The 115343-nt window shown below is 66.5% G+C and carries 101 protein-coding genes, 2 tRNA genes, 1 pseudogene and 1 other annotated feature (2 of these 105 only partly in view); of the genes and pseudogenes, 49 read left to right on the forward strand and 55 right to left on the reverse strand.

Features of this window, described 5'->3' with window-relative positions:
• A protein-coding gene (locus ACIGKQ_RS09450; RefSeq protein WP_235725342.1) for an MFS transporter crosses the window boundary here: on the forward strand, positions 1-1013 show its 3' portion. 502 nt of this gene lie to the left of the window's left edge; the window shows 1013 of its 1515 coding nt (coding positions 503-1515); its start codon lies off the left edge, out of view; its stop codon occupies positions 1011-1013.
• A 150-nt stretch (positions 1014-1163) separates the two neighbouring features.
• Here ACIGKQ_RS09450 and ACIGKQ_RS09455 read toward each other — a convergent pair whose 3' ends face one another.
• From ACIGKQ_RS09455 to ACIGKQ_RS09465, 3 genes are all read right to left on the reverse strand, one after another.
• Positions 1164-3131: an HNH endonuclease signature motif containing protein gene (locus ACIGKQ_RS09455; protein WP_396573379.1), complete on the reverse strand. Its 1968-nt coding sequence runs from the start codon at positions 3129-3131 to the stop codon at positions 1164-1166.
• A gap of 413 nt (positions 3132-3544) precedes the next feature.
• Positions 3545-4528, reverse strand: coding sequence for a TauD/TfdA family dioxygenase (locus ACIGKQ_RS09460; protein WP_235725340.1), 984 nt, complete (start codon positions 4526-4528; stop codon positions 3545-3547).
• Between the two features lie 101 nt (positions 4529-4629).
• Positions 4630-6975 (reverse strand): arylsulfatase, encoded by a 2346-nt coding sequence (locus tag ACIGKQ_RS09465; protein WP_396573381.1) that lies wholly within the window; start codon positions 6973-6975, stop codon positions 4630-4632.
• Positions 6976-7215: 240 nt separating this feature from the next.
• Here ACIGKQ_RS09465 and ACIGKQ_RS09470 point away from each other — a divergent pair, with 240 nt between their 5' ends.
• Genes ACIGKQ_RS09470 through ACIGKQ_RS09485 form a run of 4 tightly spaced genes read left to right on the forward strand, consistent with a single transcriptional unit; the run spans position 7216 to position 12361 of the window.
• On the forward strand, positions 7216-8805 hold the full coding sequence (locus ACIGKQ_RS09470) for an ABC transporter substrate-binding protein (RefSeq protein ID WP_266059698.1): 1590 nt from the start codon (positions 7216-7218) through the stop codon (positions 8803-8805).
• A gap of 3 nt (positions 8806-8808) precedes the next feature.
• On the forward strand, positions 8809-9768 hold the full coding sequence (locus ACIGKQ_RS09475) for an ABC transporter permease (RefSeq protein ID WP_396573384.1): 960 nt from the start codon (positions 8809-8811) through the stop codon (positions 9766-9768).
• The gene (locus ACIGKQ_RS09480; protein WP_235725336.1) at positions 9765-10709 is read left to right on the forward strand and encodes an ABC transporter permease; all 945 of its coding nucleotides are present in this window, start codon (positions 9765-9767) and stop codon (positions 10707-10709) included. Before ACIGKQ_RS09475 ends, ACIGKQ_RS09480 begins: the two co-directional genes overlap by 4 nt.
• Positions 10706-12361 carry an ABC transporter ATP-binding protein gene (locus ACIGKQ_RS09485; protein WP_235725335.1) on the forward strand — a complete coding sequence of 552 codons (1656 nt, stop codon included), beginning with the start codon at positions 10706-10708 and terminating at the stop codon, positions 12359-12361. Before ACIGKQ_RS09480 ends, ACIGKQ_RS09485 begins: the two co-directional genes overlap by 4 nt.
• A gap of 21 nt (positions 12362-12382) precedes the next feature.
• Here the strand turns inward: ACIGKQ_RS09485 and ACIGKQ_RS09490 are convergent, their stop codons facing one another.
• The 3 genes from ACIGKQ_RS09490 to ACIGKQ_RS09500 form a co-directional block, all read right to left on the reverse strand.
• Positions 12383-14017, reverse strand: coding sequence for a cation:proton antiporter family protein (locus ACIGKQ_RS09490; RefSeq protein ID WP_287015533.1), 1635 nt, complete (start codon positions 14015-14017; stop codon positions 12383-12385).
• A 144-nt stretch (positions 14018-14161) separates the two neighbouring features.
• Positions 14162-14233 (reverse strand) — tRNA-Gln (locus tag ACIGKQ_RS09495).
• A 112-nt stretch (positions 14234-14345) separates the two neighbouring features.
• The gene (locus ACIGKQ_RS09500; protein ID WP_396573387.1) at positions 14346-15101 is read right to left on the reverse strand and encodes an SDR family oxidoreductase; all 756 of its coding nucleotides are present in this window, start codon (positions 15099-15101) and stop codon (positions 14346-14348) included.
• A 126-nt stretch (positions 15102-15227) separates the two neighbouring features.
• Between ACIGKQ_RS09500 and glmU the strand changes: the two genes are divergently transcribed.
• Genes glmU through arsC form a run of 3 tightly spaced genes read left to right on the forward strand, consistent with a single transcriptional unit; the run spans position 15228 to position 18108 of the window.
• Positions 15228-16709 (forward strand): bifunctional UDP-N-acetylglucosamine diphosphorylase/glucosamine-1-phosphate N-acetyltransferase GlmU, encoded by a 1482-nt coding sequence (glmU, locus tag ACIGKQ_RS09505; protein ID WP_396573389.1) that lies wholly within the window; start codon positions 15228-15230, stop codon positions 16707-16709.
• A gap of 30 nt (positions 16710-16739) precedes the next feature.
• A complete protein-coding gene (locus tag ACIGKQ_RS09510) occupies positions 16740-17717 on the forward strand; it encodes a ribose-phosphate diphosphokinase (protein WP_235725332.1) in 978 nt (325 codons plus the stop codon).
• Positions 17718-17766: 49 nt separating this feature from the next.
• Positions 17767-18108, forward strand: a complete 342-nt coding sequence (arsC, locus tag ACIGKQ_RS09515; RefSeq protein ID WP_235725331.1) for an arsenate reductase (glutaredoxin) — start codon at positions 17767-17769, stop codon at positions 18106-18108.
• Positions 18109-18117: 9 nt separating this feature from the next.
• Here the strand turns inward: arsC and ACIGKQ_RS09520 are convergent, their stop codons facing one another.
• The 4 genes from ACIGKQ_RS09520 to ACIGKQ_RS09535 form a co-directional block, all read right to left on the reverse strand.
• Positions 18118-18561 carry a limonene-1,2-epoxide hydrolase family protein gene (locus ACIGKQ_RS09520; protein WP_235725330.1) on the reverse strand — a complete coding sequence of 148 codons (444 nt, stop codon included), beginning with the start codon at positions 18559-18561 and terminating at the stop codon, positions 18118-18120.
• Positions 18562-18798: 237 nt separating this feature from the next.
• Positions 18799-19068: a hypothetical protein gene (locus ACIGKQ_RS09525; protein WP_235725329.1), complete on the reverse strand. Its 270-nt coding sequence runs from the start codon at positions 19066-19068 to the stop codon at positions 18799-18801.
• Positions 19065-19463, reverse strand: coding sequence for a hypothetical protein (locus ACIGKQ_RS09530; protein WP_235725328.1), 399 nt, complete (start codon positions 19461-19463; stop codon positions 19065-19067). The genes ACIGKQ_RS09525 and ACIGKQ_RS09530 overlap by 4 nt, the downstream gene beginning before the upstream one ends.
• Positions 19464-19609: 146 nt before the next feature.
• A complete protein-coding gene (locus ACIGKQ_RS09535; RefSeq protein ID WP_396573392.1) occupies positions 19610-20857 on the reverse strand; it encodes a WXG100 family type VII secretion target in 1248 nt (415 codons plus the stop codon).
• A gap of 387 nt (positions 20858-21244) precedes the next feature.
• On the opposite strand from ACIGKQ_RS09535, the gene ACIGKQ_RS09540 reads away from it, so the two are divergent.
• The 7 genes from ACIGKQ_RS09540 to ACIGKQ_RS09570 all read left to right on the forward strand — a co-directional run bounded on the left by ACIGKQ_RS09540 (position 21245) and on the right by ACIGKQ_RS09570 (position 29278).
• Positions 21245-21877 carry a 50S ribosomal protein L25/general stress protein Ctc gene (locus ACIGKQ_RS09540; protein ID WP_396573394.1) on the forward strand — a complete coding sequence of 211 codons (633 nt, stop codon included), beginning with the start codon at positions 21245-21247 and terminating at the stop codon, positions 21875-21877.
• Positions 21878-21897: 20 nt separating this feature from the next.
• On the forward strand, positions 21898-22464 hold the full coding sequence (pth, locus tag ACIGKQ_RS09545; protein WP_396573396.1) for an aminoacyl-tRNA hydrolase: 567 nt from the start codon (positions 21898-21900) through the stop codon (positions 22462-22464).
• Between the two features lie 61 nt (positions 22465-22525).
• Positions 22526-24340, forward strand: coding sequence for an SLC13 family permease (locus ACIGKQ_RS09550; RefSeq protein WP_396573398.1), 1815 nt, complete (start codon positions 22526-22528; stop codon positions 24338-24340).
• A gap of 160 nt (positions 24341-24500) precedes the next feature.
• The gene (locus ACIGKQ_RS09555) at positions 24501-25520 is read left to right on the forward strand and encodes a beta-ketoacyl-ACP synthase 3 (RefSeq protein ID WP_328713238.1); all 1020 of its coding nucleotides are present in this window, start codon (positions 24501-24503) and stop codon (positions 25518-25520) included.
• Between the two features lie 284 nt (positions 25521-25804).
• Positions 25805-26821 (forward strand): beta-ketoacyl-ACP synthase III, encoded by a 1017-nt coding sequence (locus tag ACIGKQ_RS09560; RefSeq protein WP_235725323.1) that lies wholly within the window; start codon positions 25805-25807, stop codon positions 26819-26821.
• 143 nt (positions 26822-26964) lie between these two features.
• Positions 26965-28578: a peptide chain release factor 3 gene (locus tag ACIGKQ_RS09565; protein WP_235725322.1), complete on the forward strand. Its 1614-nt coding sequence runs from the start codon at positions 26965-26967 to the stop codon at positions 28576-28578.
• Between the two features lie 25 nt (positions 28579-28603).
• Positions 28604-29278 (forward strand): hypothetical protein, encoded by a 675-nt coding sequence (locus tag ACIGKQ_RS09570; protein ID WP_396573400.1) that lies wholly within the window; start codon positions 28604-28606, stop codon positions 29276-29278.
• A gap of 9 nt (positions 29279-29287) precedes the next feature.
• Here the strand turns inward: ACIGKQ_RS09570 and ACIGKQ_RS09575 are convergent, their stop codons facing one another.
• Positions 29288-30292 (reverse strand): enoyl-CoA hydratase/isomerase family protein, encoded by a 1005-nt coding sequence (locus ACIGKQ_RS09575; RefSeq protein ID WP_396573402.1) that lies wholly within the window; start codon positions 30290-30292, stop codon positions 29288-29290.
• 199 nt (positions 30293-30491) lie between these two features.
• Here ACIGKQ_RS09575 and ACIGKQ_RS09580 point away from each other — a divergent pair, with 199 nt between their 5' ends.
• The 3 genes from ACIGKQ_RS09580 (at position 30492) to ACIGKQ_RS09590 (ending at position 33803) form a co-directional block, all read left to right on the forward strand.
• On the forward strand, positions 30492-32048 hold the full coding sequence (locus tag ACIGKQ_RS09580; protein ID WP_266059720.1) for an ABC-F family ATP-binding cassette domain-containing protein: 1557 nt from the start codon (positions 30492-30494) through the stop codon (positions 32046-32048).
• Positions 32049-32071: 23 nt separating this feature from the next.
• Positions 32072-32806 carry an alpha/beta fold hydrolase gene (locus tag ACIGKQ_RS09585; RefSeq protein WP_235725318.1) on the forward strand — a complete coding sequence of 245 codons (735 nt, stop codon included), beginning with the start codon at positions 32072-32074 and terminating at the stop codon, positions 32804-32806.
• A gap of 151 nt (positions 32807-32957) precedes the next feature.
• On the forward strand, positions 32958-33803 hold the full coding sequence (locus ACIGKQ_RS09590; RefSeq protein WP_235725363.1) for an SGNH/GDSL hydrolase family protein: 846 nt from the start codon (positions 32958-32960) through the stop codon (positions 33801-33803).
• Positions 33804-33813: 10 nt separating this feature from the next.
• Here the strand turns inward: ACIGKQ_RS09590 and ACIGKQ_RS09595 are convergent, their stop codons facing one another.
• The gene (locus ACIGKQ_RS09595) at positions 33814-35640 is read right to left on the reverse strand and encodes an ABC-F family ATP-binding cassette domain-containing protein (protein ID WP_266059723.1); all 1827 of its coding nucleotides are present in this window, start codon (positions 35638-35640) and stop codon (positions 33814-33816) included.
• 109 nt (positions 35641-35749) lie between these two features.
• Here ACIGKQ_RS09595 and ACIGKQ_RS09600 point away from each other — a divergent pair, with 109 nt between their 5' ends.
• Positions 35750-36490 (forward strand): glycoside hydrolase family 25 protein, encoded by a 741-nt coding sequence (locus ACIGKQ_RS09600; protein WP_372512275.1) that lies wholly within the window; start codon positions 35750-35752, stop codon positions 36488-36490.
• A gap of 4 nt (positions 36491-36494) precedes the next feature.
• Here the strand turns inward: ACIGKQ_RS09600 and ACIGKQ_RS09605 are convergent, their stop codons facing one another.
• The 5 genes from ACIGKQ_RS09605 to ACIGKQ_RS09625 all read right to left on the reverse strand — a co-directional run bounded on the left by ACIGKQ_RS09605 (position 36495) and on the right by ACIGKQ_RS09625 (position 41358).
• Positions 36495-37430: a 4-(cytidine 5'-diphospho)-2-C-methyl-D-erythritol kinase gene (locus tag ACIGKQ_RS09605; protein ID WP_235725316.1), complete on the reverse strand. Its 936-nt coding sequence runs from the start codon at positions 37428-37430 to the stop codon at positions 36495-36497.
• Between the two features lie 54 nt (positions 37431-37484).
• Positions 37485-38378, reverse strand: coding sequence for a 16S rRNA (adenine(1518)-N(6)/adenine(1519)-N(6))-dimethyltransferase RsmA (rsmA, locus tag ACIGKQ_RS09610; protein ID WP_266059725.1), 894 nt, complete (start codon positions 38376-38378; stop codon positions 37485-37487).
• Positions 38342-39463: a transglycosylase family protein gene (locus ACIGKQ_RS09615; RefSeq protein ID WP_396573406.1), complete on the reverse strand. Its 1122-nt coding sequence runs from the start codon at positions 39461-39463 to the stop codon at positions 38342-38344. The genes rsmA and ACIGKQ_RS09615 overlap by 37 nt, the downstream gene beginning before the upstream one ends.
• A gap of 141 nt (positions 39464-39604) precedes the next feature.
• Positions 39605-40516 (reverse strand): TatD family hydrolase, encoded by a 912-nt coding sequence (locus ACIGKQ_RS09620; protein WP_266059727.1) that lies wholly within the window; start codon positions 40514-40516, stop codon positions 39605-39607.
• Positions 40513-41358, reverse strand: coding sequence for a PhzF family phenazine biosynthesis protein (locus tag ACIGKQ_RS09625; RefSeq protein WP_266059729.1), 846 nt, complete (start codon positions 41356-41358; stop codon positions 40513-40515). Before ACIGKQ_RS09625 ends, ACIGKQ_RS09620 begins: the two co-directional genes overlap by 4 nt.
• 178 nt (positions 41359-41536) lie before the next feature.
• Between ACIGKQ_RS09625 and ACIGKQ_RS09630 the strand changes: the two genes are divergently transcribed.
• From ACIGKQ_RS09630 to ACIGKQ_RS09660, 7 genes are all read left to right on the forward strand, one after another.
• The gene (locus ACIGKQ_RS09630; protein WP_266059907.1) at positions 41537-42451 is read left to right on the forward strand and encodes an oxygenase MpaB family protein; all 915 of its coding nucleotides are present in this window, start codon (positions 41537-41539) and stop codon (positions 42449-42451) included.
• 228 nt (positions 42452-42679) lie between these two features.
• Positions 42680-43381, forward strand: a complete 702-nt coding sequence (locus ACIGKQ_RS09635; protein WP_266059731.1) for a GntR family transcriptional regulator — start codon at positions 42680-42682, stop codon at positions 43379-43381.
• An 80-nt stretch (positions 43382-43461) separates the two neighbouring features.
• On the forward strand, positions 43462-44172 hold the full coding sequence (locus ACIGKQ_RS09640) for an HAD family phosphatase (RefSeq protein ID WP_235725309.1): 711 nt from the start codon (positions 43462-43464) through the stop codon (positions 44170-44172).
• Positions 44173-44183: 11 nt separating this feature from the next.
• A complete protein-coding gene (locus ACIGKQ_RS09645) occupies positions 44184-46523 on the forward strand; it encodes a glycoside hydrolase family 65 protein (protein ID WP_235725361.1) in 2340 nt (779 codons plus the stop codon).
• A 77-nt stretch (positions 46524-46600) separates the two neighbouring features.
• Complete coding sequence (gene metG / locus ACIGKQ_RS09650; protein ID WP_235725308.1) at positions 46601-48178, forward strand: methionine--tRNA ligase; 1578 nt, start codon at positions 46601-46603, stop codon at positions 48176-48178.
• On the forward strand, positions 48175-49380 hold the full coding sequence (locus ACIGKQ_RS09655; RefSeq protein WP_235725307.1) for an aminodeoxychorismate synthase component I: 1206 nt from the start codon (positions 48175-48177) through the stop codon (positions 49378-49380). The genes metG and ACIGKQ_RS09655 overlap by 4 nt, the downstream gene beginning before the upstream one ends.
• 123 nt (positions 49381-49503) lie before the next feature.
• Positions 49504-50685 (forward strand): transcriptional regulator, encoded by a 1182-nt coding sequence (locus ACIGKQ_RS09660; RefSeq protein ID WP_396573409.1) that lies wholly within the window; start codon positions 49504-49506, stop codon positions 50683-50685.
• On the opposite strand, the gene rsmI is transcribed toward ACIGKQ_RS09660, so the two are convergent.
• The gene (gene rsmI, locus ACIGKQ_RS09665) at positions 50585-51484 is read right to left on the reverse strand and encodes a 16S rRNA (cytidine(1402)-2'-O)-methyltransferase (RefSeq protein ID WP_268900493.1); all 900 of its coding nucleotides are present in this window, start codon (positions 51482-51484) and stop codon (positions 50585-50587) included. The two genes, ACIGKQ_RS09660 and rsmI, sit on opposite strands and share 101 nt — an antisense overlap.
• Before the next feature lie 38 nt (positions 51485-51522).
• Between rsmI and ACIGKQ_RS09670 the strand changes: the two genes are divergently transcribed.
• The gene (locus ACIGKQ_RS09670; protein ID WP_372475275.1) at positions 51523-53127 is read left to right on the forward strand and encodes a dolichyl-phosphate-mannose--protein mannosyltransferase; all 1605 of its coding nucleotides are present in this window, start codon (positions 51523-51525) and stop codon (positions 53125-53127) included.
• Positions 53128-53157: 30 nt separating this feature from the next.
• Here ACIGKQ_RS09670 and ACIGKQ_RS09675 read toward each other — a convergent pair whose 3' ends face one another.
• The 5 genes from ACIGKQ_RS09675 to ACIGKQ_RS09695 all read right to left on the reverse strand — a co-directional run bounded on the left by ACIGKQ_RS09675 (position 53158) and on the right by ACIGKQ_RS09695 (position 57508).
• On the reverse strand, positions 53158-53523 hold the full coding sequence (locus ACIGKQ_RS09675) for a GntR family transcriptional regulator (RefSeq protein ID WP_235725305.1): 366 nt from the start codon (positions 53521-53523) through the stop codon (positions 53158-53160).
• A 2-nt stretch (positions 53524-53525) separates the two neighbouring features.
• On the reverse strand, positions 53526-54761 hold the full coding sequence (locus ACIGKQ_RS09680) for an arginine deiminase (RefSeq protein ID WP_235725304.1): 1236 nt from the start codon (positions 54759-54761) through the stop codon (positions 53526-53528).
• A gap of 38 nt (positions 54762-54799) precedes the next feature.
• A complete protein-coding gene (locus ACIGKQ_RS09685) occupies positions 54800-56026 on the reverse strand; it encodes an MFS transporter (protein ID WP_235725303.1) in 1227 nt (408 codons plus the stop codon).
• Between the two features lie 109 nt (positions 56027-56135).
• Positions 56136-56582, reverse strand: a complete 447-nt coding sequence (gene soxR / locus ACIGKQ_RS09690; protein ID WP_235725302.1) for a redox-sensitive transcriptional activator SoxR — start codon at positions 56580-56582, stop codon at positions 56136-56138.
• Positions 56583-56650: 68 nt separating this feature from the next.
• A complete protein-coding gene (locus ACIGKQ_RS09695) occupies positions 56651-57508 on the reverse strand; it encodes a universal stress protein (RefSeq protein ID WP_235725301.1) in 858 nt (285 codons plus the stop codon).
• Positions 57509-57643: 135 nt separating this feature from the next.
• On the opposite strand from ACIGKQ_RS09695, the gene ACIGKQ_RS09700 reads away from it, so the two are divergent.
• Positions 57644-58036: a hypothetical protein gene (locus tag ACIGKQ_RS09700; protein ID WP_235725300.1), complete on the forward strand. Its 393-nt coding sequence runs from the start codon at positions 57644-57646 to the stop codon at positions 58034-58036.
• Between the two features lie 37 nt (positions 58037-58073).
• Here ACIGKQ_RS09700 and ACIGKQ_RS09705 read toward each other — a convergent pair whose 3' ends face one another.
• Together ACIGKQ_RS09705 and mrf are read right to left on the reverse strand one after the other, a co-directional pair.
• On the reverse strand, positions 58074-58325 hold the full coding sequence (locus ACIGKQ_RS09705) for a type B 50S ribosomal protein L31 (protein ID WP_235725299.1): 252 nt from the start codon (positions 58323-58325) through the stop codon (positions 58074-58076).
• 3 nt (positions 58326-58328) lie between these two features.
• On the reverse strand, positions 58329-59636 hold the full coding sequence (gene mrf, locus ACIGKQ_RS09710; RefSeq protein ID WP_372475298.1) for a ribosome hibernation factor-recruiting GTPase MRF: 1308 nt from the start codon (positions 59634-59636) through the stop codon (positions 58329-58331).
• A gap of 168 nt (positions 59637-59804) precedes the next feature.
• Between mrf and rpmB the strand changes: the two genes are divergently transcribed.
• Genes rpmB through rpsR form a run of 4 tightly spaced genes read left to right on the forward strand, consistent with a single transcriptional unit; the run spans position 59805 to position 60801 of the window.
• A complete protein-coding gene (rpmB, locus tag ACIGKQ_RS09715; protein WP_235725297.1) occupies positions 59805-60041 on the forward strand; it encodes a 50S ribosomal protein L28 in 237 nt (78 codons plus the stop codon).
• Positions 60041-60205: a 50S ribosomal protein L33 gene (rpmG, locus tag ACIGKQ_RS09720; protein WP_235725296.1), complete on the forward strand. Its 165-nt coding sequence runs from the start codon at positions 60041-60043 to the stop codon at positions 60203-60205. The genes rpmB and rpmG overlap by 1 nt, the downstream gene beginning before the upstream one ends.
• Entirely contained in the window at positions 60205-60510 is a 306-nt protein-coding gene (gene rpsN / locus ACIGKQ_RS09725) for a 30S ribosomal protein S14 (RefSeq protein ID WP_235725295.1), read from the forward strand. Before rpmG ends, rpsN begins: the two co-directional genes overlap by 1 nt.
• Positions 60511-60537: 27 nt before the next feature.
• Positions 60538-60801, forward strand: coding sequence for a 30S ribosomal protein S18 (gene rpsR, locus ACIGKQ_RS09730; RefSeq protein ID WP_372475271.1), 264 nt, complete (start codon positions 60538-60540; stop codon positions 60799-60801).
• A gap of 8 nt (positions 60802-60809) precedes the next feature.
• Here rpsR and ACIGKQ_RS09735 read toward each other — a convergent pair whose 3' ends face one another.
• Positions 60810-62618, reverse strand: coding sequence for a sodium:proton antiporter (locus ACIGKQ_RS09735; protein ID WP_235725294.1), 1809 nt, complete (start codon positions 62616-62618; stop codon positions 60810-60812).
• A 200-nt stretch (positions 62619-62818) separates the two neighbouring features.
• Here ACIGKQ_RS09735 and ACIGKQ_RS09740 point away from each other — a divergent pair, with 200 nt between their 5' ends.
• The 3 genes from ACIGKQ_RS09740 to ACIGKQ_RS09750 all read left to right on the forward strand — a co-directional run bounded on the left by ACIGKQ_RS09740 (position 62819) and on the right by ACIGKQ_RS09750 (position 66212).
• Entirely contained in the window at positions 62819-63832 is a 1014-nt protein-coding gene (locus tag ACIGKQ_RS09740) for a diiron oxygenase (protein WP_287015550.1), read from the forward strand.
• A gap of 34 nt (positions 63833-63866) precedes the next feature.
• On the forward strand, positions 63867-65390 hold the full coding sequence (locus ACIGKQ_RS09745) for a 4Fe-4S binding protein (protein WP_396573416.1): 1524 nt from the start codon (positions 63867-63869) through the stop codon (positions 65388-65390).
• A 123-nt stretch (positions 65391-65513) separates the two neighbouring features.
• A complete protein-coding gene (locus ACIGKQ_RS09750; RefSeq protein ID WP_308191727.1) occupies positions 65514-66212 on the forward strand; it encodes an EamA family transporter in 699 nt (232 codons plus the stop codon).
• On the opposite strand, the gene ACIGKQ_RS09755 is transcribed toward ACIGKQ_RS09750, so the two are convergent.
• A protein-coding gene (locus ACIGKQ_RS09755) for an IS3 family transposase (protein ID WP_396573419.1) occupies positions 66209-67491 on the reverse strand; the annotation gives its coding sequence in 2 pieces (ribosomal slippage) (positions 66209-67203 and positions 67203-67491; 1284 coding nt in all). The genes ACIGKQ_RS09750 and ACIGKQ_RS09755 overlap by 4 nt on opposite strands.
• Positions 67085-67213: a sequence feature (AL1L pseudoknot), on the reverse strand. It overlaps the preceding gene by 129 nt.
• A 53-nt stretch (positions 67492-67544) precedes the next feature.
• Here ACIGKQ_RS09755 and ACIGKQ_RS09760 point away from each other — a divergent pair.
• Together ACIGKQ_RS09760 and ACIGKQ_RS09765 are read left to right on the forward strand one after the other, a co-directional pair.
• Positions 67545-67817 (forward strand): annotated as a pseudogene (locus ACIGKQ_RS09760) (EamA family transporter); the annotation flags it as partial.
• 200 nt (positions 67818-68017) lie between these two features.
• Entirely contained in the window at positions 68018-68815 is a 798-nt protein-coding gene (locus ACIGKQ_RS09765; RefSeq protein WP_235726209.1) for a maleylpyruvate isomerase family mycothiol-dependent enzyme, read from the forward strand.
• A gap of 33 nt (positions 68816-68848) precedes the next feature.
• Here the strand turns inward: ACIGKQ_RS09765 and ACIGKQ_RS09770 are convergent, their stop codons facing one another.
• Entirely contained in the window at positions 68849-69460 is a 612-nt protein-coding gene (locus tag ACIGKQ_RS09770) for a helix-turn-helix domain-containing protein (protein ID WP_396573421.1), read from the reverse strand.
• Positions 69461-69478: 18 nt separating this feature from the next.
• Here ACIGKQ_RS09770 and ACIGKQ_RS09775 point away from each other — a divergent pair, with 18 nt between their 5' ends.
• Positions 69479-70213: an AzlC family ABC transporter permease gene (locus ACIGKQ_RS09775; RefSeq protein WP_235726176.1), complete on the forward strand. Its 735-nt coding sequence runs from the start codon at positions 69479-69481 to the stop codon at positions 70211-70213.
• The gene (locus ACIGKQ_RS09780; protein ID WP_235726177.1) at positions 70210-70530 is read left to right on the forward strand and encodes an AzlD domain-containing protein; all 321 of its coding nucleotides are present in this window, start codon (positions 70210-70212) and stop codon (positions 70528-70530) included. Before ACIGKQ_RS09775 ends, ACIGKQ_RS09780 begins: the two co-directional genes overlap by 4 nt.
• A 67-nt stretch (positions 70531-70597) precedes the next feature.
• On the opposite strand, the gene ACIGKQ_RS09785 is transcribed toward ACIGKQ_RS09780, so the two are convergent.
• Positions 70598-71959: a DEAD/DEAH box helicase gene (locus ACIGKQ_RS09785; protein WP_396573423.1), complete on the reverse strand. Its 1362-nt coding sequence runs from the start codon at positions 71957-71959 to the stop codon at positions 70598-70600.
• Positions 71960-72420: 461 nt separating this feature from the next.
• Here ACIGKQ_RS09785 and ACIGKQ_RS09790 point away from each other — a divergent pair, with 461 nt between their 5' ends.
• Complete coding sequence (locus tag ACIGKQ_RS09790) at positions 72421-72909, forward strand: FBP domain-containing protein (RefSeq protein ID WP_235726179.1); 489 nt, start codon at positions 72421-72423, stop codon at positions 72907-72909.
• A gap of 6 nt (positions 72910-72915) precedes the next feature.
• On the opposite strand, the gene ACIGKQ_RS09795 is transcribed toward ACIGKQ_RS09790, so the two are convergent.
• Positions 72916-74571, reverse strand: coding sequence for a putative bifunctional diguanylate cyclase/phosphodiesterase (locus ACIGKQ_RS09795; RefSeq protein ID WP_396573425.1), 1656 nt, complete (start codon positions 74569-74571; stop codon positions 72916-72918).
• Positions 74572-74924: 353 nt separating this feature from the next.
• Positions 74925-74997, reverse strand: a tRNA-Ala gene (locus ACIGKQ_RS09800).
• Positions 74998-75136: 139 nt separating this feature from the next.
• Between ACIGKQ_RS09800 and ACIGKQ_RS09805 the strand changes: the two genes are divergently transcribed.
• Entirely contained in the window at positions 75137-75895 is a 759-nt protein-coding gene (locus tag ACIGKQ_RS09805) for a hypothetical protein (protein ID WP_396573427.1), read from the forward strand.
• Here the strand turns inward: ACIGKQ_RS09805 and glpR are convergent.
• From glpR to ACIGKQ_RS09825, 4 genes are all read right to left on the reverse strand, one after another.
• Positions 75876-77324, reverse strand: a complete 1449-nt coding sequence (glpR, locus tag ACIGKQ_RS09810; protein WP_396573428.1) for a gephyrin-like molybdotransferase receptor GlpR — start codon at positions 77322-77324, stop codon at positions 75876-75878. The genes ACIGKQ_RS09805 and glpR overlap by 20 nt on opposite strands.
• 146 nt (positions 77325-77470) lie before the next feature.
• Positions 77471-78127 carry a GNAT family N-acetyltransferase gene (locus ACIGKQ_RS09815; RefSeq protein WP_235724691.1) on the reverse strand — a complete coding sequence of 219 codons (657 nt, stop codon included), beginning with the start codon at positions 78125-78127 and terminating at the stop codon, positions 77471-77473.
• 21 nt (positions 78128-78148) lie between these two features.
• Positions 78149-79453 (reverse strand): gephyrin-like molybdotransferase Glp, encoded by a 1305-nt coding sequence (glp, locus tag ACIGKQ_RS09820; protein ID WP_235724692.1) that lies wholly within the window; start codon positions 79451-79453, stop codon positions 78149-78151.
• Between the two features lie 93 nt (positions 79454-79546).
• Positions 79547-80503 (reverse strand): UTP--glucose-1-phosphate uridylyltransferase, encoded by a 957-nt coding sequence (locus ACIGKQ_RS09825; RefSeq protein ID WP_235724693.1) that lies wholly within the window; start codon positions 80501-80503, stop codon positions 79547-79549.
• A 112-nt stretch (positions 80504-80615) separates the two neighbouring features.
• Between ACIGKQ_RS09825 and ACIGKQ_RS09830 the strand changes: the two genes are divergently transcribed.
• A complete protein-coding gene (locus tag ACIGKQ_RS09830) occupies positions 80616-81194 on the forward strand; it encodes a 5-formyltetrahydrofolate cyclo-ligase (RefSeq protein WP_396573430.1) in 579 nt (192 codons plus the stop codon).
• Between the two features lie 43 nt (positions 81195-81237).
• Here ACIGKQ_RS09830 and ACIGKQ_RS09835 read toward each other — a convergent pair whose 3' ends face one another.
• A complete protein-coding gene (locus tag ACIGKQ_RS09835) occupies positions 81238-81549 on the reverse strand; it encodes an FmdB family zinc ribbon protein (RefSeq protein ID WP_266059765.1) in 312 nt (103 codons plus the stop codon).
• Positions 81550-81737: 188 nt separating this feature from the next.
• Between ACIGKQ_RS09835 and ACIGKQ_RS09840 the strand changes: the two genes are divergently transcribed.
• Positions 81738-83285 carry an alanine/glycine:cation symporter family protein gene (locus ACIGKQ_RS09840; RefSeq protein ID WP_396573432.1) on the forward strand — a complete coding sequence of 516 codons (1548 nt, stop codon included), beginning with the start codon at positions 81738-81740 and terminating at the stop codon, positions 83283-83285.
• A 266-nt stretch (positions 83286-83551) separates the two neighbouring features.
• On the opposite strand, the gene nhaA is transcribed toward ACIGKQ_RS09840, so the two are convergent.
• Positions 83552-84802: a Na+/H+ antiporter NhaA gene (gene nhaA / locus ACIGKQ_RS09845; protein ID WP_328713073.1), complete on the reverse strand. Its 1251-nt coding sequence runs from the start codon at positions 84800-84802 to the stop codon at positions 83552-83554.
• A 289-nt stretch (positions 84803-85091) separates the two neighbouring features.
• On the opposite strand from nhaA, the gene ACIGKQ_RS09850 reads away from it, so the two are divergent.
• Both ACIGKQ_RS09850 and mscL read left to right on the forward strand, forming a co-directional pair.
• A complete protein-coding gene (locus ACIGKQ_RS09850; RefSeq protein WP_235724699.1) occupies positions 85092-85769 on the forward strand; it encodes an SAF domain-containing protein in 678 nt (225 codons plus the stop codon).
• 163 nt (positions 85770-85932) lie between these two features.
• Positions 85933-86649, forward strand: a complete 717-nt coding sequence (gene mscL / locus ACIGKQ_RS09855; protein WP_266059770.1) for a large conductance mechanosensitive channel protein MscL — start codon at positions 85933-85935, stop codon at positions 86647-86649.
• A gap of 424 nt (positions 86650-87073) precedes the next feature.
• Here mscL and ACIGKQ_RS09860 read toward each other — a convergent pair whose 3' ends face one another.
• The 6 genes from ACIGKQ_RS09860 to ACIGKQ_RS09885 form a co-directional block, all read right to left on the reverse strand.
• On the reverse strand, positions 87074-87778 hold the full coding sequence (locus ACIGKQ_RS09860) for an MspA family porin (RefSeq protein WP_396573435.1): 705 nt from the start codon (positions 87776-87778) through the stop codon (positions 87074-87076).
• Positions 87779-87850: 72 nt separating this feature from the next.
• Positions 87851-88534 (reverse strand): MspA family porin, encoded by a 684-nt coding sequence (locus ACIGKQ_RS09865; protein WP_235724702.1) that lies wholly within the window; start codon positions 88532-88534, stop codon positions 87851-87853.
• Between the two features lie 630 nt (positions 88535-89164).
• The gene (locus ACIGKQ_RS09870; RefSeq protein ID WP_235724703.1) at positions 89165-89758 is read right to left on the reverse strand and encodes a molybdenum cofactor biosynthesis protein B; all 594 of its coding nucleotides are present in this window, start codon (positions 89756-89758) and stop codon (positions 89165-89167) included.
• Positions 89759-89802: 44 nt separating this feature from the next.
• A complete protein-coding gene (locus ACIGKQ_RS09875) occupies positions 89803-91281 on the reverse strand; it encodes a S1C family serine protease (RefSeq protein WP_287015567.1) in 1479 nt (492 codons plus the stop codon).
• Between the two features lie 160 nt (positions 91282-91441).
• Complete coding sequence (locus tag ACIGKQ_RS09880; protein WP_235724705.1) at positions 91442-92911, reverse strand: HAMP domain-containing sensor histidine kinase; 1470 nt, start codon at positions 92909-92911, stop codon at positions 91442-91444.
• A 47-nt stretch (positions 92912-92958) separates the two neighbouring features.
• Positions 92959-93645, reverse strand: coding sequence for a response regulator transcription factor (locus tag ACIGKQ_RS09885; RefSeq protein ID WP_235724706.1), 687 nt, complete (start codon positions 93643-93645; stop codon positions 92959-92961).
• A gap of 279 nt (positions 93646-93924) precedes the next feature.
• Here ACIGKQ_RS09885 and ACIGKQ_RS09890 point away from each other — a divergent pair, with 279 nt between their 5' ends.
• On the forward strand, positions 93925-98043 hold the full coding sequence (locus ACIGKQ_RS09890; protein WP_396573481.1) for a molybdopterin-dependent oxidoreductase: 4119 nt from the start codon (positions 93925-93927) through the stop codon (positions 98041-98043).
• Between the two features lie 467 nt (positions 98044-98510).
• Complete coding sequence (locus tag ACIGKQ_RS09895; protein ID WP_396573438.1) at positions 98511-99389, forward strand: DUF559 domain-containing protein; 879 nt, start codon at positions 98511-98513, stop codon at positions 99387-99389.
• A gap of 59 nt (positions 99390-99448) precedes the next feature.
• On the opposite strand, the gene ACIGKQ_RS09900 is transcribed toward ACIGKQ_RS09895, so the two are convergent.
• The 5 genes from ACIGKQ_RS09900 to ACIGKQ_RS09920 all read right to left on the reverse strand — a co-directional run bounded on the left by ACIGKQ_RS09900 (position 99449) and on the right by ACIGKQ_RS09920 (position 105445).
• A complete protein-coding gene (locus ACIGKQ_RS09900; RefSeq protein WP_235724708.1) occupies positions 99449-99766 on the reverse strand; it encodes a Rieske (2Fe-2S) protein in 318 nt (105 codons plus the stop codon).
• Positions 99763-102279 carry a nitrite reductase large subunit NirB gene (nirB, locus tag ACIGKQ_RS09905; protein ID WP_396573440.1) on the reverse strand — a complete coding sequence of 839 codons (2517 nt, stop codon included), beginning with the start codon at positions 102277-102279 and terminating at the stop codon, positions 99763-99765. Before nirB ends, ACIGKQ_RS09900 begins: the two co-directional genes overlap by 4 nt.
• Positions 102279-102626, reverse strand: a complete 348-nt coding sequence (locus ACIGKQ_RS09910) for a molybdopterin oxidoreductase (protein WP_235724710.1) — start codon at positions 102624-102626, stop codon at positions 102279-102281. The genes nirB and ACIGKQ_RS09910 overlap by 1 nt, the downstream gene beginning before the upstream one ends.
• A 288-nt stretch (positions 102627-102914) precedes the next feature.
• The gene (locus ACIGKQ_RS09915; protein WP_396573441.1) at positions 102915-104489 is read right to left on the reverse strand and encodes an FAD-dependent oxidoreductase; all 1575 of its coding nucleotides are present in this window, start codon (positions 104487-104489) and stop codon (positions 102915-102917) included.
• A complete protein-coding gene (locus ACIGKQ_RS09920) occupies positions 104489-105445 on the reverse strand; it encodes a diiron oxygenase (protein ID WP_235724712.1) in 957 nt (318 codons plus the stop codon). The genes ACIGKQ_RS09915 and ACIGKQ_RS09920 overlap by 1 nt, the downstream gene beginning before the upstream one ends.
• A 180-nt stretch (positions 105446-105625) precedes the next feature.
• Here ACIGKQ_RS09920 and ACIGKQ_RS09925 point away from each other — a divergent pair, with 180 nt between their 5' ends.
• Entirely contained in the window at positions 105626-106396 is a 771-nt protein-coding gene (locus ACIGKQ_RS09925) for an SDR family oxidoreductase (RefSeq protein WP_235724713.1), read from the forward strand.
• Positions 106397-106476: 80 nt separating this feature from the next.
• Here the strand turns inward: ACIGKQ_RS09925 and ACIGKQ_RS09930 are convergent, their stop codons facing one another.
• The 4 genes from ACIGKQ_RS09930 to ACIGKQ_RS09945 form a co-directional block, all read right to left on the reverse strand.
• On the reverse strand, positions 106477-107721 hold the full coding sequence (locus tag ACIGKQ_RS09930; RefSeq protein ID WP_235724714.1) for a nucleotide disphospho-sugar-binding domain-containing protein: 1245 nt from the start codon (positions 107719-107721) through the stop codon (positions 106477-106479).
• Positions 107722-107810: 89 nt separating this feature from the next.
• Positions 107811-109169: a hypothetical protein gene (locus tag ACIGKQ_RS09935; RefSeq protein ID WP_396573444.1), complete on the reverse strand. Its 1359-nt coding sequence runs from the start codon at positions 109167-109169 to the stop codon at positions 107811-107813.
• 7 nt (positions 109170-109176) lie between these two features.
• Positions 109177-110631, reverse strand: coding sequence for a hypothetical protein (locus ACIGKQ_RS09940; protein ID WP_396573445.1), 1455 nt, complete (start codon positions 110629-110631; stop codon positions 109177-109179).
• Positions 110628-111941 carry a glycosyltransferase gene (locus ACIGKQ_RS09945; protein ID WP_268900386.1) on the reverse strand — a complete coding sequence of 438 codons (1314 nt, stop codon included), beginning with the start codon at positions 111939-111941 and terminating at the stop codon, positions 110628-110630. The genes ACIGKQ_RS09940 and ACIGKQ_RS09945 overlap by 4 nt, the downstream gene beginning before the upstream one ends.
• A 90-nt stretch (positions 111942-112031) precedes the next feature.
• On the opposite strand from ACIGKQ_RS09945, the gene ACIGKQ_RS09950 reads away from it, so the two are divergent.
• On the forward strand, positions 112032-113318 hold the full coding sequence (locus ACIGKQ_RS09950; RefSeq protein ID WP_396573447.1) for a glycosyltransferase: 1287 nt from the start codon (positions 112032-112034) through the stop codon (positions 113316-113318).
• Here the strand turns inward: ACIGKQ_RS09950 and ACIGKQ_RS09955 are convergent.
• The 3 genes in view from ACIGKQ_RS09955 to ACIGKQ_RS09965 are tightly spaced (at most 1 nt apart) and all read right to left on the reverse strand, a layout consistent with a single transcriptional unit that may run on beyond the window.
• Entirely contained in the window at positions 113298-114194 is an 897-nt protein-coding gene (locus ACIGKQ_RS09955) for a glycosyltransferase family 2 protein (protein ID WP_396573448.1), read from the reverse strand. The two genes, ACIGKQ_RS09950 and ACIGKQ_RS09955, sit on opposite strands and share 21 nt — an antisense overlap.
• A gap of 1 nt (position 114195) precedes the next feature.
• Positions 114196-115011: an ABC transporter permease gene (locus tag ACIGKQ_RS09960; protein WP_235724720.1), complete on the reverse strand. Its 816-nt coding sequence runs from the start codon at positions 115009-115011 to the stop codon at positions 114196-114198.
• A protein-coding gene (locus tag ACIGKQ_RS09965; protein ID WP_396573450.1) for an ATP-binding cassette domain-containing protein crosses the window boundary here: on the reverse strand, positions 115008-115343 show its final stretch. The gene runs 624 nt beyond the window's last position; only the last 336 of its 960 coding nucleotides appear in the window; the start codon falls outside the window, past its right edge; its stop codon occupies positions 115008-115010. The genes ACIGKQ_RS09960 and ACIGKQ_RS09965 overlap by 4 nt, the downstream gene beginning before the upstream one ends.

The following is a 115343-nucleotide window of genomic DNA, read 5'->3' on the forward strand; positions in this document are numbered from 1 at the left end:
TGGGGCTGCTGCTCGGCGGAATGCTCACAGAGTGGGCCGATTGGCGTTGGTGCCTGTACGTGAACTTGGTGATCGCAGCCATCGCACTGGTCGGTGCTGTCCTGTTCCTCGGACCGCACAAGGCCGATCACCGTCCGAAACTCGACCTGCCGGGCGTGGCCCTCGCATCGTCAGGCCTGTTCTCGATCGTGTACGGATTCTCCAATGCCGAGTCCAACGGCTGGGGTGACTGGGCCACGATCACCTGGCTGGTCGCCGGGGCCGCACTGCTGGCAGCGTTCGTCTGGTGGCAGTCACGCGCCGAGCACGCGCTGTTGCCGCTACGCGTGATCACCGACCGCACCCGCGCCGGGTCGTACCTGGTGGTGTTCATCGCCGGGATCGGCATGTTCGGCATCTTCCTGTTCCTGACGTATTACCTGCAACAGAACCTGGGATTCAGCCCGATCCGCACGGGCCTGGCGTTTCTGCCGATGATCGGCATGCTGGTGGTCACCGCCACCACCTCGACCGGTGTGTTGCTCCCCCGGTTCGGTCCGCGCTGGTTGATGGCGGCGGGCATGTTCATCGCGGCGGGTGGCATGCTGTTGCTCACCCAGATCACCGCGACGAGCTCATACGCCAGCCATGTGCTGCCGGCGCTGCTGATCATGGGAGTCGGCATCGGCGCATCGATGGCTCCGGCGATGCAGGGCGCGATCTCTGGTGTCTCGTCGGAGGACGCGGGCGTCGCATCCGCCACCGTCAACACCATGCAGCAGGTGGGCGGCTCGGTGGGCACTGCGCTGCTCAGCACGATCGCCGCGAGCTCTGCGGCAACGTTTGTGAGCGGCCACGCATCGCTGGCCACCGATCCGGCGCAGTTGGCCCAGCTGGCCGCTGTGCACAGCTACACGACCGCGTTCTGGGTGGCCGCTGCGGTATTCGCAGTCGGTGGACTCATCGCCGCACTGCTGGTTCGTAGCGGCAAGCTCCCGGTGGCTCCTGAGGGTGCGGCCGCCATGGCGCACTGATCCCGAGACTCACCCAGCAAGCGGTGCCCTTGCTCTCCGCGGAGAGCAAGGGCACCTTCTGTTTGGTTCTCGACGCGTAGGGACTGTTCCGGCGACCGCCCGCCACTCCGACGGCTCGTCAGTAGTTCCGACCGCAGGATCGCCGACGAGTCACCGCGGGTAGGTGACGATGACCTGTCCGGTGCGCGCGTTGCGCCAGGAGATGGTGCGGTCGGTGTGCATGGTCGGTATCCACGGCCCGTCATGCTTACGGTCGTGGTCGGGCCGGCACAGCGGTGCGAGATTGAACGCCACGGTCCAGCCACCGGCCACCGGGTCGGCATGGCAGAACTTGAGCAGGTGGTCGAGTTCGCACTCCTCGGACGGTCTGCCGCAGTACGGGTAGCGGCAGCGTCGGTCCAGTTGGATGATCTCCGCGCGGAGGGCCGCCGACGGCTTATAGGTCAGCGCCCCCGGTGGTGGGGTGGCGAAACCACCGTGCCCGGTCGGGTCGATGGGTGGGGCTGGTGCGCGGTTGCCGAAGATGATCAGTCCGCTGGCGGTGCGGGTTTCGCTGGGGCGGGCGGTGATTGTGGTGGCGTGTGGTGCGATTCGTGCGGCGTGGGCGGGGTCGATGGCGCCGTAGCCCATCAGGCGGGTCGGGTCGAGACCGGTGGGGTCGCGCAGCAGGGTCAGGCCGGGCACGATGAGGTCGGAATCGGTCTCTGTATCGGTGTCGGTGTCGGTGTCGGTGTCGGCGGGATCATGTTCAGCGGGTGGTGCGGTGATGAAATCTCGTCGCGATCCCGGGGAGGGCGCATCCTCAGCGGTGTCATCGGCATCGATTCCGGTACCGGATTGGCCAATTTCACCGTTCTCGTTGTCGTTGTCGTTGTCGCGGTCGATGTCAATGTGATCGTCAATGTCGGCGAGGGTGATCGGCTGTTCTTCGGCCGCATCAGGCCCACCCAGCACGGGTTCGACGGTGGTCTGGCCGGATGCAGCGGTGTTGTCCGCCGTGGTGGTGTCGACCGACGAGTCACGGACACCGCCGGTGACCGGACTCGGGGTGGTGGCGGGTGCTGGGTTGTTGGTGCGGGTTGGTGTGGCGGGGCAGGTGTCGTCGCCGCAGTGGCAGCGTAGTTTTGCGCCGGGAGCTTTGATGATCTCGGCGAACGCGGCGACGCGTTGGGCTTTGATGCTGCGCCCATCACGCCGACACACCCGTCGTCCGATGAGGGCGCTGATGCGGTCGCGCAGGTGTACGCCGTGTTCGGCGGGGATGCAGGCATCGACGGTCATGTGCCCGAACGCTTCGTTACCGATCGTCACATCCCCGAACAGGTCGGTGATGTCGTCGCGGGTCTCGGCGGCTCGATCGGGGTCGAGGCTGATGATGATGGCGTCGAGATCATCTCGCAGGGCGGTGTCGGTGGTGGGTCGGCTCGCCAGATCGAGCACCACATCATCGAAATCCCACGGCTCATCTTCGTCGGCATCGTCGGCGGCGGGATCGTCGGTGGCGGCAGGGTCGGTCTCGGACGCAGCATCATCGGAGCCGCCATCATCAGTGCCGTCGCCGTCGGAGCCGTCGCCGTCGGTGCGCTCACCATCGGTGCCGGGATCGAGGTCGGCTGCGGGGTCGTCGAGGTCGAGGGTGAGTTCCTCCTCGACATCCTTGCTGTCGGGTTCGTCGGTGTGGGCGTTGTCGGCGAGGTCTGCCAGTCGCTCTCGCAGGTCGCCGGTGGGGCCGGTGGCGGCGCCGCGGATGGCCACACCGAGCCGGTGGGGCCTCAGGTCGCCGGCGCGGAAGGCATCACGAATCTTGGGGTGCTCGTCGAGCAGTTCATCGAGACCGACCCATTCACCGGCTTGACGTCGAGAAATACCCAACTGCAGCGAGATTTCGCCTTTCGCGGCTTTGTCGGCGGCGTTGCGGACTCGGTTCGGAACGAAATCGTTGTATCCGGCGAGACGCTCGTTGTAGGTGGATTGCCCGATCTGACGGGCGATCTGCATCGCCAGGGCTTGGGCTTGATTACTCAGCCGCAACAAATCGCGACCATGCTGCGCCAACTCGCCGAGACTGCTGGAGGCCAGCAGAGCGTCGTCGGCGGCACGGTCGGTGAAGGTGAACACGAAACGCTCCTTTCCGGCGAAGACGGTCTCTGAGGTCGGGATGGGTTGGCGGGGAATCGAACTGCTATCAGACTATCGAGCGGGTCTGACAACTTTGGTGCGCTACGGGTGCGGTGTGGATGGACTCGATCGGTGAGGTGTTGGGTTCAGGATAGCGGCGGGGTGTGACAACTTTTCGTGGCTGAGTGTGGTTGCGTGGGTGGACCCTTCGTGACGCGGCCTCGCAAGCTCGGACGCTCCTCAGGGACCAGGGGACGCTCCCTCGCAAACGTGGTCGTTGCTCAGCCCCGGGGGACAGCATGTGGGTTCGCACGTACTCGCTGCGCCCCTCCATTTCTTCAACTACGGCACGGAGGCAACAAAAGGCCCCGACCCTGAGCAGTTGATGCTCAGGGCCGGGGCCTCGTGATGATTCAGGCTGCGAAAAGGGGAAGTCGAGCTGACTTCTCGACGCTGGAGTAGTGCGAGGCGTCGCCCTGCAGCACCTGGCTCCGTTGCCCTCGAACGTCAACCGGAACGTCACCGGCGAGGGTGATCCGGTGTAGCTCGCGCTGCTGATTGCCGTAGTCGGAGATGCCATAGTGCTGGGTCGCCCGGTTGTCCCAGATCACCACATCGCCGAGTCGCCAGTTCCAACGAAAGGTGTTCTCCAGCTTCGTGATGCGACTCTGCAGAAGCTGATACAACTCACCGAACTCGGCGGACTTGAGTCCTCGGAACTCCTTGGCGAAGTGACCGAGCAGCAGGCTGCGCTCACCGGTCTCCGGGTGTACCCGTACCACCGGATGCAGCGTCTGGTACTCCGCGCTGGTGAACTCCTTGTAGTGCTCGGACTTTCGGCTGATGTCGACGCCGCCCGACGGCTCGGACTGATTGACGTAGTCGTACAGATTGGTATGCGTGGCCCAGAGCTCTTCGGCCAACGCCCGCAGCGGTTTCGGTAACTGTTCGTAGGCGGCGACCGTCGAGGCCCAAGTGGTCGCGCCGCCGTAGGACGGCAGGGTAACCGCCCGCAGAATCGACGCCTTGGGGATGCGGTCGACGAAGGTGACATCGGAATGCCAGCTGTTGGCTGCACCCTCGATCGTCAGCAGCTGCGTCCCCCGCGATGTAACGGTCGGGTGGGGCGCGGTCTGCTCGCCGAGCAGGCCGGCGAACGCGTACTGCCCCGCGTCGTCGAGGTGATGTTGCCCCTCGAACACAACGGTCTTGTTGACTGCCAGGGCGAGCCGGATCGCCTCGACCTGCTCGGTCGGGAGATCACCACCGAGCCGGACCTGCCCGATCCGGGCACCGATGTGCTCTCCCAGCTTCTCGACGGTGATGCCCCCGTCGGCGTACACCTGCTGCGCCGCGCGCTCACGTTCCGTGCGGTCGTCGATCTGAGCCAGCGTCATTCCTAGAAACCTCTCGTGAATTCTTTTGTTTCAACGTTTTTCATCTCAGCACCGATGACACCGACAAGGCGAGGTAACAATCATGCTGATCGCAACGCCGATCAGTCCGCCGACCGTTCGGCCGCCTCGTCGAGACCCCGCCGCACATCCACACCCACCCGCGTGGGGCCCGGGCGATACGTGACGGCCCGCAGCGCCGGACCGAATCGGAATACGCCACGGCGCTGGCGCAGTTCGGGGTCGACCGGACCGCGTGCGTCGAGTCCCACCGAGATGCCTGTCCAGGGCGCCATACCGACCAGCTGGACCTGGTCGTCGAGCTTCACAATCGTCGACGCCTCGCCGTCACACACCGCCTCGACCGTGAGGTTCCAGCGCACCGACGGTGTCGCGGAGGCGCGCAGACACAACGCGGTCGCGCCGTCCGGCAGCCGACCCGACTCCCGCCGGACGCGGCCATAGGCGTTGTACACCAGGTGCACGGCTGCCGCTTCCACGTACAGCAGATAGCCGCCCTGCTGGTCGCCGTGCGCGACGATCACCCCCTCGTCGTCGGCGGTCCAGCCCTCAAGTTCCGCCTCCACCACGAAGTCGCGGTAGGCGATCAGGCGGCTCGACCGGTAGCGCTCCAACGTCGGTGTGCCGGCGAGAATCCGGATCGGATCGCTCAACCGCGCCTCCGCGGGCCGTCGACGTAGCTGATCTGCGGGACGGTCGTACAGCGGGAACACCGTGTTGCGCCAGGCCGCGGCATCCCACGCGGCGGCCAGCTCGGCAACCTTGTCGGGATGTCGGGCGGCGAGATCGGTGGTTTCGGCCGGGTCCGTGGTCACGTCGTACAGTTCCCACGCCGGATCGTCGACGGAGGCCGGGTCCCGGTGTAGTGACACCAGTTTCCAGCCGTCCCGGTAGTAGCCGCGGTGCCCACCGAACTCCGCGTACTGCTCGGTGTGCGGTGACTGGGCATCACGGTCACGCAGGACGTCGGCGATGCTGACACCGTCGCGCTCCTGAGCGGGCCGCCCGTGGCGGTGGTCCGGTGTGTCGACCCCGGCGAGTTCGAGCAGGGTGGGCACGAGATCGGTGACGTAGGAGAACTGACGACGTACACCGGTGTCGTCGGCCGCCCGGGGCAGTCCGTTCGGCCAGGACACGACGAATGGAACCCGCACGCCGCCGGCGAAGGTCTGCCCCTTGTAGAAGCGGAACGGGGTATTGGACGCCTGCCCCCAGCCGCGTGGGTAGTGCACCCCGAGTGCGGCCGAACCGATCAGATCCTGGTCGTGCGGCACGTCGCGTTCCCAGTCGGGTGGCACCGGACCGTGCACGAATTGGCTGAAGTACGAACGCGTCCCAACCGGTCCACCCTCGGCGGTGCCGCCGTTGTCCGAGGTGAACACGATGATCGTGTTGTCGAGCTCACCGAGTTGCTCAAGGGTGTCGACCACTCGTCCGACGCTCTGGTCGACGCTGTCGACCATCGCTGCGTACACCTCCTGGTAGCGCTGGAATCGCTCCTGCTCTGTGGGTTCGAGGTCATCCCACAGCGGTGCGTCGAACCCGGGCTCGGTGTTGCGTTCCGCCATCGGGGTGTCCGGGTCGAACAGCCCGTTCTCGATCTGTCGCTGGAACCGTTGCCGCCGGACCTCATCCCAGCCCTGGCCGTAGCGACCGCGATACTTCGCGAGATCGGCCTCCTTCACCTGGTGCGGTCCGTGCATCGCGATGTGCGCGAAGTACAGGAAGAACGGCTTCGTCGGGGCCTGCGCGCGCAACGCGGTGATCTGGGAGATCGCACGGTCGGTCAGGTCATCGGTGACGTAGTAGTCATCGGGGTACTCGGCGACGTCGACGACGGTGTTGTCGGCGATCAGCTGGTTCGGGTAGAAGAACGAGTTGAGTCCCTCCAGTGAACCGTAGTAGCTGTCGAAACCGCGCTGCACCGGCCACGAGCTGCGGTCGCGTCCCGGGCCCATGTTCGCATCTCGCACCAGATGCCACTTCCCCACCGCATACGTGGCATATCCACCGGCACGCAGGATCTCCGGCAATGTCAGCACATCGTCGGCGAGTTCGAGTCGTAGCCCCGGAAACCCGGGATCGGAGTTCGCCACACTGCCATAACCCGCCCGATGCGGGTTCAGCCCGGTCAGCAGCGCCGCGCGCGACGGTGAGCACACCGGGGTGGTGTGGTAATTGGACAACCGGAACCCGTTGCGCGCCAGCCGGTCGATGTTGGGTGTGTCGATCTCCGCGCCGAACGGCGAGATGTCGGAATAGCCCATGTCGTCGACGAGGATCACCACGATGTTCGGAGCACCGGCCGGGGCCGTCGGTTCCTCCGGCCACCATGGCCGCGACACCGAACTCGTGCGGCCGATCACCCCGTCGAAGCCGTCGTAACCACGCGCGCCCGCCGGCAGATCAGTTCTGTCCGCTTGTGCCATCGCTTGTCTCCCTGCACATCACATCGAGCCTCGCGCCCGAACACCGAGCACGTTCGGCCAAGGTCAACCGCCTGTCAAGGGTTCGATCCGAGCGAAATTCAACGACGCGGACCACCCGTTCGATCCCCATACTGGATGTCGATTCTTCGCCCGTGCACACGTTTTCGATTCCGATGAGTGTACGGATCCCGTGTGGTCGGCCATCACCGATCACCTCGACCCGACAGAGATGTGATCACCATGCCCCGACACCGAGGTGCCCGCGCCGCTGCGGTCATCGTCGCCATCTTGCTCGCGCTGGCCGCTGTAGGATGCGAGTCCGCGGTTTCGCAGCAGCAGCACTCGACCGCGCCCGCCGCACCCGGAGACCCCACACCCCGCGGCGGCGACCTGCGGGTCGGCGTGCTCGGCGACCTCTCGCCGAAGGCGTTCCTGCAGATCGGGACCGGGTCGATGAACGGTCAGGTGGTGGCCAATGCCTTCGACACCCTCATCCGGTACGCCCGTGACTCACTGACCGTCGAACCGTCGTTGGCGACCGCCTGGCAACTCGCGCCCGACGGCCGCTCCCTCACGCTCGATCTCCGAACCGACGCCACCTTCCACGACGGCCGTCCGTTCGTGTCGTCGGATGTGGAGAACTCGATCAAGGCATATCTGGGTGGACCGTGGACGCCACAGTTCAAGCGCACCGCCGCCGCCATCGACGAGTTCGACACGTCTGATCCCCACCGAGTGATCCTGCGCTTCGCACACCCGTTGAGCAATATCTTCGATCTGCTCGACTCAGCGCCCATCATCGACCAGAACACCCTGCCCGCATTGAAGGCCGGCACCGCATTCAACGGCACCGGGCCGTTCCGTTTCGAGTCGTGGCAACCGAATTCCACTGTCCGACTCGTCCGCAATGAGCACTACTGGGGCGGGTCACCGGCTCTGGATTCGGTAACTTTCGTCGTCGTCCGCGATAACCAGTCACTGTTCACCCGCCTACGCACCGGGCAGATCGACGTCGCCGACGGCCTGAGTTATCACGATCAGCAACTGGTGACCCAGCGGTATGGCTTCACCGGGATCACCCTGACCGGCGCCGAGTCGCAGGAATACGTGGGGATCAACGTCACCAACCCGGCGCTCGCCGATGTCCGCGTACGCCAGGCGATCGCGTACGCCATCGACCGGCCACGCATCATCAACGACGTCTTCCGCGGCAGCGGATACACCGTCAATCTGCCGTGGCCGAAGTGGTCACCGGCGTATCGCGCGAACGCGAACACCACCTACACCCGCGATCTCCAAAAGGCCCGTGCGCTGGTGAGCCAGGTCGGCTCCATACCTCCCTTGACACTGGACTATTCGACCCAGGGCAACGACAGGGTGATTGCCGAGATCGTCCAGTCGAATCTCGCCGCTGTCGGCATCGAGGTGCGCTTGGTGCCCAACGACCAGACCCAGCAGGCGTCGAAGCTGATCGGTGGCAAGTTCGACGGACTCTGGCTGCTACAGCACGCCTTCGCCCAGTTCACCCCGTCAACTCTCGCCGTGTCCGCCTATCCGTTCAACGCGGCGAAGAACTCGTCGAACTACTCGAACCCGGAGTATTCCGCGGCTGCGGAGGAGGCATGGACGGTCCGCGACAGTTCCTCTCCGGAAGCGCTCGCCGCTTACCGCGAACTCGACGAAGCCTGGCTGCGTGATCTGTTTCTCATAGAGATCGGCGTGGTGCTGCGCCAGGTGGCCACCGCACCGTCGGTCGGCGATGTCGACTGGGACCGTCGCAACCAATTGCACTTCGCCGGAACCTATCTCACTTCGCCAGGAAAGCAGTAACCAATGACCGGATACCTTCTGCGCCGCGTTCCCACGGCCCTCGTCGTGCTCGCGGTCGCCTCGATTCTGATCTTCGCCGTCCTCCGACTGATCCCCGGTGGGCCCGAGGCAGCACTGGCCGGTCCGGATGCATCGCCCGCCCAACTGGCGGCGATCCGGCACGACCTGGGTCTCGACCAGGCATTCATCACCCAATACCTGTCCTGGCTCGGTGACATCCTCACCCTCGACCTCGGCACGAGTTACCAGGTCGGCGGCAGCATCACCGACCTCATCGGGTTCGGACTCACCAACACACTCATCCTCACCGGTGCGGCACTGGTCATCGCGATCGTCCTCGCGCTGGCCCTCGGGCTGACCGCAGTGCTGTTCGAGAACCGCTATGTCAACGCGATACTCACCGTCGTCAACGCGGCCGCGATCGCATTGCCCACGTTTGTGGTCGGCACCGTGCTCATCCTCGTTTTCGGCGTGCAGTTGCGTCTGCTGCCGGCCGGCGGCATACCGCCGAACGGATTCACCGACTCCCTACAGATCAGCGCGCAGTACCTCATCCTGCCCGCGCTCACCCTCGGGCTACCCGCGGGCGCGATGCTCGCGCGGTTCCTGACCGAATCGCTGCGCACCGAGCTGCAGCAGCCATACGTGCTCACCGCGCGGGCGCTGGGCGCGTCCCGGACCGACATCGTGCTCAAGCACGCGCTGCGAAACGCGCTGCCACCCACGTTGACCGCCCTCGGCATCACCGTCGGCGCACTTCTTGGGGGCGCCGTGCTGGTCGAATCCATCTTCGGGTGGCCCGGGCTGGGGCTGCTCACCGAGGAGGGCATCTTCGCCCGTGACTATCCCCTCGTCCAGGTCCTGATCCTCTTGTCGGTCGCGGTGTTCGTGATCATCCAGCTCCTCGCCGACATCGTCCACGCCTGGCTCGACCCCCGAATCCGACTGGCAGGTGACCGATGACCACCCATCCCAGCAGTGTGTCCACCACCGACACGTCGCCGACGACCTCGACCCAGCCCGATCCCGATCTGGTTCCCGGCCTGCTCCCGGAGAGTCCCGGCGACCGGGAGGCGCGACATCCTCGAACACCGCTGTGGCGCAGCCTATTGCACGGCACCGGACTGGTCGGCAGCATCCTCGTGCTCACCGTGATCCTGGTGGGGACGCTCGGTCCGCTGTTCACCCCATACGGGCCCACGCAGCAGATCGACGGCGCCTACCTGCTGCAGCCCGGCCTCGATCACTGGTTCGGTACCGATGACGTCAACCGCGACATCGCGACCCGGGTCCTCTACGGGATCCGTACCGACCTGCTGATCATCTTCCTCGCGGTCCCGATCGGTGCCGCGCTGGGTGTGATCGCGGGTCTGCTCACCGTCGCCCACCCCGTCACCGACGTGATCGCCCAGCGCGTGTTCGACGTGATCCTCGCGTTTCCCGCGCTCATCCTGGGGATCACCATGACCGCGGTACTCGGGCCGGGAGCCGTGACGGTAGGGGTCGTGATCGCGCTCGCCGAGATCCCGATCTTCGGCCGTCTCACCCGCACCTCGGTACTGCGCGTGCGGGAACTCCCCTACGTGGAGGCGGCCCGGGTGAGCGGTGCGACCACGTCACGCATCCTGCTGCGCCACGTTCTCCCCCACTCACTGGAGGCGTTGTCGGTGCAGTTCGCCCTGTCGCTGTCGCTTGCAGTCTTCATCGAGGGCGCGCTCAGTTATCTCGGTGTGGGCGTGGTCGCCCCGGCCCCGTCGCTGGGGTCGATTCTGGCCGGGGGCAACGGATACCTGGAAACCAACCCATGGTTCTCGCTCGGACCGCTGATCGTCGTCTCGATCCTCGTGCTGGGCTTCTACTTGATCGCCCAATCGATTTCACATGACCGGAGGATTCGCCGATGACCGCCGACCTGACCCCGCCCGCGCTCACCGTCGACGACCTGCGAGTCCGCTTCGACTACCCCCGACCGGCCGTATCGGGTATCAGCCTGTCGGTCGATCGCGGCGAGATCCTCGCACTGGTCGGCGAATCCGGCTCCGGCAAGACGATCACCGCACAAGCGGCCATCGGCTTGCTGCCGGCCGCCGCGCACGCGTCAGGGTCGGTGAAGGTGGACGGGATCGAGGTACTCGACGCAACGGAACCACAGTTGCGAGCGTTGCGTGGCAATCGTGTCGCGATGGTCTTCCAAGAACCGCAGACCGCCCTCAACCCGTCGCAGACAGTGGGATGGCAGCTGCGACAGGCCCTCCGCGCACACCGGCGGGTGACACGGACGCAGGCACGCCGACGAGCAGTCGAGCTGCTGACGCTGGTCGAGATCGACGAACCGGAGGTTCGGGTCGACCAGTATCCCCACCAGCTGTCCGGTGGGCAGAAGCAACGCGTGGTGATCGCGCTCGCGTTGGCGAATGATCCGGTGTTGCTGCTGGCCGACGAACCGACGACGGCGCTCGACGTGTCGGTGCAGCAAGAGATCCTGGGACTCCTACGTCGGCTGCGCGACCGTACCCGCGCCGGAATCCTGTTGATCACCCACAACCTCGGCGTCGTCGCCGACATCGCCGACCGCGTCGTGGTGGTGCAGCTCGGTGAGGTCGTCGAGACCGGCGACGTGCACGAGATCTTCGCACGCCCCACGCAGCCCTACACCCGACAACTGCTTGCCGCCGTGCCGAGACTGCCCGACGGTCTCGACGACGACCCGATATCCGACACCTGCGCGCCGACGATCACCGATGTCACAGAGCAGCCGGTCCTCACCGTCGAGAACGTCACGGTCACCCATCCCGGTCGTCTCGGTTCGCCACCGCGCACCGCGCTCGATGCGGTGTCGTTGAGCATCGGTCGCGGCGAGGTGGTGGGCGTGGTGGGTGAATCCGGCTCGGGCAAGACCACACTCGGACGTGCCATCGGCGGTCTCGTTCCCGCCCGCGCCGGCCGTATCCTGATCGACGGCGAGGACATCGCAACATTGTCCCGAACGCGGCTGCGCGAGTTACGCCGCAAGCTCGCCTTCGTACCGCAGGACCCGAGCGCGTCCCTCGATCCGCGATTCACCGTCGCGGAGTCCATTCGCGAACCACTCGAGATCCAGGACATCGGCACGCGCGCCCAGCGCGACACGCGGGTCGCCGAACTCCTGTCCGCGGTGGCACTCCCCCGCCCGTTCGCCGACCGTCTGCCGCACGAACTGTCCGGCGGTCAACGCCAGCGGGTGGCGCTGGCCCGTGCACTCTCGGCCGACCCGGAACTGCTGATCGCCGACGAACCGACCAGCGCACTCGACGTGTCGGTGCAGGCGCGGGTGCTCGACCTCTTTGCCGACCTACAGGAGGAGTTCGGGTTCGCGGCCGTCTTCATCAGCCACGACCTCGCCGTGGTCGAACGGGTGGCCGATCGAGTGGTCGTGTTGCGCGGTGGCCGGGTGGTCGAGACCGGCGATGCGCGAACTGTACTCACCGTCCCGACCGACCCGTACACCAAGGCTCTCGTCGACGCGGTGCCGTACCCGGATCCGGTGGTACAGCGCCGAAGTCGGGTTACGGCGTGACGATCGTGGCGCGCCGGCGGATCACGAGTTCTCGCCGGAGTGTCTCTCCGTCGTCGGCGGGTCCGGCGGTTCGTCGCCGCGATCGCCATCGCCGGCGACCTGATCGGCCAGCTCCAGGCCGGCGCCCGCATAGACGTTGAAGGCGATGCCGACGCCATGGTCCTTGGCCCACTGCACCTCATCGTCGTAGCGGGCCACCGCGGCAACCCGGCCGCTGAATCCCGATTCGCGCAGGCATTCGAGCGCAGTCACGTTGGCGCCGTGACGCGGCATCGCCAGCACGGCGATGCGCACCGAATCCGAATGCCGCAATTGGTTCCAGAAGTCCAGGTCGGTGGCGTCTCCCTCGATGACCCGCAGGCCTGCGTCGGCGAGTCGCCCGATTCGTGGCCCGTCGTAGTCGACACCCACCACCCGTAGGCCGTAATGGTCGGTCAGCCGCTGATATGCGGCGAAGCCGACGCGTCCCATCCCGATCACCACAACCTCGGCATCGCCGGCGTCGCCGGGACGCTCCTCCGGGTGCAGGGTGCGTTCGTCCTGGGCGGGCAGCCGAGTGGCGATCTTCTCCACCATCAGGTGGCCGCGCCCGTTGACCAGCGCCGATACCACAAAACTCAGGGCCACCGCGATCGACATCTCCACCAGCCAGGCCTCGGCGAGCAGCCCGGTGGTCACCCCGACGGACACCACGATCAGGCCGAACTCCGAGTAGTTCATCAATCCGAGCCCGGCGAGGATTGCGGTGCGATAGCGAAGCTTGAGCATCGACAGCAACGCCACGTACCAGGCCGCCTTGAACGGCAGCAGCAACACCATCAGCAGCGCGACGCCGATGGTGGGCAGATCCGGCAGCCCCGTCAGACCGATCGACACGAAGAAGGCGACGAGCAGCAGTTCCTTGAGATGGAACAGCGACCGCGCCAACTCCGATGAGGCGGGATGCGAGGCCAGCAGAACGCCGACGATGAGTGCGCCGAGGTCGCCCTTGAGCCCGACGGCGGTGAACCACGCGTAGCCCGGAACCAACGCCATCACGATGCCGAACAGCGACTGCATCTCGCCGTGTCCGAGGCGCCCCCAGATCTTGCGCAACACCTGGGTCAACGGCCACAACGCGATCAGGGTCAGCGCCCACGGACTCGGCGGGTGCCCGCCACTCACGGTCAGGAAGACCACCGCCACGATGTCCTGCATCACCAGGATGCCGATGGCGATGCGGCCGTACAGCGAATGTGATTCGCCACGTTCCTCGAGGATCTTGACCACGAACACCGTGCTGGAGAACGACAGCGCGAAGGCGAGAAGGGCGATCGTCTGCACACTCTGACCGGCCAGCATCGCCATCCCTGCCACGGCCGCCACCCACATCGCGATGCTGCCGAGCACCACGCTGATCACCATGTGCACCGACGTCGTCAACCACACCTCGCGCCGGAGCAGGATCCGGACGTCGAGTTTGAGTCCGATCGCGAAGAGCAGCAGGGTGACACCCAGATCCGCCAGCACGTCCAGCTGGGGCAGATCCTCGACGTTCATCGCGTTGAGCACGAATCCGGCGGCCAGGAAGCCGACCAACGGAGGCAGCCGCAGCGCCATGGCGAGGCCGCCCAGACCGAAGGTGACGACGAGATAGACGGCGATAACCTCTGTCACGCATTCCCCTGTTCCTCGGGCGCGGGCGATCGCCGGGGCCGGCGACGGCGCTGGTGCTGTCGGAGGTCTCAGTATCCCGACAAATGTCGGATTCCGCTGTGGACCGTCCGCCTCGAGAAATTACGGATGCGACGAAAGTCAGTGCTCCCCCACCAGGACTCGAACCTGGAATGCCTGAACCAAAATCAGAAGTGTTGCCGATTACACCATGGGGGATTACGCGCAGACGATTGTGCCACAGGCACCGCCCACGCTTCTGGCCGCACCTGCAGGGTCTGGCCGCGGTGTCCACCGCAAGCCGGAACCCGCAGGTGCGGCCGAAACGAGATCAGTCCTTCGGACCGCCCGCGGCGTAGACCACCTGGCCGGAGATGAAGCCGGCGCCTTCGCTGACGAAGAACGAGGCGAGGTGCGCGATGTCCTCCGGTGCGCCCACGCGGTTCACCGGGATCTCCTTCGCGGCGGCGGCCTTGAAATCGTCGAACGACACCTTCATGCGCTCGGCGGTCGCTGCGGTCATCTCGGTGGCGATGAAGCCGGGGGCGATCGCGTTGGCGGTGACGCCGAATTTGCCCAGCTCGATCGCGAGGGTCTTGGTGAAGCCCTGCATGCCCGCCTTGGCGGCCGAGTAATTGGCCTGGCCGCGGTTTCCCAGCGCCGAGGTGCTCGACAAGTTAACGATGCGACCCCAGCCGGCGTCGACCATGTGCTTCTGGCAGGCCTTGCTCATGTTGAACGCACCGCGCAGGTGCACACCCATGACCGCATCCCAGTCGTCGACGGTCATCTTGAACAGCATGTTGTCGCGGATGATGCCTGCGTTGTTGATCAGCACCGTCGGCGGGCCCAGTTCCTGGGCGACCTTGGCGACGGCCGCGGCAACCGAGTCTTCGCTGGACACGTCGGCGCCGACCGCGATGGCCTTGCCGCCGGCGTCGGTGATGGCCTTGACGACATCGGCGCAGGAATCTTCGTTGAGGTCGAGGACCGCCACGGCGAGCCCGTCGGACGCCAGGCGCTTGGCGACGCCCGCGCCGATGCCCCGCGCGGCTCCGGTGACGATCGCGACTTTCTGAGTGCTCATGGGTGTACCTCCGTTGGTCTGGGGCGGTCTGTCGCCTCACTGTTTCTATCAGGCCCGATCAATCGCTCGGTATCGCGTGGCGGGTCAGGGGCTTGGCGGTCCGGCGACTGCGTACTATCGGGCCACATGACGGAGACGTCCACCCCCTCGACCGCTGTCATCGTCCTCGCCGCCGGCGCAGGCACGCGGATGAAGTCGAAGACACCGAAAATACTGCACAGCCTGGCCGGACGGTCACTGGTCGGGCACGCTCTGCATGGCGCCGCCGGGATCGATCCGTCGGATCTGATCGCCGTCGTCGGTCACGAACGTGAACGGGTGACCGCAGCGGTCACCGAGATCGGGGCGCATCTGGCCTGCACCGTCTCGGTGGCCGTGCAGGAACAACCTCTGGGCACCGGTGACGCGGCGCGTGCGGGTCTGGCCGGGCTTCCCGACGATTTCGCCGGGACCGTCGTCGTCACTGCCGCCGACGTGCCACTGCTCGACGCGGCGACCCTGCGCGCGCTCGTCGCCGCCCACACCGCCGATGGTGGCGCCGGGGTGACCCTGACGAGTTTCATCGCCGATGACCCGACCGGGTACGGCCGCATCATCCGGACCAACGATTCCCTCGTGCAGGCGATCGTGGAGCACAAGGATGCCAGCGCCGAGCAGCGCGCGATCACCGAGGTGAATGCCGGGATCTACGCCTTCGACGCGGCGCTGTTGCGGTCTGCGCTCGCCGAACTGTCGACCGACAACGTGCAGGGCGAGTTCTACCTGACCGGTGTCATCGAGATCGCCCGCACCGCCGAGCACACGGTCCGCGCGTTCACCGTCGACGACCCGATGCTCGTCGCCGGCTGCAACGACCGCGCGCAGCTCGCCGACCTCGCCGCCGAGCTCAATCGACGCATCATCCGCCGCCATCAGCTCGCCGGGGTAACCGTGGTGGACCCGGCCACCACATGGATCGATGTGGAAGTGAGCATCGGTACCGATGTCCGGATCGAACCGGGCACCCAGCTGCACGGTGCCACCGCCATCGCCGACGACGCGCATGTCGGCCCCGACTCCACCCTGCGCGACGTCACCGTCGGGTCCGGCGCCTCGGTGATCCGCACACACGGCAGTGAGTCCGAGATCGGCGCCAACGCCACCGTCGGACCGTTCGCTTATCTGCGCCCCGGCACCCGCCTCGGAGTGGGCGGCAAGATCGGCACTTTCGTGGAAACGAAGAAAGCCGACATCGGCGCCGGCTCCAAGATCCCGCACCTCACCTACGTCGGCGACGCGACGATCGGTGAGCAATCCAACATCGGCGCGTCCAGCGTGTTCGTGAATTATGACGGCGTGGCGAAACACCGTACGGTGATCGGGTCCCATTGTCGTACCGGGTCTGACAACATGTTTGTCGCACCCGTGCAGGTTGGGGACGGCGCCTACACGGGAGCGGGTACGGTCTTGCGGGACGATGTCCCGCCCGGCGCGCTCGCGGTGTCGGCAGGACAACAACGCAATATCGAGAACTGGGTGGTGCGTAAGCGCCCGGACACCGAGTCGGCGCGCGCTGCACTCGATGCCCAACAGACCGACCGCCCGGCGGGTCACCAGCCCGGTGCCTGACCGCAGCACACCTCTAGCAGAAGAGTTTTCATGACCTGGACCACGGACAACCAGAAGAACTTGATGCTGTTCTCTGGCCGCGCGCATCCCGACCTCGCTCAGGCCGTCGCCGACGAGCTCGGCATCAAGGTGACCCCGCAGACCGCGCGCGACTTCGCCAACGGTGAGATCTTCGTCCGGTTCGAGGAATCCGTCCGGGGTTCCGACGCATTCGTCCTGCAGAGCTGCCCGTACCCGTTGAACCAGTGGGTGATGGAGGCGCTGATCATGATCGACGCGCTCAAGCGTGGATCGGCCAAGCGCATCAGTGTGATCCTTCCCTTCTATCCGTACGCGCGTCAGGACAAGAAGCATCGCGGTCGTGAGCCGATCTCCGCGCGCCTGATCGCCGATCTACTCAAGGCCGCGGGCGCCGACCGCATCATCACCGTCGATCTGCACACCGACCAGATCCAGGGCTTCTTCGACGGTCCCGTCGATCACATGCATGCACAGGGTCAGCTCGCCGAGTACGTCCGGGACAACTACGGCACCGACAACGTCACCGTCGTCTCGCCCGATTCCGGTCGTGTGCGGGTGGCGGAGAAGTGGGCCGACTCCCTCAACGGGGCGCCGCTGGCCTTCATCCACAAGACCCGTGATCCGCTGGTGCCCAACCAGGTGAAGTCCAACCGGGTGGTCGGTGAGGTCGAGGGCCGCACCTGCGTGCTGATCGACGACATGATCGACACCGGCGGCACCATCGCCGGCGCCGTCAAGGTCCTCAAGGACGCCGGTGCGGGCGACGTCATCATCGCCACCACCCATGGTGTGTTTTCCGACCCGGCCGCCGAACGGCTCGCGAATTGCGGCGCCAAAGAGGTCATCGCCACGGACACCCTGCCGATCGGCGAGGACAAGCAGTTCGAGAACCTGACGGTGTTGTCGATCGCGCCACTGCTCGCCCAGACGATCCGCGAGGTCTTCGAGAACGGTTCGGTGACGAGCCTGTTCAACGGCAGCGCGTAGGCCCGATACTCACGACTTGGCTGACGCCGCACCAGGTATGGTGTGCTGCGTGGACGCGACGATCTATCACAACCCGAAGTGCACGACCTCCCGCAAGGCGCTGCAGAAGTTGCGGGAGGCGGGCGTCGAGCCGACGATCGTCAAGTACCTCGATCAGCCCTACACTCGCGAACAGTTGTCGACGATGTTCGCCGACGCGGGCGTCACGGCTCATCAGGCCGCTCGCAAGCGTGAGTCGCTGTACAAGGAACTCGGACTGGCCGATGCCTCCGAGGACGCGGTTCTCGACGCCATGGTGGCGCATCCGGTTCTCGTCGAGCGCCCGTTCGTGGTGACCGACAAGGGAACCCGGTTGGGGCGACCGCTGGAGACGATCGACGAGATTCTCTGACCGACTGCCCTAGACGGCAACGACTTTCGGCGGCAGCGGTTTGCGTAGGGGTGGGATCACGGCGCCAAGCAGTCCCCGTACGAGCGCCTTGGTCATGTCGTAGTAGTCGAAGTAGTCCCGCCACACGGTGATCCGCCCCTCGCGGACCTCAAAGCGACCGCAGACCCAGAACTGCATGACGACCGGCCCGAACCGGAGTTCATCGACGCGTTCGGTGAGCACCACCGGACCGTCGGCCGTGACGTTGACCATCCGGTAGTTGAAGCCGACCCATGAATACCTGTCCATCCCGGAGAAAATGCCGGCCACCTTCCGCTTGCCGTGCACGGTCGGCAGCGAGACATTGGTGTAGGCGATGTTCTCGTCGACGTTCTCCAGAGCCGCGGCCGTGTCGGAGCGCGCGAGATCGTCGAGGAAGGTCGTGACGATGTCGATCGGTGTCTGCGATGTCATGGGGTCAGTATGCCTGTGACGAGGCGTCACGTGAACCACATCCGCCTGTCATTTCCCCCAGCCGAGACCAGGTCGCAGGCCCCACCGACGCCGAAACCCTGGCCGCTGGCTGCGTCTTGAGACGCAGCGCGCTCGGCGGCACAACCCGATGCCGCTGCTGCGGCGACGAATACGCACGCCAGCGATATCGCAGTTCGCACGGTCCACCGATGCGTCACGGCAGCAACTCTCCTTGTCTCACTCAGAGGTCAGCCATCCGCTACGGCGGGAATCACGGTAGGCCTGTTCCGCGCGATCCTCGAACTCGGACTGCGCAAGGGCTGCCTGTCGCTGCGTCTCGAGCCGTTCGCTCTCCTGCCGGTCCTGCTCTGCCCGTTCGCGTTCGCGACGCTCGTGTTCGAGACGGTCGGCGTGGGCTTGCAGTCGCGCTGTCGTGGTTCCAAGCCGGTCAAGCGATTCGAAGAGCCGCCGCTTCGCGCTCTCGAACTCCGGGGGTAGGTTGCTCACGGGGTCAGTCCGGTGTTGTGCAGGAGCTTCTCGAAGTGCGGGATGAACTGCTGGCACACGCTCGTCGGACTCGCAGTGGCCGACGGTTCACCGACACCTGATGCCGCAGCGGGCATGACGACGATATCGACCGACTCACCACCGCCTTCCGCGTCTTCCGGCACGAGCACCCCGAGACAATCCTGGTCCGGGATGGTGGCTGCATTCACGAGAAGCTTGCCGCTCGGTATCGCAAGCTCTTGTCCGCCGGCCTGCATGGGCGCGCTCGACGACGATCTGATCGAGTAAGACGCTGCCCCATTGCGACCTGACCATTCACAGCCATCGGTCGTTTCACTCGCCTCGACCACCTGCGCTTCACCGATCAACTCACTGACCTCATCCGCGTTGAGCACAGCGCAGTTCCCTGTCATCGTCACGCTGCCGCCGGCGTGTGAGGTCGTGGTCGCGGACGTGCTGACCGCCGAATCTGTCTCCGAACCGCACGCCACCGTCGACAAGCCGATCGCCAGAATCATCCCCCCAACAGCCACCCGACGCTTCATCGTCCGTCTTGCCATGCTGATTCCCCTTCTTCAACGCGGTATCCGGATTCTTCGCGGTCCGTGAGATGTTCGGTCCTGGCCAGGGTGATCACGTCCTGGCCGATCTGGCGTCGGCGATCGATCTCGGCAACCTGATGCTTGTAGGGCTCAAGCTGAGCCGCAATTTCGGCCTCACCCCGCTCCTGCAGATACCCCACCGGGTCCTGAGCGAATTCGATGAACGCGCGCAAGTCATCGATCGCATTCTCGATGTCTTGTACGGCAGGCAGGATGACGTCGCCGATTGCCTTCAGCAGGCTGATCAACGTGTCTGCCCAGGCGACAACACCGACTCCGGGGATGGCCTTGGCGAGCGCCTTCACCACGCCCTTTTTCTCACCGAGGTCGACGAATCGCGCGAACTCCTCGACGATGGCGTTGACCACCGCTTGCACGGATTCCTCGAACTGGGTGGCCGCTTTGTCGAGGCCCTCGTGCAACATTCGGCCGAGCGCGGCCTCCCACTCGATGTAGTTCGCGGTGTTCTGCGCATATTCCGCAAAAGCCTGGGCGGACAAACCGTCCCACGACGGTTCGAGCTTCGCAGTGCCGTCCGTGACGTCGTTTCCGATCGTTCCGATGGCTGTGCCCGACGTTCCGTAGGTGGCGCCGATCCTGCGGAGCTCCTCCCAATTGCCGACGAGCGGTTCGAGCGCATGCTTCACCGGACTCCACCCGGCGTAGGTCTCGACCTTCGCATCGATATCGGCCAGCCAGCCGGCCTTCTCCCGGACCAACTCGCGGACGTCTGCCTCCCCCTTCGGCGGCTCCGTCACATCGATCGGCGTGGGAGTCCCGTAGCTCACCGGGTGGGGGTAGTCGTCGACGACGAGCTTCTTGCGGCTGTTTAATGGATCCATCTCGATGTGCGGGCCGTTCTCGCCCGGGCCGCGGTCAACGGAGTGCGTATGTGCCCGCAAGGCATCGGCGTTCTCGTGATCCGTTTGACTGAACAGCCAGGCTGTCTTGCGCAATCCGGTGGACATCGTCGCCAGGTTGGTGGAGATGGTTCCCCACCGGTGGTGGGTGCTGAAGTGCAGTTCGTTGATCGGCCCGCTCACGATGCCCAGCAGGCCCTCGAACCCGGATGACGCATTGGCCGTGTTGAGCAGGTCTCTCGCCCGCCCGAAGTCCGCGTAGTTCTCCCCGACGAAATTCCCGAAACCGGCAATCTCCGCCGGCTCGGCTTTGAACGTTTCCCCCATGCCCCCGCTTGTTCCCCCAACTCGATCTGCCCGATTCCCACTCGGTCACAGACTTGGACGCACCGTACCCGCGATCGGTTCCAACGATTTCGGCGGACGCACCGTGGAACCGGCAAGTGGGTGGCCTCGATACGCCTCCACACAGACGCTCACCCGACCGGCAAACCGGACCGGGCCAACGCGCATGTGACATCCGCCCTGGCCATCGGCTATCCTTGCCGACGTTGTCACGGCGAGGGTGGGCATCCACCGTAATCGGCGCGACCACCGCGAATCTTCTCCGCGGGCCATCTGGAGCCTGCACGTTGGTTGCCGGTCGTCGTCGCTCGTCGCGACCGACCCAAACCACCGCGGTTCATTCCGAACCGCCGAATGAGGAGAAGAACAATGGCGACTCAGGCCTCCAAGCTGACCGTCGGTGTCCGCACCGAAAAGGGCAAGGGCGCAGCGCGTCGTGCCCGCCGCGAGGGAAAGGTTCCCGCCGTGCTGTACGGCCACGGCACCGACCCGCAGCACTTGAGCCTCCCGGCACTCGAATTCGCCGCGATCCTGCGTGCCAACGGCGTCAACGCGGTCATCGACCTCGACATCGAGGGCTCCAGCCAGCTCGCACTGACCAAGCAGGTCGACGTCCACCCGATCCGCAACTACATCGAGCACGCCGACCTGCTCGTCATCCGTCGCGGCGAGAAGGTCACCGTCGAGGTCTACGTCGTCGTCGAGGGTGAGGCAGCGCCGGGCACCCTGGTCACCCAGGACGCCAGCACCATCGAGATCGAGGCCGACGCGCTCTCGATCCCGGAACAGATCACCGTCGACGTCGAAGGTGTCGAGGCGGGCAACGCCGTGCATGCCTCCGATCTGGCCCTGCCCGAGGGCGTCACGCTGATCAGCGATCCCGACACCCTCGTCGTCGCCATCAATGAGGCCCCGTCGGCCTCGGCGCTGGAAGAAGAGGCCGAAGAGGCCGGTGCCGAGACTCCCGGTACCGATGAGCCCGCCGAAGAGTCGGCCGAATAGTCACCGACGTTCCGTCGAGAATGAAATTGATTGTCGGGCTGGGTAATCCCGGTCCGAAGTACGAGAAGACGAGGCACAACATCGGCGCGATGGTCGCCGATGGCCTCGTCGCCTCGGCCGGCGAGCGGTGGAAACTGCACAAGAAGTCGGGCGCGCAGGTCGCCCCGATCACCGTCGCCGGCCATCAGGTACTCGTTGCGAAACCACGCAACTACATGAACGAGTGCGGCCGTCAGATCGGCCCACTCGCGAAGTTCTACTCCGTACCACCCGCCGACCTGATCGTGCTGCACGACGAACTCGACATCGACTTCGGTCAGCTACGTCTCAAGCAGGGCGGCGGCGAGGGCGGACACAACGGTCTGCGCTCGATCAGTCAGGCCATCGGTTCCCGCGACTATCTCCGAATTCGGCTTGGCATCGGACGGCCCCCCGGACGTCAGGACCCGGCCGACTTCGTCCTGAAGCCGTTTCCCTCGGCAGCGCGCACCGAGGTGGAGTTGCTGATCGGCCGCGGCGTCGACGCCGCCGAGCTCCTGGTCTCACACGGTCTTGAAGCCGCGCAGAACACCGTCCACGCGTGGTGAGTGGCCCTGGTCCTGCGTGACATCGACTGCGGACAGGCGACCGTGATGCAACGATGAGACGGTGTCCGACGCCACGCTGAGCCTGGTGATCCTCGCCGTCACCATTGCCCTCTTCGTCTGGAATCGGCTGCCCGTCGGCGTGGTCGCCATCGCCTCGGCGCTGGCACTCTACTTCTGCGGACTGATCGACTTGGCCGGTCTCACCGCAGGACTCGGCGACAACGTGATCGTGTTCATCGCGGCGCTGTTCGTGGTGAGCGAAGGACTCGAGGCCTCCGGCATCACCGCGTGGGCCGGACGACTGCTGACCCGGGCTGCCGGTACCGGCCGGGTGCGGGTGCTCGGGGCGATCACCGTTCTGTCGGCGTTTCTGTCCGCGCTCATCACCATCAATGGTGCGGCCGCCGCATTGGTGCCGGTGACCGTCGCCGTGGCACGGCACGCCTTCATGCTGCCCTCCAAGGTGTTGATCCCACTGGCCTACGCCTGCAGCGCCGGGTCGATGCTCACGCTCAGCGGCAGTCCGGTGAACGTCATCGTCAACGACGCGGCCCGCACCGCCACCGGCAACGGATTCTCCTACTTCGAATTCGGCCTCATCGGCATTCCCCTGGTCGTCGTCACGTTCGCGGTGATCGCGATCTTCGGTGATCGACTGCTGCCGGACCGCCGCTCCACGGCGCTGCCCGCCGACTTCAGCAACTATCTCGGCACCGTCGTGGACCATTACGGACTCGGTGAACGCGTCTACCGTCTGCATGTCGGGGCCGAGTCGAGCTGCGTCGGCACGCCGGTACGCGATGCCGTGGCGTCGGACACCTCCGACGTGCTGCCGATCGCCGCGCAGGGCGGTCTCGGCGCCGGGCTCGTCGAATCCGGGCATCGACTCCAGAACGGCGATGTCCTGGTGGTGTCCGGATCCGGGCAGGCAGTCGACGACTTCGCGCGCAGTTGCGAGTTGACCGTCGAGGACGTGGCCGGACGGCATGCCCGGTCCGGACGACTGATCGATCGCGATGCCGGCGTGAGCGAGGTGGTCATTCCGCCACGTTCGGAGTGGATCGGCAGCAAGGTGTGCCCCGGAATGGTGCGTTCCGAGGACGGCCTGCTGGTCATGTCGATCCGCCGGCGCAACAAGGACGTCGGCCCGCGGTCGGTGGAACTCGTCGAGGGCGACACCATGTTGGTGCACGGCCCGTGGCGTGCCATCGATGCCCTCGCCGACAACCAGCAGGTGTTGGTCGTCGGCTCCTCCGAGCAGCTACGCCGCCAGACCGTCGCTCTCGGCCACAGCGCGCCACGTGCGGGCGTGATCCTGGTGGCGATGATCGCCCTGCTCGCCAGCGGTGCGGTACCTCCGGTGGTGGCCGGGCTGCTCGCCGCGCTGGCCATGGTCGTCAGCAAGGTCATCACCTCCGAACAGGCGTATCGCGCAGTGTCATGGCCGACGGTGGTGCTCATCGCGGCACTCATCCCGATGTCGTCTGCGATCACCGACAGCGGCGGAGCAGAACTGATCGCCCAGCCGATTGTGGACCTGGTGGCCGACCGCAGCGCCTACCTGTTGCTGATCGTGTTGTTCCTGCTCACCGCCATTCTCGGGCAGTTCATCAGCAACGCCGCCACGACTTTGATCGTGATCCCGATCGCGCTGGCCGCAGCAGCCGACATCGGTGTCGATCCCCGGCCGATCCTGATGCTGGTGTGTACCGCGGCCGCCGCGGCGGTGCTGACACCGATCGCCACTCCGGCGAACATGATCGTGATGAATCCCGGCGGATACCGGTTCGGCGATTACTGGCGACTCGGCGTGATCGTGATGGCGTGCTGGCTGGTCATCGCGGTCCTGCTGATACCGGTGTTCTGGCCGCTGTAGCAGGTCGCGCATGCCGCACACCCTCCCGAACACAGATCTGCCGCTGGCCGGCGGCGTGGTTACTTCCCGGTAAAGACATGCCTACAATCGCAGCGTCCGATCAACGACGAACGGAGTCAGCGTGGGCATTGCGGCAAACACCGGCCACCAGAACGTAGCGATGCTGGGCATCGGCGCCTACCGGCCGCGCCGGCTGGTCTCCAACGACGAGGTCTGCGAAGTACTCGACTCGAACGACGAGTGGATCTTTGAGCGCAGCGGTATCCGCAACCGTCGATGGATCAGCGGCGATGAGTCGGCGCGCTCGATGGCGGCGGCCGCCGCCGAGCGGGCGATCCGCAACTCCGGGGTGCCCAAGGAGAAGATCGGCGCCCTCATCCTGGCCACCAACAGCTGGAAGACGAAGATCCCGCACGGCGGCCCGATCGTGGCGTTCGACATCGGGCTCAACGGCATTCCCGCCTACGATGTCGCGGCCGGCTGCGGCGGCTTCGGCTACGGCCTGGGCATCGCCGCCGACACCGTGCGCGCAGGCTCCGCAGAGTATGTCCTGGTGGTCGGGGTGGAGACCATGTCGGTGGTGATGGAACCCACCGACCGCAACACCGCCTTCATCTTCGGCGACGGGGCCGGCGCCGTCGTCGTCGGGCCAAGTGAACTCAACGGAATCTCGCCCACGGTCTGGGGTAGCGACGGTGAGAATGCGGAGGCCATCGGTCAGAACTACGACATCCCCGAGTACATGGACCGTGCACAGGAGTTCCAGCACAAGGACCCCGCCACCGACCCGGTCGGGCGGATGGTGGTGACCATGCAGGGGCCACGTGTTTTCCGCTGGGCCGCCATCACCCTGCCCAAGGCCCTGACGACCGTGCTGGAGACCTCCGGCGTCGGCATCGAGGACATCGAGGTCTTCGTGCCACATCAGGCCAATGCCCGGATCAACGAGCTGATGAAGAAAAACCTTGGTCTGGCCGACGAGATCCCCATGGCCAACGACATCGAGAACACCGGCAACACGTCGGCCGCCTCGATCCCGCTGGCGATGGAAGAGATGCTCGCGACCGGCAAGGCCACCGGCGGCCAGATCGCCCTGCTCCTCGGGTTCGGTGCCGGACTGAGTTACGCCGGCGCGGTCGTGACGCTTCCGCCGGCGCCGACGGAGACGAGCTTGCGCTGAGGTGTGGGGTGGGTTTCGATACGGCTCCTCGCTACGCTCGTCACCTACTCAACCCAAGGGTTTCGATACGGAGGACTCGCCGCCACCCGGTGATCGAGTAGACGCGAGCGAGCGCAGCGAGCCCGCGGCGTATCGAGATCACGAAACCCGCCCGCTCCCCGTCCAGCACACGGCCGTGTCCCCCGCAACACCGTGTACACGCCGGCAACGACGAACGGGCTACTTCCCAGTAGGGCCGCAATGTGAGACCGTCTATGTCGGGTCGCATAGGGAAAGGGACACGCATGGCTGTCATCGCGGACACCACCGGGATCAACAACATCGGGATGCTCGGCATCGGTGCCTATCGGCCCGAACGGGTCGTCACCAACGACGAGATCTGTGAACACATCGACTCGTCGGACGAGTGGATCTACACCCGGACCGGCATCAAGACCCGCCGCTTCGCCCGCCGCGACGAGGATGTTACCGAAATGGCCGTCCACGCCGGCCGCACAGCGATCGCCAACGCCTTGCTGTCCGGTTCCGACATCGACGCGGTCATCCTCGCCACCAACACCCACCTGCTGCTGACGCCGGCCGGAGCGACCAGGGTCGCCACCGAACTGGGCGCCAACGGCGTTCCCGCATTCGACGTGACCGTGGGCTGTGCGGGCTTCGGCTACGCGATGGCGTTGGCGTCGGACATGGTGCGCGGCGGAAGCGCTACCCACGTCCTGGTGATCGGCGCCGAGCAGCTGTCGGTCACGCTCGACATGACCGACCGCAGCAACTGCTTCATCTTCGGCGACGGTGCCGGCGCCGTGGTGGTCGGGCCGACCGAGGATCAGCAGCTCGGGCCGGTCGTCTGGGGCAGCGACGGCTCGCAGTTCGACGCGATCCGCCAGGACATCGACTGGGTCACCTTCCTCGACAGCGACCGCACCCAGCGGCCGTACGTGCGGCTGCAGGGAACTGCGGTGTTCCGCTGGGCCGCTTTCGAGATGGGCAAGGTCGCGCAGCGCGCGCTCGAGGCCGCCAAGATCGGCTCCGAAGACGTCGACGTCTTTGTCCCCCACCAGGCCAACACGCGCATCAACGACCTGCTTGCCAAGACGCTGCACCTGCGCGAGGGGGTTCCGGTCGCCAACGACATCGAGCACACCGGCAATACCTCGGCCGCGTCGATCCCGTTGGCCATGGAAGAACTGCTGTCCACCGGTGCCGCCAAGCCCGGCGACACCGCGCTGCTGCTCGGCTATGGCGCCGGCCTCAGCTACGCCGCACAGGTCGTCAAGATGCCGCCGGTCCCGTTCGAATAGCCACCACCTTCCTCGCGCGTCCACCACTTGTTCGCGCGCGCAGCGTCGTGCGCGCGACCACGGTGGACGTGCGAGAACCGAACCATGTTCGGACCCGGCGCGCGATTTTGCCCGGTGAGCGCGCCGGGCGGTAGCCTCGTCGGGTGAGTTCAGATGCTGCCACCGTGTCCCACGAGGTGAAGCGGCGTCGCACCTTCGCCATCATCAGTCATCCCGACGCCGGTAAGTCGACGATGACCGAGGCGCTGGCGCTGCACGCGCGCATGATCAGCGAGGCCGGCGCCATCCACGGCAAGGCCGGCCGCAAGTCGACGGTATCGGACTGGATGGAAATGGAGAAGGCGCGCGGAATCTCGGTGAGTTCCACCGCGCTGCAGTTCAACTACGCCTCCGAGCACTCCACCGACGACGTCCCGAACGTCATCAACCTCGTGGATACCCCCGGTCACGCCGATTTCTCCGAGGACACCTACCGGGTGCTGACAGCCGTCGACGCCGCGGTCATGCTGATCGACGCCGCCAAGGGCCTCGAACCGCAGACCCTCAAGCTGTTCCAGGTCTGTCGCCATCGCGGCATCCCGGTGATCACCGTGATCAACAAATGGGACCGGCCCGGCCAGACGCCGCTCGAACTCATCGACGAGATCACCGAACGCATCGGCCTCATCCCCACACCGCTCTACTTCCCGGTCGGCATCGCCGGCGACTTCCGAGGACTCCTCGACCGCCGCAGCGGCGAGTACATCCGTTTCACCCGTACCGCCGGTGGGGCGAAGGTGGCCCCGGAGGAGATCCTCGACGGCGACGCGGCTGCCGCACGCGAGGGCGACGAGTGGACGGCAGCGCTCGAGGAGAGTGAATTGCTCGGCGAGATGGGCCAGGACCACGATCAGGAGATGTTCCTGGCCGGCCAGACGTCGCCGATGATCTTTGCGTCGGCCATGCTCAATTTCGGTGTGCGACAACTGCTCGAGACGCTGGTCGAACTCGCACCACCCCCGGCCGGTCGCGCCGATATCGACGGATCGGTTCGGTCGGTCACCGACCCGTTCAGCGCCGTGGTCTTCAAGGTGCAGGCGGGAATGGACACCAGTCATCGAGATCGCCTGGCCTACATGCGGATCGTGTCCGGCGAATTCGAGCGCGGCATGGTAGTGACACACGCACAGACCGGAAAACCCTTCGCCACCAAGTACGCCCAGGCGGTATTCGGTCGGGACCGCTCCACCGTCGACCGAGCCTACCCGGGTGACGTCGTGGGCCTGGTGAACGCGATGGCGTTGGCACCCGGCGACACGTTGTACATCGATTCGAAGGTGCAGTACCCACCGATCCCGTCGTTTGCGCCCGAGCACTTCTCGGCGATCCGCGTCAACACCGCCGACAAGTACAAGCAGTTCCGCAAGGCGATGGAGCAGATGGACAGCGAAGGCGTGGTTCAGGTCTTGCGCAACGAACTGCGCGGCGACGCCTCGCCCGTCCTCGCCGCCGTCGGGCCGATGCAGTTCGAGGTGGTCACGGCCCGGATGAAATCCGAGTTCAACGTCGACACCACCATCGAACCGCTCGGCTACTCATTGGCCCGGCGTACCGACGCCGACAGCGCCGCCGATCTCGGCCGCCAACGCGGAGTTGAGGTGTTCACTCGCACCGACGGAGCGCTCCTGGCTCTGTTCAGCGACAAGTGGCGACTGCAGTTCATCCAGAAGGAACATCCCGACCTGATGCTCGAACCCCTTGTCGCCGCTGCGGACTGAGCCCGCACGACGGGTTTCGACACCGGTGATCGCGCTTGCGGCCGCGGCGGTCACGCTCGGTCCGCTCACCGGATGCGGGTCCGGCGATCACGACCCGGACGGCCCATCGAGTTCGAGACCGGCCACGGCCGCGGTTGCCCCGGTCGACGCCGCCGAATGCCGCGAACGACCGGCCGGGGGACGAATCGACCGAGCCGGCCATGATCTCGAGTTCCGTTCCGGCAGTATGCACGTAGCCATCGCCGGCACAGGTGCCGACGGTGCGGCCGGATCGGCCTGCTACGGATTCACCAAGTGGGGTAACGCCGATCCGTCGGTGCCGCCGGACAGCCTGTTGTTCGTGTTCACCGGACCGGGTGACGACGGTGCACAGCTGGAACTACTAGTGGGTGACCTCACCGGTGGCGTCCTGCCACCGATCGGCGGCGTTCGTCCGCGTGTGGGCCCGCTCGACGCCCCCATCGATTCGTCGGTCGGCGTCACGGTGGGGGGCACGTACTATCACTCCGCGACATGTCAGCTGACGGTCACCGCGATGTCGTCGGAGCGGGCCGCCGGCACCTTCACCTGCTCGGCGGCCACACGATCGCACAGCAACCCGTTCGCACCCAACGAGGACATCGACGAGGACTCCGAAACCGAAACCACCGTCAGCGACGCCAGTGTGACACTCTCGGGGTGGTTCGAGACGACGCCGTGACCGAGCGGCTCAGGCCGCTCCCACGATGCGCGCCACCGATTCCGGATCGACGTCATCGATGGATGCCGGATCGAATCGGGGCCGACGATCCTTGTCCACGAGGACGGCGCGCACACCTTCGGCGAAGTCGGCGGTCGCGGTGATCTGCTCGGCGGCATGCAATTCGCGCTCCAGGCATTCGTCGAGCACCGAATGCGCACCGGCGGTGAGCATTGCCGCGGTCACCCAGAGACTCGTCGGTGACGCCTGTTCGATCATGTCGACCATCCGCTCGGCCCACGGGTCGCCGAGGGCACCCCGCAAACCGCCGACGATGCCGGTGACGTTGTCGTCGACGAAGTACTCCTTGATCTTGGCCAGCGGCAACTCCGCGGCCGGACGATGCCGCCGACCACCGAGGACATCGATCAGCGGCACCCCGGTGCGGATTTCCTCGGTGACGTCGTCGATCTCTGCCGAATCGACGAAATGCGTTGCCATACCGACCTCGACGGCATCGGCGCCACCGATCCGTGAGCCGGTCAGCCCGAGCCACATGCCCACTCCGTCCGGTAGCCGGGGCAGGAAGTAGGTGGAACCGACATCGGGGACGAACCCGATCGCGGTCTCCGGCATGGCGAGTACCGCCCTCTCGGTCACCACGCGTACCTCTCCGTGCACACTGATGCCGAGTCCACCCCCCATCGCCGCGCCGTCGATCACACCCACATACGGCTTGGGATACTCGGCCACGAGCTGATCGAGCCGGTACTCACTCGCGAAGTAGTGGCTCACCGCGTCTGCCTGTCCCGCCAGCGCATGGTCGCGGATCGCGCGGATGTCGCCGCCGGCGCAGAAAGCGCGTTCGCTCGCCGAGGTGACCAGGACCGTGTCGATGCCGTCGTCGTCTCCCCAGTCCGACAACACTCGGTACATGTCGTCGATCATGGTCTGATCCAGCGCGTTGAGGGCGGCAGGCCGGTCGAGAACGATCTCACCGACCCGGTTGACGATCGATGTGCGGATGAACGACATATCGGCCACGTTAGCGTCTCGGTCGGCAGAAAAGAGTTGGCGTCTTCCGGACCTGCGGCGCTATCGTGAGGTCATCGGCATCACGCCACCACCGACAACGAGGAGTGTTCACCGGTCATGAACCGCTGAGGTCGGCCCGACTCGCCCGCGTGCTCATCACGCCACGCCGGCTACCGTTCACCACCTCAGGGAGCTCTCCATGACCGCATCCACCCATCAACCGTCGCCGGCCGTCACCCTGTCCGACGTCTCGTTCGCGTGGCCCGACGGCACCGTCGTTTTCGACCATCTGACGATGCACGTCCCCACCGGGGTCTGCTCACTCGTCGGAGCCAATGGCGCCGGGAAGTCCACCCTGCTGCGATTGATCGCCGGCGACCTCGTGCCGCGCACCGGCAGCGTCACCGTGGCCGGAGACGTCGGTGTGGTGACGCAGCATCCCCACGATGCACCCGAACGCACCATCGCCGCGGTGCTCGGCGTCGACGCCATCCGAGACGCGCTGCGACGCATCGAGAGCGGTTCTATCGACGAACACGACTTCGCGGTCGTCGGCGATGACTGGGACATCGAGGAACGGGTCGCAGCGAGCCTGGACGCGCTGGGGCTGCCCACCGACACCGATCGCACGGTCCGTTCGTTGTCGGGAGGAGAGGCGACGTTGCTCGCGATCGTCGCCGAGCTCATCCGACGCCCGTCGATCTTGCTGCTCGACGAACCGACGAACAACCTGGACACACCGTCGCGCGCCCGCCTCTTCGACGCGTTGGACCGATTCGGGGGCACGGTCATGGCGGTCAGCCATGACCTCGAGCTACTCGAACGGACCGATTCGACACTGGAGTTGTATCGGGGCTCGGTACGCGTGTTCGGCGGCCCCTACTCGCTGTATCGAGAGACCCTCGACGCCGAGCAACAGGCAGCCGAGGCCGCAGTCACCAACGCAGCCTCCGACCTGCGCAAACAGCGCCGTGAACTGAAGGAGGCGCAGATCAAGCTCGACCGGCGGGCCCGAACGGCCGCCACGGCCGAACGGGAGAAGCGGGTACCGAAGATCGTCGCCCACCTGCGCCGGGACGCCGCACAGGTGTCGGCGGGAAAGCTGCGAAACGCCCACCGCGACGATGTATCCGCCGCATCGGAGCGACTCGACACCGCACGCGACGGGGTGCGCGACGACCGCACCGCCCGCATCGTGATGCCCGTGGCGCAGGTGGCGACCCGGGCCCGCATCGTCGACGACGACCAGCTGACGATCGACGGACCGGAGCGGGTCGCGCTGGTGGGCGCCAATGGCTCGGGAAAGACCACGTTGATCGCCGAGTTGATCACCGATGGACGCATACTGGCTCCGTATGCGTATGTGCCGCAGCAGATCACCTTCGCCGACCCCCGGCAGGGCATCGCCGACGCGATTGCCGTCACGCACCCGCAGGTCGACGAACAGACGATCCGCGCGCATCTCGCCCGATTCTTGTTCCGCGGCAAGCGTGCCGACCGAGCTCTCGGTGAGTTGTCCGGCGGTGAGCGGCTACGGGTGGCCATGGCGATGTCGCTGCTGGCCGATCCCGTCCCCGCACTGCTGATACTCGACGAGCCCACCAACAACCTCGACGTCGACACCACCGAAGAGCTCGTCGCGGCCCTGCGGCAGTGGCAAGGTGCGCTGCTGGTGGTGTCGCATGACCACGGGTTCCTGGACCGGATCGGCATCGACCGGAGCGTCGAGCGGCCCGCCGGCCGCGACAAGCCGTGACGCCCACGGCATACTGGCCTCCGATGAGCGCAGCGCAGGAAGTCTCACCTACTCCCGTGGTCTGTGTCCACGGACTCCGAGTCAGCGGCTCGGCCCTCCACCGCATCGCGGCCGGTATCACCGACCGCCCGGTGGCCACCCCCGATCTCCCCGGGCACGGAACGCGAGCCGACGAACGATTCGACATCGACGGCGCGGTGCAGGCGGTGCTCGACGCCATCGATTCACTCGGCAGACCTGCGGTGGTCGCCGGTATGTCGCTCGGCGGCTACGTCGCGATGGCCACGGCCGGCCGCCACCCCGATGCGGTGGCCGGACTGGTGGTGATGTGCGCGACCGCGCAGCCCAGCCGTCTGCTCGCCTCCCCCTTCCGCGCCTTCGGCGCCGCGACGAGCGTCCTGCCCCGGCAGGCGGCGGCGATCAGCAAGGCCCTGACCCGGATGGCCGTGGGTGGTCAGGTCGCCCGTGACATGGAGGCCGGCGGCCTTGCGCTGCACTCCATTCGCGATGTCGTCGACGCCCTGGCCGATCTCGATGCGCTGAGCGAGGTCGCACAGTATCCGGGTCCGATCGAGTTTCTCAACGGCGGCTGGGACCAGTTCCGCATCCATGAGCGGCGCTTCGCCTCTGTCTCACCGCTGGCGCAGGTGCACGTGGTTCCGCGGGCCAGCCACCTGTTCCCGTTGATCCAGCCCGCCGAGACGGCCGCGATGATCACGCGATTCGCCCACCGGTGCGACGCGTTGCGAACCGTGTGACCCCGCGGCGGATCCGGATTACGGCCGCGCGAACGAAGTGATGTCCCCTACAATCCCAAAGAACATTCAGGGGGTTGCACCACACATGGTTTCTCGTCACTTGCCCACCATCCCGGCCGGGAGGCGGCGAGCCCGCCTCGTGCTGACGTCGATGCTGTTGGCGGTCGTGCTGCTGACCGGTCTGAGCACCGTGGTGGCTCCGGCGGCGGATGCGACACCGGCTCGCTACACGGGTGGCACCTACGTCGCGATGGGCGATTCCCGCGCGTCCGGCGGCTTCTTCTCCCCTACCCCCGACTACTTCCTGGGCTGCAAACGCTCGGCGTTCAACTATCCGGCGATAGTCGCGGTGATGACGTTACCGCGCCGGTTCATCGACACCTCGTGTGCCGGCGCGCAGGCGCCGGATCTCTACCGCACCACCCAACGCACCAACCGTGGAACCAAGCCACCCCAAGCACACCTGGTACCGCGTGATGCACAGGTCATCACGGTCAGCATCGGTGGTAACGACATGCGCTGGGGTGCGATCCTGGTCCACTGCAACACGACACCGCTCAACGATCGTCGGTGTCGACACAATCCGCGCCTCGAGAACGAGGTTCGATGGCGGATCGCGCGGATGGAGAACCGCGTGCGCCCCGCGCTGCGGGCCATCCGCGCCAAGGCGCCCCACGCCCAGATCATCGTCGTCGGCATCGGCGGGTTCATGGGCAGTCACGGTTGCTGGCCGATGGTGCCGATCAGTGATCCCGACGTCCGATGGATGAATCGGGTGTTCGACCGCGCCGGTGATGCATTGCGGCGGGCGACGTCCACGGTCGGCGGGACATTCATCGACGCCAACCGCCGATCGGCCGGTCACGACCCGTGCAATCTGATCGCCCCCTGGTATGAGAGCTCACTGTCCAACGGCAGTCTGGCCTACCCTTATCACATCAACCAGCAAGGCGCCGTGGCGATTGCAGCGATGGTCAACGGCGCCATCCGTCGCTGACCACCGGCGCTCACTCGACTTTCTCCGCGGCGTCGAGCCACTCGGCCTCGGCAGCTTCCTTGTCGGCAACCACCTGACGCAGTTCGGAGTTGAGCTCCTGAAGGCGTTCGGGATCGGTGGCCGCCTCGGCCAGCGAGACGTGCAGCTTTTCCTCACGTTTGGTGAGCTGATCCATCTGGCGCTCAAGACGATTCATCGTCTTGCGTGCCTCGCGGTGTTCGGCGGCGCTGACGGTCGGCGTGGCCACCGCAGATGCCGTCGCACCGACGTCTACGGAATCCGCCTCCGACGCGGACGACTTCTTGGGGCGTGCTGCGGTGGAACCGATCTCGCGACGACGCCGTAGATACTGTTCGATGCCGCCGGGCAGATTGGTAAGCGCGCCGTCGCCGAACAGCGCCCACGTGCTGTCGCAGATTCGCTCGATGAGATAGCGATCGTGGCTGATGACGACCAAGGTGCCCGCCCAACTGTCGAGCAGGTCCTCGAGTTGCTGCAGGGTGTCGATGTCGAGGTCGTTGGTGGGCTCGTCGAGCAGCAGGACGTTGGGCTCGGCCATCAACACCCGCGTAATCTGGAGGCGTCGACGTTCCCCGCCGGAGAGATCGCCCACCGGTGTGCGCTGCCGCGCCGGGCTGAACCCGAGCCGTTCGGCGAGCTGCGATGCCGACATCTCTTTGTCGCCCACCATGATCCGCGTGGCCACATCCTCCACCGCGTCGAGCACCCGCTGGTCCTCGTCGAGGTCGTCGAGCTCCTGGCGCAGCCATCCGATCGTCACCGTGGTGCCCTCGACGCGGCGCCCGGGGGCCACGTCGACCTCTCCGGCCAAGGCGCGCAGCAGGGTCGTCTTACCCGAACCGTTGACCCCGACCAGGCCGATGCGCTCGCCGGGCGCCAGCCGCCAGGTCAGATCGTCCACCAACGTCTCACCGGCGGGTGTGGCGATCCGGGCGTCCTCCAGCTCCACCACCACTCGTCCGAGCCGGCGCTTGGCGAACGCCGACAGCGTCACGCTGTCCCGCGGCGGCGGGACGTCGGCGATGAGCCGTTCGGCGGCCTCGATCCGGTAGCGCGGCTTGGATGTACGCGCGGGCGGTCCACGTCGAAGCCAGGCCAGTTCCTTGCGGGCGAGGTTGCGGCGACGCTCTTCGGCGGCGTCGGCGAGCCGGGATCGTTCGGCGCGCGCGAAGATCCAATCGTTGTAGCCACCCTCGTACTCGTCGACGCCACCCGAGTGCACTTCCCAGGTCCGGGTGGCGACGGTGTCGAGGAACCACCGATCGTGGGTGACCACGACGAGGGCACTGCGGCGCGCCACGAGGTGCTCGGCGAGCCACTGCACGCCCTCGACATCGAGATGGTTGGTCGGCTCGTCGAGGATCAACAGGTCGGCCTCCGAGATCAGCGCGGCTGCCAGTCCCACCCGACGGCGTTGCCCGCCGGACAGTTCGTCGACCTTGGAATCGAGCAGCTCATCGACGCCGATGCCCGCGAGAATGCCCCGGATCCGGGGATCGCCCGCCCACTCGTGGACTGCGACCTGCGGTCCGCCGACCACCACGTCGGACACGGTCGCGCCGGCCGGCAGCTCACCTCGCTGGGTCACCGTGGCGACGCGGATGTCGCCGGCGCGTGAGACCCGCCCACTGTCCGGTTCGGTGATTCCACCGAGGATCTCCAGCAACGTGGTCTTGCCACCACCGTTGAGTCCGACGACCCCGATCCGCTGGCCTTCGTGAACGCCGAGGGACACCGAGTCCAACAACGGCTTGATGCCGTAGCTCTTGCTGATTCGGTCCGCGTTGATCAGCGCGACGGGATTTGCGGGTGCCACTCGGATGACCCTAGCAACGGACCCTCGGTGACCGGCGACACCGCCCGGGCATCAGATCCAGTCGACAAACATTCTGCGCGATCCTGCATCGATGCAATAGCGTGGAGCCGTGATCCTCCGGCGACTGATCGTGGCCACGGTGACCGCGGCCTCCGTCGGACTCTGCGCTGCGATGACGGATTCGCCGCAGGCCGGTGCCGCCCCACAGGTAGGGCCGGACGTGTCCAGTCATCAGCATCCCGACGGCGCGGCCATCAACTGGTTCGCGGTGCGCGCCTCCGGACAGCAGATGGCCATGGTGAAGGCCACCGAGTCCACGTGGTACGTGAACCCGCATTTCGTGCCCGACAGTCTGGCGATTCGCGCTGCAGGTCTCATCCGCGGCACCTACCACTACGCCGATCCGAGCCGGCCGGCCGGACAACAGGCACTCTTCTATGCCGCGACAGTGCTCGGCCAGAACGGCATTCTGGACCTTCCGCCGGTACTCGACCTCGAACACTCCGGCGGCCTCGGCCCGCGCGCGCTGGCCGCCTGGGTCCGCGAGTTCTTCGCTGTCCTCGAGCCGTTGACCGGGCGAAAGACGATCCTCTACACCTACCCGAACTTCTGGAACACCGCGATGGGTGCCACCCGGGAGTTCGCCGACCACCCGCTGTGGATCGCCTCGTACAACGGCGCCGCGGCACCGCAGATGCCCCGTGGGGGTTGGCGGACATGGACCTTCTGGCAGTTCACCAGCTCGGGTCGACTACCCGGTGTGTCCACTCCGGTGGATCTCAACCGATACAACGGATCCGTCGCTTCGCTGCGCGCCTACGGCAACGCCATCAACGTCTTCGGCAGTTGACTGGTCAGGCCGACAGAATCCGGGCACCGGGGACCGGCCCGGTGGCGGTGCGTACCGCACGAGCCACCCCGGCACCGGACAGTTCCGCGGCGACGTCGACCGCCGACGTCTCGTCGGCGCACAGAAAGGCGCAGGTGGGCCCCGACCCGGAGACGATCCCGTTGAGCGCACCCGCATCGATACCTGCGCGCAAGGTGCGCCGCAGTACCGGCTGCAGGCTCAGCGCGGCGGGTTGGAGATCGTTGTGCAGCAGCGGTGCCACGGTATGCGGATCGCCCGAGGTGAGCGCGGCCATCAGGTCATCGGGTCGCCGCGCCGCGACATCGGTGTCGGCGCGGTTGTCCCGCAGTCGATCGAGTTCGCGGTACACGGCGGGCGTGGACAGTCCCGATCGTGCGATCGCGAGCACCCAGTGGAATTCACCGCGGGCGAGGATCGGCATCAATTGTTCGCCGCGACCGGTTCCCAACGCCGTCGCACCGTGCAGGGCGAAGGGCACGTCACTACCGAGACCGGCCGCGATCTCGGTGAGTTCGTCACGCCCGATGTCCAGTCCCCACAGATTCACGGCCCCGACCAGGGCGCCGGCGGCGTCGGCACTTCCGCCGGCCATTCCGCCGGCCACCGGTATCCGCTTGTCGATGTCGATGGCGACCCGCGGGCTCCGGTCGGCGCGCCGCGCCACCTCGGCCACCGCACGGGCCGCGAGATTGGTGCTGTCGCCGGGTACGTCGGCGGACCCTTCCCCGCGGGTGGTCACCCGGAGCTCACCGGCGGGGCTCAGCCGCACATCGTCATACAGCGACAGCGCCTGATACACCGTGACCAGATCGTGGAATCCGTCATCGCGTAGCGGACCCACGCCGAGGTGCAGATTGACCTTGGCCGGCACCCGCACGGTGACCGCATCGGACACCACCGACAACGACGCTCGAGACACAGGTAATCAGGGTAATCGAGAGGGCATCGCGGGTCGCGGACGCCGACGCGGCGATCAGGAGGCGTCGACGGCCGCCAGCCGGACGAAGTCGTCGATGTCGAGGCGTTCACCACGGATGCCGGGATCGATGCCGGCGGCCCGGAGTCGTCGTTCCGCCTCCACCGCGCCGCCGGCCCAGCCGGCCAGCGCCGAGCGCATCGTCTTGCGGCGCTGCGCGAACGCCGCGTCGATCACCGCGAACACGCTGCGCCGCACTCCCGGGTCGTCGGGGTGGGCTTGGGTGCGATCGATCCGGACCAGGCCGGATTCGACCTTCGGCTCAGGCCAGAAGACGTTGCGTCCGACGGCGCCGGCGCGGCGGACGGTACCGAAGTAGCGGGCCTTCACGCTCGGCACCCCGTAGACCCGGCCACCGGGCCCGGCGGCCAGCCGGTCGGCCACTTCTGCCTGCACCATCACCAGAGCAGTTGCGATGGTCGGGAATTCGGCCATCAGGTGCAGGAGCACCGGAACGGCGACGTTGTAGGGCAGGTTCGCGACGAGCGCGGTCGGGGCGACGGGGAGATCGGCCTGCCCCACGGTCATGGCGTCCGCGGTGACGACGGTGAAGCGATCCGCCTGCACCGGTGCGAACTCCTCGATGGTGGCGGGGAGCCGGGCGGCGAGGACGGGGTCGATCTCGACGGCGACCACGCGCCCGGCCGCGCCGAGCAACGCCAGGGTCAGCGACCCGAGGCCGGGCCCGACCTCGAGAACGGTGTCGTCGACGCCGACACCGGACTCGGCGACGATGCGCCGCACCGTGTTGGCGTCATGGACGAAGTTCTGCCCCAACGTCTTGGTGGGGCGCACCCCGATCTCCGCGGCCAGTGTGCGGATCTGGGCGGGCCCGAGGAGGCGTGGTGAGTCGCTCAGCGCAGTCCCAGCTTCGATGAGCAGGACGGCCATGCGCCCCACCCCTGGGCTGCCTGGGTCTTCTTGGCGATGGCGATCTGCTCCTCGCGGGATGCGAGGTCGGCACGCGGGGCATACTCGGTGCCACCCCACCGTTCCCAGGTGTTCTGGTCGAACTGCACGCCGCCGTAGAACCCGTTGCCGGTGTTGATCGCCCAGTTGCCGGTGGCTTCACACTGCGCCAGCGCATCCCAGACCGAACCCGAAGGGACGAACGGTGCGCCGGGCTTGGTGCCGATGCGGACGGTGGCGGCCAGTGGTTCGGTGAGCATTTCGGAGTCGAGCTTCTCGCGCTTGACGACCTTGCCGTTGACCGTGGTGACCGAATAGGTGACCTTGGCCTCACCCGGTTTGCCCGGGTTGACGACGACCTTGCGATCGCGGACCAGGTTGGGGTCCTCCTTCTCGATCTCCGGCGGGGCCACATCCTCGGTGACGGTCGAGTCCGCGGTGCGGATACGGGTCACCGTGATCTTCATGTTCTCGGTGACCGGAGTGTCGGCGGCGGGTTCCACCTCGTCGTCACCGGACAATGGTTTGCCGGTCTCGGCGAGGAGTTCACCGACGGTCTTGGCCGCGACGACCGGACGGAAGCTCGTCACGCCGTCGGTCAGCCGAACCGGCTTGGGAGTGGTGACGTCGACGACCGCGCCGTCGACCGGCAACGCGTTGCCGCTCGGGAAGTTCGTGTCGGTGGCGGTGTCGGTGAGCCCCTGCTCGGTGAGCAGGTCATCCAGGTCGGCGGCGGTCGTCTCGACCATCTGCCGTTGCCCGTCGACGTCGAGGGCCACTTCCTTGAGCCGGTTGAAGGTGATGGTCTGTCCGTCACCGACCCCGGCGTCGAGCGGCGGGGAGACGTGGTCACCGGACTCCGGGTCGAAACCCTGCGACCGCAGCACCGAGTCGACCGACATCGACATGGTCGAGACGTTGCGGACCTGACCGTCGACGTTGAGCTCGACGTCCTTGTGCATTACGACACCCATGACGCCGCCCGCGGTGAGGGTGGTCAGCACGGCGCCGACAGCGACCCGCGCACGGGTGGACTTCGAGTTGTTGATGTGGGCGAGGAGAGACAAGGCGGAACATCCTGGTCGGGGACAATTGCGTCCGCACTGCGCTCATCAGCGACCCCGAAACCCCCGGACGGCACAGCCCTCTCTGGCCGGAATCGCTGCCCCCAGGCAGCGGGATCACAATACGATAACGAACGGGCGTGATTACCGCAAAGGCAGTCGGTAGACGCGTCGTGCGTTGGCGCCCAGGATTCGCGCCATCGCCGCATCGTCGACACCCCGGACCTCGGCCAGCGCGCGGGCCGTATACGGCAGGCAATAGGACTGATTTGGCTGGCCACGATAGGGATGCGGCGTCAGAAACGGCGCATCGGTCTCTACCAGGACCTGCTCATCGGGCACGATTTCGGCGGCCACACGCAGTTCGGCGGCGTTGGCGAAACTCACAGTGCCGGCGAAACTCAGGACGTAACCGCGATCGACGCATTCCTGTGCAACGTTTCGGTCACCGGAGAAGCAGTGCATGATCACGGTCTCTGGCGCCCCCTCCGCGGCGAGGATGTCGAGCAGATCGGCGTCGGCCTCGCGGTTGTGGATCATCAACGGCTTGCCGGTGCGCTTGGCGAGGTCGATGTGCCACCGGAACGCCTCGGCCTGTACATCGGGCGCAGCACAGTCGTCGGACCGACTCGGCCAATAGTGGTCCAGGCCGGTCTCCCCCACTGCGACGACCCTCGGGTCCGCCAGCATCCGCTCGAGTTCGGCCTTCGCGTCGTCGTCGAGTTCGCCGGCATGCGTCGGGTGCAGGGCCACCGCGGCAAACGCCCGGTGGTCCCATGCAGCGGCCTCGACGGCCCACCGCGCATCGATCATGTCGTCGGCGACCGTGATCACCTGCCCGACGCCGACCTGTTCGGCGTGATCGAGGATCGCGCGCACCGATTCCGGGTCGCGGCCGCCGCATGCGGCCAGGTGGGTGTGTGCGTCCACCAGCCCCGGCAGCGGCACCGGGTCCGGCGGTGGTTCCCGCCGACGACGTTTGCGTGCGGCCTTGTTGCTCTCGGTAGCGGCGACTCCGGCGGCTTCCGCGTCGGCGATCTCGGCTGTCTCGCTCACAGCACCACTGTGCCAGCGATGACCGTGGTGGTCGCACCGCCCACCCAGATGTCGGTACCGTCGTCGGAGACGTGAACGCGCCCTGCCCGGTCCAGCGCGGTGCCCTGAGCGGTGACGTAGCCGGCGGGCGCACGGCCTGCCTGGCGCAACCAGACGGCCAGGCCCGCGTTCAGACTCCCGGTCACCGGGTCCTCGGGAATGCCGCTACCGGGAACGAACGCGCGGACCTCGAACAGCACCTCGGGTTCGTCGGGCAAACCGCCCGAGTACGGGCCGATCAGGCCCACGTCGTGTGTGCCGAGCGCGGCCATGTCGGGTCTGACCTTTAGCACCCGGCCCCCGGACGGCAGCAGCAATGCCAGGAAATCGGGGCCGTTGGAGACCCATTCGGCCGCGATCACCTCGTCGGGGTCGAGGCCGAGCGCATCAGCCACCGACCGCACCGTCGCCTCGTCGACGGGTCCGGAGCGGATGCGGGGCGGGGCGACGAACGCCAGTCGACCCTGCTCCGACCGGATGGACACCAGCCCGACGCCGCATTCCTGCACGATGCGGTCACCACTCGGCACGCCGCCGGCCTCCAGCCACGCGTGGGCCGAGCCGAGGGTGGGATGCCCGGCGAACGGAAGTTCACCGGATGGGGTGAAGATGCGCAGACGATAGTCGGCGGCGGGATCGCTCGGCGGCAGCACGAACGTCGTCTCCGAGAGGTTGGTCCAGCGCGCGAACGAGGCCATCTGCTCGTCGGTCATCCCCTCGGCATCGAGTACGACCGCGACCGGGTTGCCGCGGACGGGCACGGTCGAGAAGACATCCACCTGAGCGAAGCGACGAGTCGTCATCGCTCCATCCTCACGATCCGGCCATCGCACATCCAGTTCTTTATCCAGCGCCGATGGCCGGTTTCGCGGTTTCAGGTTTCATATATGAAACCTGGTGGGATAACCTGCCAGGTACGCGACATAGATCACAGTCACGGTCGGGGTGACTGTGCGGTATGCAGAACAGGGGGGCCACATCATGTCGGGGCGATATCTGGCGTCCATGGCGGACACCACACCGGAGCTGACGAACGCACAGACGCGGATCACGATCCCCGCGCGTAGGCAACGGGTGACCACCGGTCGCAAGCCTGCACGAATTCAGGAGGCGGTCGACTTCTGGGCCTTCGCCGGCGCAGCGGCCAATGTGGTCATGCAGCTCGGGTGGCCCGAGGTCGCCTACGGCGTGATGGAGAGCAAGGTCGAGTCCGGTTCGCTGATGAAACATCCGTGGAAACGGGCGCGCACCACCGCGCAGTACCTGTCGGTGGCGATCCTCGGCGACGACGAGGAGAAAGCGGCCTTCCGGGACGCGGTCAATGCCGCCCATCGACACGTCCGCTCGGACGAGAAGAGCCCGGTGGCATACAACGCATTCGATCGCGAACTCCAGATGTGGGTCGCGGCATGCTTGTTCGTCGGGATCGAGGACACCCATCAACTGCTGCACGGGATCATGAGCCCGGCCGACGCTGAGGAGTTCTACCAATCGGCCAAGACTCTGGGGACCACGCTGCAGGTGCCCGACGACATGTGGCCGGCCACCCGAACCGAATTCGATCACTACTGGAACGTCGCCAGCGGTCGCGTCGCCATCGACGAGACGACGAAACGGTTCCTCAACGATCTAATCGACCTGCGGATGATCAGTCCGGCGCTTCGGGTCCCATTCGCCCCGCTGTTGCGCTTCCTGACGATCGGGACCCTTCCGCCGCTGTTCCGCGAGCAACTCGGACTCGAGTGGAGCGCGCGAGACCAACGACGTTTCAACCGACTCTTCGCGACAGTTTCCACCGCCAACCGCGCGTTGCCGAAGCCGATCCGGTTCGGCGGGAACCGCCTGCTGATGCGCGACCTGCGCCTTCGCATCAAACACGATTGGTCGGTGGTCTGACACCGGGCGGCCCTGCAAAGGGCGCTATGTCCGGCAGTCCTCGATCGATCCAGCAGATCTCGACGACCCACCGAACTCGATCACCCATTCGGGCGCCGGAAAAAGTACCGTTGTCGATGGACCCGTGGTCGCCGGGCGACGACGGGCGCAACGGCGATGCACGACGGCGGCATCACGAGTGAAAGAGAAGTTCGTGGATCACGATTCCCGCGACGGGCAGCAGACGGCATGAGTCGCGTGTCGCTACGCCGCACCCAGCTCACCGACGAGGTGGCCGATCATCTGCGCAACCGGATCATGACCGGCAGCCTCCGTCCCGGCGAGTACATCCGCCTCGATGACACCGCGTCCACGCTCGGCTGCAGTGTCACGCCGGTGCGCGAGGCGCTGGTGACCCTGCGCGGCGAGGGCCTGGTCAGATCGTCGCCACATCGCGGATTCATCGTCGAGCCGCTCAATCGCGGCGACATCATCGACATCTTCTGGATCCAGGCCGAACTCTCCGCACGGTTGGCCTGCCACGCCGTCGACAACTCTGAACTCGGGGTGCATCTGGCCGAGATGCAGACCATCGTCGATCAGCTGGAGCTGGCGGTGGACACCGGTGACGACGCGCAGGTACTCAATCGGGAGTACGCATTCCATCGTCAGGTGAACCTAGCCGCCAACAGCAAGAAACTCGCGTGGTTCGTGTTCTCGGCCAGCAAATACAACCCCTACGACCTCTACGCCCGCGATACCGAGTGGGGGCACGAGGCGGTCGCCAGTCATCGCCGCCTGATCGACTACTTGCGATCGGGCGACACCCGAGCGATTCGCGAGGAGATCCACACCCAATTCGCCGACGCGCGCGACCGATTGGTGCAGCGGTTGGAGTCGATCGGTTTCTGGGACAACATCGATTCCGACACCGCCGCCTCCTCCGCCTGAGTCACGGCCCGCACGTGCGCTGAGTCCGAATACCCGCGCACAGCGCGCCAGCACCCGCTCGGACAGGTAGCGTTCGTGGGGTGTTGGGTTTGCCAGAAAGCACCTCGGTCGCACTGTTCGATCTCGACGGTGTGCTGACGTCCACAGCCGTCCTGCATCGCGACGCATGGAAGCAGGCGTTCGATGCCTTCCTCTCCGAACGGGATCCCGAGAACTTCGAACCGTTCACCGAGCAGGACTACCTCGACCACGTCGACGGCCGACCGCGCGACGACGGTGTGCGCGCATTCCTGCGGTCGCGCGGGATCGACGACGTCGATGACGACACCGTCGCCGCGATCGGGAACGGCAAGAACGCGATGTTCGTGTCGACCCTGGAGACCAACGGTGTCGATCCCTACCCTGGGTCGGTGCGATACCTCGAAGCAGCCCGGACCGCCGGCCTGCGGATCGCCGTGGTGACGTCGTCGAAGAACGGAGCAGCTGTGTTGGATGCGGCCGACCTGACGAAGTTCGTGGAGGTGAGGGTGGACGGCCTCGACATCGTGTCGCGCGGACTGCGCGGTAAGCCGGCGCCCGATTCCTTCCTGCTCGGCGCCGAACTCATGGGGGTGACCCCCGATGAGGCCGTGGTGTTCGAGGATGCGATCTCCGGTGTGCAGGCGGCCGTGGCCGGAAAGTTCGGCTATGTCGTCGCGATCGACCGGGTCGGCGGCGGACAAGCCGCAGCGATGCGCACGGCAGGTGCCGACCGGGTCGTGACCGATCTCGACGAGTTGGTCTCCGCGTGAGCCCGGGCGCCATGGAACACGGGTTCGACGTCCACCCGTGGCAGCTGCGCTGGCGTGGCGTCGACGTCGACATGCTGGGTCGCACCGAGACGCTGTTCGCACTGTCCAACGGCCACATCGGTTTACGAGGCACGTTCGAAGAGGGCGAGCCGATCGACCACCCGGGGACCTATCTGAACGGTTTCTACGAGCTGCGCGGACTGCCCTATGCCGAAAGCGGCTACGGCTACCCGGAATCCGGGCAGACCGTGGTGAACGTGACCGATGGCAAGATCATCCGGTTGCTCGTGGAGGACGAGCCGATGGATCTGCGCTACGGCCGCACCGTCGAACACGAACGAACGCTGGATTTCCGCACGGGCACACTGCGCAGGCACACCCTGTGGACCTCGCCGACCGGCCGCACGGTCCGCATCCGCTCCGAACGGCTCGTCTCCTTCACCAAGCGCACCATCGCTGCCATCCACTATGAGGTGGAGCCGATCGACGAGGACATGAAGCTGGTGCTGCAGTCGGACCTGCTCGCCAACGAGCCGGTGCCGGCGCCGGGCAACGATCCCCGGCTCGCGGCCGCGCTCGAGGCCCCGCTGGTCTCCGACCTCTCGGCGTGCCGCAACTACTGGGGCATGCTGGTTCACCACACCAAGCAGTCGGGTCTGCACATCGCGGCCGGAATGGATCACGAGATCGAGTTCCCCGACCGCGCCGACGCCTTCATCCGCGCAGACGACGACCTGGCCCGCCTGACCGTGGCGGCGAACGTCCCGCAGGGCACCAAGCTGTCGCTGACCAAGTACATGGGTTACGGCTGGTCGGCGCGCAGATCGGTACCGGCCCTGCGCGCGCAGGTCGACGCCGCCCTGGCGATGGCGATGGAAACCGGTTGGGAGGCACTCAAAGCCGACCAGATCGAGTATCTGGAGGACTTCTGGCGCGACGCCGACGTGGAACTCGACGGCGATCCCGAACTGCAGCAGGCGGTGCGTTTCGCGCTGTTCCACGTGCTGCAGGCCGGTGCGCGCGGCCAGTCCCGTTCGATCCCGGCGAAGGGCCTGACCGGTCCCGGCTACGACGGCCACACCTTCTGGGACACCGAGAGTTTCATTTTGCCGATGCTCACCTACACGGTGCCCGCCGCGGCCGGCGAGGAGCTGCGTTGGCGGCACTCCACAATGGACAAGGCCAAGAGTCGCGCGGCCGAACTGGGACAACGTGGTGCCATGTTCCCATGGCGATCAATCAACGGCGACGAGTGCTCGGGGTACTGGCCGGCGGGCACGGCAGGCGTGCACGTGAGCGCCGACATCGCCAACGCGACGGCCCGGTATCTGCGCGCCACCGACGACGAGCAGTTCGAGACCGAGTGCGGCGTCGAACTGCTCGTGGAGACCGCCCGGCTGTTCGCGGGTCTGGGACACCACGACGTGAACGGCAAGTTTCGTATCGACGGCGTGACCGGCCCGGATGAGTACACCGCGGTGGTCAACAACAATGTGTTCACCAATCTGGCTGCGCAGCAGAATCTTCGGGATGCGGTGGCCGCTGTGCACCGACGACCCGACCTGGCGCGCGAATACGGGGTGACCGACGCCGAGGCCGCCCACTGGGAGTCCTGTGCCGACGACATGTCGATCCCGTTCGACGACGCCCTCGGCGTCCATCAACAGTGCGAATCATTCACACTGCTCGGCGCATGGGATTTCGAGTCGTCGGTGGGGCGTTACCCGCTGCTGTTGAACTACCCGTACTACGACCTCTACCGCAAACAGGTTGTCAAGCAGGCCGACCTGGTGTTCGCCATGTACATGTTCGGGGCGGCGTTCACCCCGGAACAGAAGCTGCGCAACTTCGACTATTACTATCCGTTGACCGTGCGGGACTCGTCGTTGTCGGCGTGCTGTGAGGCGGTGGTCGCCGCCGAAGTCGGCTACCTCGACCTGTCCTACGACCTGATGTGCGAGTCGGTGTTCACCGACCTGCACGATCTGCACAACAACGTGTCGAGCGGGTTGCACATCGCAGCGCTGGCCGGCGCGTGGACCGACTGCGTCGCGGGGTTCGGCGGGATGCGTGACTTCGGCGGCCAGATCACCTTCGCGCCGCGGTTGCCGAGTCGTCTCACCTACCTGTCGTTCCGGATGGCGGTCGGCGACTCGAAGATCGTCGTCGCGATGGATCGCGACAGTGCCACCTATCGGCTGCTGTCAGGCCCCTCGATCGACCTCGCCCATCACGGCGAGAAATTCTCCCTGCACGAGGCACATCCGGTCACCAAGGAGATACCCGAACTTCGCAAGCGTGACGCACCGAAGGCCCCACCGGGCTGCGAGCCGTACCGTCGCAACGAGTGAGCAGGCGACGACCGGGATCCGTCGATGGCGGTACGGGCGATGCGCGAGACAGGCCACCAAGTATCCTTGGCGACACCATGACCGACTCGACCCGCACCGAATCCGCTGATCACGCCTCATATGGCGCCGGCCGGCCGTACTACATCACCACGGCCATCGCCTATCCGAACGGCGTCCCGCACATCGGCCACGCCTACGAGTACATCTCGGCCGACGCCCTCGCCCGATTCAAGCGTCTCGACGGCTATGACGTCCGCTTCCTCACCGGCACCGACGTGCACGGCCAGAAGATGCAGCAGACAGCGGCAGCCGAAGGCATCGCCACCGCGGAGCTCGCCGACCGCAACTCAGACCGGTTCCAGGCCCTGCAGGAGCGGCTCGGGTCGAGCTTCGACCGCTTCATCCGGACCAGCGACGCCGACCACAAACGCGCATCGGAAGCCATCTGGCAGCGGATGACCGACGCGGGCGACATCTATCTCGACACGTACTCCGGCTGGTACGACGTCCGCGACGAACTGTTCTACAGCGACGCGGACACGACGATCGCCACGGACGGCAGCCGGGTCGCCACCGACAATGGGCACGTCCTGACCTGGACCGAGGAACAGACCTATTTCTTCCGGCTCTCGGCATATCAGGACAAGTTGCTCGACCTGTTCGCGACCAACCCGGAATTCCTCGGGCCCGAGGCCCGCCGCAACGAGATCGTGAGTTTCATCAAGGGCGGTCTCACCGATCTGTCCATCTCCCGCACCACTTTCGACTGGGGTGTTCCGGTCCCCGGTCATCCCGAGCACGTGATGTATGTGTGGGTCGATGCGCTCACCAACTATCTGACCGGTGTCGGATTCCCCGACGACGAGGCCGCATTCGACCGGTACTGGCCCGCCGATCTGCACGTCATCGGCAAGGACATCATCCGGTTCCATTGCGTCTACTGGCCGGCATTCCTGATGAGCGCAGGTATCGATCTGCCCAGACGGGTGTTCGCCCACGGCTTCCTGTTCAATCGCGGGGAGAAGATGAGCAAGTCGGTCGGCAACGTCGTCGACCCGGATGTGCTGATCGACGAGTTCGGCCTCGATCCGGTCCGGTACTTCTTCCTGCGTGAGTTCTCCTACGGGCAGGACGGTTCGTACTCCACCGAGGCCATCATCAGTCGGATCAACGCCGATCTCGCCAACGAGTTCGGCAATCTCGCCCAACGCACGCTGTCGATGATCGGCAAGTACTTCGACGGTGCAGTGCCTGCGGCCGGTCCCCGCACCGACGAGGATGCGGCGCTGCTGGACCGGGTCGCGCAACTCCTCCCCCGGGTCCGCGATCACTTCGACGCACAGGCCATCCACCTCGGCATCGAGGCCCTGTGGTCGGTACTGGCCGAGACCAACCGCTACATCTCCGCCAACGAGCCGTGGAAGCTCGCGAAGACCGACCTCGAGCGCACGGCGACCGTGCTCTACGTCTGCGCCGAGGTGGTTCGCGTGGTGGCCCTGCTGGCCCAGCCGGTGATGCCCGCCTCCACCGGTCGCATGCTCGATCTGCTCGCGGTTGCTGACGACGAACGACAGTTCAGCGCGGTCGACGACCATCTCGTCGCCGGTACCGCTCTGCCCAAGCCGGCGCCGATCTTCCCGCGTCACGAGGCGTGACCACCCCGGCGCTCGATGTTCTGCGTGCGCTGCACGCACATACGGCCGCGGCCGGAATGCCACCACCGGCCGCGCTCGTCGGCGACTGGTGGGATGCCGACGCGGTCATCGCACCGTCGATCCGACTGCGACCGGGATTCGCCCCGCCCGATGACCCGGACCGTTTCTGGCTCGGCTATCTCGGCTTTCCGGTACGCGCCACCGAGTCGCCGCTGCCACCGGCCGTGGGTGGGATGACCGACGAGATCCTGGTGTTGCGCGAGGGCCGCTGGACCCACCAGCACGTCGACGGAGCGGCGTGCGCGTCGTGGATCGCGAACGCGCTGGACTCCGGCCCGACCAATGCCGACCCAGAAAATGCCACCGCGGCCTGGTCGGCGCGGTGGCAACCACCGGCACGCGAACCCCATCTGGCCGCCATCGATGCCTGTCTCGAGGCGATCCGCGCCGGTGAGGTCTACCAGGCCTGCGTGTGCACCCACTTCACGGGCGTCGTCACCGGCGAACCACTCGAGTTCTTCGGCGACATCACGGCCGCCACTCTTCCCGCGAAAGCCGCTTTCCTACAAGGAACGTGGGGGACGGTGGCAAGCTTTTCACCCGAGTCGTTCCTGCGCCGGACCGGCAACCTCGTCTCGTCGGCACCCATCAAGGGCACTCGGGCAGCCTCTGCCGACCCGAGCTCACTGGCCGACTCAGCCAAGGACGTCGCCGAGAACGTCATGATCGTCGACCTCGTCCGCAACGACCTGGGCCGGCTCGCGCGTACCGGATCGGTGCGTGTCGCCGATCTGCTGTCGGTGGTCGCCGCGCCCGGGGTGTGGCATCTGGTCTCGCGGGTGGAGGCGCTGGTCGATCCCGGGGTGGGCAACACCGAGTTGCTGCGGGCTACCTTCCCACCGGCGTCGGTCACCGGTACGCCCAAGTTGCGCGCGATGGAGTTGATCGCCGACTGGGAGCAACAGGCGCGTGGCGTGTATTGCGGCGCAGTCGGAATGGCCGGGCCGGGCCACGCGCTCGATCTCAATGTCGCCATCCGGACCGTCACGGTGACCCCCGACGGATCGGCCGCTCTCGGTGTCGGCGGTGGCATCACCATCGATTCCGACCCGCACCACGAATGGCAGGAGTGCCTCGACAAGGCTGCCAGCATCGTCGGCGAGGTCGGTGGCCGATCCGGCCGAGCGAACTCCCTGCGATAGCATGTGAGAATGCGAGGTTCCATACTTCCCGGTACGGGAGGTACGGGGTCGGCTCGCGGTCGGGGTGATGAATCAGCGATAGAGGTCACTGCCGAATTGCCGGTGCCGACCGAACGTACCGAAGTGGCAGCGTCCTGGCGACGTGTCAGTGCGGCCGGCGCGCGGGCAGATCAGCATGCTCCGGTCCATCTCGAGACTTCCGACGTCGAGATCCGACAGGCGGCCAATCCGTTGGCTGTCGGGGTCGAACGGCTGCAGCAGATCTTTGCCGACAGCGCCGACGACTCCGAGCTGATGATGGGGGTGTTCGACGCCGATGGAGTGTTGCTGTGGCGCGGCGGAACCCAACGCTGGCTCGACGTCGCCGACACCCTGGAGTTGGTGGAGGGCAGCCGGTGGGACGAGCAGTCCACCGCCACCACCGCCGTCTCGTTGGTGATGACCGAACACCGCTCGATCCGGGTGTTCGGCACCGAACACTACAACCACGCGCTGCAGTCGCTGTACTGTGCCGCGGCCCCTGTCCACGACCCCCGGACCGGGGTCTTGACCGGCATCGTCGGCTTGGCCGGGCCGGCGACCGCAGTTCAGCCGTCCTCCACCGCCTTCGCCACCAGTCTCGCTGCGCTGGGTGAACACGAGATCGCCGCCGCCCACGCCCGTTCGCTCGCGGAACTGCGCCGGAGCGCCGGAGCGAGCCTCACCGGAATCCGCGGGCCCGCTCTGCTGGTCGATCGCGATGGATGGGTCGCCGACAGCCGGGGCTGCAGTTCGCCTGCGGCCGTCGCGGCACCGTCGGAGGACGTGCCGCAATTCGTCCCCGGCATCGGGAGCTGCATCGCCCAGCCGGTCGGCACCGGGTGGCTGTTGCGCCGCGTCGGTCCGGCGAACCCGATCGTGGCCTCACTCGACCTGCGTGGGGAACCGTCGCTGACCGTCGAAGGTGACGGCGACGAGTGGCGCACGGTGTTGACCCGACGTCACGCGCAGATCCTGCTCCTGCTGGCCGAGGCCGGTGATTCGGGTCTCACGTCGGCCCGACTGAGCCGACTGATATTCGGCGACACCGGCCACACGGTGACGGTGCGCGCCGAGATGTCCCGGTTGCGGCGTGCGGTGGGAGCCCTCATCACCAGCCGGCCTTACCGACTCGCACCCGGGGTCACCCTGCACGTCGCGACCGACCAACCCGACCAGGGCGCCGTCATCGATCGGGCTCCTGCCGACGCCGCTCCAGCACCGCCTGGTACACCTCACGTCGGGAAGCACCGCCGGCGTGGGTCACCTGCGCACACGCATCCTTGAGGCGCATGCCGCCGGCCACGAGGCGCTCGACCTCGTCGACCAGTTCGGTGGCGTCGGGCGCCCGCGCGATGGCTCCCTCGACGACCACGGTGATCTCCCCGCGCACGCCGTCGGATGCCCACTGCGCGAGTTCGGCCAGTGTGCCGCGGCGGATCTCCTCGTAAGTCTTGGTCAATTCCCGGCACACCACGGCGCGGCGATCGGGTCCCAGCACGTCGACCGCGTCGGCCAGGGTGTCGGCGAGCCGATGGGGTGAGTCGAAGAAGACGGTCGTGCGAGGCTGGTCGGCGAGGCCGGCGAGCCAGTCACGCCGCGCACCCGGGCGTCGGGGCGCGAAACCGTCGAAGCAAAAGCGCTCCGACGGCAGCGCCGACACCGCCAACGCCGTCGTCACCGCCGACGGCCCCGGTAGGCAGGTGACCCGAAGCCCGGCCTGCGCGCATGCGGCGACGATGCGGTAGCCGGGATCGCTCACCGAGGGCATGCCCGCGTCGGTGATCAGCAGCACTGTCGCCCCCTCGGAGACAGCGCCGACCAACCCGGGCGTGCGGGATGCCTCCACCTGGTCGTAGTAGCTCACCAATTTGCCGCCGATCGACACTTCCAGCGCGTTGGCCAACGCCCGGGCCCGGCGGGTGTCCTCCGCGGCCACGATGTCGGCCGACGCCAGCGCGGCGCGAAGTCGCGGCGAGGCGTCCTCGACCTGCCCCATCGGAGTCGCCGCCAACAACAGGCAGCCCTCATCGTCGTCGGATGGGTGTGGTGTCGGTGCGCCGGCCGGGTGTCGTCCTGCATTCATCATCAGTCAGCTTACGAGGGACCACTACGATCGATCGGGTGACCGACTCCGCCGTCCTCGACCGAGACTCACCGACCGACGGCGACCTCCCCGCACCTGTCGACCACGGCCGGGCCGAGGACCTGGGCACCGCGCCCGGCCCGTCGATCCCGACCCCGGTGTTCGGGGCCCCCGACCGCCGGCGCGGTCTGCTGGTCGGGGTGGTGATCGCGGCCGTGGCCACCATCACCCGGCTCTGGGGGCTGGCCCGGCCGACCGATCAGGGCACACCGGTCTTCGACGAGAAACACTATGTCCCCCAGGCCTGGCAGGTACTGACCGGCGGCAACTGGATCGAGGACAACCCGGCCTATGGGCTCGTCGTCCATCCCCCGGTGGGCAAATGGTTGCTCGCGGCCGGTGAGGCGATGTTCGGCTACGGGCCCGTGGGCTGGCGGATCGCCCCGGCTGTCGCCGGCATCGCCATCGTGGTGATGATCTACTGCACGGTTCGCCGTATGACGCGCTCGACGCTGGTCGGCGCCATCGCCGGGGTGTTCGCCATCTGCGACGGCGTGCTGTTCGTCCAGTCCCGGATGGGGATGCTCGACATCTTCCAGGCGGCGTTCCTGGTGGCGGCGTTCACCGCGCTGATCGCCGACCGTGATCAGGTCCGAGCCCGGATGCATCGGGTTTACGTTGAGGGCCGGATCACCGACAGCGCGTTCGGCCCCCGGCTGGGGTTTCGCTGGTACCGCTTCACCGCCGGGGTCATGCTCGGTCTGGCCTGCGGTACCAAGTGGTCGGGCGCGTACTTCGTGGTGTTCTTCGCACTCCTCGCAGTCGGTTTCGACGTGGCAGCGCGCAAGGCCTATCACGTACGACGCCCCTGGCTCGGGGTACTGCGGCGCGATCTGTTCCCGGCCGGGATGAGTCTCGCAGTGCTGCCCGTCGTCCTGTACTTTGTCACCTTCATACCCTGGTTCAACAGCGAGACCGCGGTCTACCGATACGAGGTGGGCAATCAGATCGGGGTCGGCGGCTCGTTCTCCTGGGTACCGGGCGCGTGGCGCTCGTTCTGGTTCTACGAATCGGGCATCCTGCAGTTCCACGCCGGCCTCACCAACTCGGCGGGAAACCACCACCCGTGGGAATCCAAGCCGTGGACCTGGCCGATGAGTTTGCGGCCGATGCTGTACGCCATCGAGAACGGCCCCGACCAGTGCGGGGCAGGCGAGTGCGTCCGCGCGCAGATGCTGATCGGGTCGCCCGCGATGTGGTGGTTGGCCCTGCCGATGGTGCTGTGGGGGTTGTGGTCATGGATCGTGCGCCGCGACTGGCGATATGCGGCGGTACTCACCGGCTACCTGGCCGGACTGCTGCCGTGGTTCGCCGACCTCGACCGCCAGATGTACTTCTTCTACGCAACGGTGATGGCACCATTCCTGGCGATGGGCCTGGCACTGGCCTGCGGCGACCTGCTCCGCACCGCAGGACGAACGGCCCGATGGCGCCCCGAACGCCGCACCCTGGCGGTGCTCGTCGTTGCCGTCTACGTGGCACTGGTGGTGGTCAACTTCATCTGGCTGTGGCCGATCCTCACGGCCAGTCCCATTTCGCCGGCGCAGTGGCAACAGCAGATCTGGTTGCCCAGCTGGGGCTGAGTGGTGCTGTTTACCGACGGGGCCACTGGGTCACCCGTTGACGACCTGACGCACCAGGGCCACGATGGCGTCGTCGTCGATACCCAGTTGCCGCAATGCTGCGACATGGTCCACGGTCGCCTGTTGGGCCCGGTCGCGGGCGGTGTCCTGTCCGGCCTTGATGAACGAACCGTGCCGACCACGGGTCTCGATGACCCCGGCGGACTCCAGTTCGCGGTAGCTCTTGGCCACCGTGTTGGGCGCCAGATCGAGATCGGCCGCCAACCGACGGACGGTCGGGATGCGTTGCCCCACCAGGAGGTCGCCGCGCCGGATGAGTTCGATGATGCCGCTGCGCACCTGTTCGAACGGCGGGCCACCGTCGGGATCGATCGTGAGACTCTCACCCAGATCCATTGTCAGGTCCCGCCCAGCTCGTCGCGGGCCAGCGGACACGACATACACCGCGGTCCACCGCGGCCCGACCCGAGCTCACGGCCCTCGATCTCGAACACCTCGATCCCCGAATCCCGCAGGCGGCGGTTGGTTTCCACGTTCCTGTTGTAGGACACCACGACGCCCGGGCTCAGCGCCAGCGTGTTGTTACCGTCATCCCACTGTTCGCGTTCGGCGGTCACCGGGTCGAGCCCAGTGTCGATGACCCGCAACTTCTCGATTCCCATCGCCTCGGCCGCCGCGTCCACAAAAGGGCGGGGCCCGGACACGCTCACCACGTCACCAACCGATCGGATCGTGAACGCCGACATCGTCTCGGCGATGTTCGGATACATCACCACCGCGTCGACGTCGACCATCGTGCACACCGTGTCGAGATGCATGAACGCACGGGCCTGTTCGATCGGGACCGCCAGCACGGTGTGCGCCAACTCGTCGTCGAAGAGGCTGCGGGCCAGCGCTTCCGCGCCGGCCGGGGTGGTTCGCTCCCCCACCCCCACCGCCACGACTCCCGGCGCGAGCAACAGCACGTCGCCACCTTCGACGGGAGCGACCTGCGATTCATAGGCGCGCCGCGCGCCCCGGAACCGCGGATGATGGGCATAGATGATGTCGGTCAACGACGTCTCCCGCACGCGCGCAGGAAGTGCCAGCGAGGTGATCGCGAAACGCGGACCGATCCAGAACGAACTGTCCCGGGTGAACAACAGATTCGGCAACGGTTCGATCGCGAACTCGGGGCCGTGGTGCATCCGTCGGACCAACGACGACGATGCGGCCGCCGGGGTCACCGGCAACTCGTCGAAGGTCATCCCGGCCGTCAGCACATGCGCGAGTTCGGCCGCCGGCAGACCCCGTAGGTGCGCGGCGAGGTCCTCGGCGAGGTGTGTCCCCAGCCGGCGCGGACTGACCGCCGAACTGATGCCCTGAATGCGCGCCGCGCCACTGTGTCCGATCGTCTCGGTCAGCAGGTCACCCAGCAGGTGAACGTCGACGCCGTTGGCCCGCAGCACGTCGGCGAAGGCATCGTGTTCTTCCTGAGCTCGCGCCACCCAGGGCAGCCCGTCGAAGAGCAACTGATCGTTGTTGCGCGGGGTCAGCCGGAGCAGTTCGTCGCCCGGACGATGCAGCATCACCGCACGCAGCCTGCCGACCTCGGACCGCGATCCCAGCGGGTAGTCGGCTGCCATAATGCTCATGGCTCAACGGTAGTTCGTCACCGGCGATCTCACCCGTGTTAGGGATCGTTCGGGTCGCGTTCCACCTCGGTCAGGTGTGGGCCGCTGCCCACCACCGCGGGGGCGGTCTCGCCGGCGAACGACCACAGGACAAACGCGACCGCCGTGACGACCCCGGTCAACAGGAACGCCGGACCGAATCCGGCGCGGTCGGCGACGAAGCCCACCACGACCGGCCCGCTCACCGCGCCGAGATCCGACGACATACCGTAGGCGGCCAATGCCGACCCGCCCTGCTGCCGATTGCCCAACACGTCGGCCAGCGCCGCCTGGTGTGTCGGCGCAAACAGGCCGGAGCCGACTCCGGCGACCAGACAGAGTCCCAGCGCCACCAACAGATTGGGCGACAGGCCGAGCGCACCGGTGGCGATCGTGGCGATGGCGAGGCCGGGCAGCATCACCGGCCGTCGGCCGAAGGTGTCCGACAGTCGTCCGGCGACGACGATGGCGGCCACGTTTCCGACGGCATAGACGGCCAGCGCCACCCCTGCCATCGCGGCGCCCTCGTCGAGTCCGTCGGTGATGAACAGCGGCACCACCGCGACCCGAACCCCCATCGACGCCCATCCCTGCGCGAAGTTCGACGTGAGGACGGCCCGGTAGGTGCTGTTGCGCAGGGCGGTCCGAAATGCGATGACGCCGGCGCTCGGAGCCGACGACGGGTCGGGCCGCCCGCCCTGATCGCGCAACTGTGTGGCCACCACCGCCGCCGCGATCATCAGGGCGATCGAATAGACGACGAACGGCATCCGCAGACCGAAACCGACCAGGGCGCTGCCGATCAGCGGACCGGTGATGTTTCCGATCAGGAATCCGGCCGAGAAGTATCCTGAGACGCGGCCGCGGATCTCGCCGGGCGCCATCCGGATCAGCAGTGCCATCGCCGACACCGTGAACATCGTGGAACCGACCCCACCGGCCGCGCGGAACAGCAGCAGTTGCCAATAGCCCTGCGCAAACGCACATGCGAACGTGCTGCCCGCGACGATGAGCAGTCCGATGAGATAGATCCGACGCTCGCCGAAGACGGTGACGAGGCGACCGGTGGTGGGGGCGAACAGCAACCGCATGACTGCGAATGCGGAGACGACCGCCGATGCCGCGGTGAAGCTGACGTTGAAACTACGCGCGAATGCCGGCAGCGCAGGCGCGATGAGGCCGTATCCGAGTGCGATGACGACGTTGGCGGCCAGCAGAACCCAGATTCCGCGGGGGATCTGTCTCACGATGCCGGTCTTGTCGTGTCGATATCTGGGCCCATGATGATCACGACACTATCGACCCGCGACGTCACGATGCCCAGCGGCATCGATCATCGTCGGCGCTCAGGACCACTCAGTCACGCATCAGCCGCCGCGGTCCGGGGCCGAGTTTGTTCATCTCGTCGCCGGGATTGAGCAGATGGCACTCCCCCAGCGACAGACAACCGCAGCCCACGCAAGAGCCGATCATGTCGCGCATGTTCTCCAGCAGGGCGATGCGGTTGTTGATGTCGTCGATCCATCGTTTGGAGGCGGCTTCCCACATCGACTTCGGCGGCGACTCGTGATCGCCGAGTTCGCCGAGCACGTCGGCGATCACGGCCAACGGGATGCCGGCGGTCTGCGAGGCGCGGATGAAGGCGACGCGGCGCAGCATCGCGCGATGATATCGGCGCTGATTGCCCGAGGTCCGTCGACTGAAGATCAGCCCCTGGTCCTCGTAGAACCGCACTGCCGACGGTGCGATGCCGGCCCGCTGCGCCAACTCTCCCACCGACAGTTCGAGCTTCTTCAGCGACACGCCACCATCGTAGGTCGGCACCCACCAAAGCCGAGAGCTGCCGGTATCCGGCAGCTCTCGAGTCGAGATCACTCCCGCACGACCATCACCGGGCACTCGGCCTGGTGCAGGATCTTCTGGCTGGTCGAGCCCAGCAACAGCCCGGTGAAGCCGCCGCGGCCTCTGCTCCCGACCACGATCAGCTGTGCGTCGCCCGCCGCATCGAGGACGGCTTTGGCCGGTTCCTCCGGGATCACCACCCGTTCGACGACGACGTCGGGATTGTCGGCCGAGTAGCCGGCGAGGCGTTCGGCGACGGCTTCGACAGCTTCGCCCGACATCCGGGTGACCTCGGCGGGCTCGATGCCGTAGCCGTGCAGGGCGTCCACGTCCAGGGGTGTCCAGGTGTGCACGGCCACGAGCTTGGTCTTACGCAGCGCGGCCTGCCGAAAGGCTTCGGCCACCGCCACATCGCTGACCGGCGAATCGTCGACACCCACCACCACCGGTCCGTCGCCACCGGCACCGGCGACCACCACGACCCGGCCGTGGAAGTGTGCGGCGACACTGACACTGACCGATCCCAGGAACAAGCCTTTGATCGAGCCCAATCCGCGGGTACCGAGCACGATGGTGCCGGCGTCCTTCCCGAGCTCCAGCAACACACGCGCGGCGTCGCCTTCGGCGGTCGAGGTGTGCAGGGTCACGTCCGGAGCCGTCTGCTTGGCCAGCTCGGCGGCAGCGTGTACCGCGTCGGTGGCGTCCTGTCGGATCGCGTCGACGACGTCTTGCGGGATGATCAGGCCCGGTGCGTAGTTGCTGGTGCTGATGTCATAGACACCGACCAGCTTCAGTTCCACGCCTTCGGTCACGGCCGCCTTCGCAGCCCAACGGACGGCAGCGTCCGAGGCATCCGATCCGTCCACACCGACGAGAATCGCACTCATTTCGGTACCACTCCTCACTCGTGTCCACCTAGGTCCTCCTGCCATCCTGCCCCTGCGCGGCCGTTCGAGCAAAGGGCAGAAAGTCCCGGTCACAGGAGGTTTCACCGACCGCGTAGGGTGGAGTTGAGGTGAGCGATGACCAACCATGAGCAACTACACCGCGAGCGGAGGGCACCGGCCGCACCGTCGGAGTCCGACGAGAACCGTGCGGCACCCAACGACTTCGGGCGGACCGGACCCGCACCGCGCGGCAACGAGGTGCGTTCGGCCATCGTGCACGGTGTCGCGACACTGGTGATCGCACTGATCGTGGCGACGGTCGCCGGTGCCACCGACGGCACCGCCGAGACCGCACTGATCGTGCTCGCGCCGATCGTGGTGCTGATCGGTGCGCTGACCGCGTTGTGGCGCACCTACCGAAGTTGGCGCTCCGGTGGACGGTGGCAGATCTGGCAGGGCGCCGCATGGTTCCTGCTGGCGATGTTCATCTTCTTCTTGTCCGGGGTGGGCCCGCTGATCACCTCGTGACCAGATTCGCTGAGACAGGACGCCTCTCCAGCCGGCGTCAGCGACCGTATCTCGGGTAGCGCCGGTTGAACTTCTCCACTCGACCGGCTACATCGCGTACGCGTGCCACGCCGGTGTAGAACGGATGCGATTCGCTGGTCACGTCGACGGTGATGCGCGGATAGGTGTTGCCGTCGGTCCACTCGACGTGATCGTCGGACGTGGCGGTCGATCGGGTGAGGAACTGCGAACCCGTGGACGCATCGCGGACGACGACGGAATGGTAGTCGGGGTGGATGTCTCGTTTCATCGGTCAGGCCTCTCGTTGGTCGGTGTTGTCGGTGATCGACACGGCGTCGACGGTCGCGGTGTCGGTCAGATCGAGATCGTCGCAGGGATCGGTATGAAATCCGCCGAACGGATCGTCGAGGGTCGCCCAGAACTCCTGTCCGGCGGCGAATTCGACTTCGTTCAGACACGCATCCCGCAGTGCGTCCTGGATTTCGGATGCGTCTGCGCGATGAACCAGGGCCACCAGAGATGTGTGCCGATCGCCGTAGCGCTCGTCCCACCGCAGGGCCGCCATCGCGCGTCGTTCCGCGGGCTCCCGGTCGACCTCCGACTCGTCCATCGCGGCAAGCCATGCGCCACCGCGGGCAACCTGCAGGGCACCACCGGCCGACTCGAGCCATAAGGCCTCTGCGGGCTGGGTCGCGATCCACAGCCTGCCGCGTGCGGTCACCACCCCGTCGAGCAGGGCGTCGATGGCATCGTGCAGTCGCCCCGGGTGCATGGGCCGTTCGGAGTGGAATTCCACCCAGGACACGCCGCAGTCGGCGTCCAGTGGCGGCTCGCCGCGCAGCAACGGGTCGTGTGGGGCGTCCACACGGCCCCGGCGCGACATCGGCGCCACCGCGGCGAGCAGGCGTTCGAGGAGAATCGTCGTCACCGGACGCTGCGGCAACTCGATCATGATGGGTGCGTTCGGGGCGAGCCGCTTGAGCACAGCGGTCAACCGCGCGGACTCCCACGCGTCGCGCATTGCCCGATCGCAGCCCGCCACCACGAGCGCGTCGGCAAATGCCACCTGGCCGACTGCCACCTGCGCCAGCGTGCGGTCGTCGTCGACATGATCGAACCCGGCCTCGGCGAGTGTGTTGTCGCCGGTTGCCGATTCGAGCCAATCCTGCTCGGCGACGCAGGCTATCGTCGCCTCGATCCGGACATCACGCGATGCCGGACCGTCGAGGAAGCCGGGCATTGACTCGACCACGACCTCGTCGATCGCCCAGGCGATGCGCTCGGGTTCGAGGATCGGATCCAGGGTCAACACGATCCGGCGCACCGACGAACGTCGATGGAGCCTGCGCAACAGCGGGAGCAGATCCTCACGAAGCGTGCAAGGCACGCATCCGTGGGCGAGTTCGACGCCGATTGTCCGTTCGCGTCGCCGCCCATCCGGGTCAACCCAGCTCATGAGCCGAGCCACCCTGCCGTCAGCGACGTGCGAGAAGTCGTGATGCACCAGGACGGTCCCTGCGGTATCCAAACTCATCTCACCCGTGAGAGCATCCCCGACCCGCGATACCGCCGCCGCCTCAAGCCCCGTCACGAGCACGATCGGCGTCCGCTCGTCGGTCGTCGATGGCGCGCCACGTCGCCGAGCCGGTCCTCCGTCGTTCACCGTCTACCACCTTCTTGACAACAATTTCCATTTAGTCGAGACCGACGGTACCGTGACAGCCACACAAACGCCAATCATTTCCAATAGCACGAGAGGAGCACCTCAATGTCCCAACGCTGTCAGGTGACCGGCCGCGAACCCGGGTTCGGCAAACAGGTGTCACATTCGCACGTCCGCACGTCGCGGCGGTGGAACCCCAATATCCAGCGCCGGCGCTACTACGTGCCCGGCGAGGGCCGCTACGTGACCCTGCGCGTGAGCGCCAAGGGAATCAAGACCATCGACAAGGTCGGAATCGAGTCGGTTCTCGCGACGATCCGTGCGCGCGGAGAGAAGATCTGATGGCCCGCAACGAGATCCGACCGATCATCAAGCTGCGGTCGACGGCCGGCACCGGCTACACCTACGTCACGCGCAAGAACCGGCGCAACGACCCCGACCGGATGGTGTTGCGCAAGTACGACCCAGTCGTGCGCAAGCACGTCGACTTCCGAGAGGACCGCTGATGGCCAAGAAGTCCAAGATCGTCCGCGACCGACAACGGCGCGAGATCGTCGCCCGGTATGCGCAGACCCGCGCCGAGCTCAAACGGACCATCGCCGCGTCGACGTCGTCCCCCCGGCAACGGGGAGACGCCCAGCGCCGGTTGCAGCGACTACCCCGCGATGCGAGTCCGACGCGGCTGCGCAACCGCGATGCCGTCGACGGACGCCCCCGCGGCTACATCGGCAAGGCCGGGCTCTCCCGGGTGCGCTTCCGCGAACTCGCCCACCGGGGCGAACTCCCCGGCATCCAGAAGTCCAGCTGGTGATCACCCATTCGAACCCGAGGTAACACAGTGGCCCGCAAACCAACTCGACCGTCCCGAGACATCCCGACGAAACGCGCGCGCAATCTGTTGCACGGTCACGGCATCCATGTCGACGGCAACAACCCCGTCGACTACAAGGATGTGGCCCTGCTCCGACAGTTCCTGTCCGACAAAGGACGCATCCGCAGCCGCCGGGTGACCGGCCTGACCCCCCAACAACAGCGCCAGGTCGCCACCGCGATCCGCAATGCCCGGGAAATGGCCCTACTGCCCTACGACACCCGACGCTGACTGCGAGCTCAATCGTCGTCGACGCGCATGTCCAGACTGATCTCCTCCGCGTCGAGTTGCGCCAGTTCGTGACTCAGCAGGTTGGAGTGGTAGGTGCCGGTCGACCGCATACGCATGAGGGTTTCCCGCTGAGCGTCGATGACCTCGCGGCGGGTCTGCTCGAACGCGGCCCGAAAAGCCAGGTTGGTGCCGATGACGGTGTCGTCGGCATCGGCCTGGCGTTCCATCTTCTCGATCCGTTCACGAATCCAGGGAAAGCGTCCCGCGACATCGGATCTAGCGAGGGTTTCCGACGCAGTCCGCGACAACTCGGCATGCAGGCGAGTGCGTTCGGCCGCGCGGTCGTCGGACACATCAGCCAACCGCAGCACCCGGATCAGCCAACCGAGAGTTCCACCCTGCACGATCAGCGAGGCCGCAGCGACCACGAACGCAATGAGCACCAACAGTTCTCGCGACGGAGTGTCGGCCGGGAGGGTCTGCGCTGCCGCCAGGGTCACGACACCACGCATCCCGGCCCAAACGATGATCGCGCCTTCCTTGGGGCCCATCGGCGAGGCGGTGTAGTAGTCGATATCGGCCATGGCACGGGTGATCCGGTCACGCACCCGCTGCGCCGATTCGGGGTTCTCGGCGAATGCGGCCGTCGACAGCTGTTCGGCTCTCGCCCGGTTCCGTTTTGCCCGACCGAACCGTAGCGAGGGCCGTCGTCCCCGCTCGGCACTGGTGGCCGCGACCCCGGTGCCATCTGCGGCCGCCCGGCGGGACTTCTCGACAATGGAGGCGTCCATGTTCTCCAGATATGGCCGCATTGCCGTACGTCGACGTGCGACCCGGTCGAGCCATACGATCAGCGGGGTCACGTAGAGCGCCCGCACCACCGCGGTCATGGCCAGCGCCGACAACCCGATCCAGACAGCTGTGACGATGCCGCCGTGGTCATTACGGACGTCGACCAACAGAGCCCACAACTCCAACCCCATCAAGAGAAAGACCCCACCTTCGGCGAGAAACTCCACCGTTCGCCAATTCTGCGCGTCCGAAACCCGATGACGGGGTGAGAGGTAGCGGACCGCGCCGGCACCGGTGATCAGGCCGGCGGTGACCGCCGCGACGAGCCCGGAGGCCCCGAGCTCCTCGGCCGGCAGGTAAGCCAGATAGGGCACTGTGAACGAGATCGCGGTGTTGACGGTGGCGTCACCGACCCGGCGCCGAACCCAGAGGTTTCCCCAACCGACTACGGCACCGATCGCCACCGCGGCGATGACCGCCCAGAGAAAGCTGACGGCCACGTGACCGAACGAGAAACCGGCAGCGGTTGCCGCGACCGCAGCCCGAAGCAGCACAAGTGCGGTGGCGTCGTTGAGCAGGCTCTCACCCTCCAAGATGGCGATCACCCGGCCAGGCACGCCCAGTCGTTTGGCGATCGACGTCGCGACCGCGTCGGTCGGCGAGACGATGGCCCCCAACGCGATCCCCGTGGCCAGATCCACGCCGGGAATGATCTGGTCGAAGAAGACACCCAAGACCACCGAACTGATGACCACCAGCACCACCGACATCGCACTGATCGCCGCGAAGTCTCGCCGGAAGTCCATCGTCGGCATGGACACCGCCGCCGAGTAGAGCAGTGGCGGTAGCACGCCGATCAGGATCCATTCCGGATCGACCTCTACTTCCGGCACGAACGGCAGCACACCGATGATGGCGCCGGCAACGACCAGCAGCAATGGCGCTGCCACGCGAATCCGCGGGCCGATGACGTGCGCGGCGGCAATGCCGAGCACCGCGAGGATCACGAACAGGATTTTCTCCATGCCGACCATCCTGTCGCAGCATCGCCGATGCCGGTGCGGCACGCAGTGCCATCGCGAATTGTGACATTGAATGTTGACATATACCTGCCGTCGAACTACGTTCAGAAACCATCGACCGAGCCCTCGGCCACCTGAGTCGAGATCTTGGTCAACCGAGCCGGACAGCAGGATTCTGAGCACGCAAAGGACCCGCAGCCATCATGACGAACGCCATCGACCGCATCGGCGCCACCTACGTCCCCGAGGCCCCCCAGGCGCCGGCAGACGACTACACACAGGTGCTCGACGACCTGTCGAGCGCGTCGGTGCATCGGAATTTCGACCCCTACATCGATATCGACTGGGACTCGCCGGAGATGGCCATCGTGCCCGATGACGAGCGCTGGATTCTGTCCGCCGAGGTCGACCCGGTCGGTCGACACCCCTGGTACCAGCAGCTACCCCGCGACAAGCAGATCGAGATCGGCATGTGGCGACAGGCCAATGTCGCCAAGGTCGGACTGCAGTTCGAATCGATTCTGATCCGCGGCCTCATGCAGTACAGCTTCAAATTGCCCAATGGCGCCAAGGAGTTCCGCTACACCACGCACGAATCCAAGGAGGAGTGCAATCACACCCTGATGTTCCAGGAGTTCGTGAACCGCTCCGGAATGGACGTGCCCGGCGCCAAGATCGGTTATCGCCTGATCTCGCCGCTGGTACCTCTGGCGTCGACGATCTTTCCGACGGTGTTCTTCTTCGGTGTGCTCGGCGGCGAGGAACCGATCGACCACATCCAGAAAGACTTCCTACGCACGCGCGCCAACCTGCATCCGACCATGGCCGCGGTGATGCAGCTGCACGTCGCTGAGGAGGCCCGCCACATCTCCTTCGCGCACCACCTCCTGCGCGAGACTGTGCCGCAGAAGGGTCGCGTCCAGCGATTCCTGCTGTCGTTGATGTTCCCGCTCACCATGCGCATCCTGTGCGGTGCCATCGTGGTGCCGCCGAGGTCGTTCCAGCGGCGTTTCGACATCCCGAATGAGGTGATGCGCGACATCTTCTGGCGGTCACCGGAGTCAAAGCAGTTCCTACGAAACGTATTCGGCGATGTCCGGATGCTCGGCGAGCAGTGCGGGCTGATGAACCCCGTCTCGCGCCTGTTGTGGAAGCTGCTGGGTATCGGCGGACGCCCGTCACGGTTCCGCAGCGAGCCCACCTACACCGCGGCCTGATACCGCACCCGCCCACTGCTGCAACGGAACCGAAATGCCTCACGTCGTCACACAGGCGTGCTGCGGAGATGCCTCGTGTGTCTACGCATGCCCGGTGAACTGTATCCATCCCACTCCCGAGGAGCCCGGGTTCGGCACCTCGGAGATGCTCTACATCGATCCGTCGACGTGCGTCGACTGTGGTGCCTGCGTGAGCGCATGTCCGGTGAGCGCCATCGTGCCCGGCCATCGACTCCCCGATGAACAGGCACGGTTCGCCGACATCAACGCCGCCCACTTCGATGGGCCCGCCGCCGATGCCGTCCGCTTCCCGGTCGACACCGCGCAACGACTCCCACTGGCCCCCATCAGCAAGCCGAGGCAACTGAGTGTCGATGCGCCGTTGTCGGTGGGCATCGTGGGCTCCGGCCCGTCGGCGATGTACGCGGCCGACGAGTTGCTGCGGCATCCACAGGCCTCGGTGACCATCTACGAACGTCTGGACCGCCCGTTCGGCCTGGCCCGCTTCGGGGTGGCACCCGACCACCTCGCCACGCGATCGGTGATGAGACTGTTCGATGACATCGCACGCGAACCGCGCTGCGACATCCGGCTCAACGTCGCCGTGGGGGCTGACGTCACGTTGGATGCACTACAGCGCCGTCATCAGGCAGTCATCTGGGCCGGCGGCGCGCCCACCGACCGGCGGCTCGACATCGAGAATGCCGACGCCCCAGGCGTCCTGAGCGCAACCGCGCTGGTCGGCTGGTACAACGGCCATCCCGATCACGCCGATCTCGATGTGGACCTCTCCAGCCGACGGGCCGTGGTGATCGGCAACGGCAACGTCGCCCTGGACGTGGCCCGAATCCTCACTGCCGATCCGGCGTCTCTCGCCGACACCACGATCTCGCGGCGCGCGTTGGCGGCGCTGCGGCGCTCCGCGATCGACGAGGTGGTGGTGCTGGGTCGTCGCGGAGCCGCCCACGCCGCGTTCACCCTGCCCGAGCTGGTGGGGTTGGTCGAGACCGGCGTCAATGTGGTCCTCGACCCCGCCGATCTCGGCTCGGCGGCCGACCTGGTCGTCGACGACGCGACGACGCGAGCGAAACTGGAAGTGTTGGCCGAGGTGGCCGGTCGGCCACCCGGTGACGGACCTCGCATCCGGCTCGCCTTTCACCGTTCGCCGTCGGCGGTCCGCCTCGGCCCCGACGGCCACGTCAGCGGCCTCGTCACCGACCACACACGCATCGGAGATTCCGGGGCCGTCGAACCCACCGGCGTCTCCGAATCGATCGACACATCGCTGATTCTCACGTCGATCGGATATCGCGGCGTGGCCATCGCGGGCCTGCCTTTCGACGACGTCCGCGGCGTCATCCCGCACGATGCCGGCCGCGTCGTAGACGACGGTGTGCCCCGCCCCGGCATGTACGTGACCGGGTGGATCAAGCGCGGTCCCTCGGGCTTCATCGGCACCAACAAGACCGACTCCGCCGAAACCGTCGCATCGTTGCTGCGCGATCACGAATCGGGGAAACTCGCGGCAACGTCCGACGCACTGAGTCCGCTCGGCTGACCGGTCGTGCCGATGTGCACGCTCGCCCTGTGACAAGGTTCGCCCGCACCGTCGGCTTCGCTACATTGTGCCGATGAGCCAATGGTGTCCCCGTACCGGGCATGATGCACGCCGACCGGTGTCGTGACAATCCGGTCACGCACGTCGACGGGTCTGGTGCTCGGCCTGGGCTCCTCGGCCGCCTTCGGGTTGTCCGGCGTGCTCGCCCGGGCAATGATCGATGCCGGGTGGACCGCCGGCGCCACCGTGACCGTACGGATCGCGCTCGGCGCGGCGATTCTTCTCGTTCCCGGAGTCGTCGCACTGCGCGGCCGCTGGGGTGCGCTGCGCCACGCATGGCCGATCCTGCTCGCCTACGGCGCTCTCGCCGTGGCCACCTGCCAGCTCGCCTACTTCTACGCGGTGACCTACCTACAGGTGGGGGTCGCGCTGCTGATCGAGTACACCGCACCCGTGGCCGTCATCGGTTGGATGTGGCTGCGTCACCGCCAACGCCCCGGGCGGCTGACCATCATGGGTGCGGTGATTGCGCTGGCAGGTCTCGCACTCGTGCTCGATCTGCGCGGTGACGTCGGCACCGACGTGATCGGTGTCTTGTGGGCCCTGATCGCGATGGTGGGTGCGGCGGCATACTTCGTGATCTCCGCCGACGACCGGATCGCGCTACCGCCGTTGACGCTGGCGGCGGGCGGGCTCACGGTTGGTGCGGTGATTCTCGCAGTGGCCGGCCTGGTGGGGGTCTTGCCGATGGCGACGTCGTCACTCGACGTAACGCTCGCCGGCCGGTCTGAATCGCCCCGGGTTTGCTGGAGGCTCGGTTAGTTGGTTCCAGCGTTTGCGGGGACCGGGTTCTCACGGTAGCTGGTGACGGTGTGGGTCGACCAGTAGGCGCTCTCGTACTCGACGGGTGGGACGTGTCCGATCTCGCCGTGCAGGCGGCGGTGGTTGAACCATTCGACGTACTCAGCGACGGCGATCTCGACCTCGCCCACACCTGCCCAGCCGCCTCGCGGGCGCATCACGGGGTTACGGATGCATTCGGCTTTGAACAGCGAGTTGAACGCCTCAGCCATCCCGTTGTCGTATGAATCCCCTTTGGAGCCAACAGATGTCACCGCTTCGGCTTCGGCCAGTCGTTCGGTGTAGCGGATGGCTCGGTATTGCACTCCGCGGTCGGAGTGGTGGATCAGCCCGGCCACGTCGTGGCCGGCACGCGACCGTGCCCACAATCCCATGTTCAGGGCGTCGAGGGCGAGGTCGGTGTGCATGGTGGTCGAGACCTGCCAGCCGACGACCATCCGCGAGAACACGTCCAGGACGAACGCCGCGTACACCCAGCCCGAGTGGGTGCGGATGTAGGTCAGGTCCGCCACCCACAACGCGTTCGGTGCCGCCGCGGTGAACTGACGGTTGACCCGGTCAGCCGGCCGGGGTGTTTCAGCTCCCTCGCTGCGCGTGGTCTTGCGTGTCTTGAGTCTCGCTATCCCTTGCAGCCCATCGGCTTTCATCAATCGCTCGACGGTGCAGCGGGCAACACTATGGCCCTGTCTGCGCAATTGGGCATGCACCTTGCGGGCACCGTAGACGCCGAGGTTGTCGGCATGCACCGCGCGGACCTGGGTAAGGAGCTCCCGGTCACGCACCACACGAGGCGCCTCGGTCTTCTGGGGGCTCAGGTGGGCTCGTACCGTGGACGGAGCGATCTGGGCGGACGTATCGCGCAATGCCGCACAGATCGGATCGACTCCGTGTTCATCGCGGTGAGCCGCGACGAACTCCACGATCAGCGCTGTGGGCGGTCGATCTCCGCCGCAAAGAAAGCCGAAGCCTGCTTCAAGATCGTGTTCGCTCGCCGCAGTTCACGGTTCTCCCGCTCCAACGCCGCGATGCGGTCAGCGTCCTCACTCGTGGTGCCCGGGCGGACCCCGCCGTCGATCTCGGCCTGACGAACCCAATTGCGCAACGCCTCGGGATGGACTCCGAGCTGATCGGCGATCCGCTTGATCGCACCTCTCGACGAATCGGGATCTTGTCGCGCTTCACATGCCATCCGGGTGGCCCGGTCCTTGAGTTCCTCACTGTACTTGCGTGGTGCTGCCATGCTCTCCATCCTTCACAGGTTCGAGAGCCTCCGACAGACCCGGGGCGGTTCAGTCGATGCCGTGGTGGGTACCAGCTGTCGTGTTGGGGGTGGTGAGCGCGGCTGTTGCCTACTCCATGGGTATTGCCGCCGGCCGACGCCTGGGGTCGCGGGTGATGAGTTTCGTCGGACTGTCCGAAGTGCTGTTCGCAGTCGCCTTCGCCTGGGCAGCACTCGCCGAACTACCCACCGCTGTGCAACTCGTCGGTGGTGTGTTGATCGTCGTCGGCGTGATTGTCGTGCGGTCCGGCGAAGCATCTACCCGAGGCGAAGAGCCGGTGATCTGACGAGGCAGGCAACGCCATCGGGGACCACCGACTGAGACAACTGTCCCAGATCTCGCACTGCGACGGCGCACACCAGATCACTGACAGCAATTGAGTTCACCACCGCACATTCCAGGTGAACAGTCGTGATTCCCCTGTCCGCCAAACGGTTCCGAGATATCCTGGCATCCACTTGTTCAGGGGGTGCACGGGTGAAGACAATGTACTCGCGGTTCGATTACATCGACGCCGCGCGCGATTCGGGGGAACGTTTCGCCGAGTTGGTGCGGACCGTCGCCGAACCCGACGCCCGCCTCACGAGTACCCCGGGATGGACCGTGGTCGACTGCCTCGGCCACGTGGCCGCCACGCCGGGCCGCTACCTCGAACTGATCGAGGGCACGGGTTCGTGGCCGCACCGGCCCAAGGACCTACCCGATTTCAACGCCAAGCAGATAGCGAACATGTCAACCCGGGACATCCATCGGCTGACCGAGCGTTTCCTCGACGACCTGGACCGCCTCCTCTACGCCGTGTCACATTTCGGCGCCCGGGTACCGGTGATGAACTTCGATGCGGATTCACGGGTTCGGTCCGACGCGGCACTGGGCATCCTGATCGGCGAGTTCCTCATCCACGGTCACGACGTGGCCACCGCCGTCGGCGCGTCGTGGCAGATCGACCCGAAGGTGGCGCCCCTCGTGGCGCGCGGGCGCCATCAGGTGCTGCCTCGGTGGCTGGTGGAGTCATCGTGCGGCGGACATTCGGCGACCTATGACATCCGCCTCCGCGGGTGCGACGAAAGGTATGTCTACGAGTTCACCGACGGCCGACTCGTGATCGACCCACCGCAGTCGCGCCATCCCGACGTGCACATCAGTGTCGACCCGGTGGTAGCCATGCTGGCGGCGTACGGACGGATGTCGCCGACGTGGGCGGCCGTGACCGGCCGGGCGTTCGCCTGGGGCGCGCGCCCGTGGCTGGCCGCCGGCCTCTGCCGCCGCTTCGCACCGGCGTGATCAGATCCTTCGCCGATAGGCATCATTCCGCGATCAGGTCGATTCACTGATCATGACGGCAACGGTTTCGGGTTCGAGCGCGGCGAACACGTGCTCGACATCGCCCGCATACGACACGTAGTCACCCGCGGCCAGTTCCACCTCGCTGCCGGTGGGCCCGACTTTCGCTCTACCGCTACTGATCACCACCAGTTCCACCACGCCGCGGGCGTGCGGCGCGGAGATTCTCGGCTCACCCGGCTGCGCACGGATCAGATACAGGTCGCGCCGCGTTCCGGGCCGTGCTGTCGACAGCAGGGTCGCCGAGTAGTCGGCTGCGGCAGCCGGGATGAGTGGACCGTCGCCGAATCGAATCACCTCCACCGACCGGGTCGGTGTGTCCAACAATGCCGAGAACTGCACTCCCAGCGCCGTCGAGAGTGCCCAGAGCGTCTCTACACTCGGGTTCCCCTCGCCGGTCTCCAGCTGCGACAGGGTCGACTTCCCGATCCGGGCGCGCCGAGCCAGTTCGCCGATCGACAATCCCGCCCGGGTCCGTTCCCGCTTGAGCGCGGCAGCAACGACGCGTTTGGGATCCGACGGAGCAACATCCGTCGAATCGTTCGATTCATAGGACGATCGTCCATCTTGACGAACACCTGGCATAGGTCCACTATAGTGGACATGCGTTCGCTTCGGAGAACACTTGATCGTGCCACTGTTCGCACAGTGCTCGTCATGAGCATGTCCGTGCTGGTCATCGGCGCGTCGTATGGCGTCACCGCCCACTCCGCAGGCCTGGATTGGTGGCAGATCGTCGTCATTGCGACTGTGGTCCTCGCCGGCTCCTCGGAGTTCGTGTTCGTCGGCATCATCGCGGTGGGCGGTGCGCCCCTACTCGCCGCGCTCGCCGGTCTGGTGGTCAACACACGCAATTTCGGCTACGGACTGTCGATGGGGCGATTCCTTCCACGCGGATGGCCGACAGCGCTCGCCGCCCACCTGATCAACGATGAGACCGCCGCGGTCACGGCCGTCGAAACCGATCAGCGGCGGGCTCGCGCCGCCTTCCTTCTCTGCGGCGCCGGAGTGCTGGTCAGCTGGCCACTCGGGTCGGCCATCGGGGTCGCGATCGGCGAGATCGTCGCGGACCCGGCGTCACTCGGTCTCGACGCAGCCTTCCCCGCACTGCTCGCCACACTCGCCATCCCCGCACTGCGCGAACGAAAAACGCTGTGCGCCGCCCTTGTCGGCGGAGCAGCAGCCGTGGCGGCGACACCGCTCCTACCGGCCGGGGTGCCCATCCTGTGCGCCTTGGCCGGTCTGGCCGTGATCGCACGCGACTCCGGAGACAGACGTGGCACCCCGGCCGCCCAGGGCACCCCCGTCGACCATCAACGGCAGGAGTACGCACCATGAGCACCATCGACCTGCTGGCCGGAGCGGCACTGCTCGCTGTCGGTACGTACCTCATCCGGGTGGCCGGACCGGCGTTACGCAACCGCTACGAGGTGAGCCCGACCGCGGCCGCGTTGCTCGACCGGGCGGCGATCCTGCTGCTCGTCGGCGTCGCGGTGACGGGCGCGGTGTTCGCCGGTCAGGAGTTCGCCGGCTGGGCCCGTCCGGCCGGAGTGGCCGTCGGCGTGGTCGCAGCAGTCTGCCGGGCACCCCTGATGATCGTGATCCTGCTCGCGGCCGGCGTCACGGCCGGCATGCGAGCACTCGGCGTCGCGTGATCTCTCGCGAAGCCGAACCGGCAGATCGGTCGGCCTCACGGTCCGGATGACGCTGGTGCCCCGCGGTCTACCGAGCTCCCGCGCCGCTCCGGCTACCCGCAGTGGCAGCGCCGCGGCCACCACGGCGGGCGGCGCCACCACGGCGCCGCTGGCCGTCACTCGGGCGACGCGCGCCCTGCCCACGTCCCCGTCCGCCGTTGCCGCGCTGGCCACGGGGTGCGGCGTTACGGGGCGGATTCTGCACCGGCTTGGGTTGCGGCGCCACGAACTCGGCGCGGGCACCGATGAGGTCGTCGACCTCGACGGAGGCCGCGTCGACGCGGGTCGGCGCCACCTTGATATTGGCCTTACGCAGCAGTCCCGCGACGTCGCGGCGCTGATCCGGCAGGCAGATGGTGACCACGTCGCCACTACTGCCCGCGCGTGCGGTACGTCCCGAGCGGTGCAGGTAGGCCTTGTGCTCGGCGGGCGGGTCGACGTGAACCACGAGTTCCACACCGTCAACGTGCACGCCACGCGCCGCGACGTCGGTGGCCACCAGCACGCGGACCCCGTCGGCGCCGAAGGCCTTGAGGTTCCGGTCGCGTTGGGCCTGGCTGAGGTTGCCATGCAGGTCGACGGCGGGGATTCCGCCGTCGGTGAGCTTCTTGGCCAGCTTCTTGGCCTGATGCTTGGTGCGGGTGAACAGGATTCGACGCCCGCGCCCGGAGGCGAGCTCGCGCACAAGATCGTTCTTGGCGCCCGGGTCGACCTCGAAGACGTGGTGGGTCATCTGAACAGGAGCCGTGGTCTCCTCGGTGGAATGCACAGTCGGCTTGCTCAGGAAGCGCTTGGCCACCTTGTCGACCCCGTTGTCGAGCGTGGCGGTGAACAGCATGCGCTGCCCGTCGCGCGGGGTGGCGGCAAGAATGCGCGTGACACCGGGAAGGAAGCCGAGATCGGCCATGTGATCCGCCTCGTCGAGCACGGTGATCTCGACATCGTCGAGTCGCACGATGCCCTGGCCCATCAGGTCTTCGAGCCGACCGGGGCACGCGACCACAATGTCGACCCCACGGCGAAACGCCTCCTCCTGCCGATTCTGGCGGACGCCACCGAAAACGGTGGTCACGGTCAGGTTCAGCGCTTTGGCCAACGGGGTGAGCACCGCGGCGATCTGGGTCGCGAGTTCGCGGGTGGGCGCCAGCACCAGGCCGGTGGGTGCGCCCGGTCGTCGGGTGACCTCCATCTCGGCCAACCCGGCGACCATCGGGATGGCGAATGCGAGGGTCTTACCGGAGCCGGTCTTGCCGGAACCGATCACATCGTTGCCGGCCAGGGTGTCGCCGAGGGTCTCGGCCTGGATCGGGAACGGCTCGGTCTTGCCCTCGGCAGCGAGGACACGGACGAGTTCGGCAGGTACGCCGAGTGAAGCAAAAGTAGTGGACAAGGTCCGTCTTTCTCTGTGGACACCGAGCAGCGTCAGACCGCGGGTCGGGGTCGGATGGCGAAGACGCATCTGTGCGTGTTCGTTCGCCGTATGAAGTCAAAGAGCAGGCGCTTGAAGCCTGTCGAAGAAGCGTTCTACGACGCGTTGACCGCACCTGATCGGTGCATCAATGAGACCAGGCTACGCGAGGCCCGTCGACCCGGCCAAATCATCGTGATGCACGTCATGCCTGTTGCTCCTGGTGACATGCGCGGCAGCCGAAATGACGTTGACACCTCAACCGTCGACGACGACGATGACCCACCGTGTACTCATTCGTGTCGTTGCCCACCGGGTGTGCGGAGGTTGCCGGCGTCGTGCGCGCCGACAACTGACCGCCCTGCCCCGTCGACGTGACTCCGCTCGGACCACGTCGGCAGACGCATGCCTTCACACGCCACGACATGAGGTCATCGATACACATGTATGCACTTACCGAATCCGCTATCCGTTCCTCGCTCGTCAACGCCTCGGTCCGCGAGCGCAAGGCGTTGAGCCTGCCGCTCGATTATACCGAATTGCGTTGGGAGGAAATGGATTTCCTGGGTTGGCGGGATCCAAAACTGCCGCAGGTCGGCTATCTCGTCATTCCACACGACGACACCGACGTCGGAATCATGCTGCGCCTGGGCGGTCGGCAACCACGAACCCGGCCGCAATGCTCGTTCTGCCAAGATGTCCACCTGCCCAACGAAGTGTCGTTCTACAGCGCCAAACTCGCCGGAGCCGCGGGGCGCAAAGGCGACACGGTGGGCATTCTCATGTGTTCGCGGTTCGAGTGTTCGGCGAACGTTCGGACCAGGCCGTCGGCGATCTTCGCCGGCGACGACCCCGAAGCGGTTCGGCAACAGCGAATTGCCACCTTGCGCAGGCACCTGAATGGATTTGCGCGGCGCATCCTGGTGCACTGACCACACTCAGTCGATGTCGACCAGCCGCTGCGGGAAGGCGTAGAAGAACCCCTGGGCGAAGTCGCACCCGGCGCGCACGATCGCCGCAGCCTGCCGAGACGTCTCCACCCCCTCGGCGATCACCGTGATCCCCAACGCGTGCGCGGCGGATGCGATGCCGGTCAACATCTGTTCGGCGCGGTCGGCCTCGTCGGCCGCGCCGTCCTCCATGTCGTCGACAAACGCCTTGGCCGTCTTGATGGTGGTGATGGGCATTTGGTACAGGTCGCTCAAACACATTCCGCCCGTACCGAAGTCATCGATGGCGAGCTGGCATCCGAGGTCGCGGATCGACGTCATCGTCGCCCGGATGCCCGTGCGGTCCCCGGCGGCGAGATCTCGCTCGGAGACCTCCACGCACAAGCGGCCGGGGTCCAATCCGGCGTCACCGAGCGCCAACTGCAAGCGCGGTACGAAGTGACGGTCGGCCAGTTCACGACGAGTGAAGTTCAGACACAACGTCAGTCCATCGGTCGTCCGCTCGTTCACGACGAACTCACGCATCGTGGTGTCCACGAGGTGTGCTCCGAGTTGTTCGATCAGATCAGTGCGCCGGGCGATCGCGATGAACTCACCGGGCGACACCTGGCCCAACTCCGGGTGGCGCCAACGCATCAGCGCCTCCAGCGCGACCCGCCCGTGCCCGCGCCCGACATCCACGACCGGGTGATAGTCGAAGTACAGCTGGCCGGGGTCGGAATTCACCGAGTTCCGTAGTTCGTACTCGATGCGTTGCCGCCGCAACCGATCCGAACGGTACTGCGGGCGAAACGAGGCGTACGGCCGGCCGGCCGAGTTCGTCCTCGCCTCCTGCAAGGCGATCTCGGCGTCGCGCAACATGTCTACCGGTGCGGGATCATCCACCAAATGGCGGGCCACGGCCACCCCCACCGACGCGGTGATCCGTTCGGTTCGCCCGTCGAGCGCAATGGGCTGGTCCACGAGCTCTCGGATGCGCGAGACCTGGTTCTCGAGGCGCGCGCTCAGGTCGTCGCGGATGAGCTCGACCACCACGAACTCATCGCCACCGAGTCGGCCGATGGCGGCATCGGTGCCCAAGGCGTCCCGCAACCGGCCGCCCACCGCGGTGAGGATGTCGTCGCCGACCGTCCGCCCCAGCGAATCGTTGATCACCCTGAAACCATCGAGATCCACGTAGTACACGCCCACGCTGTCCAGCGGCGCCGAACGCGTCGCCAAGTGATCGCCGATGGCGGCGAGTGTGCCTGCGCGGTTCAGCAGATCCGTCAGATCATCGTGAAACGCCCGCCATTCGAATCGACTCACGTCCCACTCGAGTCGAGCGGTTTCCTGGTGACGTTCGGTGATATCGGTGAACGTGACCACCGCCGCGAGCGTCCCGTCGTGCGCGATCTGGCGGCCGCTGCACGACAGCCAGCGCCGTCCCTGCGGCGCGATGATCGTGGCGATGTGATCGTCGAAGGGTTCCCCGGCCTGCACGCACCGGAGAATCGGTGACATCTCGGTGGCGGCGAAGTCGAGGCCGACATCGTCGATTCGCGCCCTCGTGATGTCAGATCCCAGATCCAACACGCTGCGCGCGGCCGCGTTGGCGATCTCGACGCATCCATCAGCGCCGATAACGATCACCGGTTGCGCCATGGATGCGACCACGAGCATCGCTCGGCGCCCCGCCTGCTCGTCACCCTGACCTGTATGGTCACCCCGACGGTCTGCCATCCAAGATCACGCCCCTCTGGGCGGTGACGCCAACGAGGCCACGCACTGCCTGCACGTCGAACTCATCAACGAACTTCCGGCGCGGGGCACTAATTCACACAGCACACCGGAGAATATACGTCGCTCGCGGCGGAGCGGATCGACGATCGGCCAGGCGTGAGTACCCTCACCGCACTCGACACCGAAATGCTCCAGACAAAAGCGCCCGACGCAAAGCCGCCGTCGACATTGTGTCGGCGGCGGCGCTGTGTCGGGTGCATTCAAGGCGGATTCTGTGGAGCTAAGGGGAATCGAACCCCTGACCTACTCGATGCGAACGAGTCGCGCTACCAACTGCGCCATAGCCCCGGGCGGTCGTGTGACCGGCCGTTGGCCACTCTAGCAGCCCGCACCCCGGTGCAACCAAACCACCGCACCGCCACGAAACCGGCTCGCTCACGGACTCGGCGAAATGTTTGCCGGCCCGGGAGCGGGCTAACCTCGCGGCATGGCGAAAATGTCCGATGACCAGGTCGCGGGGGTGCTCGACCGGGCCGTGGCCGGTATCAACCCGGTGCTCGACACGCTGGCCCGGCGCGACCCACTGGGGCTCAAGAAGCACACCTTCCACGACGACCCCCACCCCGACTCCCGAGTACAACGCGCGCTGCATCTACTCGCCCAGGGCCTCGACGCCGCCGACTGGCCGGGCACGCAGGGCTGGACGCGCCGCTCGATGCACGACCGCGCCGATTGGTGGGTCAATCGGATCGGCACCGTCAACACAGTGGCCGTGGCCTACCCCGGCGTCTTCGGCGGCTGGACGCGTCGACTTCCGTTGGCCTCCGTGCTCGGCTTCGCCAATCAGGCCATCGTGCTCATCGCCATCGCCCGCGAGTACGGGGTCACCGACCGCGCCCACCAGGTGCAGCTGCTGGCGTCGGTGCTGTGCAACCGGGAGATGTCGGCCACCACGGTCGACCACGCTGCCGATCGCGCCGACACCGACGCGCACGACGCCGACCAGCACCACGGCGCCACGCTGATCGGCGCGATCTGGGAAATCGCCACGATCCTGCGCGGTCTTTCCGACGAGTTCGATCGACGTCCGCAGCCCGTCCTGCCATTGCGGATGCTCGCCTACATCCCGGTGGTCGGGGCTCCGGTGACCTATGTGGGGGAACGCCTCGCGTTGTCGCAGGCAACGCGTCGCGGCCGCAAGTGGATCGCCGATCACCCTGCGGCGATCAGCCGGCGACCCGCCTGAGGCCGTCGTCCTCGCGCATGATGCGCCGACGCTGGAACGGCGGCAGATGGTCGAAGACCGGGTCCTCGTCGTCGATCTCGAGAACTGTGGCACCCCCGGGTCGCCGCAACCGGGGCGGCGGCGGTGCGGATTCGAACGCCGCCGCCGCGTCGGCCCGACGCCGACGCGACGCGAGTTCACGTTCGGACCGGCGCGCCCGGGCGGCCCGCTGAGCGCGAATCTTCTGCTCCAGCGCGACGGTCCGGCGCAGGTAGCCGAGGTAGGCCACGAGCATCACGGCGAGGACACCGGTGGCGATCCAGCCGGGTAACCCGACGAAGAAGCCGACGCCACCGGCAATCACCAGCAGCGTCAGCAATCCGATCAGAACACGCTGACGTTCCCGGTAGCGGAGTTCGGACTGGCGGGCATCCGGCGAGTACACCGAACGTCGTCGCGACCGCGAAGCGGTATCCGCGCTTCGCGGTCGGGAACGGGCGGGTGCCTCGGCCACACCGTCGCGGTCGGTCTCGACGTCATCCGCCAGATCGTCGTACTCGTCGGCGTCCGCATAGTCGTCAGCGTCATAGTCGTCGGCGTCATGGTCGTTGGCGTCCGAGTCGTCGGCGTCCGAGTCGTCGAACCCGGCCTCGTCATACTCGTCGTCGGCGCCATACTCGTCGTCCACGTCGTAATCATCTTCGTAGTCATCGGCGTCATCGGCGTCGTCGGTCGCGAACTCGGAATCGCTGTCCACGAACTCGTCGTCGAACTCGTAATCGTCAGCCGAGTCCTCCAGGTCACCGTCATCCAGGTCGGCCGGCTCGTGCTCCCCGGTCGCCATCTCCTCCATCGAGGCGATCTCGGCATCCTCCACGTCGTCGAGTTCCTCGTCGACCTCGTCACGCTCGGCATCGACGAATTCTCCGTCGAGGGTGATCTCCTCGTCGTGATCGGCAGCGTGGTCCGCGTCCGAGTCGCCGTCCAGGTCAACATCGGCGGAGATATCGGAACCGTCGGTGTCGTCGACGCTCGGCGCAACGGTGTCGGCCACCCTCGCGCGCCGCATCGTCGTCTGGACTGCGTCGTCGTCGGCGTCCGCATCGGCAGAGATCGTGTCGTGGTCAGCGTCGAACCGATCGGAATCGACGTTCTCGACGTCGGACTGGTCGCCTTCGGCCCGCTCGTCATCCTCCTCGTCGAGGACCGTGGTGGCCGACTCGGCGCGGTCGGACTTCGCGCGCCGCGACGTCCACGACGGGTCATGCGGGTGAGATCCGGCCGAGCGTCGACGGTCGCTGCGGGTTCGCGTCCCGCCGCGGTGCAACAGACGCGTCTCCTTCGCGGCCACTGTGGATTTCCGCATCTGCGGTCGGCCCTTGATGACCATCGGAACCAGCACGAAAAGCCATACGGCCACGAGGCAGACCCACAAGACTGAGTTCGGCATGCGACTCTCCCTTCTTTCACTCTGGTTACACGAGGCCACCTCACAATTTAGGCGCACGGACAGTGCACCCAGCGCAGACGCGCCGAGGCCCATGAACATTCGACGGATTCACAGGGCGCTCTCAGCCCGCCGCGCGCGAGGGGGGCTCAGTGAAAGGAAGCGCGCCCGGACCGGACGAGTGTCTCTGCGGCACTGCCGGTGACCTCTTCGGCGGTCAACGCGAACAGGATGTGATCACGCCAGCGCTTGTTGACGTCCATGTAGCGCTCCAACAAGCCCTCGCGACGGAAGCCGACCTTCGTCAGGACCGCTTGGGAAGCGACGTTGGCGGGTTGCACGGTGGCATCGAGACGATGCAACCCGACCTGACCGAAACAATGATCCACACCGAGCGCCACTGCCGCGGTGGCGATTCCCTGGCCGACATGTGATGCGTCGACCCAATACCCGATCCACGCGCTGCGCACCGCACCGCGCTGCACATTGCCGATGGTGAGCTGCCCGATGTAGACGCCGTCCAGCTCGATCACGAAGGGCAACACACTGCCGCGTTTGGCCTCCGACCGGAGCACCGAGTACAGCGGTGGCCAGGCACTGGGTTGGTGACGTTCGGCCCACGACCCGATCCCGGTCGGCTCCCACGGCATCAGCGTGTTCTGGTTTCGGATGCGCAACGTGCTCCAGGCCTTGGCGTCGCGCATCTTGACCGGGCGCAACATCACCGCGCCCGCCTGCGTATGCAGGGGACCCAATGTCGCGGGCCAGCCAGGATTGATCTGCGCCCCCGACAACCACCTCAACACGAGAGTGAGTTTATGTCCACGTCAACCGCGCTGCGCCAGGAACGCGACCTCGACCTCATCGCCGATGGCCAGTTCCTCCACATCCGGTTCGACGATGATCAGACAATTCGCCTCGGCGAGTTCGGCGAGCAGGTGGGAACTGCCCGTGGGCGACGCGCCGATCACCTGCACCAGGTACTCACCGGAACGCTCGTCGCGCATCAACTGGCCGCGCAGATAGCCTTTACGGCCCTGCACCGAGGCGATCGGTCCGATGGTCCGGGCGGTGATGACCCGTCGCATCGGCTGACGTTTGCCGAGTGCGATCCGGATCAACGGGCGCACCATCACCTCGAAGGTGACCAGTGCACTGACCGGATTGGACGGCAACAGGAAGGTCGGCACCTCGTCGCGCCCGAGACGACCGAATCCCTGTACCGACCCCGGGTGCATCGCCACCCGGAGGATCTCGAGCTCACCCAGATCACTCAGCGCCTCGGCGACGGCCCGCGACGCACTGCCTCCCACGGCCCCGCAGATCACCACGATCTCGGACCGGATCAGTTGCGCCTCAACGACTTCCCGCATTCGGGAGATCTCCCGTTCGGCGATGCCCACCCGGTTGACGTCGGCACCGGCGTCGCGGGCCGCGGCCGCCAAGGCGTAGCTGTTGACATCGTAGATCTGTCCCGGCCCCGGCGAACGATCGATGTCGACGAGTTCGCTGCCGATCGAGATCACCGACAGCCGCGGCCGCGGATGGACCATCACGCGCGCCTGGCCGACCGCTGCCAGCAGACCCACCTGCGCGGGCCCGATGATCGATCCGGCACGCACCGCGACGTCGCCGGGCTGCACGTCGTCGCCGATCCGGCGAACATAGTCACCGCTCTCGACTGCGTGGCCGACCTTGACCTTCTTCTCGCCGCCGTCGGTCCACCGCAGCGGGACGACGGCATCGGCCAGTGTGGGCATCGGCGCGCCGGTCTCCACGCGGACCGCCTGGCGCGGCTGCAGCCGGGTGGGTGTGCGTGCGCCGGGTTCCACCGACCCGACCACCGGCAGGGACACGATCATCTCCGTGCCGGGTTCGAGATCCACCAGCTCCGCCCCACCGGGATCGAAGTCCTCGATGTCTTCGGGTGCGATCGTGCCGGCCAGGTCCACATCGACCGCCCGCACCGCATAGCCGTCGATCGCGGCCTGGTCGAAGCCGGGCATGGGCCGTTCGGTGACCACCTCTTCGGCACACATCAGGCCCTGCGCCTCAGAGATCGCGACACGCACCGGCCGCGGCGCCACCGCGGCAGCGGTCACCCGGGTCAGATGATCTTCGACCGAACGCATCTCACCTCTCGCCCCATCTCGGCTGACAGACTTGACCAGACATTAGCCGGAGGTTGCCGCCGAATGGCGCAGGCGCGCTGTCGTCGCCGTCGGTCAGCTGTCGGCGAGGCGCTTGCCGAGCCAGTCGCGGAGGTCGGGCCCGTAGTCGTCGCGATCGAGCGCGAAGTCAACCGCGGCCTTCAGGTACCCGCCCGGATTGCCCAGGTCGTGCCGCGTCCCGTGATGGACCACGACGTGAACCGGCTCGCCCTCCTCGATCAGCAGCGCGATCGCGTCGGTCAGCTGCAATTCCCCACCCGCGCCCGGTTCGATTCGACGCAACGCGTCGAAGATCTTGCGGTCCAAGATGTATCGCCCGGCGGCGGCGAGATTCGACGGCGCGTCCTCGGCGGCCGGCTTCTCGACCATGCCCTTGAGCCGCTTGACGTTCGGGTTGTTGGCGTCGGGCAGGTCCTCCACCTCGAAGACCCCGTATGCGCTGATGCGATCTTCGGGCACCTCGATCGCGCACAGCACCGATCCACCACGACGTTGTCGCGTACGTGACATCACTTCCAGCACCCCGCCCGGCAGCACCAGGTCGTCGGGCAGGAGCACCGCGACGGCGTCCTCATCGTCGTCCAGGTACGGCTCGACACAACCGACCGCGTGTCCGAGTCCGAGCGGCTTCTCCTGAACCACCGACGCCACCTCGAGTAGAGAGGGAGCCTTGCGCACCTTCGCGAGCATCGCCGCCTTCCCGCGCGTGGCAAGGGTGTTCTCCAGCACCAGGTCTTCCACGAAGTGCGCGACCACGCCGTCCTTGCCCGGTGAGGTGACGATCAGGAGTCGCTCGGCGCCCGCCGATTTCGCCTCCTCGGCGACGAGTTCGATTCCGGGAGTGTCCACCACCGGCAACAACTCTTTGGGAACGGTTTTGGTTGCTGGAAGAAACCGCGTACCCAGACCCGCTGCGGGAACCACCGCGGTTCGCGGGATCGGTGGGGTGTTGGGCACGGATTCGTATTCGGTGAACACGTCGGTATTCTGGCTCACGTCACTGGTGCTCATGCGACCACCCTAGTGCTGTTTGCCGGCAACATCCTGTCGTGTGGCCAGCAGATTCCCGGGTGCGATGTTTCACGGCGTGGTCCGACGAGGCGGACGAGGAGAGGGCGGTCGGGTGCGATCCACCAAGAGACGTTTGCGAGCCGAACTCGAACAGCGCCGGGTGGCGCGACCGTTCGCGGCACGCAAGCAGGCGGCCGACAACCTGGCCGGATGGGTCTCATCGGCACCCTTCCGGCTCGAGTACGACGTCACCGTCGCCGCCTATGTCCCGTTCGGCGCCGAGCCCGGCTCACCGGGTCTGCTGGACGCGCTCATCGACCGCGGGGTGACCGTCATCGTGCCGGCCGTACCGGCAGGCGAACCCACCGCGCTCGACTGGGTGCGTTACGACGGCGCCGAGTCGTTGACGCGTGGACGCTGGGGGTTGTTGGAACCGATCGGACATCGATTGGGCTCCGACGCCGTCGAGGCGGCGTCGGTCATCTTCGTGCCCGCCTATGCCGTGGACAAGACGGGAAACCGACTCGGCCGCGGAGCCGGGTATTACGACCGGACGCTGACCGGGCTGACCGCCGAGATCATCGCGGTGGTCTACGACGACGAACTCGTCGAATCATTACCCGCCGCGCCGCACGACGTCCGTGTCCGGTGGGCTCTGACACCCGACGGTGGGTTCCGCGAGCTGGGTTGACCCGTCGTTGCGTTGTGCCGCGCGGAGCGGGAAGCAGGTCAGGTCAGGACGCGGCCGGCGCCGTGGCCGACGTGCTGTCGGACTTCGCCGACGAACTGCTCGACGAATCCGAGGAGCTGCCGGACGACGAGCTGCTCGACGATTCCGACGTCGACGACGATTCGCTCGCCGACGACGACTTGCGCGAATCCGTGCGATAGAAACCGCTGCCCTTGAACACGATGCCGACGGAATTGAACAGCTTGCGGAGTCGGCCAGTGCACTGCGGGCACTCGGTGAGTGCATCGTCGGAGAACGACTGCACGATGTCGAACTTGTTGTCGCACTCCGTGCACGCATACGAGTAAGTGGGCACCGATAACCTCCGGAAGACTAGTGATCGTTGCACAGTGTAACCGATTTTGGCACTCCGCCATTCCGAGTGCCAACGATGTCCGTTCATCGTGCGGCCCGCCGGTCGACATGCGATTGTGTTACGCACATGAACTCCGGGTGCGGGGACCCGGGACCGGTCATCTGACTCCGAGAGGGCGGACTCCGCCGATGAGCGATTTTCTCAGCGATATCAACGGCTACATCTGGAGCAACGCACTGGTGTTCCTCTGCCTGGCCGCAGGCGTCTTCTTCTCGATACGAACCCGGCTGGTCCAGGTTCGTCAGATCCCGGAGATGATCCGGCTGATGTTCCGCGGCGAGAAGTCACCGTCGGGGGTCTCCTCGTTCCAGGCACTGACCATCTCCCTGGCGGGCCGCGTCGGCACCGGCAACATCGCCGGTGTCGCCACGGCCATCGCCTTCGGCGGTCCGGGTGCGCTGTTCTGGATGTGGATGGTCGCCTTCCTCGGTGCGTCCACGTCGTTCGTGGAGTGCACCCTCGGCCAGATCTACAAGACCAAGGACCGACTGACCGGCGAGTACCGCGGCGGTCCGGCCTACTACTTCAGCCGGGCGATGGCCCACACCAACGCGAGCGGCGCATTCAAGGTCTACGGCCTGGTCTTTGCCGCGGTCACCGTACTCGCCTGCGGACTGCTGCTGCCCAGCGTCCAGTCGAACTCGATGGCGGTCGCCATGAACGAGGCCTGGGGACTTTCCGAATGGGTCGTGGCGGTCGGGTCGGTGATCGTGTTGGCGTTCGTCATCATCGGCGGGGTCAAACGCATCGCCAGCTTCGCCTCGATCGTGGTGCCGTTCATGGCCGTGATCTACATCTTCTTCGCCATCATCATCGTGGCTCTCAATGCCTCGGAGGTTCCCAACGTCATCAGCACGATCTTCGCGAGCGCCTTCGGAGCGGATGCGGCGTTCGGCGCCATCGTGGGCTCGGCGATCATGTGGGGCGTCAAGCGCGGTATCTACTCGAACGAGGCAGGTCAGGGCACCGGCCCGCATGCAGCGGCCGCCGCCGAGGTCTCACACCCGGCCAAGCAGGGACTGGTCCAGGCGTTCGCGGTCTACGTCGACACCTTGTTCATCTGCACCGCGACCGGGTTCCTGATCCTGTCCACCGGCGCCTACCGGGTGTTCGAAGGTGAATCCGCCGACGGTTCGGTCATCGCCGAGGGCGGCATCCTGCCGGCCGACGTGGCAGTGGGCCCGACCTTCGTCCAGACCGGTTTCGACTCGTTCTGGGGCGGCGCCGGTTCCTCGTTCGTGGCGATCTCGCTGCTGTTCTTCTGCATCACCACGATCATCGCCTACTACTACATGGCCGAGACCAACCTGCGGTTCCTCATGGGCAAGGCTGCGACGATCGAGATCAAGCCACTGCGCAGCACGCTCGGCGCCAACCTGACACTACTGCTGCAGGCGCTGATCCTGGTGTCGGTGGTCATCGGATGCGTGTCGACCGCGTCGGAGGCCTGGACACTGGGCGACATCGGCGTCGGGTTGATGGCCTGGCTCAACATCGTGGGCATCATCATCTTGCAACAGCCCGCCTTCAAGGCGCTTCGCGACTACGAGCGTCAGCAGAAGTTGGGCCAGGACCCAACCTTCGATCCGAAAGCGCTCGGCATCATGGGCGCGACCTTCTGGGAGAACTACGACCCGGTCACGGGCAAGACCCGCGAGACCGCCGACGCGCCCTGAGCGCCCAACGGGCCATCGACCGACGAATCAACGGCCGTCTACCCCACGAGGTAGACGGCCGTTGTCGTTGCGGGACACGGTGAGAACCTGCGGGAGTTCGACGGTGGCTCGTCGTCGACGGTGCAGGTATGTGGGTTCCGTCGACGCAATTGCAGGTTCGGTCAACGGCATGATGGGTTCCACCGGCGCAGCCGCGGGTGCCGTCGGCGCGGCCACGAGTGCCGTCGGCGAGAAAGAGGGTTCCGCCGGCGCGAGCCGGTGGGAGGTCAGCCGCCGATAACGTCGATGTTGCGGTCGGGCACGTTGTCCCGGTTCATATCCGCCGCACGTGTCTGCCGCGCGTCCCACCGCAGCCACAACGCGGCCAAGGTCGCCGCGACCAGCGAGCCGACCAGAATCGCGGTCTTGGAGGCTTCGGCGTGCGGATCGGTGTCCACGAAGGACAGCTCGTCGATCAGCAACGCCACGGTGAAGCCGATCCCGGTCAGGAAACCGACCGGCAGCAGGTCACGCACCCCGATCGAGTCGGGCAACCGCAGCGGTGTGAACCGAGTCATCAGCGCGGTCACCCCCATCGCACCGATCAACTTGCCCACCACGAGGCCGAGGAAGATCCCGATCGACACCGGCTGGATGAGCTCGGCATCGGTACCCACCACGGTGACCCCCGCGGCGAGGAAGGCAAAGATCGGCAGCGCCACCGCCGACGACACGGGTCGTACCGCGTCGTCGAACCGGTGCGTGCGCGATTCCTTCTCTCCGTGCACATATTTGGCCGGCACCACGAAACCGAGGAGAACCCCGGCGACCGTCGAGTGCACGCCCGAGGCGTGCATGAATCCCCACGCGGCGACTGCGACCGGGATGAGCATCCACCAGTGGGTTTTCCGCATCCGCACGAGGAACGCGAACACCACGATCAGCGCGAGCGCGATCACCAACATCAGGAAGTCGATGGTCTCGGTATAGAAGGTCGCGATGATGGTGATGCCCAGCAGATCGTCCACCACAGCCAGGGTGAGCAAGAAGGTACGCAGCGCCAGCGGCAGCCCGCGCCCGAAGATCGCCAGCACGGCAAGCGCGAAAGCGATGTCGGTTGCCGTCGGGATGGCCCAGCCGTTCAGTGCGTCGGGGTCGCCGACGCCGACGATCACGACGTAGAACAGTGCGGGCACCACCATCCCACCCAGAGCCGCAGCGATGGGCACACCGGCCTGTTTCGGTTGGCGGAGGCTGCCCATCACGAATTCTTGTTTGAGTTCCACTCCGACGACGAAGAAGAAGATCGCGAGAAGTCCGTCTGCGGCCCACTCCTCCAGCGACAGATGCAAGTGCAGGCTCGCCGGCCCGAACTCGAATTCGGCGAGGGAGTGATATGCCGCCTCCCACGGTGAGTTCGCCCAGATCACCGCCACGACCGCGGCGATCAGCAACAGTGCCCCACTAGGGGTGTCGAGGGAGATCCACCGACGGAAGCGATCGGCGGCGGACGAATGTTGGTCACCAACTGTGGACATCAACTCTCCTGGTCATCGGTCGCAGGCCGGGCACACATGTATTACATCCCTGCCCACTCGACGACAGGAGCCGACCAGACTTCCCGGCACACCGTTCGGTCATTCTCCCCGAAGCCTGCAACCGGGTCCAATCGGCCCACGACCCCGATGGGTATCGGCGTCGGGCTGTGACCATCTCGGTGTGCGCGCGTCACCTGATGGCGGCAGCGAGCTGTGAACGGTGCGGCCGCTGTCCACAGATCACTGTCGAGCCCGCGGGTCGCGGGACCGGCGGGCCTACCGTGACCGCATGCCGGCCTTGTTCCGCAGCGAACTGTCCCCTCGCCTTGTCGACCGCGTACGACATCTGACGCATCCAGGGTGGGCTCGGTCGATCATCATCCGCAGGGCGGTGTCGACAGCATTGGTGATCGCCGCGATCATCACGGCTGTCGTGGATCATCGCAGCGACGAATCGCGCGCGGTGGTGGTGGCGGCTCACGATCTGCTCCCGGGACACACCGTCGCTCCCGAAGACCTGACCGTGACCAGCGCGCCGGGTGGACTGGTCCCGACAGGCGCATTGCGAATGACTGCCGACGCCATCGGTCGCACCCTGGTGGGGCGTGTCCGCGGCGGCGAGATCCTCACCGACGTCCGACTCCTGTCCGCACACCTGCCCACACAACTCACCGGACGGCGGGACGCGCGGCTGGTGCCCGTCGCGCTCGCCGACGACACGGTCGCATCGTTACTACGCGAAGGCGACGTCGTGGACGTACTCACCGTGCGCGACAACGACTCCGCGCCGAGCGCTGTGCTCGCCCGTGGGGCGATCGTCGCCCTGACCGTCGGGCCGGGCAGCGCCAGCGCACTCTCCCCGGGGAGCGGACCCGGTCGACCCGTGTTGCTGGCCATGGACGAGGGCGACGCCCACCAGGTCGCCGCCGCCGGACTAGATGGCCCGCTCACCGTCGTCGTGCACTGACCTGCCAAAACGGCGCGCTTCCGGCGAAACAGTGCAATGGTCGTTTACGATCCTGGATAGGTTTGCCGAACGCGGCCTGCGTCTGGCGCACTCATGACCGTTGACCTGCAAGCGAAGTGAATACCGGACAGAGCGGGAACTGAACACGAGAGGACCGCACACCGTGCTCAAGGGCTTCAAGGACTTCATACTCAAGGGCAATGTCGTCGAGCTGGCCACCGCGGTCATCATCGGAGCGGCTTTCACTGCCATCGTCTCCGCCTTCACCGATCAGATCATCCAGCCGCTGATCAACGCGATTCCGATCGGGACCGACGCCGCCGAGGGTCTCGGCTTCCAGATCACCGACAACCCGTCGACCTTCGTCAACATCGGCGCCCTCATCACCGCGGTCATCAACTTCCTGATCATCGCGGCCGTCGTGTACTTCCTGATCATCGTGCCGTACAACAAGCTCTCCGAGCTCGGCGGATTCGGGAAGAAGTCGGAGGTCAGCGAGGTCTCGTTGCTCACCGAGATCCGGGATCTGCTCGATCCGGAAGGCACATCGAAGGCCAAAGAAGAGGCCCAGAGCGATCTGCCCGAGCATCTGCGGGAGCCGGGCGCACCGTCTGATCGCGCGGAACCGGGTGCGACACAACGACTCACCACTCCCCCGCCGGCAGCCGTGGAAGCCCAGTCCCGCCCGGCCACCAATCCGCCGTATCCCACACCGCAACCCGCACCGGGGTCGTATCCGCCGCCGGGCAGTTTTCCGCAGGGCAACTACCCTCCCGGCGGCTATCCGCAGGGCACCTACCCGCCGGGAAGCCATCCGCAGCAGGGACAATTCCCCGGCGAGTACCCGCCGCCGGATGCACCGGGACGTCACTCCCGCTGAAACCGCAACGACTTCGGGCCGCGCTCTCCTCGAGCGCGGCCCGAAGTCGTTGCGGGGCAGCCGCATCGGCTCCCAGCTCATTGACAGCCGATCCGGCAGCCGACGACAAGGTTGCCTCCCTACTGTCGCAGGAGTCGACGGAGACATCCGCCGACACCGACAACAAACAATCGACACGGAGGTTGCACCAGCATGCCGCAGAAGCCGGGCCAGAGGGGCCGCACCAACAATCGCTCCACACGTCGCACGCCGAGCCCCCAGCCGCGTCGTCGCCAGCAGCCACAACCCTTCTTCCCGTTCCCGTTCTTCGGGAGCTGATCTGCGCCGGAATCCGGCAACACAGACGCGCAAGGGGCGGGATCGGATTACCCGATCCCGCCCCTTGCGGAATGTTGTGGTGTCCGCGATCGCGGACCCCGTGCGATCAGCCCAGGCTGAACGGCTTGCCGTAGAGAGTGACAACGCCCTTCACCGCGTCGGTGTCCACCGTGACGGTCACCTTGGCCTTGGCCTCGGCAAAACCGGCGCACTCGGAGATCTTGAAGGTCTCCTGGCTGTAGGCCACACCGCCGCTCCTCCCGGAGAACGTGTAGTCATTGACGGCGTCATCGTCGTCGTCGGTCTCCTGGATCAGCGGGACATAGCCGGCCTGGCCGGGCCCCAGGGTGAACGATCCGCTCGCGCCCGGGGCGCCATAACCGTCGTCATCCCAGCCGAAGCTCGGACCGCCAGGCGCGTACTCATCGCCGGGGGCAGCCGTGTCGCCGAAGTCGTATCCGCCGGCGATTCCGCCGCCGACGCCACCACCGACGCCGATGTGGACCTGGCAGCCGACGATGTAACCGGCGGCGATGGTTCCGCCCTCCGCCTCGCCGCCGACTGTCACCTTGACCTTGCCGGACGCCCAGACCTGACGATCAAGCGCCGAACTGACCAGCGCCTTGTTGACGGTGACGTTCTCGTCGAACAGACGAACGGTGACGGGAGTGCCGTCGACCAGCGTCTTGCTCACGTACCCGCCCGGCAGCGGACCGGCCGCGGCACCACCGGCACCGAGGCTGGTCAGGCCCATCACAGCGGCACCTGCGAGGCCGACACCGGCGGCCACGCGAGTGTTGATCTTCTTCATGATTCCCCTTCGTGGAAAGTATTTCTGCTCGCGAGCAGATAAGTCTCAGAATTGCTGGTTATCTGCTGCCGCTCAGCTCACAAAGAAGGGCTGGCCGTACAGGGTGGACTGGATGAAGGAACCCTCGCCGGTGACTGTGTCATCGTCGTCGCTGACCTCATAGCCCGTGGCCGCGACCGTCTTGACCATGGTTCGCGCGGAAGCGTAGCCGCCGCAGTTCGGGAACTCGATTTCGTAGTCGGACAGCTGGATGGCAGCGGTACCACCCTCCGCGATGTCCTTGTCGGTCACCGAAACAATTCCGGCCTGGCCCGGGGCGATCGGGATCGAGATGCCGCCGCTCAACGAGACACTCGGAAGCAGCGACAGCGGATTCGAAGAGATAGGACCAAGCGAGAGACCGGAGCCGCCACCGATATTCAGATCACCCACGTCGAGCTGGCACCCGGCGACGATGAAGACCTTCAGTTCACCGGAAACGCCCGCGCTGGCCTGGGACCGGTAGACACCGGACAGCAGAGCGGTCCGGCCGAGGCCACCGTTGTAGGCCACCCGCGCAACAGAGTACTGCGATTCGCCGGTACGCCAGGTCTGTACCCGCTCGCCGTCGACGCCGGAAGCGGACTTGTAACCGTTGGCCAGCGGAGCCGCCGCTGCGCCGCCCGCCCCCATGCTGGACAGGCCCATGGCCGCCACAGCGGCCAAGGCACCTGCACCGACCATACGGCGCAGCCCAAGCTTGCTGAACTTGCTCATTCGTTCCCTCTCACAGGATTCGGTTGTTGCCCCGCAGCGCACACCTCTGTACGCACGGGTCGACCCTCGTGGGCTGCGGACCCCCGCCCCGCAACCGAACCCATGTCGGTTTCGGTTCGCTGGAAGTCACCTTCCGCACACCCCTGGTCACTGCTGCGTCGTCACTCGCGACAGATCGCAGGACTCCCCGTCGGTGCCCCCTCGAGTGCACCGCGCGCTTCGTCGTTGCGAACGTTATCGGAGCGATATCCAGCGGGGCAACAGCTACGTTCAGCCGTGTCTCAGGTTCCACACTGCCGATCTTGAACTTCACATTCGCCATCGCTAGATATGAGAATGTTAACGGAGGGAAAACACGCTGGGTCGGCTATGTCGCAGGTGGCTCGCTTATTCCCAATGAGGGGGACGATTCACCTCATACCAATCGCGCGTTACCCCCTTGTGACCTTCCTCACACTCGTCGGAAGTCACGTCCGGGAGATCGGTACCGAACACGTCGTCGATCCGCCGACGGGCACGCCAGCCGGTCCGGCGACGTGGTTCATCGCCGGAACCGCCGGTCTCTTGGGGATCCGGTGACTGTTCCAAATCGCCGTTCACGGGTCTGGACAGGAAGAATCGGCGTCGACTCTAGAACTCGCTGATTTCCTCGATCACGTGCTTGGCCAACGGGGCGACGGTCGCCATCCCGTCGCGGACGGCGGCGCGCGAGTTGGACAGGTTGACCACCAGGGTCTGACCGGAGATGCCGGCCAACCCGCGGGAGAGCCCCCCGTCCGCGGAACCCGCTGCCAGACCAGAACTGCGCACCGCTTCCTCGATGCCGCGCAGACGCCGGTCGAGCAGCGGCTCGGTGGCCTCCGGCGTGACGTCGCGCGCACCCACGCCGACCCCGCCGACTGACACGACGAGATCCACGCCGCCGATCACCGCGGTGTTCAGCGCATTGCGGATCTCCACCTCGTCACCCGAGACGGCGACGGTGGCATCCACGTGGAACCCGGCCTCGGCCAGCAACTCACCTACGAGCGGCCCCAGCAGACTCTGTTCCTCCCCGTGCGCTGCGCGATCATCCACGACCACGACCAGTGCGCGCCCGATCTCGTCGCCGCTCTCGGTGGGCCGGATGTCGTCGTCACGATGACGTGCGACGAACTCACGGGCAGCCGCGTCTGCGGCGACCACGTCGTCGGGGTCGATGGCGGTGGATCCGGTGTCGCTCATTGTCTGCCTTTCTGCTCCCGTTCAGGAAGATCGTGCTCCGGGCGTCACCCGACCTGCAAGGTCTCCAAGGTGACCTGAGTGGTCTTCGTCTGCCCGTTGATGACATAGGTGATGGTGACCGTGTCCCCCGGGGCGTGCGACCGGATGGCCGCGACCAGCGCGTCGCCGCTGGCGACGTTGCGGTCGTCGACCTTGGTCACCACCGCGCCCTGCGGGATACCCGCCTTGTCCGCCGGGCCCCCCGCGGTCACATCGGAGATGTAGGCGCCGGGCTGGTCGACCTCGGTGTTGGCCCGCACCGACACGCCGAGGCCTGCCTGGGTGGCCTGGCCGGTCTCGGTCAGCTCATCGGCCACCCGCTTCGCCTGGTCGATGGGAATGGCGAAACCCAGGCCGATGCTGCCGCCCTGCTGCTCGGCGGACGCCCCGAGGGTGGCAATCGCGGTGTTGACCCCGATGAGCGCCCCCTTGGCGTTGACCAACGCGCCACCCGAATTGCCAGGGTTGATGGCCGCGTCCGTCTGGATCGCGTCGATCACCGACGTGGTACCCGATTCGCGCGACGTCGACACCGGCCGATTGAGCGCACTGATGATGCCGGTGGTGACGGTGCCCTCCAGGCCCAGCGGCGCGCCGATCGCGATCACATCCTGTCCGACGGCGAGGTTGTTCGAGGTGCCCACGGTGATCGGCTTGAGACCGCTCTTGTCCACCTTGATGACGGCGATGTCGGAAATGGGATCGGCACCGAGGACGCGAGCCGGAGCGCGCGTGCCATCCGAAAAGATCACCAGCACCTGACTCGCGGTGGCGGCACCGGCCTCGGAGACCACGTGATTGTTGGTCATGATGACCCCGTCCTCGGACAGGATGACCCCGGATCCGCCGCCCTCGGCATTGCCGGACCGCACGATGATGGACACCACCGAGGGCAACACGTTGGCCGCGACTTCCTGAACCGATCCGGCCGGGGCCGGCACCACGCCCTGGTCACTGCTGTTCGGGTCACCACCCAGCGGGCCGTTGTGCGCCGACGACGAGCTGTCGTCGAGCACATTGGCACCGACCACACCGCCGATCCCACCTGCCACCAGTGCCAGCACCAACGCGCCGACGACCAGTGCCGCCTTGCCGCCTCCGGACTTCTTCTCAGGAGCTGGCCCCGCGGGCGGCGATCCGCCGACCCCGGGGCCGGGATACGGCTGCGCAGGCAGCTGACCGGTCGTCGGCTGCGTGTACGCCGGCGCAGTGTAGGCCGGTTGAGTGTAGACAGGTTGGCCGTATGGGTTCTGCTCATACGGGTTCGTCGGCGGCCCGCCATAGGGGTTCGTCTGCGGGGAGGGCGCGGCGGCGTGGTGCCCATAACCGCCCGGGTCCTGCGCGGCAGGCCCATACGGCGACGGTGATGCGTACGGCCCGGCTCCGTATCCCCGGTCGGGATCAGAACCCGGAGCGGCGTGCGCCCCCTGGCCCGAACCGTGTCCGGTGCCATACGGATCGCCGTGCGAACCGCCACTGGTCATGTCCTGGTCCTCAGCTCTCTCGTACCTCGCCGCGGCGGCGGGTGTCCCGATCGATGTGCAGGTCTCGGCTCGCGACGACCCTGGCCCTCAACCCTAAGTGATCGAGGTGGTGGGTCGATGACCGAATGCCGGTCGGTCTGCGCGGCCGCGACCGTCACCCTTATTGACGAACGATCAGCGGAGAAGGTTCCTCAGGGGTGGGACTTCCCGGCAAGGTCATCCGGATCAGGGTTCCGCCCAGATCGGACTGCTCGGCCCGCACACTTCCGCCGTTGCGAGTGACCACCTGACGAACGATCGCCAGGCCCAGACCGGAACCGGGCATCGACCTCGACTGGGTCGATCGGTAGAACCGTTCGAACACCAATTCCCGGTCCTCCTCGGGGATCCCTGGCCCGGCGTCGGCCACCGTGAGTTCTGCTGTGTTCGCGTCGATCTGACTCAGGCTCACCAGCACTGGCCGACCACGCGGACTCCACTTCGCGGCGTTGTCGAGCACGTTGAGCACTGCCCGATTGAGGCCGTGTTCTTCCCCGAAGACGAACCACGGCGTCACCGTCGTGTGGAAGTCCACGTCGGTTCGGCGGCGACGCACCCGGTCCAACGATCGCGTGATCACCTCGACGAGATCGACCTCCTCGTGCACCACCTCCGGCGCGTCCTCACGGGCGAGGTCGACGAGATCTCCGACCAGCGTGGACAGTTCCTCGATCTGGGCCATCACATCCGAGCGCAGCTCGATCATGTCCTGCGGCGGCATCGCGGGTGCCCCCGGCTCACTCGCGGCGATCAGCAGCTCGAGATTGGTCCGCAGGGAGGTGAGCGGCGTTCGCAGCTCATGACCCGCATCGGCCACCAGCCGGGCCTGCCGATCACGTGAATCGGCCAAGGCGCGCAGCATCGTGTTGAAACTCTCGGTCAGGCGCGCCAACTCGTCGTTGCCCGAGACCGGGATGGGCGTCAGATCCTGCGTGCGCGCGACCCGCTCGGCAGCGCGGGTCAGGCGGGCCACCGGCCGCAGACCGGCTCGTGCAACGGTGGTGCCTGCCAGCGCGGCCAGTGCGACACCACCGCCGCCGACGACCAGCAAAACCCAGGCCAGCCGCTTGAGGACCCGATCGGTGTGCAGCAAGCTCTGTGCCAACACCAAGGTGTTGCCGTCGGCGAGCTTGCGGGCGAGCACCCGCTGGTTGTCCACGGTCCGTAGGCTCTGCATGTTGTTGACCGGCCGCGGCGTCGACCGCGCGATGCTGCGCTCGACGTCTTCGAAGGGCACATCCCCGATGAGGTAGGTGCTGCCGTCGGGGTGCACGAGCGCCAGGGAGATGTTGGTGGAGAACACCGTGCCGGTGACCAGCGATTCGGGTCGTTCGTTGAGCAGGCCGGTCTTGGCGAGTACCGTCATGCCGTCGGCGCGGCTCTCCAGTTGCGAGTCGACCTCGTTGTACATCGCGCGGTAGACGACGAAGTAGGCGGCCGCGGCCATCAGGCTGACCGAGACGAGCACGACGGTGGCCGACAGCAGAGTCACACGCGTCGTCAACGACACCGCTCGGGTCAGCGGCATCGGCGCCCGCATCTCCTTGCGGTCATGCCGACGTATTCGGGCGATGGACCGTCGTCCCGGCATCGTCGTCGGTGCCGACCGAGGGGTCGAATCCGATGCGTCGGGGACCACTACGGCGGGGTCTCCCGCAGCACATAGCCGACGCCGCGCACCGTGTGGATGAGCCGGGGCTCACCTTCGGCTTCGGTCTTGCGCCGCAGGTAGCCGACGTAGACTTCCAGGGCATTGCCCGAGGTCGGGAAATCGTAGCCCCACACCTCTTCGAGGATGCGACTGCGGGACAGGACGCGGCGCGGGTTGGCCATCAGCATCTCGAGCAAAGCGAATTCGGTCCGAGTGAGACTGATGCTGCGTTCACCGCGTGCCACATCGCGGGTCACCGGGTCCAGCGTCAGGTCCGCAAACGACAGTTCCTCCGACTCGGCCGCATCGTCGGGACTGGCACGTCGCAGTAGCGCACGTAGCCGCGCGAGCAGTTCCTCCAGTGCGAACGGTTTCGGCAGATAATCGTCTGCCCCGGCGTCCAGACCCGACACCCGCTCGGAGACGGTGTCCCGGGCGGTGAGCACCAGAATGGGCAGGTCGTCGCCGGCCGACCGCAGCCGACGACACACCTCCAGCCCGTCCAGACGCGGCATCATGACGTCGAGAATGGCCACGTCCGGACGCTCGGCGACGATCTTCTCCAGGGCCTCGAGACCGTCGGCCGCGATATCGACGGTGTAGCCGTTGAACGACAGCGACCGGCGTAGCGACTCGCGTACCGCCCGATCGTCGTCGACCACAAGGATGCGCATGCCTACAGTCTTATCGCGAACTGCTGAGATGTGTCTGAGGACGTACCGCCGTGTCCCGCGTCGATTGCTGCAGGTGGGGGCGCGCCGAGTCGAATGCAACGCCGCCGGTCGCGTCCGCGACCGGGCTGCGCACATGTGCGACCCACCCCTGTGAGGTCAAGTTGATAGGCGTGTAACTGGCCGATTCGCATCAGGAAACACACCCCGTCGAATGTGGAGATCGTGAAGTCCGTCGACATCGTGCATTCGCTGTGTGCCTACTGCGGGGTGGGCTGTGGAATGGACCTGGCGCTCGGCGCCGACGGTCAGGTCGCCAAGACCGTGGGCCGCAAGGATCATCCGACCAACTTCGGTCGGTTGTGCACCAAGGGTTCGACCACCGCGGACATGCTGGCCGCCGGCGGGCGCCTGGTCACGCCGATGGTGCGCGACGAACGCGGCGCTCCAGCGCGGCCCGGCGACATGGATCAGGTGATCACCGAGACCGCGGCACGACTACGCGCCATCGTCGACGAACACGGACCGGACGCCCTGGCCCTCTACGTGTCGGGACAGATGTCGATGGAGGCGCAGTACCTCGCGACCAAACTCGCCAAGGGCTACATCAGGACCACGGCGATCGAATCGAACTCGCGGCTGTGCATGGCAAGCGCCGGCACCGGTTACAAGCAGTCCCTCGGCGCCGACGGTCCGCCCGGTTCGTATCAGGATTTCGATCACGCCGACGTGTTCTTCGTGATCGGGTCGAATATCGCCGACTGCCACCCGATCCTGCACCTGCGCATGATGGACCGGATCAAGGCAGGTGCGAAGCTCATCGTCGTCGATCCGCGCCGCACTGCCAGCGCCGACAAGGCCGACCTGTTCCTGCAGATCACACCCGGTACCGACCTGGCACTGATGAACGGGCTGCTGCATCTGCTCATCACCGGCGGGCACACCGACGACGAGTTCATCGCGTCGTTCACCGACGGCTTCGAACAGATCCCCGAGTTCGCCGCGCAGTACCCGCCGGAAGTGGTCAGCGAGATCACCGGCATCCCGGCCGACGACATCCGCCGTGCGGCGGAGATGATCGGGTCCGCGCAGAACTGGATGAGCTGTTGGACGATGGGCCTCAACCAATCCACACACGGAACCTGGAACACCAATGCACTGATCAACCTGCATCTCGCCACCGGCGCGATCTGCCGGCCGGGCAGCGGACCGTTCTCGCTGACCGGGCAACCCAACGCCATGGGCGGCCGCGAGATGGGGTACATGGGCCCCGGCCTCCCGGGACAGCGGGCGGTGATGTCCGACGACGACCGTGCGTTCGTCGAGGACGTCTGGGGGTTGGCGCCCGGAACCGTGCGCACCGAGGTGGGCGGCGGCACCATCGACATGTTTCGCCAGATGGCCGACGGAGACATCAAAGCGTGCTGGATCATCTGCACCAATCCGGTCGCATCCGTGGCAAATCGGTCGACCGTCATCTCCGGGCTCGAGCACGCCGAGCTCGTCATCACGCAGGACGCCTTCGCCGACACCGAGACCAACGCCTACGCCGACGTCGCGCTGCCCGCCGCACTGTGGACCGAGTCGACCGGCACCATGGTGAACTCGGAACGCAACGTGACATTGTTCGAGCCCGCCCTGACCGCGCCCGGTCAGGCGCTGCCGGACTGGCAGATCATCGCGCGCATCGCCTGCGAGATGGGTTATATCGAGGCCTTTTCCTATACCGACGCCGAACAGATCTTCGACGAGATCCGCCGGTTCGCGAACCCACGCACCGGCTACGACCTCCGTGGGATGACCTACGAGGGGCTGCGTCGCACCCCGATGCAATGGCCCAGCCCACCGGCCGATGCCGGGGTGACCCCGAACGGTCAGGGCCGCAACCCCATCCGCTACCTCAACGACGGCGTAAGCCAGACAATGCACACCGCCGAGGACGGGACCGTGCCCGCGCTCGCGTTTGCGACGCCGAACCGTCGGGCCCAGTTCTTCGCACGGCCGCACGTCGATCCCGCCGAGATGCCCGACGATGCATACCCCATCCTGCTGAACACCGGCCGTCTGCCACATCAGTGGCACACGATGACCAAGACCGGTCGGGTCACCAAACTCAACAAACTCAACCCGGGCCCGTTCGTGGAGATCCACCCCGAGGATGCGCAACGATTCGGCATCGGCCCCGGGGACCGGGTGGAAGTGGCATCGCGGCGCGGGCGTGCGGTGCTACCCGCGACGGTCTCCGATCGGGTTCGACCGGGCAATTGTTTTGTCCCGTTCCACTGGAACGACGTGTTCGGCGAGCACCTGACCATCAACGCAGTGACCTCCGACGCCGTCGACCCGATGTCGCAGCAGCCGGAGTTCAAGGTGTGCGCAGTCACCCTCACCAAAGTCGCGGGTGCGCCTTCGGCTCAGCATTCGTCCACCGAGGGTTCCGACAGCCTCACGACCGAGGCTCACCACGGTCTCGCCGGGCCGGTCGATGCCCTGGCGTCAGCGCTCGGGGTCGCCGACGTAGACATCAGGCCATCGGAGGCGGAACGCACGTACCTCGCCGGGATGATCGCCGGGCTCCGGACGCATCCACCTGTCGACGACCGTCCCGTGCTGCCGCCCGGGGCGCCGCTGCGTAGCGACGTCCACGCGTGGGCGTCGGGAGTGCTCGATGGAATCTTTGCGCGGGCACCGCTGTCGGGCGTCGGTACCGCCGGTGCACCGGGTGGCGCCGATGACGCGGTGCAGGCGGTGCGCGAGTCGATCACAGTCCTGTGGGCCTCACAGATGGGCAACGCCGAAGAGTTCGCCACCGAGACGGCAGATCACATCCGGGCCAAGGGATATGACGTCACGGTCACCGAGATGGATGCCGCCGACGTGGGATCTCTCAGCGGCACGACGCTGTTCGTCAGTTCCACCACAGGTGACGGGGAACCGCCGGACAACGGTTCGGCGTTCTGGGATGCGCTCAGCGGCGATACAGCGCCGGATCTGTCGGGACTACGCTATGCGGTGCTCGCCTTCGGGGACTCGAGTTACGACAATTTCTGTGGTCACGGGCGCAATCTCGACGAGCGCCTCGACGAACTCGGGGCCCGACGAATCCTGGAACGGGTCGATTGCGAACCAGACTTCGAGGAACACGCCGGGCAATGGCTCGACCGGGTCAATACGGTGATCACCGCAGACGAGAGCGCGGAACCATCAACGGATGGCGAACGGGTCACCGTCCTCAGCGAGCCGGCCGACTCATCTGCGCAGCCGTCGGTGCGTACCGCGCCCGCGTTCTCGAAGAAGAAGCCACTGGTCACCCAGCTGTCGCGCAATGTCAGACTCAACGGTGACGGTTCGTCGAAAGACGTGCGCAACTTCGGGTTCCATCTGCCCGGCGACACCTTGACCTACAAGGCCGGTGACGCCCTGGGCGTCTGGCCGCTCAACAGCAACACCCTCATCGACGAATGGCTCGACGTGACCGGCCTCGATGGCGGAGAGATCGTCAACGCGCCGGGTGGCGACGACATGCCGCTACGACGCGCACTGCGGGAACGTCTCGAGTTCGCCAAGGTCACCCCAGATTTCATGCGTTTCGTCGCCGACCGCAGCGGTTCGGCGCATCTGCATTCCCTTGCGGCGGCAGGCAACAAGCAGGAGCTGGAGGCGTGGACCTGGGGCCGGCAGTCGGTGGACGTACTCACCGAGTATCCGGTGAAGGCCGACCCCGAGGAATGGGTGTCTGTCCTGAAAACCCTTCAGCCCCGGTCATATTCGATATCATCGAGCCCATTGCACAACCCCGGAGAGGTCGAGCTCACCGTGTCGGCCGTCCGGTACAACCTGCACGGCAAGGCTCGCGGCGGCGTGTGCTCAACGTTCCTGGCCGACCACTGCGAAGGTCAGGACATCGGAGTGTTCGTCACGTCGACAACGCATTTCCGACCTCCGTCGGACCCCGATACCCCGATGATCATGATCGGTCCCGGTACGGGCGTCGCCCCGTTCCGCGGATTCCTCCGCGAACGGCAGGCATCGGGCCACGAGGGCAAGAACTGGCTCTTCTTCGGCGAACAGTATTCGGCCACCGACTTCTACTACCGCGACGAGCTCACCACCATGCTGTCCGATGGCCTGCTGACGCGCCTCGACGTCGCGTTCTCACGGGATCAGGACCGCAAGATCTACGTCCAGGACCGCATGCGGGAGCACGGCGAAGAGCTCTACCGCTGGCTGCACGACGGCGCACACGTCTACGTGTGCGGCGATGCCACGCGGATGGCCAAGGATGTCGACGCGACCCTCAAGGAAATCGTGGCTCATCACGGGCGTCGGTCGCCCGCCGGTGCGGAGTCCTACGTGAAGGCATTGGCGGCCGACAAGCGGTACGTGCGGGACGTGTACTGAGGTGTCGTCGGGACACGCGCTGCCCAGGTGTCCGGCAGGGCGCGCGGGCCACGGTAGCACCAGCGAGGTGGCATCGAGTTCGACCTCCAGCGAGGGGCGCAAGCTCTTCCTCCGCGAGCGCGTACGCCTCACCCGCGACGAGCGCATCGGCGCAGCCGGCCGTCCCGGCATCCCTTGCACCGTTCGGCACCGGCTCACCATCCTGTCGATCCCGATCGGAGAGGCCAACCCTCACCTTCGGGCCCGAGCGATACATCGTGCCGGACGCCACCGTCAACTGACCACGTGTCCCAGATGACACGCCAGCCGACCACCACCGGGCAGTGGAAATCTGCCGGGCTGCTGAGGTGTCATCTGGGACAGGGGTTATGGGTGCGCTCTGCACATTCTCGGATCTGTCCACAGATATCGTCCGGGAACCAGCCGACCACCTCGTCCGCGCCTCACCGGATGTCAGGCTGCACCCCATGGATCAACCCGACTACTCCGAGGTCCTCGCTGCTGGGTTCGGCGTCGCTTCGTGGAAACAACTGCGTGAGGCCGGCATGACGCGAACCGAACTCCGGGCCGCCCTCAAGAACGGCACACTGCGATGTCTGCGGCGAGGGTGGTACGCCACACCGTGGGCCGACAGTACTGTGGTGTCGGCGGTGGCCGGTGGCGGCGTGCTGAGTTGCCTGTCGGCACTACGACTGCTCAAGGTCTGGGTTCCCGGTACATCCGATACGGTTCACATCCGGGCCCGCGCCTGTGCGCACCGCACGCCCGGCGCGACGTTCTGCGAACAGTACGGCCGACCGGAATCGGAGATCACGTCCGTCGACGAACTGGCAGTCGCGCTGCGGCACGCACTGAAATGCCTGGACGACGAAGGCATCGTGGTGGTCTGCGACTCCATCATGAATCTGGGGCTGCTCGAACCCTCCGACCTCCGGGTCGTGTTCCGGTCCGCACCCGCGCGGATCCGCCGCCTGCTGGACCGATGCGACGGCAGTTCTCAGTCCGGTACCGAATCGATGTGCCGATTCCGGCTCCGATCACGCGGTATCGGTGTGCGCTCACAGGTCGACATCCCGGGAGTGGGCATCGTCGACCTGGTGGTCGGCACTCGCTTGATCATCGAGGTGGATGGATACGAATTCCACAGCAGCAGAGAACAATTCGAGAAGGACCGCGAGCGCGACCGCACAGCTGTCGAACTCGGATACCTGGTCATCAGACTGACGTATCACCAAGTGGTGCACGAGTGGCCGGCCGCCGAAGAGACGATCATGGACCTCGTGCGTCGGCGCGAACACCTCAAGCCACTGATGCCCACCAGGGAACTCGTCTCAGATGACACCTGAGCGCGACACGATCGCTGCTGAGACGACCGCGCGGCGCTGAGGTGTCAACTGGGACAACCTCACGGCCAGACGACGATCCTCCCGTCGCGATCCTCCACGCGGTACACGCCCAGCGAGCCGATCCCATCGGCGGTACAGCCGCCGTCGGAGAAACGGAACACGTACTGATGCAGTGGACACACGACGTGGCCGAGGTCGAACTGGCCGTCGGCGATCGGGCCTCCCCGATGGGGGCAGACCGCGTCGGTGGCCCGCAGGGTGCCGTCGGTCATCCGGAACACCGCCACCTGGCGGCCGTCGACCGGGTAGGCCCGCCCTTCCCCCGGGAGAAGATCATCGATCGGACCGACCGGGACGCCGGTGTCGACGCTGGTCATCGGACCGGCACCTGCGGTAGCGGCAGCAGCGGCAACGCGGAGGTGAACTGGGCGGGCGATCGCGGCTCGTCACGGTCGAGCCACGGGTCGACGTAATCGGCGACCGCCTCGTCGATGCGCTCCTGCAGACCGCCGACGAGACCGTCACGATCCTCGACCAGGATCGCCCGCAGCTCCTCGATACCGATCCTCGGCACGAACGCGTACGTGCGCTCCAGCCACTTGGCCTGCTCACGGTAGTACTGGATGAAGATGCCGCACAGGCGGATCACCTCCTCCGGTGAGTCGACCGTCGCCAGCAGGTCACCCTTGCGGATGTGCGCCCCCGCGGCACCGCCGACGAGGATCTCCCACTTGCCGTCGCCGATCGCCACCACGCCGAAGTCCTTGCAGAGGGCTTCGGCGCAATTGCGGGGGCAGCCGGTGACCGCGAGTTTCAGTTTGGCCGGCGACTCGAGACCCTGGTATCGCGTCTCGATCGCGATGCCCAGCGCCGTCGAATCCCCGAGTCCGAACCGGCAGTAGTCGGTTCCCACACAGGTCTTCACGGTCCGGAAGGACTTGCCGTAGGCGTAACCCGACGGCATGCCGAGGTCGTCCCAGACCTTGGGCAGATCTTCCTTCTTCACGCCGAGCAGGTCGAGGCGCTGGCCGCCGGTCGCCTTGATCATCGGGATGTCGTACTTCTCCGCGACGTCGGCGATCTTGCGCAGCTGCTGCGGCGACGTCACGCCGCCCTTCATCTGCGGTACGACGGAGAACGTGCCGTCCCGTTGGATGTTGGCGTGCACTCGATCGTTGACGAACAGCGCACCCGGTTCGCGATTCCACCCGGTTCCCCAGATCACCCGCAGCAGCGACGACAACGGCATCTTCGCGGTGGCGTCCTCACCGTCGGGCGCCAAGTTCTCGAAAACCTCTGACACCGAACGGAGATCCTGCCGCTTGATGGCGTCGATCAACTCCGGCTTGGTCAGCGGGATGCACGGCACGTACCAGTCCGCCGACTTGTCGACGGTCAGCGCATCACCCGCGGCGAACTCGACGATGTCGCCGACGAGTGGCTTGCACGAGCCGCACCCCTTGCCGGCGCGGGTCTTCGCGCAGACCTCGCTGACGCTGGTGCACCCGGATTGTACGCAAGATACGATGTCGCCCTTGGTGACACCATTGCAATTGCACACCTGCACGTCGTCGGCGAGCTCGGCCGCACCGGTCTCCGCACTGGGCGTACCCATGTCGAAGAGCATCGAGATACGTTCTTCGGGCAGCGGCACCTTCTCATCGAAGGCCTGGGTGAGGAAGTTGGCCTTGGAGATGTCGCCGAGGAGCATGGCGCCGATCAGTTTGTTGTCGCGCACCACCACACTCTTGTAGGTGCCGCTGCGCGGCTCGTAGAACTGGACGAACTCGTCGTCCTCGCGTTCGGGACCCTTCACACCCATGGCCGCGACGTCGACCCCGGCAACCTTGAGCTTGGTGGTCAGTCGCGAACCATGGTACTCCGCATGGGGATTCGCACCCGTGATGACGTCGGCGAGCACCACCGCCTGCTCCCACAGCGGCGCGACCAGCCCGTACACCTCGCTGCGGTGCTGGCAACACTCTCCGACGGCGTAGATGGAACCCTCGTCCTCGCAGCGCATCTGGTCGTCGACGACGATGCCGCGTTCGATTACGAGCCCGGCGCTGCGTGCCAGTTCGACGTTGGGCCGAATTCCGGCGGTGACCACGATCATGTCCGCCGGCAGCGATTCGCCGTCGGCGAATCCGACTCCGCTGACGGTGCCGTCGTCAGTGCGCAGCACGGCGGTGGTGCGTTTGCCGGTGTGCACGCCGACCCCGAGTTCCTCGATCTTGTTGCGCAGCACCTTTCCGCCGCGTTCGTCGAGTTGCTGATTCATCAGGTGACCGGGCGAGTGCACGACGTCGACGTCGACCCCCTGGGTCTTGAGTCCATAGGCCGCCTCGAGCCCGAGCAGTCCGCCGCCGATGACCACAGCACGGACGTCGTCGCGCGCCGTCGCCATCTGCAGCATGCCGTTGGTGTCGGAGATGGTCCGGAATCCGAAGACGCCGCGCGCCAGTCGCCCATCGGACTCGCGCAGCCCATCCATGTTGGGGAAGAAGGTGTTGGACCCGGTGGCGATGATCAGGACGTCGAAGTCGATGACACGGCCGCTGGCGCAGGTGACGGTCTTGGCGAAACGATCGATGCCCTCGGCGCTGTCGCCCGAGTAGAGGGTGACCCCGTTCTCCCGGTACCAGGCCATCGGATTGAGCATCAGGTCGTCGTCGTCGAGTGTGGCCTCGCCGGCGAGGACGTGGCTGAGCATGATCCGGTTGTAGTTGCCGTAGGGCTCGTCGCCGATCATCGTGACGTCGAACAGTTCACTGCCACCGCGGGACAGGATCTCCTCGACGGTCCGTGCGCCGGCCATACCGTTGCCGACCACCACCAGCTTGCGCTTGGCGGTGGTTGCATCGTCGTGCGGCGTGACGTCGACAGGCATCAGAAGATGACCATCCCGAAGTCGATGACGACCTCACCGCTCGTCGCTTCCGGCGCCGCCAGGACCAACTCCAAGGTGGTGTCGGGATCGACGTCCTCCACCACACGCAGCGGGACGTTGACCGAGGACCGCGCCCCCATCGGGAAGATGCGCATGGGCTGGCCGTCCCGCATCAGCGTCACATAAATCAGTTCGCCCGAGCTGTTCCCGCCACGAAAGTAGAGGGGCTGTGCCGTCATGCCGGGGGGCACCACGTAGGTCAGGGACGGGTCGATGGGCGCCGGTTTCGTCAGCCCCGTTCCGGTGAACGCGTAGACGCCTTGCAGGAACCGCGGTGTGCTGGACATACGGCCACTATCGCTACCGCGCGTGAATCGCTTCTTGCCTGAGTGTTACAAGGCGATTGTCAGGACCTCACCGCGAAGGTCGGCCGATGTGATCTCGAGGTCGGGTGGTCGAGCCCCGCCGCCGATCGCGCGCCCCCTTCGCTGATCGAGCGTCCCCCCGCTGATGAGTAGCGACGAACGGAGTGAGGAGCGTATCGAGATCGCGTGCGGTGGTTTCGATACGGTCTCGGCTGGCGCCTCGGCCTACTCAACCACCAGAGCAACCAGGCCGCCTCGATCGCCGGTGGCCTACTTCTTCCGCCACCCGGCTGCGCCGACCATCTCCGACAACTCGGTGTATTTGACGCGGGGCCGACCCTGTGCGAGTCCGCGACGCCGTTCGCTGGCGTCGATCGCACGGACTCCGCGGTAGCCGATGACCTGTCGGGTGCGACGGCGCAGCAGGGCGGTGAATGCCTTGGCCGGATGCGTTGTTCGCGGGAGATGCCCGGCGGCTGCATCGCGAATGAAGTCCTCCACGGTTGCCTCGGCGCAGACCTTGTTGGTGCCGATGCCGCCACTCGGCCCGCGTTTGGCCCATCCCAGGACATAGACACCAGGGATGACATCGCCGCTCTCGGTGGTCATCCGGCCGTCCACATTGGGGAACACCCCACGTTCGTCGTCGAACGGGAGCCCGCCGATCGGCGTCGAACGGTAACCGATGGAACGAACCATCAGATCGGCGGCGATCTGGTGTTGACGTCCACCGGTCGCAACGGTGACCCGCTCGACGCGCGACTGTCCCGAGATCTCCTCGGGGGTGGTGTGGAAGAGGAAGGTGATCCGACGGTTGTCCGGATCGGCGGGCGCGCTGAAGTCCGGGAGGTCGGCGTCGGGGTCGTCGTGGACCACCACCTCCACCCCCGGGATCGTCGACAGCGCCCGGTACTCGGCAGATGTGTACGCGGCGTGCGCCTGGTCGCGGCGACCGAGCACCACCACCTCGTGGATGTTCTGTTCTTCCAGGATGCGCAGCGCACGATCGGCGATGTCGGTGGTGGCGAGCATCTCCGGCGGGCACACCAGGATGCGTGCCACGTCGAGTGCGACGTTGCCCGTGCCCACGACGACCGCGCGTCCCGTGCCGTCACGGGGGATCGGCGGAGCCTCCATGCCCGGCACCGCGTTGTACCAGGCGACCAGATCGGTCGCCGACGTCGAGCCGGGCAGGGCTTCCCCGGGGATGCCGAGTCGACGTGACTCGCTGGCACCGACCGCATAGAACACCGCATCGAAGTGTTCGGCCAACTCGTCCGGCGTGATCTGGCCCTCGCCCGTGCCGACCTCGACGTTGGTCGCCATGGTGACGCGCGGATCGCGATAAAGCAGATCGAAACCCCGCAGCACGCCCTTGGTGCCCGGGTGATCCGGCGCGACGCCGGCACGCACGAGACCGCCTGGAGTGGGAAGCTTGTCGATGACGGTCACCGACGCCTCGGTGCGATCCAGGATCGTCCGCAGCGCATAACCGCCCGACGGCCCGGTGCCGACAAGCGCAACCCGTAGACCGGCCGGCAGTTTCGGGATGTCCGGATACGTGACCGACGACCACCCGGAGGTCACGTCCGGGTTGTTCTTGTAGTAGTCGGCGTTGATGTCGATGAACACCTTGTCGCGAGTGCCGAGCTTGTCTGCCGGATAGATCGCGTCCACCGGGCAGGCATCAGCACAGGCACCGCAATCGATACACGCCTCGGGATCGATGTGCAGAATGTCCGAACTGCCGAAGCCGCGCTCCTCGGGTGTCGGGTGGATACAGTTGACCGGGCACACCGACACGCATGCCGCGTCGCTGCAGCAGGACTGGGTGATGACGAACATCAGAGCATGTTCGCTTTCCGGTAGTAGTACATGGCCGGCTTGGTGAGCAGGCCGACTTCGTCGAGGAACTCCATGAGGTGAGCGCAGCTGCTGCGGATCATGGACTGGAAGTGCGAGTTGGAGCGCATCTCGGCCATGGCCCGGTCGGCGTCGAGCCCGGCATCGGCAAACGCCTTCTTCTGCACCAGGCTGGTGACGATGAAGTAGGCGCCCAGCGCAACGTAGAGAGCGCTGAACTGCCGACGCGCCCACCCGACGCCATCCATCGACTCACGCACCTCTTCTCGCGCGAAGCGCATGTGCCGCGACTCTTCCAGCACGTGGATCTCGTTGACGGTGCGGATGAACGGCAGCACCCGATCGTCGCGCATGCAACCGCGCTGAAAGACGTCGAGCACCTCTTCGGCGACCAGAATGCCGGCGTAGGCGACCTCGTTCTTGGCGGTGCGCTTGAACAGCTTGCCGAGTCGCCCGACCTTCTTGGTGGGCTTGTAGGAGGTACCGACCATCTTCTCGGATGCCTTGGCGAACATGATCGAGTGGCGGCACTCGTCGGCGACCTCGGTCAGCGCGAATTGGAACTCCGGGCTGTGGTAGGCGCCGAGGTACTGATCGCGGATGACCATCTCCTGCAGGATCATCTCGAACCAGATGCCGATGTTCATGATCGATGCGAACTCATGGCGGGTCACCGAAATGCGCTGGGACTCGGAGAGTTCCTCCCAGTAGGCGGTGCCGTACAGCGACGACCATTCCGGGCTGCACCCGTACTTGGTGGGGTCCATCGGGGCCGACCAGTCGATCTCGGTCATCGCATTGCGCGAGAGCCGAGCCGCCGAGGCGAGCAGGCGTTCGGAGACCTCGTCGGTCCCTTGGTCGCGCATGCTGACCACGTTCTGCGCTTCGTCGACACCATGGTGGGTGTCGGCCTGCGTGCGATCCATCGCTGCAGTCATCGAGTCTCGACCTCCGGGCCGTTGGTGAACAACTGTTCTTTCATGACAATGAGCACTGTTATGACAATGCGTGTTGTCACGATAGCATCAGAACGCGCGGAAGTGAACAAGGTCGGATATATACTCGCCAGTAAGTTTCGCGTGGGACACGTACATGCAGGTCAAAAGCAGGAGAAGCACATGTCATCGATCTTCATCACGGGCGGCGCCGCGGGCATCGGATTGGCTACCGCGGAACGATTCGGGCGCGCCGGATGGACGGTCGGTGTATTCGACGTCGACACCGATGCCCTGGCAAAAGTCCAGGCCAACCACCCCGGATTCATCACCGGGACGCTCGACGTACGCGATCCGAAGCAATGGGAGACCGCGCTCGCCGAGTTCACCTCCCACACCGGGGGCACCCTGGACGTCCTCGACAACAACGCCGGCATCCTGGTCGAGGGTCCGCTCCACGAGATCTCCCCCGACGCCGTGCGCCGACAGATCGACATCGATGCGCTCGGCGTCGCACTGGGCGCGCAAGCCGCCTACCCGTACCTCCGGGCGACACCCGGCGCGCACCTGGTGAACATCGCCTCGGCGTCGGCGATCTACGGACAGCCGGGCATCGCGACCTACAGCGCCACCAAGTTCTTCGTCGCCGGCCTGACCGAAGCGCTTGAGTTGGAATGGGAGGACGACGACATCCGGGTGGTCGGGATCTGGCCACTCTGGGCGAAGACCGCGCTCGCCATGAACGAGGCGAAGTCGACGAAGACGCTCGGCGTGCGGATCACACCCGACCAGGTCGCCGACAAGGTGTGGGAGTCGGTCCATCCCACGCGTCAGGACAAGCTGCTCCACCGCACCAGCTACTCGGTCGGCGCGCAGACACTGGTGCTCGGCAATGCGGCGAAATTCATTCCCAACTTCCTCAACCGGGCGGTCAACAAGCTGATCGCCCAGTAACACCCAGACCGGTTCGGGTGCGCGTCGCCCGGGTTCACCGCCGCCCGGGCGTCACCCAGTCGTCACCCGATATCCGCTGACTACTGGGCAGCGACGGCCTGTTCGACGATGTCGGCCGCGGTGGCGACCGCTTTGTCCGGCGCCACCATCTGCGCCGCAACGAGTTCGGCCGCTTCCCGGACCGGCGCCGACAGGATCGTAGCGAGCGCTTCGGCGGCCATCGTCTCGGTGAGAGCCGACGGTCGCATCGCGCAGCCCACCCCCAGGGTTTGTACACGGCGCGCCCAGAACGGCTGGTCGGCGGTCACCGCACAGATCAGTGATGGCAGACCTGCGCGCAGGGTTGCCGCGGTGGTGCCCGCACCCCCATGATGTACCGCGGCCACGCAGCGCCGCAGCACCGACTGATGGTCGATCGCGGCGACGACGAAGATGTCGCGGTCATCGCCGACGGCTCCTCGGTACTCGGGTCCGGCGACCAGACAGCGTAGACCCAACCGCCGCGCGGCGGCGCACAGCGTCGCGATGACGGTATCGCGGTCGGGCAGGGTCATGCTGCCGAAACCGACGAACAGCGGTCGGTCTCCCTCGGCGAGCCAGGTCGCCAACTCCGGTGTGGTGACATCGATCTCGGCGAGGTCGCGCCGATGCTCGGTGTCGAGGTCCAGGAACCCGACGACCGGCTTCGCGTCGCGCCATTGTTCCGCCAGTCCGGGTATGAGCGCTCCATCGAAAGCCTGGATCTGCACGATTCCGCGGTCACGAAGCCGCAACGACAATGGTCGCCGTGCTCGGCGAAGCTTCATCCGGCGCCGAAAGGAGTTCTCGTTCCAGCCGGTCGCAACCCAGGTCACCCGGTCGGCCCATCGCCACGACCACCGCCGAAGTGCAGGTGACATGTATCTGGAGAGAACGGGTACGGCGCCAACGACACCGTTTTCCGACATCGGCGCGTATCGCAGTACCACCAGTTGGGCCCCGATGCGTTGCGCGACCGCCAACGCACGGTCCTGGCACAGCGGTGCGGCCACGAGGATGTCCACATCGGACAGCGGAGCTCCGGGGACGGTGAACTCGTCCGCCATCGACTCGTCGAACGCGGCGAAGCCTGATCGCATGGTGCGTACGGCAAACCTCATCTGCGCCAACCTGCTTCCCTCTCGCGCAACGCTCAGCGCGGTATCCGACGACCAGGCCGCGTGGGAGTCGAGCCCCACTGCCACCACCGACGCAACTCCCGCGCTTCGCGCGAAATCCACCAGGTTCGGCGGAACCAGCACGGTCACCCGATGGCCCCGGCCCTGTAGTTCCAGAGCAAGACACACGCCGGGTTGGATGTCACCTCGACTGCCGTACAAAACAATTGCAACTCGAATCCGACTCCGGCACTGGCGCGACCACATCGGCATCGACCTCACCAGAATTCGTGGTCGAGTCGCCAGGAGGACAACTGCTCGGCGATGAGTTTCCGGACGAGCTCCGGATCTCCGAAATGATCGGGATGGATACCGAAGAAGGTGAGGGTGATCCGCTCGTCGTACTCCACCGCCCACGCCGCGATCGCCGGCCCCTGGATGCGCCGGCGCTCCGCGGGCATGCCCTGCATGAGGGCACGGATAGCGAACGAGTTGGCGTGTACCCCACCGAGTCCGAGCGCAGTCTCCGGCGCCACCCCAAGGTTCGACACCGTGGTGTCTGGACCTGCAATCCCCGCCATCATCCTGGCGATCAGCCGACGCGGCAGCAGCCGTACGATGGGCTGAAGGTTGTCGGCCACCTGCTCCGCACCCGACTGCGCGTACTCGACGAACGCCTGTTTGCTCAATGCTCGGATTCCACCGAGCGGACCCGGCGCGTCAACCCTGTCGGATAACCGGATCCACACACCGCCCGACGCGTTCGCCCGCTCGTCGGGTTCGCCGGCCCGGTTGTCGACAGCGATACACACCCGTAACTCCGGCCCCGTGGGGTACCCCGAACGCTGCACGACGCCCGCCAACAACGCGGTGAACAGGCTGTTGGCCGTACCACCGTGCTCCCGGGCCCGAGCATGCCATTGACCGCGGTCGACATTCACGATCGCCAGCGTTGTCTCCGGCCCATCGGACGGCACGGGCCGCGGCGCGCTCGGCACCGGTGACGTCGGCGCCGGCGCGGTCGTCGACCCACGATTGCGCCACGCCTCGCGAAGCACGATCCGCAGCGACGATGCGGCGGCGGCAAGTTGCCGACCTGCATCGACGACATCCTCGGTGACCGCACGTGCGCCACGAGCCGATACCGGGTCCGGCAGTGCGCCGGAGTTGCCCGCGTGTGCTGCAGCGAGCGCACGGTAGACCCCCTGACCGTCGGCGATCATGTGCGACACGAGTAACGACACCACTCGACGTCCATCGCTGGTCAGCGCGGAGTCCAGCTGCCACCCCGCGCCGTCGATCGGCCGCAGCGTCGTGTCGCGTACGTGCGCGTCGGCCCAGGTCCCGACCTCGTCGTCACCGATGCGATCGGTGTCGGAACCGACAGCAGGCAGATGCGATCGCACCCAGCGGTGCCGCGCCATCGGGACCCTGGTGCGGTGAACCGCCCGGTGTATCGACCCGGCGGCCAGCCTTGCGCGCAGTTGCTGCACCGCCGGAACTCCGGGATCGCGATCGAAGACCCAGACGAAATGCATCGGCGCGTTCAGCCCGAACAATTCCTCCGCCAACAGATACGCCTCGTCGCCACCGGTCACCCGGGGCATCGCGGACACACGCTCATACCAACTCGTCACGGTCACCTCACCAGACCTCGTGCACGAGACCCCAGGCGGTCAGCTCGTCGTCGAGCAACGTCCGGAGGTGCTCATCGGAATCGAAATACTCTTCATCACAACCGAAGACGGCGAAGGTGACCCGGTCATCGGTACGCGTCAACCAGGACTGCACCCCGTCGCCGAACCGGTACGGCAGGTCCGGGTCGACTCCCTGCGCCATGCCCCGGAACACGAATCGACACGCGGTTGCACCGTCGAGTTGCCCCGCTGCCGCGGGTACCGCGCCGAGGTTGGACACCATCGCGTCGGGCATACCGTCACCCGCAGTCACCATGCCGACCAGCCATGCGGGTGGAATCAACCACACCATCGACTGCAGATGGGCGATCGCCGGCCGTTGTCCCGCTGCCAATGCGACGAACGCCTGCTTGCAGGCACGCCGGATCGTGTGCAGGGTGCCGCCGGGCACCGGTTCGTCGGTCAGCACGATCGACACCCCGGCGGTGGCATTGGTACGCGGATCGTCCTCGCCGTCACGTCGATCCACCGGGATGCCGACCTTGATCGGGTCACCCACGGGCGCATACCCACTCGACCGCAACAGTCCGGTGACCGTGGCGATGAACAGAGAGTTCGCTGTTCCGCCTGCGTTCGCCGCGACCCGGTCCCACTCGGACGTGGGCACGGACGCGGTGGCGCGGGCCCAGCGAGCCTGCGGTGATCGCTCGACGATCGGCGCCCGGTTCGCCGCGACCGGCTCAACGACACCGGCGCCGCCCCGCAACGTGGAGCCCGCGACACGCGCGAGCCCGCCTGCCGCAGCATGGACCTGGGCCGCGGCGTCGCGGGCGTCGGAGACGAGGCTGTGCGCGAACCGGGACCATCGCCGCTCCGCGGCACCGGCGGGCGGGGCCGGGGCCGGCGCGCCGCGGTCGGTGGCCGCCATGGCCGCCGCAGCTGCAGTCACCAAGGTGCGGCCGTCGGCGACGAGGTGCAGTGCGCACAACGAGATCACCGTCGCTCCTGATGCACAGCGAATCGCGCGCAGGCGCCAGCACCGTCCCGCCTCGGCATCGAGGCGCACGGTGGCCATCTCCTCGGCGGCCCAGTCATCTGCCTCGGCCTCGTCGATCTCCGCGTGATCGACGACCAGCGCCGGGGCCTGGTATGCGTTCGACCAGACCGGACGCGCCCCTGGCATCCGCGGGACGATGAGGCGTCGATGGAGCCGACCGGCGGCCAACTGCCGGTTGAGCAGCGCCAGCGAGTCTGCCGCGATCGGCCCGTTCATCACCCACACGAGTTGCAGCACCACGTCCCACCCGAGCGCACGGTGCAGAAACCAGTAGGTGGTGTCAGCGTCACCGAGGCGGATGTCACGCCGCGACAGGTCGGTTCGATGCCGGCCATGCGAAGCGGAGCCGTCATCGACAGGCTCGGCGGTGTGATCTGTCGCGCGGATCGCCGACGCGGCCCTCATGCGACGATCCGCATCGGTCGGACCGAACTCTCGACCACGTCCGCGGCGTGGTCGGCGGCCTGCTGCGCACCGACCAGCGCACTCGGCATCGCCCGCGCACGCTCGACGCAGGCGGGATCCAGCGAGGCACGCAGGCCGGCGGCAAGTCGCATCGCGTCCAGCTTCCGAAACCGAAGCGAAACACCGACTCCGAGTCGCGACACTTCGGCGCCCCAGAACGGTTGGTCCGAGCTGAACCAACACACGACTGACGGGACACCGGCCCGCAGCGCCGCCGCCGTGGTCCCCGCACCACCGTGATGGACCACCACCGCGCACCGCGCCAACACGGCGTGATCGATCGAATCCACCACCTGCACAACACTGGTGTCGCACACAGCTGCCGCCATGTCGTCGACCCGGTTCCAGCCGGCGCAGATCAGCGCACGTCGACCGACGCTGCGGCAAGCCCATTCGACGATGCCGACCACTGCGGCCGGGTCGCGTAGCGGCATGCTGCCGAATCCGACATAGACCGGCGGCTCCCCGCGGCCGATCCAGGACATCACATCGGCAGACGCGGTGCCGCGCATCTGGCTACCCATGCGTTGCCGAAGCCGGCCGGGAATGTCGAGGAACCCCACCACCGGCCGCGGTCTGCGGCGGGAGTCGCGGTCCCATACCGGGTCGTCGTGCACCGCGAACATCGGGTCGTACGCCTGGATGTCGGCGCCAGGCGCCCGACGCACCCTGGTCCAGCCGGGGCCGTCGTCGGGCACGCCACCCACCCTGCCGGCCAACTCCCGGTCTCGCCGTCGGGTCATCGCGGTCAGAGCGCGGTCGGCGAGCGCCCATTGCAGACGGTTCAACGACGTCGAACGTGCGCCGATCGCGGGTAGCGGGCCCACACTGAGATTCGGACGGATCGGCGCGTGGTGCAGCGAGATGACCGGGATCGCCGCACGTAGCGCGTACACGGCGGCGACCTGCTCGGTGGTGAACCCGGTGACCACGACGTCCGCGCCCTCGACCACACCCGCCATGTCACCGACGATCTCGGCCCAGCCGAGATCTCGGACCTCGGCGAGCATGCGCTGCAACTTGATCGGATCACGCCCGGCCGCAGCTCGTGCTCTCGACACGTGGTCGAGTTGCGCCTGGGTGTCGAGTCCCAGTCGGCGAACGTGCATCCCGGACCCAGCGATGGCGTCACCGAGGTTGGGCGGTATCCCCAGGATCACATCGTGGCCCCGTTCGGCAAGCCGATGCGCCAGCACCGCTGCCGGCTGCACGTCTCCGCGAGTTCCATTGACTGCAAAAGCAATTCTCATCTCGTATCCGTCCCATGGTCATCGGTCGGTGGCGCGCCGTCGAACTCTTCGCCCCCTACACTGGTCGCCATCGGAAACAGGAGGAGCCCGATGAGATATGTGTTTGCAGCCGGCGGCAGCCGTGGAGATGTGCAGCCTGCGGCCGCTTTGGCGACCGAACTGCGCGTTCGCGGACACGAGGTCACGCTCCTGGTTCCGCCAGACAGTGTCCCATTCGCCTCTGGCACAGGCATTCCCACTCTTTCCTACGGCGAGAGCACACGAGCCGCGCTCGATTCCCCCCTGGTGCGCGAACGGATGCGGTCCCGTGATCCGCTCACTCGGGTGCGGGCTGCGACCGAACTGACCATCCGCGGAGGAAGCGTGATGCAACGGCAACTGCTCGACGCGACGCAGAACGCCGATGCGATCATCGCCGGTAGCGCGGGGCAGGAACGGGCGCACAACGTCTCGCGGGTCCGTGGAATTCCTCACATACCACTGCATCTGTGCCCGATCCGGCGCAACGGGTCGACGACGCTGCTGGCCCACGCCGGCATCGATGTCGGCCCACGCACGGCTCGGATGAGTTGGCGGCTGGTGGAGCAGGTGCTGTGGCGGGCGGGCCGGCGCGCCGAAGACGCGCTGTGCGCAGATCTGGGACTGGATCCGATACCGGCCACCTTCGCCGCCCAGATCGCCGCGACGGGCGTGCCGGAGATCCAGGCCTATGACCCTGTCTTGTTCCCGACGCTGACATCCGAGTGGGGGCCGGCGCGTCCGCTCGTCGGCTTCTTCACTCTGCCGCACGATCAGCGATCCGGCGTCGGCGACGATGCCGGGTCCGACCTCATCGAGTGGATCGACCGCGGCACACCACCCGTGTACGTGGGATTCGGCAGCATGATGGTGACCGATCCCGATCATCTCGCGACCACGGTGCTCGCCGTCGCAGCCGAACTCGATTTGCGTCTGCTGATCGCCGGCGGCTGGAGCGACTTCATGTCGGGGGTGTCCGACGACCGAATCCGGGTCGTCGGGCATGTCGACCACGATGCGATTCTGCCCCGATGCGCAGCTGCAGTGCACCACGGCGGCGCAGGTTCGGTGGCCGCCGGCCTGCGTGCCGGCATCCCAACCGTGGTCACCTGGGTGGGCGCCGACCAGCCGATCTGGGGGCGGGCCGTGATGGCATCGCATGTGGGCACCTCCCTTCCGATGTCACGGGTGAACACCACCCGACTCGTCACAGCCGTGCGCTCAGCGCTGTCACCATCTGTTCGTGAGGCCGCAACCACGCTGCGTGACAGCATGATTCACCCATCGATGGCGGTCTCGCATGCGGCCGACATCGCCGAGCGTGTCGCCGATCGCCACTCACGGCAAGACGCGATCTGAGGCCAGTTGCCGCGGTGACGTCGAGAAGCGACCGGTCTCGACGTCATACAGTCGGATGGCCACCAACCGCATCGCGTGGACAACCGTCAGAGCAGGGACGTAGACCAGCGCTGTCCCGGCCGCGAGAGCAACCCGCCGGTGAAGAGCAAACGTGCGTGGCAGGAAGCTCATGTAGGTGACGAACGACATCACGCCGGTCTCCATCCGGCGCGAGGAGACGCCCACCGTCAACGAAGCAAGGAAGGCGTTGCGTCCACCGCTCTCAGTGACGCACAGGCCCATGTCGACATCTTCGAAGATGTCGCGCCGCATGCTCACCCGGGTCCGAATCGTCGCCCAGACCTCCCGCCGCAACACCATGTTCGATCCGTACAGGACGGGGATCTCGGTGACCGCGCGATGTGCCTGCCTGCGACCGAGCGGATGTACCCGGATCTTCCACCGATCGAACCTCCCTTCCAGTGGCACGCCATAGGCTTCGCCACGACCGCACAGGGCCGACCAGCTGCGCGCGGTATCGGCCGTGAAAAAGTCGATGATCGTCTGCGCCCAGGTCGGACCGACCCGTGTGTCCGCATCGATACGCGCGATGAGGTCTCCGGTTGCCGCGTCCAATCCCCGGTTACGCGCGAACACCAACCCCTGCCGGGGCTCCGTCACGACGTGAATCCTCGTGTGCTCGAGGGCCAAGGAGTCGACGATCTGCCTGCTGCGGTCGGTGGAGTTGTTATCCACCACCACGATCTCGGTGATCTCCGGCTGGGCGACAAGTCTGCCCAGGCACTCCGCGATGGACTCCTCCTCGTTGTAGGCCGGCACCACCACCGACAGAGTGGGCCGCGGGGCATCGGTCGATTCCGGAACGCCAGGGGGCACGTCACGTCCTTCGCATGTAGGTTCGCAAGGTCACGGGTACAAAGATTGCGAGTACGGCCGCAGCCCCGATCAAGGTGGCGGCGATCTGCGGACCTGCCGCACCACCGGAGGCCAGCTCTCGGGCGGCCGAGACCAGGTGTGATACGGGATTGGCGGTGGCGCACTTGCGCATCCACTCCGGCATGGTGTCGACAGGCACCAGGGCGTTGGACACGAACGTCAACGGCATGAGGACCAGCATCGAGACGCCCTGAACCGTCGACGCCTTGTCCAACAGCACCCCCATCAGCGCGAAGATCCAGCTCAATGTGAAGGCCACGATCACGATCAACACACATGCCATCGCCAGGCCCACCGCGCTTTCCGGGCGGTAACCCATCGCGACACCGACCGCCACGGTGATGACCGTCGCCACCACATAGCGCACGGCGTTGGCCAGCAATGCCCCCGCCAGTGGCGCGATCCGGGCGATCGGCAGCGATTTGAAGCGATCGAACACTCCTCGATCGAGATCCTCGCGCAGTTGCACACCGGTCGTCACCGACGCCGCGACGGCGACCTGAACCAGAACGCCCGGGATCAGCAGAGGCAGGTATCCGGCGACATCACCGACGATGGCGCCACCGAATATCGTCGAGAACATGACCGTGAAGACGATGGGCAGCACGATCACGTCGAAGAGTTGCTGCGGATTGTGTTTAATCTTCAGCAGACCCCGGAAAGCCATGGTGAGTGACTGTCGGACCGTGGCACGCAATGGCACACGATCGCTACCAAGGCCGGGGTGTTCCACGACGAATGTCGCGGCCGCGCTCATGCCGCAACCCCCGGTTCGGCATCCCCGGTCAGCGCAAAGAACACTTCGTCGAGGGTGGGCCGCTCGACGTTGACCGCCACCAACTCGATCTGTGCGGCGCGCAGGGCCAGCAACATCTCAGGTAGGGATTCGAGGTCGGGCATCGGTACCACCACCCGCCGTTCGGCCCCCTCGAGCAGCACATCCTCCTGTGCGAACACCGCACAGACGGCAGCGGCGGCGGGCGCCAGGTCCGGATCTCGCAGATCCAGCCGCACACAGTTGTCCCCGATCCGCGCCTTCAGTTCGTCGGCCGTCCCGTCGGCCACGATGCGGCCGTGATCCATCACCGC

This window comes from Gordonia sp. NPDC062954, from assembly GCF_044543825.1.
Lineage (GTDB): Bacteria > Actinomycetota > Actinomycetes > Mycobacteriales > Mycobacteriaceae > Gordonia > Gordonia tangerina.

Bases quoted from the DNA above. Each gene is read 5' to 3' on its own strand.
- ACIGKQ_RS09460 (WP_235725340.1), bottom strand. From the start codon at position 4,528: ATGACGCTGGCTCAGATCGACGACCGCACGGAACGTGAGCGCGCGGCG.
- ACIGKQ_RS09465 (WP_396573381.1), bottom strand. From the start codon at position 6,975: ATGGCACAAGCGGACAGAACTGATCTGCCGGCGGGCGCGCGTGGTTAC.
- ACIGKQ_RS09470 (WP_266059698.1), top strand. From the start codon at position 7,216: ATGCCCCGACACCGAGGTGCCCGCGCCGCTGCGGTCATCGTCGCCATC.
- ACIGKQ_RS09475 (WP_396573384.1), top strand. From the start codon at position 8,809: ATGACCGGATACCTTCTGCGCCGCGTTCCCACGGCCCTCGTCGTGCTC.
- ACIGKQ_RS09480 (WP_235725336.1), top strand. From the start codon at position 9,765: ATGACCACCCATCCCAGCAGTGTGTCCACCACCGACACGTCGCCGACG.
- ACIGKQ_RS09485 (WP_235725335.1), top strand. From the start codon at position 10,706: ATGACCGCCGACCTGACCCCGCCCGCGCTCACCGTCGACGACCTGCGA.
- ACIGKQ_RS09500 (WP_396573387.1), bottom strand. From the start codon at position 15,101: ATGAGCACTCAGAAAGTCGCGATCGTCACCGGAGCCGCGCGGGGCATC.
- glmU (WP_396573389.1), top strand. From the start codon at position 15,228: ATGACGGAGACGTCCACCCCCTCGACCGCTGTCATCGTCCTCGCCGCC.
- ACIGKQ_RS09510 (WP_235725332.1), top strand. From the start codon at position 16,740: ATGACCTGGACCACGGACAACCAGAAGAACTTGATGCTGTTCTCTGGC.
- ACIGKQ_RS09520 (WP_235725330.1), bottom strand. From the start codon at position 18,561: ATGACATCGCAGACACCGATCGACATCGTCACGACCTTCCTCGACGAT.
- ACIGKQ_RS09535 (WP_396573392.1), bottom strand. From the start codon at position 20,857: ATGGGGGAAACGTTCAAAGCCGAGCCGGCGGAGATTGCCGGTTTCGGG.
- ACIGKQ_RS09540 (WP_396573394.1), top strand. From the start codon at position 21,245: ATGGCGACTCAGGCCTCCAAGCTGACCGTCGGTGTCCGCACCGAAAAG.
- pth (WP_396573396.1), top strand. From the start codon at position 21,898: ATGAAATTGATTGTCGGGCTGGGTAATCCCGGTCCGAAGTACGAGAAG.
- ACIGKQ_RS09555 (WP_328713238.1), top strand. From the start codon at position 24,501: ATGCTGGGCATCGGCGCCTACCGGCCGCGCCGGCTGGTCTCCAACGAC.
- ACIGKQ_RS09560 (WP_235725323.1), top strand. From the start codon at position 25,805: ATGGCTGTCATCGCGGACACCACCGGGATCAACAACATCGGGATGCTC.
- ACIGKQ_RS09575 (WP_396573402.1), bottom strand. From the start codon at position 30,292: ATGTCGTTCATCCGCACATCGATCGTCAACCGGGTCGGTGAGATCGTT.
- ACIGKQ_RS09580 (WP_266059720.1), top strand. From the start codon at position 30,492: ATGACCGCATCCACCCATCAACCGTCGCCGGCCGTCACCCTGTCCGAC.
- ACIGKQ_RS09585 (WP_235725318.1), top strand. From the start codon at position 32,072: ATGAGCGCAGCGCAGGAAGTCTCACCTACTCCCGTGGTCTGTGTCCAC.
- ACIGKQ_RS09590 (WP_235725363.1), top strand. From the start codon at position 32,958: ATGCTGTTGGCGGTCGTGCTGCTGACCGGTCTGAGCACCGTGGTGGCT.
- rsmA (WP_266059725.1), bottom strand. From the start codon at position 38,378: ATGGCCGTCCTGCTCATCGAAGCTGGGACTGCGCTGAGCGACTCACCA.
- ACIGKQ_RS09625 (WP_266059729.1), bottom strand. From the start codon at position 41,358: ATGACGACTCGTCGCTTCGCTCAGGTGGATGTCTTCTCGACCGTGCCC.
- ACIGKQ_RS09630 (WP_266059907.1), top strand. From the start codon at position 41,537: ATGTCGGGGCGATATCTGGCGTCCATGGCGGACACCACACCGGAGCTG.
- ACIGKQ_RS09635 (WP_266059731.1), top strand. From the start codon at position 42,680: ATGAGTCGCGTGTCGCTACGCCGCACCCAGCTCACCGACGAGGTGGCC.
- ACIGKQ_RS09645 (WP_235725361.1), top strand. From the start codon at position 44,184: ATGGAACACGGGTTCGACGTCCACCCGTGGCAGCTGCGCTGGCGTGGC.
- metG (WP_235725308.1), top strand. From the start codon at position 46,601: ATGACCGACTCGACCCGCACCGAATCCGCTGATCACGCCTCATATGGC.
- rsmI (WP_268900493.1), bottom strand. From the start codon at position 51,484: ATGAATGCAGGACGACACCCGGCCGGCGCACCGACACCACACCCATCC.
- ACIGKQ_RS09675 (WP_235725305.1), bottom strand. From the start codon at position 53,523: ATGGATCTGGGTGAGAGTCTCACGATCGATCCCGACGGTGGCCCGCCG.
- ACIGKQ_RS09680 (WP_235725304.1), bottom strand. From the start codon at position 54,761: ATGAGCATTATGGCAGCCGACTACCCGCTGGGATCGCGGTCCGAGGTC.
- ACIGKQ_RS09695 (WP_235725301.1), bottom strand. From the start codon at position 57,508: ATGAGTGCGATTCTCGTCGGTGTGGACGGATCGGATGCCTCGGACGCT.
- ACIGKQ_RS09700 (WP_235725300.1), top strand. From the start codon at position 57,644: ATGACCAACCATGAGCAACTACACCGCGAGCGGAGGGCACCGGCCGCA.
- ACIGKQ_RS09705 (WP_235725299.1), bottom strand. From the start codon at position 58,325: ATGAAACGAGACATCCACCCCGACTACCATTCCGTCGTCGTCCGCGAT.
- rpmB (WP_235725297.1), top strand. From the start codon at position 59,805: ATGTCCCAACGCTGTCAGGTGACCGGCCGCGAACCCGGGTTCGGCAAA.
- rpmG (WP_235725296.1), top strand. From the start codon at position 60,041: ATGGCCCGCAACGAGATCCGACCGATCATCAAGCTGCGGTCGACGGCC.
- rpsN (WP_235725295.1), top strand. From the start codon at position 60,205: ATGGCCAAGAAGTCCAAGATCGTCCGCGACCGACAACGGCGCGAGATC.
- ACIGKQ_RS09735 (WP_235725294.1), bottom strand. From the start codon at position 62,618: ATGGAGAAAATCCTGTTCGTGATCCTCGCGGTGCTCGGCATTGCCGCC.
- ACIGKQ_RS09740 (WP_287015550.1), top strand. From the start codon at position 62,819: ATGACGAACGCCATCGACCGCATCGGCGCCACCTACGTCCCCGAGGCC.
- ACIGKQ_RS09745 (WP_396573416.1), top strand. From the start codon at position 63,867: ATGCCTCACGTCGTCACACAGGCGTGCTGCGGAGATGCCTCGTGTGTC.
- ACIGKQ_RS09765 (WP_235726209.1), top strand. From the start codon at position 68,018: ATGTACTCGCGGTTCGATTACATCGACGCCGCGCGCGATTCGGGGGAA.
- ACIGKQ_RS09770 (WP_396573421.1), bottom strand. From the start codon at position 69,460: ATGCCAGGTGTTCGTCAAGATGGACGATCGTCCTATGAATCGAACGAT.
- ACIGKQ_RS09775 (WP_235726176.1), top strand. From the start codon at position 69,479: ATGCGTTCGCTTCGGAGAACACTTGATCGTGCCACTGTTCGCACAGTG.
- ACIGKQ_RS09780 (WP_235726177.1), top strand. From the start codon at position 70,210: ATGAGCACCATCGACCTGCTGGCCGGAGCGGCACTGCTCGCTGTCGGT.
- ACIGKQ_RS09790 (WP_235726179.1), top strand. From the start codon at position 72,421: ATGTATGCACTTACCGAATCCGCTATCCGTTCCTCGCTCGTCAACGCC.
- ACIGKQ_RS09795 (WP_396573425.1), bottom strand. From the start codon at position 74,571: ATGGCGCAACCGGTGATCGTTATCGGCGCTGATGGATGCGTCGAGATC.
- ACIGKQ_RS09805 (WP_396573427.1), top strand. From the start codon at position 75,137: ATGGCGAAAATGTCCGATGACCAGGTCGCGGGGGTGCTCGACCGGGCC.
- glpR (WP_396573428.1), bottom strand. From the start codon at position 77,324: ATGCCGAACTCAGTCTTGTGGGTCTGCCTCGTGGCCGTATGGCTTTTC.
- glp (WP_235724692.1), bottom strand. From the start codon at position 79,453: ATGCGTTCGGTCGAAGATCATCTGACCCGGGTGACCGCTGCCGCGGTG.
- ACIGKQ_RS09825 (WP_235724693.1), bottom strand. From the start codon at position 80,503: ATGAGCACCAGTGACGTGAGCCAGAATACCGACGTGTTCACCGAATAC.
- ACIGKQ_RS09840 (WP_396573432.1), top strand. From the start codon at position 81,738: ATGAGCGATTTTCTCAGCGATATCAACGGCTACATCTGGAGCAACGCA.
- nhaA (WP_328713073.1), bottom strand. From the start codon at position 84,802: ATGTCCACAGTTGGTGACCAACATTCGTCCGCCGCCGATCGCTTCCGT.
- ACIGKQ_RS09850 (WP_235724699.1), top strand. From the start codon at position 85,092: ATGCCGGCCTTGTTCCGCAGCGAACTGTCCCCTCGCCTTGTCGACCGC.
- ACIGKQ_RS09860 (WP_396573435.1), bottom strand. From the start codon at position 87,778: ATGAAGAAGATCAACACTCGCGTGGCCGCCGGTGTCGGCCTCGCAGGT.
- ACIGKQ_RS09865 (WP_235724702.1), bottom strand. From the start codon at position 88,534: ATGAGCAAGTTCAGCAAGCTTGGGCTGCGCCGTATGGTCGGTGCAGGT.
- ACIGKQ_RS09870 (WP_235724703.1), bottom strand. From the start codon at position 89,758: ATGAGCGACACCGGATCCACCGCCATCGACCCCGACGACGTGGTCGCC.
- ACIGKQ_RS09875 (WP_287015567.1), bottom strand. From the start codon at position 91,281: ATGACCAGTGGCGGTTCGCACGGCGATCCGTATGGCACCGGACACGGT.
- ACIGKQ_RS09880 (WP_235724705.1), bottom strand. From the start codon at position 92,911: ATGCCGGGACGACGGTCCATCGCCCGAATACGTCGGCATGACCGCAAG.
- ACIGKQ_RS09885 (WP_235724706.1), bottom strand. From the start codon at position 93,645: ATGCGCATCCTTGTGGTCGACGACGATCGGGCGGTACGCGAGTCGCTA.
- ACIGKQ_RS09890 (WP_396573481.1), top strand. From the start codon at position 93,925: ATGGACCTGGCGCTCGGCGCCGACGGTCAGGTCGCCAAGACCGTGGGC.
- ACIGKQ_RS09895 (WP_396573438.1), top strand. From the start codon at position 98,511: ATGGATCAACCCGACTACTCCGAGGTCCTCGCTGCTGGGTTCGGCGTC.
- ACIGKQ_RS09900 (WP_235724708.1), bottom strand. From the start codon at position 99,766: ATGACCAGCGTCGACACCGGCGTCCCGGTCGGTCCGATCGATGATCTT.
- nirB (WP_396573440.1), bottom strand. From the start codon at position 102,279: ATGCCTGTCGACGTCACGCCGCACGACGATGCAACCACCGCCAAGCGC.
- ACIGKQ_RS09910 (WP_235724710.1), bottom strand. From the start codon at position 102,626: ATGTCCAGCACACCGCGGTTCCTGCAAGGCGTCTACGCGTTCACCGGA.
- ACIGKQ_RS09915 (WP_396573441.1), bottom strand. From the start codon at position 104,489: ATGTTCGTCATCACCCAGTCCTGCTGCAGCGACGCGGCATGCGTGTCG.
- ACIGKQ_RS09920 (WP_235724712.1), bottom strand. From the start codon at position 105,445: ATGACTGCAGCGATGGATCGCACGCAGGCCGACACCCACCATGGTGTC.
- ACIGKQ_RS09925 (WP_235724713.1), top strand. From the start codon at position 105,626: ATGTCATCGATCTTCATCACGGGCGGCGCCGCGGGCATCGGATTGGCT.
- ACIGKQ_RS09940 (WP_396573445.1), bottom strand. From the start codon at position 110,631: ATGAGGGCCGCGTCGGCGATCCGCGCGACAGATCACACCGCCGAGCCT.
- ACIGKQ_RS09945 (WP_268900386.1), bottom strand. From the start codon at position 111,941: ATGAGAATTGCTTTTGCAGTCAATGGAACTCGCGGAGACGTGCAGCCG.
- ACIGKQ_RS09950 (WP_396573447.1), top strand. From the start codon at position 112,032: ATGAGATATGTGTTTGCAGCCGGCGGCAGCCGTGGAGATGTGCAGCCT.
- ACIGKQ_RS09960 (WP_235724720.1), bottom strand. From the start codon at position 115,011: ATGAGCGCGGCCGCGACATTCGTCGTGGAACACCCCGGCCTTGGTAGC.